76 protein-coding genes and 1 pseudogene (1 of these 77 only partly in view) are annotated in these 97689 nt (G+C 60.4%); 21 read left to right on the plus strand and 56 right to left on the minus strand.

Annotated elements, in window-relative coordinates:
* Both flhB and GGQ64_RS22240 read left to right on the plus strand, forming a co-directional pair.
* Positions 1 to 341, plus strand: the 3' portion of a protein-coding gene (gene flhB, locus GGQ64_RS22235; RefSeq protein ID WP_183807532.1) for a flagellar biosynthesis protein FlhB. 736 nt of this gene lie to the left of the window's left edge; 341 of the gene's 1077 nt are visible here — the last part of the coding sequence; its start codon lies beyond the left edge, outside the window; the stop codon is at positions 339 to 341.
* Between the two features lie 10 nt (positions 342 to 351).
* Positions 352 to 795, plus strand: a complete 444-nt coding sequence (locus GGQ64_RS22240; RefSeq protein ID WP_183807533.1) for a hypothetical protein — start codon at positions 352 to 354, stop codon at positions 793 to 795.
* A 120-nt stretch (positions 796 to 915) separates the two neighbouring features.
* On the opposite strand, the gene visR is transcribed toward GGQ64_RS22240, so the two are convergent.
* The 20 genes from visR to GGQ64_RS22340 form a co-directional block, all read right to left on the minus strand.
* A complete protein-coding gene (visR, locus tag GGQ64_RS22245; RefSeq protein WP_183807534.1) occupies positions 916 to 1659 on the minus strand; it encodes a transcriptional regulator VisR in 744 nt (247 codons plus the stop codon).
* A gap of 10 nt (positions 1660 to 1669) precedes the next feature.
* On the minus strand, positions 1670 to 2410 hold the full coding sequence (visN, locus tag GGQ64_RS22250) for a transcriptional regulator VisN (RefSeq protein WP_183807535.1): 741 nt from the start codon (positions 2408 to 2410) through the stop codon (positions 1670 to 1672).
* 823 nt (positions 2411 to 3233) lie between these two features.
* Entirely contained in the window at positions 3234 to 4922 is a 1689-nt protein-coding gene (gene fliF / locus GGQ64_RS22255) for a flagellar basal-body MS-ring/collar protein FliF (RefSeq protein WP_183807536.1), read from the minus strand.
* A gap of 345 nt (positions 4923 to 5267) precedes the next feature.
* The gene (gene cheT, locus GGQ64_RS22260) at positions 5268 to 5660 is read right to left on the minus strand and encodes a chemotaxis protein CheT (protein ID WP_183807537.1); all 393 of its coding nucleotides are present in this window, start codon (positions 5658 to 5660) and stop codon (positions 5268 to 5270) included.
* Positions 5661 to 5745: 85 nt separating this feature from the next.
* Entirely contained in the window at positions 5746 to 6300 is a 555-nt protein-coding gene (gene cheD / locus GGQ64_RS22265; protein ID WP_183807538.1) for a chemoreceptor glutamine deamidase CheD, read from the minus strand.
* Complete coding sequence (locus GGQ64_RS22270; RefSeq protein WP_112596299.1) at positions 6297 to 6686, minus strand: response regulator; 390 nt, start codon at positions 6684 to 6686, stop codon at positions 6297 to 6299. The genes cheD and GGQ64_RS22270 overlap by 4 nt, the downstream gene beginning before the upstream one ends.
* Positions 6686 to 7744, minus strand: a complete 1059-nt coding sequence (gene cheB, locus GGQ64_RS22275; protein WP_183807539.1) for a protein-glutamate O-methylesterase CheB — start codon at positions 7742 to 7744, stop codon at positions 6686 to 6688. The genes GGQ64_RS22270 and cheB overlap by 1 nt, the downstream gene beginning before the upstream one ends.
* Positions 7741 to 8640, minus strand: a complete 900-nt coding sequence (locus GGQ64_RS22280) for a protein-glutamate O-methyltransferase (RefSeq protein ID WP_183807540.1) — start codon at positions 8638 to 8640, stop codon at positions 7741 to 7743. Before GGQ64_RS22280 ends, cheB begins: the two co-directional genes overlap by 4 nt.
* Complete coding sequence (locus tag GGQ64_RS22285; RefSeq protein WP_183807541.1) at positions 8637 to 9101, minus strand: chemotaxis protein CheW; 465 nt, start codon at positions 9099 to 9101, stop codon at positions 8637 to 8639. The genes GGQ64_RS22280 and GGQ64_RS22285 overlap by 4 nt, the downstream gene beginning before the upstream one ends.
* Before the next feature lie 4 nt (positions 9102 to 9105).
* Positions 9106 to 11388, minus strand: coding sequence for a chemotaxis protein CheA (locus tag GGQ64_RS22290; RefSeq protein WP_183807542.1), 2283 nt, complete (start codon positions 11386 to 11388; stop codon positions 9106 to 9108).
* A 16-nt stretch (positions 11389 to 11404) separates the two neighbouring features.
* Positions 11405 to 11770 (minus strand): chemotaxis response regulator CheY1, encoded by a 366-nt coding sequence (cheY1, locus tag GGQ64_RS22295; RefSeq protein WP_056316210.1) that lies wholly within the window; start codon positions 11768 to 11770, stop codon positions 11405 to 11407.
* Entirely contained in the window at positions 11767 to 12066 is a 300-nt protein-coding gene (locus GGQ64_RS22300; protein ID WP_183807543.1) for an STAS domain-containing protein, read from the minus strand. The genes cheY1 and GGQ64_RS22300 overlap by 4 nt, the downstream gene beginning before the upstream one ends.
* 127 nt (positions 12067 to 12193) lie before the next feature.
* The gene (locus GGQ64_RS28230) at positions 12194 to 13783 is read right to left on the minus strand and encodes a methyl-accepting chemotaxis protein (RefSeq protein ID WP_210300362.1); all 1590 of its coding nucleotides are present in this window, start codon (positions 13781 to 13783) and stop codon (positions 12194 to 12196) included.
* A 644-nt stretch (positions 13784 to 14427) separates the two neighbouring features.
* Entirely contained in the window at positions 14428 to 15789 is a 1362-nt protein-coding gene (locus tag GGQ64_RS22310; RefSeq protein ID WP_183807544.1) for an FGGY-family carbohydrate kinase, read from the minus strand.
* A gap of 11 nt (positions 15790 to 15800) precedes the next feature.
* The gene (gene rhaM, locus GGQ64_RS22315) at positions 15801 to 16115 is read right to left on the minus strand and encodes an L-rhamnose mutarotase (protein WP_183807545.1); all 315 of its coding nucleotides are present in this window, start codon (positions 16113 to 16115) and stop codon (positions 15801 to 15803) included.
* Positions 16116 to 16122: 7 nt separating this feature from the next.
* Complete coding sequence (locus GGQ64_RS22320) at positions 16123 to 17127, minus strand: ABC transporter permease (protein ID WP_183807546.1); 1005 nt, start codon at positions 17125 to 17127, stop codon at positions 16123 to 16125.
* Entirely contained in the window at positions 17127 to 18104 is a 978-nt protein-coding gene (locus tag GGQ64_RS22325) for an ABC transporter permease (RefSeq protein ID WP_183807547.1), read from the minus strand. The genes GGQ64_RS22320 and GGQ64_RS22325 overlap by 1 nt, the downstream gene beginning before the upstream one ends.
* Positions 18101 to 19600 (minus strand): sugar ABC transporter ATP-binding protein, encoded by a 1500-nt coding sequence (locus tag GGQ64_RS22330; protein WP_183807610.1) that lies wholly within the window; start codon positions 19598 to 19600, stop codon positions 18101 to 18103. Before GGQ64_RS22330 ends, GGQ64_RS22325 begins: the two co-directional genes overlap by 4 nt.
* A gap of 222 nt (positions 19601 to 19822) precedes the next feature.
* On the minus strand, positions 19823 to 20815 hold the full coding sequence (gene rhaS, locus GGQ64_RS22335) for a rhamnose ABC transporter substrate-binding protein (protein WP_183807548.1): 993 nt from the start codon (positions 20813 to 20815) through the stop codon (positions 19823 to 19825).
* A gap of 44 nt (positions 20816 to 20859) precedes the next feature.
* On the minus strand, positions 20860 to 21672 hold the full coding sequence (locus tag GGQ64_RS22340; RefSeq protein ID WP_183807549.1) for a DeoR/GlpR family DNA-binding transcription regulator: 813 nt from the start codon (positions 21670 to 21672) through the stop codon (positions 20860 to 20862).
* 212 nt (positions 21673 to 21884) lie between these two features.
* Here GGQ64_RS22340 and GGQ64_RS22345 point away from each other — a divergent pair, with 212 nt between their 5' ends.
* Both GGQ64_RS22345 and rhaI read left to right on the plus strand, forming a co-directional pair.
* A complete protein-coding gene (locus tag GGQ64_RS22345) occupies positions 21885 to 23978 on the plus strand; it encodes a bifunctional rhamnulose-1-phosphate aldolase/short-chain dehydrogenase (protein WP_183807550.1) in 2094 nt (697 codons plus the stop codon).
* A gap of 257 nt (positions 23979 to 24235) precedes the next feature.
* A complete protein-coding gene (rhaI, locus tag GGQ64_RS22350; RefSeq protein ID WP_183807551.1) occupies positions 24236 to 25525 on the plus strand; it encodes an L-rhamnose catabolism isomerase in 1290 nt (429 codons plus the stop codon).
* Positions 25526 to 25929: 404 nt separating this feature from the next.
* Here rhaI and pncB read toward each other — a convergent pair whose 3' ends face one another.
* Positions 25930 to 27234, minus strand: a complete 1305-nt coding sequence (pncB, locus tag GGQ64_RS22355) for a nicotinate phosphoribosyltransferase (RefSeq protein ID WP_183807552.1) — start codon at positions 27232 to 27234, stop codon at positions 25930 to 25932.
* 242 nt (positions 27235 to 27476) lie between these two features.
* Here pncB and GGQ64_RS22360 point away from each other — a divergent pair, with 242 nt between their 5' ends.
* Positions 27477 to 27731, plus strand: a complete 255-nt coding sequence (locus GGQ64_RS22360; protein WP_183807553.1) for a GlsB/YeaQ/YmgE family stress response membrane protein — start codon at positions 27477 to 27479, stop codon at positions 27729 to 27731.
* Between the two features lie 98 nt (positions 27732 to 27829).
* On the opposite strand, the gene dhaK is transcribed toward GGQ64_RS22360, so the two are convergent.
* The 14 genes from dhaK to GGQ64_RS22430 all read right to left on the minus strand — a co-directional run bounded on the left by dhaK (position 27830) and on the right by GGQ64_RS22430 (position 41975).
* Positions 27830 to 28828, minus strand: coding sequence for a dihydroxyacetone kinase subunit DhaK (gene dhaK / locus GGQ64_RS22365; protein ID WP_183807554.1), 999 nt, complete (start codon positions 28826 to 28828; stop codon positions 27830 to 27832).
* A 98-nt stretch (positions 28829 to 28926) separates the two neighbouring features.
* On the minus strand, positions 28927 to 29325 hold the full coding sequence (locus GGQ64_RS22370) for a hypothetical protein (RefSeq protein ID WP_183807555.1): 399 nt from the start codon (positions 29323 to 29325) through the stop codon (positions 28927 to 28929).
* A 1-nt stretch (position 29326) separates the two neighbouring features.
* Positions 29327 to 30937 carry a putative PEP-binding protein gene (locus GGQ64_RS22375; RefSeq protein ID WP_183807556.1) on the minus strand — a complete coding sequence of 537 codons (1611 nt, stop codon included), beginning with the start codon at positions 30935 to 30937 and terminating at the stop codon, positions 29327 to 29329.
* Positions 30921 to 31247 (minus strand): HPr family phosphocarrier protein, encoded by a 327-nt coding sequence (locus GGQ64_RS22380; protein WP_343059545.1) that lies wholly within the window; start codon positions 31245 to 31247, stop codon positions 30921 to 30923. The genes GGQ64_RS22375 and GGQ64_RS22380 overlap by 17 nt, the downstream gene beginning before the upstream one ends.
* A gap of 14 nt (positions 31248 to 31261) precedes the next feature.
* On the minus strand, positions 31262 to 31660 hold the full coding sequence (gene dhaM / locus GGQ64_RS22385) for a dihydroxyacetone kinase phosphoryl donor subunit DhaM (protein WP_183807558.1): 399 nt from the start codon (positions 31658 to 31660) through the stop codon (positions 31262 to 31264).
* Positions 31657 to 32277: a dihydroxyacetone kinase subunit DhaL gene (gene dhaL / locus GGQ64_RS22390; RefSeq protein WP_183807559.1), complete on the minus strand. Its 621-nt coding sequence runs from the start codon at positions 32275 to 32277 to the stop codon at positions 31657 to 31659. Before dhaL ends, dhaM begins: the two co-directional genes overlap by 4 nt.
* A 25-nt stretch (positions 32278 to 32302) precedes the next feature.
* On the minus strand, positions 32303 to 33961 hold the full coding sequence (locus tag GGQ64_RS22395; protein ID WP_183807560.1) for a dihydroxyacetone kinase subunit DhaK: 1659 nt from the start codon (positions 33959 to 33961) through the stop codon (positions 32303 to 32305).
* A 94-nt stretch (positions 33962 to 34055) separates the two neighbouring features.
* Complete coding sequence (locus tag GGQ64_RS22400; protein ID WP_183807561.1) at positions 34056 to 35063, minus strand: ABC transporter ATP-binding protein; 1008 nt, start codon at positions 35061 to 35063, stop codon at positions 34056 to 34058.
* Positions 35056 to 36153 (minus strand): ABC transporter ATP-binding protein, encoded by a 1098-nt coding sequence (locus tag GGQ64_RS22405; protein WP_183807562.1) that lies wholly within the window; start codon positions 36151 to 36153, stop codon positions 35056 to 35058. The genes GGQ64_RS22400 and GGQ64_RS22405 overlap by 8 nt, the downstream gene beginning before the upstream one ends.
* 2 nt (positions 36154 to 36155) lie before the next feature.
* Positions 36156 to 36359: a hypothetical protein gene (locus GGQ64_RS22410; RefSeq protein ID WP_183807563.1), complete on the minus strand. Its 204-nt coding sequence runs from the start codon at positions 36357 to 36359 to the stop codon at positions 36156 to 36158.
* 259 nt (positions 36360 to 36618) lie between these two features.
* Positions 36619 to 37572 carry a carbohydrate ABC transporter permease gene (locus GGQ64_RS22415; protein ID WP_183807564.1) on the minus strand — a complete coding sequence of 318 codons (954 nt, stop codon included), beginning with the start codon at positions 37570 to 37572 and terminating at the stop codon, positions 36619 to 36621.
* Entirely contained in the window at positions 37569 to 38543 is a 975-nt protein-coding gene (locus GGQ64_RS22420) for a carbohydrate ABC transporter permease (protein ID WP_210300364.1), read from the minus strand. The genes GGQ64_RS22415 and GGQ64_RS22420 overlap by 4 nt, the downstream gene beginning before the upstream one ends.
* 73 nt (positions 38544 to 38616) lie before the next feature.
* Complete coding sequence (locus GGQ64_RS22425) at positions 38617 to 39942, minus strand: ABC transporter substrate-binding protein (RefSeq protein WP_183807566.1); 1326 nt, start codon at positions 39940 to 39942, stop codon at positions 38617 to 38619.
* 395 nt (positions 39943 to 40337) lie between these two features.
* Positions 40338 to 41975, minus strand: a complete 1638-nt coding sequence (locus GGQ64_RS22430) for a hypothetical protein (protein ID WP_183807567.1) — start codon at positions 41973 to 41975, stop codon at positions 40338 to 40340.
* A gap of 417 nt (positions 41976 to 42392) precedes the next feature.
* Here GGQ64_RS22430 and GGQ64_RS22435 point away from each other — a divergent pair, with 417 nt between their 5' ends.
* A complete protein-coding gene (locus GGQ64_RS22435; RefSeq protein ID WP_183807568.1) occupies positions 42393 to 42575 on the plus strand; it encodes a GSCFA domain-containing protein in 183 nt (60 codons plus the stop codon).
* Positions 42576 to 43267: 692 nt separating this feature from the next.
* Here the strand turns inward: GGQ64_RS22435 and brxL are convergent.
* The 11 genes from brxL to GGQ64_RS22490 all read right to left on the minus strand — a co-directional run bounded on the left by brxL (position 43268) and on the right by GGQ64_RS22490 (position 59565).
* Positions 43268 to 45394, minus strand: coding sequence for a BREX system Lon protease-like protein BrxL (gene brxL / locus GGQ64_RS22440; protein ID WP_183807569.1), 2127 nt, complete (start codon positions 45392 to 45394; stop codon positions 43268 to 43270).
* Entirely contained in the window at positions 45391 to 47919 is a 2529-nt protein-coding gene (locus GGQ64_RS22445; protein WP_183807570.1) for a PglZ domain-containing protein, read from the minus strand. The genes brxL and GGQ64_RS22445 overlap by 4 nt, the downstream gene beginning before the upstream one ends.
* 102 nt (positions 47920 to 48021) lie before the next feature.
* Complete coding sequence (locus GGQ64_RS22450) at positions 48022 to 49947, minus strand: BREX-1 system adenine-specific DNA-methyltransferase PglX (protein WP_183807571.1); 1926 nt, start codon at positions 49945 to 49947, stop codon at positions 48022 to 48024.
* Complete coding sequence (locus GGQ64_RS22455; protein ID WP_183807572.1) at positions 49944 to 51833, minus strand: Eco57I restriction-modification methylase domain-containing protein; 1890 nt, start codon at positions 51831 to 51833, stop codon at positions 49944 to 49946. Before GGQ64_RS22455 ends, GGQ64_RS22450 begins: the two co-directional genes overlap by 4 nt.
* A gap of 8 nt (positions 51834 to 51841) precedes the next feature.
* The gene (gene brxC / locus GGQ64_RS22460; protein WP_183807573.1) at positions 51842 to 55462 is read right to left on the minus strand and encodes a BREX system P-loop protein BrxC; all 3621 of its coding nucleotides are present in this window, start codon (positions 55460 to 55462) and stop codon (positions 51842 to 51844) included.
* 24 nt (positions 55463 to 55486) lie between these two features.
* A complete protein-coding gene (locus GGQ64_RS22465; RefSeq protein ID WP_183807574.1) occupies positions 55487 to 56062 on the minus strand; it encodes a BREX protein BrxB domain-containing protein in 576 nt (191 codons plus the stop codon).
* Entirely contained in the window at positions 56043 to 56828 is a 786-nt protein-coding gene (locus GGQ64_RS22470) for a BrxA family protein (protein WP_183807575.1), read from the minus strand. Before GGQ64_RS22470 ends, GGQ64_RS22465 begins: the two co-directional genes overlap by 20 nt.
* Position 56829: 1 nt before the next feature.
* Positions 56830 to 57333: a BrxE family protein gene (locus tag GGQ64_RS22475; RefSeq protein WP_343059541.1), complete on the minus strand. Its 504-nt coding sequence runs from the start codon at positions 57331 to 57333 to the stop codon at positions 56830 to 56832.
* 112 nt (positions 57334 to 57445) lie between these two features.
* A complete protein-coding gene (locus GGQ64_RS22480) occupies positions 57446 to 57637 on the minus strand; it encodes a type II toxin-antitoxin system prevent-host-death family antitoxin (protein ID WP_183807576.1) in 192 nt (63 codons plus the stop codon).
* Positions 57638 to 58016: 379 nt separating this feature from the next.
* A complete protein-coding gene (locus tag GGQ64_RS22485; RefSeq protein ID WP_183807577.1) occupies positions 58017 to 58760 on the minus strand; it encodes an NYN domain-containing protein in 744 nt (247 codons plus the stop codon).
* Complete coding sequence (locus GGQ64_RS22490) at positions 58750 to 59565, minus strand: DUF429 domain-containing protein (protein WP_246422852.1); 816 nt, start codon at positions 59563 to 59565, stop codon at positions 58750 to 58752. The genes GGQ64_RS22485 and GGQ64_RS22490 overlap by 11 nt, the downstream gene beginning before the upstream one ends.
* 294 nt (positions 59566 to 59859) lie before the next feature.
* Between GGQ64_RS22490 and GGQ64_RS22495 the strand changes: the two genes are divergently transcribed.
* A complete protein-coding gene (locus tag GGQ64_RS22495; protein WP_183807579.1) occupies positions 59860 to 60285 on the plus strand; it encodes a hypothetical protein in 426 nt (141 codons plus the stop codon).
* A gap of 313 nt (positions 60286 to 60598) precedes the next feature.
* Here the strand turns inward: GGQ64_RS22495 and GGQ64_RS22500 are convergent, their stop codons facing one another.
* Positions 60599 to 61819, minus strand: a complete 1221-nt coding sequence (locus GGQ64_RS22500; RefSeq protein WP_183807580.1) for a hypothetical protein — start codon at positions 61817 to 61819, stop codon at positions 60599 to 60601.
* A 318-nt stretch (positions 61820 to 62137) separates the two neighbouring features.
* Between GGQ64_RS22500 and GGQ64_RS22505 the strand changes: the two genes are divergently transcribed.
* The 5 genes from GGQ64_RS22505 to GGQ64_RS22525 all read left to right on the plus strand — a co-directional run bounded on the left by GGQ64_RS22505 (position 62138) and on the right by GGQ64_RS22525 (position 66145).
* Positions 62138 to 62407, plus strand: a complete 270-nt coding sequence (locus GGQ64_RS22505; protein ID WP_183807581.1) for a hypothetical protein — start codon at positions 62138 to 62140, stop codon at positions 62405 to 62407.
* Positions 62408 to 62663: 256 nt separating this feature from the next.
* The gene (locus GGQ64_RS22510) at positions 62664 to 63101 is read left to right on the plus strand and encodes a hypothetical protein (RefSeq protein ID WP_183807582.1); all 438 of its coding nucleotides are present in this window, start codon (positions 62664 to 62666) and stop codon (positions 63099 to 63101) included.
* A gap of 74 nt (positions 63102 to 63175) precedes the next feature.
* Positions 63176 to 64399 carry a hypothetical protein gene (locus tag GGQ64_RS22515; RefSeq protein WP_183807583.1) on the plus strand — a complete coding sequence of 408 codons (1224 nt, stop codon included), beginning with the start codon at positions 63176 to 63178 and terminating at the stop codon, positions 64397 to 64399.
* A gap of 1022 nt (positions 64400 to 65421) precedes the next feature.
* Positions 65422 to 65769 carry a DUF2293 domain-containing protein gene (locus GGQ64_RS22520; RefSeq protein ID WP_183807584.1) on the plus strand — a complete coding sequence of 116 codons (348 nt, stop codon included), beginning with the start codon at positions 65422 to 65424 and terminating at the stop codon, positions 65767 to 65769.
* A complete protein-coding gene (locus GGQ64_RS22525; protein WP_183807585.1) occupies positions 65756 to 66145 on the plus strand; it encodes a hypothetical protein in 390 nt (129 codons plus the stop codon). The genes GGQ64_RS22520 and GGQ64_RS22525 overlap by 14 nt, the downstream gene beginning before the upstream one ends.
* Before the next feature lie 189 nt (positions 66146 to 66334).
* On the opposite strand, the gene GGQ64_RS27645 is transcribed toward GGQ64_RS22525, so the two are convergent.
* The 4 genes from GGQ64_RS27645 to GGQ64_RS22545 form a co-directional block, all read right to left on the minus strand.
* A complete protein-coding gene (locus tag GGQ64_RS27645) occupies positions 66335 to 67957 on the minus strand; it encodes an Hsp70 family protein (protein ID WP_210300369.1) in 1623 nt (540 codons plus the stop codon).
* A 1-nt stretch (position 67958) separates the two neighbouring features.
* A complete protein-coding gene (locus GGQ64_RS22535) occupies positions 67959 to 71105 on the minus strand; it encodes an SNF2-related protein (protein WP_183807586.1) in 3147 nt (1048 codons plus the stop codon).
* Positions 71106 to 71265: 160 nt separating this feature from the next.
* Positions 71266 to 74328: an AAA family ATPase gene (locus tag GGQ64_RS22540; RefSeq protein WP_183807587.1), complete on the minus strand. Its 3063-nt coding sequence runs from the start codon at positions 74326 to 74328 to the stop codon at positions 71266 to 71268.
* A complete protein-coding gene (locus tag GGQ64_RS22545) occupies positions 74325 to 75473 on the minus strand; it encodes an exonuclease SbcCD subunit D (RefSeq protein WP_183807588.1) in 1149 nt (382 codons plus the stop codon). Before GGQ64_RS22545 ends, GGQ64_RS22540 begins: the two co-directional genes overlap by 4 nt.
* A gap of 73 nt (positions 75474 to 75546) precedes the next feature.
* On the opposite strand from GGQ64_RS22545, the gene GGQ64_RS22550 reads away from it, so the two are divergent.
* On the plus strand, positions 75547 to 76404 hold the full coding sequence (locus GGQ64_RS22550; RefSeq protein WP_183807589.1) for a BrxR family transcriptional regulator: 858 nt from the start codon (positions 75547 to 75549) through the stop codon (positions 76402 to 76404).
* A gap of 115 nt (positions 76405 to 76519) precedes the next feature.
* Here GGQ64_RS22550 and GGQ64_RS22555 read toward each other — a convergent pair whose 3' ends face one another.
* Together GGQ64_RS22555 and GGQ64_RS22560 are read right to left on the minus strand one after the other, a co-directional pair.
* Complete coding sequence (locus GGQ64_RS22555; protein ID WP_183807590.1) at positions 76520 to 76846, minus strand: hypothetical protein; 327 nt, start codon at positions 76844 to 76846, stop codon at positions 76520 to 76522.
* Positions 76847 to 76889: 43 nt separating this feature from the next.
* The gene (locus GGQ64_RS22560; RefSeq protein ID WP_183807591.1) at positions 76890 to 77432 is read right to left on the minus strand and encodes a hypothetical protein; all 543 of its coding nucleotides are present in this window, start codon (positions 77430 to 77432) and stop codon (positions 76890 to 76892) included.
* Between the two features lie 469 nt (positions 77433 to 77901).
* Here GGQ64_RS22560 and GGQ64_RS22565 point away from each other — a divergent pair, with 469 nt between their 5' ends.
* From GGQ64_RS22565 to GGQ64_RS22595, 7 genes and pseudogenes are all read left to right on the plus strand, one after another.
* On the plus strand, positions 77902 to 81117 hold the full coding sequence (locus tag GGQ64_RS22565) for a type 2 periplasmic-binding domain-containing protein (RefSeq protein ID WP_183807592.1): 3216 nt from the start codon (positions 77902 to 77904) through the stop codon (positions 81115 to 81117).
* 113 nt (positions 81118 to 81230) lie between these two features.
* Positions 81231 to 82178, plus strand: a complete 948-nt coding sequence (locus GGQ64_RS22570) for a hypothetical protein (protein ID WP_183807593.1) — start codon at positions 81231 to 81233, stop codon at positions 82176 to 82178.
* A gap of 57 nt (positions 82179 to 82235) precedes the next feature.
* On the plus strand, positions 82236 to 84695 hold the full coding sequence (locus GGQ64_RS22575) for an N-acetylmuramoyl-L-alanine amidase (protein ID WP_183807594.1): 2460 nt from the start codon (positions 82236 to 82238) through the stop codon (positions 84693 to 84695).
* Positions 84696 to 84723: 28 nt separating this feature from the next.
* The gene (locus tag GGQ64_RS22580; protein ID WP_183807595.1) at positions 84724 to 87447 is read left to right on the plus strand and encodes a trypsin-like serine peptidase; all 2724 of its coding nucleotides are present in this window, start codon (positions 84724 to 84726) and stop codon (positions 87445 to 87447) included.
* A gap of 105 nt (positions 87448 to 87552) precedes the next feature.
* Positions 87553 to 88401 (plus strand): matrixin family metalloprotease, encoded by an 849-nt coding sequence (locus GGQ64_RS22585; protein ID WP_183807596.1) that lies wholly within the window; start codon positions 87553 to 87555, stop codon positions 88399 to 88401.
* Positions 88402 to 88931: 530 nt separating this feature from the next.
* Positions 88932 to 90634: pseudogene (locus tag GGQ64_RS22590) on the plus strand (DNA/RNA non-specific endonuclease).
* A 343-nt stretch (positions 90635 to 90977) separates the two neighbouring features.
* The gene (locus tag GGQ64_RS22595; RefSeq protein ID WP_183807597.1) at positions 90978 to 91871 is read left to right on the plus strand and encodes a hypothetical protein; all 894 of its coding nucleotides are present in this window, start codon (positions 90978 to 90980) and stop codon (positions 91869 to 91871) included.
* A gap of 382 nt (positions 91872 to 92253) precedes the next feature.
* Here the strand turns inward: GGQ64_RS22595 and GGQ64_RS22600 are convergent, their stop codons facing one another.
* Positions 92254 to 94344, minus strand: coding sequence for an HlyD family secretion protein (locus tag GGQ64_RS22600; RefSeq protein WP_183807598.1), 2091 nt, complete (start codon positions 94342 to 94344; stop codon positions 92254 to 92256).
* A gap of 105 nt (positions 94345 to 94449) precedes the next feature.
* Complete coding sequence (locus tag GGQ64_RS22605; RefSeq protein ID WP_183807599.1) at positions 94450 to 95460, minus strand: hypothetical protein; 1011 nt, start codon at positions 95458 to 95460, stop codon at positions 94450 to 94452.
* Positions 95461 to 96149: 689 nt separating this feature from the next.
* Here GGQ64_RS22605 and GGQ64_RS22610 point away from each other — a divergent pair.
* Positions 96150 to 96854, plus strand: a complete 705-nt coding sequence (locus GGQ64_RS22610) for a hypothetical protein (protein WP_183807600.1) — start codon at positions 96150 to 96152, stop codon at positions 96852 to 96854.
* A gap of 603 nt (positions 96855 to 97457) precedes the next feature.
* On the opposite strand, the gene GGQ64_RS27650 is transcribed toward GGQ64_RS22610, so the two are convergent.
* A partial coding sequence (locus GGQ64_RS27650) for a hypothetical protein (RefSeq protein WP_210300371.1) occupies positions 97458 to 97689 on the minus strand: 232 nt, incomplete at its 5' end.

The following is a 97689-nucleotide window of genomic DNA, read 5'->3' on the forward strand; positions in this document are numbered from 1 at the left end:
TCCGTTCGATCCAACGCGACCGCGCCCGCAAACGCATGATCGCCTCTGTTCCTCGCGCCACGCTCGTCATCGCCAACCCGACGCACTTTGCCGTGGCGTTGCGATACGTCCGCGAGGAACAGGAGGCCCCCGTCGTGGTCGCCAAGGGCCAGGACCTGGTTGCGCTCAGGATTCGTGAGCTTGCGGAGGAGAACGGGATCCCCGTCTTCGAGGATCCGCCGCTCGCGCGCTCCATGTTTGCGCAAGTCTCGGTGGATAGTGTCATTCCACCGGTGTTCTACAAAGCAGTGGCGGAACTGATTCACCGGGTCTACGCAGCTTCACCCCAGATGAGACGGTAAAAGAGATCCGATGAGAAAAAGCTCCTATTCTGCCCAGCGCGAGAGGATCGTGGCCGAAGCGATCGGCCCGGTTGCATCGGAATTGCGGCTGCTTGACGCGGCCGACCTGGTATCCCTGCTGCGCTTCGAGTGTTACGGAAACCTGTCCGACCTGGTTTCGTCTGCCGCCGAGCTGTATTTCCTCCCCGGCACCGTCGTTTTCGGCGCCGGAGGCGACTACAAGCTCGACTGGGGCGGCGAGCCCGAGGTGACGCTCGATCTGGAACTGCGTCCGCGCGGCTGCACCGTCTATGCGCGGCTCCAGCTCGGCAACGAACGCGCCGGCGTCGAAGTGACCCACGTCGCCTTCGAGGATCCCGCGGTCGATCCGGACGACAACACCGACCTGCTTGCAGCGAGCCTGAGGGATGCGCAGTTCAGCCGTTCGACCCAGTTGCAGCTGCAAAGCCACTGAACGACCCGTAGCCGACGTCAAAGCACATCGCGATCCTTCGGAATCGCTCCCGCGCTTTGGACCCTTGATTTTGCGCATGTCGTAGTCGCAAAACCGCAGCACACTTTTGCGCGACACGCTTTATCGGATATAGCCCAGGCGTATCGCCTTCGCGATCGCCTGGACGCGGTTGACCGCGTCGAGCTTGGTCGTCGCCGTGCCCAGATAGGCATTGACCGTATGCACCGAAAGCCCGAGCTTCTCGGCGATGGATTCGCTGATGCAGCCGTCGCCCGCCATCTGCAGGCAGGCGATCTCGCGGTCGTTGAGCGCCTCCGCAGGCTGCATCCGCTTTTCGTCCGCCGCCAGCAGGTCGACCATGATCTGGCCGGCGCGCATGTGCATGTCGAGCACGAGGTCGGTGTCGATCCTGAGGAAGTCGCCGGTCAGGACGACGAAGCCGTTGCCGCTCGATCCCAGCCGGACGGGAAAGGCGATGCCGGCATAGGGAAGCTGGCTCGGCGGAAGGCGCAGGGCGAAGGACGCGAGCTCTTCCGCAATGAAGCTGTTCGCATCGTCGCCTTCCCAGACGACGGGGAGCATGGAGGTTTCCAGGTGCGCCATGAGCGTCTCGCCGTGCGTTTCCACCAGGGTCCGCGCGGTCTTCTCCGTCTCTGACGCCCAACTGCTGAGCGTGCAGGCAAGGCGGCGTGCCGACGGCAGTCCCTGGCCGAGGATGCGGAAGACGGCAAAGTTCTTCGCCCCGGCAACCTTCTGCATGTGCTGGAGTGTCGCCACCACATCCGTCGTGCGCTTGGGCCGGGACAGCTTCGATATCCGGATCTCGGGAGCCTCGCCCTTCGGCTGGGAGAACGGATGTTCCATCTCTCTCACCTCAGACGAGATTGTTTCGCACGGCCCAGGCGATCGCCTCGGAACGGGTCTTGGTCGCCGTCTTCCGCATGACGCTGGTGATGTAGTTGTTGATCGTGTTGCGGGATATCCCGAGGATCACCGCGATCTCGTCGCTGGTCTTGCCCTCGGCGATCCAGTAGAGGCACTCGACCTCGCGATCCGTCAACTCGGATTCGCGGTCCTGGCGGACGCTCGGCTTGCAGCAGACGCTCGCGAGGTAGCCGGCCAGCAGGCCCACGTCCCGCAGGTTGCTCTGCGACAGGATGTAGTGCTCCGGAAAGAGCAGCATCAGCGTCATGCGCACGCGTCCGACGTTGAAGGTGATGGTGCAATATTCCCGGCTCACTCCCGACGGGGCCGCAACATCGTCGCAAAACTGCGAGAACACCGGCTGCATCAGGCAATTGGAACGGTCGAGATCGCTCATGCGGCAGTTCGCGCTGCCGAGCGCGGCGGCGAGACTGCGGACCATGTCGAACGGCCAATCGGAGGCGAGCACGAAGCCGATGTCCGCGCTGAACGACATGTCATGGCGGACAAGCAAATAATGGGAAGCGCTGACATACTGGGTCAGCGCCTTCAACCCTGCCGTGAGTCCAGCGCGGCCCGCACAGCGGCCCAACTGGCCAACCAGATGCTCACGCGCACTCTTACGTTCACCGGTCACCGCAGAGAATCCATAGGATTCCCGGAGCGATACATCCGCTCTCATCGTTTCCATAATAGCCCCCGTTGCCGAATTCGCCGGATCATCCCGTCCCCCCTCGCGTCAGCGCCGGAACTCGGCGCCACTTGCGATCAAGCCGCATGGACGGGATTCACCAAACGAATCAGTAACTAAAGTCTACAACGGCGCGAATCAAAAGCCACGGGGCCCAACTGGGGATTTACATTCGCATCTTTTCATGAATCGATTCGCGCCGCTGCGGCTGGCACCGGACCCACCCTCGGGTCGACGGAATTAAACTTTTGTTAATCATCACATTTTTTCGATGCATCCAAATGCAACCGTGAGACGATGACAGCTGTATGACGTTCCGCAGGATTGAATTCGGGCGCTCGAACTGCCCTTCGGGGCCAAACAAATTTTTCGTGATCGGCCCGGCATGGGTACGCTTGTCGCCTGACGTAGCGGAAGGCCGCCCCGCAGACCGCCAATATCGTCTCTTTTGAGTCACACTCCTGCGCGAAAACTCTGCCCACCCGAGCCCCGCACCCCCGGGGATTGCCGCCTCCTTCAAGCCGGATGAGCCGATGCAGGCCGTGCGGGACAGCGCCGGCGAGCCGCATCGACAGTCATGGGGAGACCAGCCCGCCGCCCTGATCAACGATGCAGGATATCAAGCTCTGCTGACCCTTGCCGCCTGCAAGGTGCAGCAGCGCGCGAGGAGAGCCATAGCATCGGCAACGTCCCTGGCCCGCCCTCGCACGCGACCGCAAGGCCACAGCGACGGTTGCATGCACGCCGGGCTTCGTGTGCATACCCGCCAAACGCAAAAATCCCGCCTTGGGGCGGGATTTCGCATTGCTTCTTTCGGTTCCGATCAGGCCGCCTGGTTTTCGGCCCATTTACGCAGGATCTTTGCGGCGCGCTCTTCGCTGATCTCCACCATGCGCGACAGGCGACGCTCGGGGCCTTCTTTGAGGCGACGGTTGAACACGCCCTCGTCGTCGCCGGCGCTGAGAAGGTCGTCCGTGCTGTCGAAGCCGAAATCGGAGCCGAAGCCGTCCATCAGCGCGCCAGGGCCGGCGCCGGCGCCGACGCCCACGGTCGGCGAGAAGTCGGGCAGTTCGAGGCCGGCCGCTTCGCTTTCCAGGGCCGTCGCACCGGCGCCACCGGAGACGGAGCGGACGACCGGGCGGAAGCCGAACCAGACCACCAGGAAGGCCACCGCGACGAAGGCGAGTGCGTTGATGATGGTGGAGAGGTTGCGCGTCAGCGTCTCCAGCACGCCCGGACCGGGAACGCCCTCGTCCAGCAGCACATTGTCGAGGAAGTTCATGGCGGTCAGGGTGACGACGTCGCCGCGTTCGCTGTTCAGGCCGGCCGCAGACGACACGATCTTCTGCATCTCGGCAAGGTAGGCATCGATCTTCGCCTGGTCGGCGGGCTCGCCGACAAGCGATGCGAGCCTGCCCTGGTTGACGACCACGGCGACGGAGAGACGCTCGATCTCGTAGCTGTTGCGAACGGTTGCGATCGTCTTGCTGTTGATCTCGTAGTTGGTCTGCTCTTCCTTCTTGTCGGCCTGGTCGCTCGACTGCGGGCCGGTGCCGGCTTCGGGTCCGCCCTGCGGAATGTTCTGCTCGACCGTTGCCGGGCGCTGCAGTTCGCTCTGGTTGGACTGCTGGCTTTCCTTGGTGACGCGAATGGACCGCTCGACGCGGGATTCCGGGTCGTAAACGGTTTCCTGCGTCTGTTGGGAATCGGTGTTCAGCGCGGCCATGACGCTGGCGCGGAAGTTGTCCATGCCGAGGAACGGCGCGAGTGCCTTCTCGATGTTGCGCTCGACGTCCTCCTGGACCGACTGGACGATATTGAGGGAACGGCTCAGCGTATTGCTGTCCGAATCGTCGCCGGAGGCCAGCAACTGGCCGGCGGAGTCGAGGATCGTCACGTGCTCTGCTTCCAGTCCGGGAACGGAGGCGGCAACGAGCTGGCGGATGGAGGCGGCGGCCTTGCGCCCCGAGGCGCTGCCGGCGCGGATCATGACGGACGCCGTCGGCGGCTGCTCGGCCCGGCGGAAGTTTCCGCGGTCCGGCATGACGATGTGGACGCGTGCGGCGGCGATGCCGTTGATCTGCTGGATGGTTCGGGCGATCTCGCCTTCGAGGGCACGAACGCGGGTGACTTCCTGCATGAAGGAGGTCAGGCCGAGGGAGCCGACGTTGTCGAAAAGCTCGTAGCCCGAATTGGAGCTGCTCGGAAGGTTGCGCTCTGCAAGATAGAGCCGCGCCTTGCCGGTCTGGCCGACCGGAACCTGCAGGCTGGCGCCGTCCGTTCCGGTCTGGAAGTCGATGTTCGCCTCGGCCAGCGCCACGCTGATCTGGTTCATGTCCGTGCTTTCGAGACCGACATAGAGGGTCTCGTAAGCGGGCTTGTTGACAAAGAAGGCGGCGGCAAGCACCAGGCCGAGCGTCACGACCCCGGCTCCGGCCAGCAGCGCCAGCTTCGGTTGCCCGAGCGACGCCAAATTCTTGCCCACACTCTTAAGCTGTTCCAACAGATTCATTCTGTTCCCGCACCAACTTTGCCGGATCCGCCTCAGGCCAAAATATGGCAGATCCGCTCAGTTTAAATTGCCCAATCCCGGAAAGACGCCGCTGCCAACGGTGCCTTCATTCCCAGGACTACGCAGGCCTAATCGACCCGGAGGCAAAACTAGTCGGTGAAACTTGCGCGAGCGTTTCGCTGGAATGCGGTGCAGCACGGAGCCGGCAGGAGAGATTTCGGCGGCGCTTAAATCTAGAATAATATTGAAAAATCAGCAGATTAGTTCTTATTTCCGAGATCGGCGCCCTTGACCGCGGTCATGGACGCCTCGCGCCGTTGCAAGGCTCCACCGCGACTTCGCGAATCAGAAGGCCTCGAAATCACCGGAGGCCTTGGACAGCGGCTGGGAGCCGAATGCTCGCAAGGATCCGTTGCCCAGCGCCGTCTTCATGTCGGTCAGCTTCACGAGGTTCAGCGCCGTCGTCACGTCCACGGCCCAGCCTTCCGGCATGCCGGCGGTGACCTGGCCGAGGAAGTCCGCAAGGCCGCGGGCCTTCTGCACGGCGAGATCGATGCCCTGCAGGACCATCATGCGCTGCGCGGTATTTTCACCTGCCTCGGGGTGAAGCTCGGCGAGCTGCGGCTCGATGCGTTCGATCAGATAGGCGACGTCGTGCAGTTCCGAGACGACTCGCATCAGGACGGCGGGTACGGACTCCTCCATGTCAGTCACTTTGTTCAGGTAGTCGGCTTTCATGGTATCTCCGTTTCCACCGCCGCGCCGCCGTCCACAGACCTGCGCATGCGGCCAAATTCCTCATGCCCCGAGGCCGCGTCCGGCATCAGAAGAATTCGATCGAGCTTTCCGCCGGCTTCGGTACCGGAACCGGTCGTCGCTCCAGGGCCACGGTACGCTGGGCTTCCACGCCGGTCAGGGCATGCTGCCGGGCGCGTCCGGACGTGGGCCAGAATTCGAGCTTGCGCCCGTGCTCGCCACCGGTGCTCTCGCCGACGATCTTGATGCCTTCGTCGGTCAGGAACTGCCGGGCGAACCGTGCATTCTGCTCGCCCACATTGGAGAAGGTCGCAATCGTCTTCGCCCCGCCGAAGATCTTGGCCTCGAGCCGGTCCCGGCGCGCACCCTGCTTCAGCAGACCGTTGATCAGGAGCTCCATCAGATGCACGCCGTAACGGGTGGCGTCACCGCCCGCCGCCATGGCCTCCATGGAGCCGGGAAGCAGGAAGTGGTTCATTCCACCGACGCCCACGACCGGATCGCGCAAGCAGGCGGCGACACAGGATCCCAGGATCGTCGTCAGCACGACGTCCGGGTCGCTCATCACCTTGTACTCGCCCTGTATCAGGTGGACGCGGCGCGTCCCTGCCTCCGTGATCATTTCAAGGCCCCGAACACGGCTTCGATGGCCGCTTTCATCTTGTCGATGGTGAAGGGCTTGGCGAGCACGTTGTTTGCACCCAGCGCCGCCGCCTTCTGCACCAGCGCGCGGTCGCCCTGGGCCGTCAGGATGATGAAGGCCGCCTTCTTCGTCGCCGGATTGGCGCGAACGTGCTGAAGGAAGACCAGGCCATCCATCTTGGGCATGTTGAAGTCAGAGATGACCAGGTGATGGGGCTGCTGGGTCATGATCTTCAGACCCTGCTCCCCATCGCCGGCCGCGGTGATCTGCTTGAAGCCGAGCTGTTGCAGCGCGTCTCCCAAAAGCAGTCGGCTGGTCACCTGATCGTCGACGATTAGTACTTTGATTTTCTCAGCGATAGACATTAGTCGCTCCCTTCTTTGCGGGCCGCAGTAAGCTTCAGGATTTCCTCCCCGATGGACGCAAGCGGAAGCTGATGTTCCACTGCGCCAAGTTCGTAGGCCACACGCGGCATCCCGTATACGATGCAAGTCTTTTCGTTCTGGCCGATCGTGCGGGCCCCAGCGTGGCGCATTTTCAGTAGTCCAGCCGCTCCGTCCCGCCCCATCCCGGTGAGGATGACGCCGACGGCATTGCGGCCGGCAAGTTCGGCCACCGAATCGAACAGCACGTCGACCGAGGGTCGATGGCCGTTGACGGGGTCGCGGTCCAACAGGCGGCAGCTCGGTGCCGACGTGCTGGTGACCTGCAGGTGCCGCTCGCCGCCCGGAGCCAGATAAATCTTGCCGATCTGGAGCCTTGCCCCGTCCGTTGCCTCCTCCACGTGCGGGGCGCAGATGCGGTTGAGGCGGTCGGCGAAGCTCTTGGTGAAGCTCGACGGCATGTGCTGCGTGATGACGGTCGGCGGACAATTGACAGGAAATTTCTGGAGAACGGTGATCAGCGCCTCCACGCCGCCGGTCGAGGCCCCGATCGCGACGATCTTGCGGCCGTTGCGATAGGCGTCGGCGGCATTGGCATTGGCCGGGGGCTGCACCGCCACCACCGGTTCGGAGCGGATGTGGCGCCGCTGGGAACGGGCGGCCGCCTTGACCTTTTCGGCCAGGTCACCGAAGGGACGGGCATCGCCGGGCTGGGGCTTGCCGACGCAATCGAAGGCGCCGATCTCGAGCGCGGCGAGGGTCGCCTCTGCGCCGCGATGGGTCAGCGTGGACACCATGATCACCGGCATCGGGCGAAGCCGCATGATCTTGTCCAGGAATTCCAGCCCGTTCATGTTCGGCATCTCGATGTCGAGCGTGACGACGTCCGGATTGAGCTGCTTGATGGCGTTGCGCGCCTCCATCGCGTCGCTGGCCTGGCCAACGACGTCGACATCGGGATCGGCGCGGAGCACCGCCGTGATCAGGCCGCGCATGGTGGGCGAATCGTCGACAACGAGAACGCGTGCTGGTGCCGTCATGCGCGTCTTCCCCTCCCGGCGAAGCGATAGGTGGTGATGCCGATGTTATCGAAGAGCGCCTTGGATTCGCCCGACACGCGCTCTGAATGACCGATGTAGAGATGGCCGCCCTCGGCAAACATGCCGGCGAAGCGCGTCCATATCTTCATCTGCGTCGGCTCGTCGAAATAGATGACGACGTTGCGGCAGAAGATGATGTCGAAGGGGCCCTTGAACGGCCACTGGGCCATCAGGTTCAGCTCGTTGTAGGTGATCAGCTTCTTGACGCGGTCGTCGACCTGCCACTTGCGGCGGCCGTCGATGTCCACTTCGCGGAAATACTGCTTGCGCATAGCCGGGCTGACGGTTTCGAGAGCGCCGGCGTCATAGGCGCCCGCACGGGCGAGCGCGAGGATCTTCGGATCGATGTCGGTGGCAAGAATGCGGATATCGTAGTCGGCCGCATTCGGCAGCAGCGACAGCAGCGTGAGCGCGATCGAATAGGGCTCCTGGCCGTCCGAGGAGGCGGCGGACCAGATGCGGACGCGGCCGCCTGCCTTGGCGCGGGCGATCAGCTCCGGCAGAACCTCGTTCTTCATATGCTCGAAGTGATGGTTCTCGCGAAAGAAGCGCGTGAAGTTCGTCGTCAGGTGCGACAGCATCTCCCGGCGCGCAGGTGCCCCCTCGGGCGAGGATACCAGGGTGCAATACTCTCGAAATCCCTTCAGGCCGAGATTGCGGATATGCTTCGACAGCCGTGAATAGACCAGCGAGGCCTTCGACTCATTGAGATGAATGCCGGCATCGGCATAGATCATCGCCGCGATCTCGGTCAGGTCGCGGCGGGTCAGCGGATATTCGCCCGTTGCCAGGCATTCATCCGGTGACAGTCTGGGCTCGAAGGCGGTCGAGATCATGCTGCTTCGCTTTCGACATGGGGGAACAGCGCTTCGAGCTCGATCATGCAGATCATCCGGCCCTCGATGGCCAGGATGCCGCGGGCGTAGTTCTTCGCCGTCTCGTTGGCGATGTCCGGGGTCGGCTGCACGTTGTCGTCGGTCACGGTCAGGATGTCGGAAACCGCATCGACCAGCAGGCCGACGGCCTTCTGGCCTACCTGCGCCACGATGATGACGTGCCGGACCGTCGGCTCCGCCGGCTTCATGCCGAGGCGCATGGACATGTCGATGATCGGCAGGACCGCGCCGCGCAGATTGATGACGCCGAGCACGTATTGCGGCGCATGCGGCATCGGCGTTGCGGGAGTCCATCCGCGGATCTCCCGTACCGACATGATGTTCACACAGAATTCCTGATCTTCAATCCGGAAGGCGATGAGCTCCCGGCCCTGCGTCAGTGATTTGGCTGCGTACGTCATTTTATCAACCGGTTGCTGCGAGCGAGATTTCTTGTTTCAGGGACTGGCCGCGCGAGGCAGCGACGACGGCGTCGACGTCCAGGATGAGCGCCACGCGGCCGTCGCCCAGGATCGTCGCCGCGGCGATGCCCGGCACGTGGGTGTAGTTGGCCTCCAGGCTCTTGATGACGACCTGGCGCTGGCCCTGGATCGCATCGACCATGAGCGCCCGCTGCCCGCCGCCTTCGGATTCGACCAGGAGGGCGACACCGTCGACCGGGTCGGCCTGGGTGGAGCGGAAGTTCAGGATCCGGCCCACATCCACGAGCGGGCAGAAGGAGTTGCGGATCGAGATCAGCCGCTGGCTGGCGCCGAAGGAATGGATCGCCGAGGCCTCCGGCTGCAGCGTCTCGACGATCGCCGTGAGCGGCACCACCAGCGTCTGGCCGGCGACCGTGACCACCATGCCGTCGAGAACGGCAAGCGTCAGCGGCAGGCTCATCGTGAAGACCGAGCCCTGGCCGGGCTTCGACGAGATCGTGATGCGGCCCCCGAGCGCCTGGATCGAGCGCTTGACCACGTCCATGCCGACGCCGCGGCCGGAGATGTCGGAGATCTTGTCGGCGGTGGAGAAGCCGGCGTGGAAGATCAGGTTGTCGATCTCCTCGTCGGACAGGTTGGCATCGGCGGCGATCAGGTCGTTGTCGATCGCCTTCTGGCGAACCTTCTCGCGGTTGATGCCGCCGCCGTCGTCGGCAAGCTCGATGACAATGCGGCCGGAGCGATGCTTCGCCGTCAGGCGGACCGTGCCCTCCGGGTTCTTGCCGAGCGCCTCGCGCTTCTCCGGCGCCTCGAGGCCGTGGTCGACGGCATTGCGGATCATGTGGGTCAGCGGCTCGGCCAGCTTGTCGATGACCGTCTTGTCGACTTCGGTGTTCTCGCCCTCGGTGATCAGGCGGACCGACTTGCCGGTGACGTCGGCGATTTCGCGGACGATGCGCGACATGCGCTGGAACACGGGCTTCACCGGCTGCGCGCGGATCGCCATGACCGAGTCCTGGATCTCGCGGGTCAGCTGCTGCAGTTCCTCGAGGCCCATGTTGATAGAGGAGACGCCGGTATTGTCGTTCTCGATGACGCTCTGGGACAGCATCGCCTGGTTGATGACGAGTTCGCCCACCAGGTTGATCAGGCGGTCGACGCGATCGAGATCGACGCGGATGGTCGGTGCGGCGGCAGCGGCCGAGGCCGCGGATGCAGCCGGGTTTGCGGCGGCGGCGGCCTGTTGCACGGCCGGAGCGGCCCTGGCCTCGCTCCTGGAAGGCTCGGCGCGGGAAGCAGCCGCTATCGGCACGACGTTGCTCTCCGCAGCAGTATTTGCGCTAGAGAGCGGGGCTGCCGGTTCGTCGGCTTCCCCCGTAGCGTCGTCGTCGCCGTCGTCGAGGATGGAAAGATCGAACGGGACCGGCTGCATGGGCAGCTCGTCCTTGCCCGCTTCGGCTTCGTGATCTTCCTCGACCGTGCGGACCTCGAGATCGCAATCCCATTCGGCGAATTCGAAGACGGTGCGGACGCCGTCCTCGCCCTTCTCCGTGGCGATGGAGATCTTCCACGAGAAATAGGCTTCCTCGGGGTTCATGTCTTCCAGAGGCGGCAGGCTGTCCATGTCGCAGCGGATGCTCATCTCGCCGATGCGGGAGAGATCGCGCAGCAGCAGCGTGGCCTCATTGCCCTTGGCATAGAGTTCGCGCTTGGGATGGAACAGGATCTCGCAGGTGGGCGCGAAGGGCTCGACCGGCTTCTCTTCGCCGCCGAAATCGTCGAAGGAGAACGGGATCGGCTGGAAGCCTTCGTCGTCTGCTACCGGGGTGGCAACCAGCGCGGGGGCCGGCTTTGCCGCCGGCGCCTCGCTTGCAGCTGGCATTTCGCCGTTGGCGAGCGCCTCGAGTTCGCGGATCAGCTGCTTGCTGCGCGCTTCGTCGACACCGCCGCCGTCGCGTGCAGCGTTGGTCAGGTCGGCCAGGACGTCGGCCGACTTGAGCATCACCTTCAGGACGTCCTGGTTCGGATCGAGCTTGTTGGATCGAACGCAATCAAGCGTGGTCTCGAAGACGTGGGCGAAGGACACGAGATCGTCCAGGCCGAAGGCACCTGCCCCGCCCTTGATCGAGTGCACCGCGCGGAACACCGCGTTGACGGTCTCCGGGTCGCGATCGCCATCGTTCAGCTTCAAGAGACCGGATTCCAGTTCAGCGAGCTGTTCCTCGCATTCCTGGAAGAAAATCTCCTTGATTTCGTTCATATCCATCGGGAGGAACCTCGATTTAGGCGGTCACGCGCTCGATTGCATCGATGAGTTTGGTGGGGTCGAACGGCTTGACGATCCAGCCGGTCGCACCGGCCTGGCGGGCGCGGTTCTTCTTTTCCGCATCGCTTTCGGTCGTCAGGACGAGGATGGGGATCGCACGGTACTTCTCGTTGCGGCGCACGCCCTCGATGAAGCCGAAGCCGTCGAGGCGGGGCATGTTGATGTCGGTGACGATGACGTCGGGATTGGCCTCTTCCAGGACTTCCAGTCCCTCGACACCGTCCTCGGCCTGGATCGTCTCGAATCCGGCATTGTTCAGTGTCACCAGAAGCATGTTCCGGATCGTCCGTGAATCATCCACGGTAAGCACCTTCTTTTTCATCGCTGAATCTCCTTGGCCAGCAGGTGTTCAATGTTGACGCCGATGAGTTGCATCGTCTTGAGGAAAGGCTCCGATGCCTTGGCGAACGTGTAGCTGCGCTTGTCGGCTTCCCATGTCTTGGCGGCTGCCATGAGGACCTGGGCGCACAGCGCGCCGACGCGCTCGACGGCAGACGCGTCGATCGCCAGGTCGCTGCCCTTGAGCGCCATCAGCTTGTCGCGAAGTGCTGTCGCCTCGTTGAGATCCAGCACGGGTGCCAGGCTCAGGCTTTTCTGAGCGGCCTTCTTGCTCGCCATCACTGCGTTCCTTGTCTGCTTGTGTCAGTGTTGATTGTCCGAAAGGTCGGTTCGGGCGCAAACCAGCCGTCGCCTTCGCGCCGGCTGCGTCGCGATGAGAATTCGTGGCAGGGCCGCTCCTGTCGCATCATCGACCCCCATATCCGACTGCGCGAACGGGCGCCGGGGCCGGTGCAGGCGCATCAGAGACCTGCCGGGCCACGTCGGCCTGGCGCGCAGCCGAAGGCTGCGGCTGGCGGACATGAAACTGGCGGATGGTCTGTCCGAGTTCGAGGATGACGGTGTGGAGATCGCCGCCGGCGCGATCGAGGCCTTCGGCCAGATCGACATCGGCGCGGGCCTGGGCGCTGATGCGACCGAGATCGGCGCCTACCGCATCGAGCCTGCCGACGCCCTCGTCGCTGGCCCGTGCGATGCCGGCGATCGCATCGTTGATGCCCGTCACCTGCACGACAATGCTGCCGATCGCATCCTGGGTGCGGTTGACGTGGTCGACGCCTGCCTCGACCTGCGCCTTGGTGCCGCTGACCAATTGCTTGATCTCGCGGGCCGCATCGGCCGAACGCTGCGCCAGCGCGCGCACTTCCTGCGCGACCACCGCAAAGCCGCGGCCGCTGTCGCCGGCGCGCGCGGCCTCGATGCCGGCGTTCAGCGCCAGCAAGTTGGTCTGGAATGCGATCTCGTCGATGACGCCGATGATCTGGCCGATCTTTTCGGCGGACGCCTCGATGTCGGCCATCGCCGACATGGCCTCGCCGACGATCCGGCCGCTCTTTTCGGCCGATTGGCGGGTCGACTGCGCGGCGGCCTCGGCCTTGCGCGTCTCGGCAAGGTTCAGCTTGAGGCGGTCGGCGATCTCGATCATGGTCGAGGCCGTGTCTGCGAGCTCGGAAGACTGCGCCTTCGAGCGCTCGGCAAGACGGCCGGCCTGGTCGGACAGGGACTGCACCATCGCGCCCGAAACCTCGCCGCGCTCGAGGGCGGATCCGAGATGGCGCTCGACCTCTTCCAGCGCGGTATCGAGCGTGCCGGCCAGCGCACGCCAGTCTTCCGGCATCTGCTCCCCGGTCCTGTGGGTGAAATCGAGATTGGCAAGGCTGCCGATCACCTCACCGAAGGCGAGCTCAAATGCGCCATGGTCGGCCTTGCGCTGTTCGCCCAGCGCCCGGTGATGGGTGTGGCGGAGCTCGTTGAAACGCAGCGAGACGCCGATCTCCGCATCGACCATGGCGACGCGGACGAAGGCGGTGAGAAGCTCCGAAAGTTCCTTGCGGCGGGCGTTCTTCGCGCCCGACAGGATGGACTTCGGCCAGTATTCCTCCAGTAGTCCGTCGACGACGTGTTCCATAACGATGGTGTGGCCGGAAAGGCGCCAGCGCGGATCAAGGCCCATCTGGCTCTCGGCGTCCGCCAGGACCTTCACCCGCTCCGCATAGAGGCTGTCGAAGCGCGCGTCGGTCAGGACGCTCCAGTGGGAGGCATGGAGATCATGCAGGCGATCGATCGCGCGTTCGCTCTGGAACTGCCGGGAGGCGTCGGGAAAGGTCTGGAAGCGCTGGAAGAGATCGCGAAGGGCACCTTCGACATGGCGCTCGAGGGTCTGGCGATGGTCGCGGAGGATGTCGCCGTGCGCGGGTTCCAGGCCAGCAAATCTCAGCCGGTCGCGAAGGCTTGTCGCCTGCCCCGTCTGAGCCTGTTCTGCTGGCGTCTCCTGCACTTTTCATCCCCATGCACAAATGCAGTATCCCGGCCATTGCTGGCCAAGCCGGTGAATTCGCCCATGGGGGAGGCAACGTCCTGCGGTTTTCGTGTTCCCGCACGGCGTCGATCGCGCGTCGGGCCGAATCCGCCCTTCGCCTGTCCATGGTCAATTTCGGTGAAGCTTGATACCGGGTCGAAACCGGTACGGGCGGTACGGCATCATGCCTGAGTGGGAAATGGTGAGTTTGCCCATTCCGACGCGTGGGACCATGTTTATGGTTAATTCCTTGCCTGAAGGTTAATGCGCTGCGGCATGGCTGTACTTTCACGGGACCGCGGCCCCGGCCGCCCACGCGTTTGCGCGCCTTTCGGCCGTGCTGCGGCCGCCATATCCCTAGAATTCGCTAGGCCGGGCGGTGTCTGGGCCAATATTTGGCAAGGCAAAAGCAAGCTTCGGGTGCTAGAAGTGCTTTCCAGACGATGATGTCCTTGGGAATGAGCAATGATTGTTCTTTGGTTGAGTGCATTGATCTTGACTGTCGCAACGCTAGCAGCGGTCGCAACGCTGATCGGCTTAGACCGCCGCCAGCCCGTCCGGGCAACGGCGATTTTCTGATCTGAAATCTTTGGCCGGCCACGGATCGGGGTGCCCACGGCGCCTCAATCGCCAGCGAGGCTGCGCCATTTTTCGACATAGGCCGCCGCAGCCTCGGGCAGCGGCGGCTCCACCGGCCGCAAGCGCGGTCTCGGCACCCCTTCCACAGCCAGGCAGGCGGCACCGACACTGGTGCCCGTGGCGCTTTCACCCACAAGCACGCGCCTGCCCGTGGCCGCCTCCAGCATCGCCAGATATCGACTGTTGCCCGAAAACGGCCCCTCGACGATGACGGGCCCGTCCGCGCCGATCAGCGACAGACAGGTCGCGCTCATGAGGGCGAGATAGAACGCGATCACGACCTGGGCTTCGTCCTCCGTGAGTTGTCCCCGGTCGATCGTCCAGCGCGCCTGCCGACCCGGAAAGGGACCGGAATCGTCGGGAATGGACGGCAGGATCATCGCCTGCCGCGCCAGGACGGAGGCGACTGCGTCGTCGCCGACGGGCGCATTCCTGCCGCCGAGGAGCGAGAAGGCGCGGCCGCCCATGAAGCGGGCGGACGGAACCGGGTCTCCCAGCGCATTGACGTTGACGAGCGTATCGCGCCGCTCGTCCAGTTCGCAGTGCCGGGCGCCCATCGCCATGCAGACGACCCAGGTGCCGGTCGAGACGACCGCATAGGGCGAAGGCGTGGTCAGGACATAGGGCAGGAGCGAGGCATTGGAATCGTGGATACCGCAATGGACGGGCGTCTCCGCATCCAGTCCGGTCACGGCCGCAAGCTCTGGCAGGAGCGGCCCGAGCACGTCGGAGGCCTTGCGCAGAGGCGGCATCAGCCGGCTCCAGCCCTGTCCGGTCACCAGCGTGGAATAGCGGCGGTTCACCGGCTCCCACAGGTCGGCGTGGCAGCCGAGCGAGGTGACCTCGCCGGACAGCACGCCGGTCAACCGATACGACCAGTACTGCGCATACATCAGGATGGCGGCGGCCCGCCCGAACGCCTCGGGAAAACGGCGTGACTGCCAATAAAGCTGCATGCCGGCGTTCAGGCCGACGGGCAGCCTCGGCGTTCCCGTCTCTGAGAAGGCCGGGCGAACGGCTTCGTACTCTGCGAGCAACTCCTGGGGACCCGCATGCTCATAGTCCAGTACCGGCAGGGCCAGAGCGCCGTTTTCGTCCACCAGAGCCGCAGTCGCGCCGTGCGTCGTGACAGATATGCGATCTATCCGGCGCTCGGTGTTCAGCGCTTTCAGGCTGTCGAGAATGAAGGCCCAGAGCCGTTCGGTGTCGAAATGCGGATAGGGCGGCGCGTCCACGACGCCGTTGGGCGTGGTGCGTACGGCAATCTCGCCGAAGCTCTCGCCATCGACGAGCGCGACCTTGGCATTCGTCTTGCCGATGTCGATGACGGCGATCGTGCGGGCCATGGGCTTGCTGCTCATTCCATGTGGAAGACGGTGCGGAGTGGAACGGCGACCGGTTCGTTGTCCGGCCTCGTCTCCATGATGTCGGCCATGTGCGCCCACCAGCGCTTCATCACCGGGTGCTGCGGGAGGCTGTCCATCGTGTGATCGTCGCGCCGCCAGAGCACGCCGAAGAGAATATCGGTCTCCTCGTCCAGATGGATGGAGTAGTCGGAGATGCCGGCCTCCTTCAGCAAGGCCGCAAGCTCCGGCCAGATCGCGTCGTGCCGCGCCTTGTATTCCTCGGCCATGCCGGGGTTGAGGCGCATGCGGAAGGCAACCTTTTCCATCAGACCCTCAGTGCGCCATGCGCCGCTTCAGGCGCGTATAGAGGATCGGCAGCGCGATCACAGAGATCAGCAGCAGGCCGATGAAGATCGACATGACGATGCCGGGCACGTTGAGCAGGCCGAAGCCGAAGGTGACCATGCCCATGATGAAGGCCGCCAGCACCACGCCGCCGATCGTGCCGGAGCCGCCGAGGATGCTGACGCCGCCGAGCACCACCATCGTCACCACTTCCAGCTCCCAGCCGAGCGCGATCGAGGGGCGGGTCGAGCCGAGCCGCGAGGTCAGGCAGATCGAGGCGACCGCCGACATCAGGCCAGTGAGCAGGAACAGGGTGAACTTCACCCGCGCCACCCGCACGCCGGAGAAGAGTGCTGCCGTCTGGTTGTTGCCGATCGCATAGACTGCGCGGCCGAAGTTCGTCATGTGCAGGATCACCGCGTAGACGACGGCGAAGCCCAGGAACAGGCAGAACTCGAACGAGAACACCCACCAGACGTAGCCCTGCCCAAACCAGGCAAAGCTTGCCGGATACTCGGTGAAGGCCTGGTCGCCGAGGATGATGAAGGCAATGCCGCGGAACAGGCTCATGGTGCCGATCGTGACGACGATCGAGGGCAGCCCGAGCCGGGTCACGAGCAGGCCGTTGACGGCGCCGCAGGCAAGGCCCACCGCCAGGCCGACCGCCACCAGCGCCGGCGTGCCGAGGCCCTGGCTTGCGGCATAGCCCATGGCGGTCGAGGTCAGCGCCACGATCGAAGCGACCGAGAGATCGATCTCGCCGGCAATGATGACGAGCGCCATGGCAAAGGCGATCATCGCCTTTTCGGTGAAGTTGAAGGTCGCGTCGGACAGGTTCCAGGGGTCGAGGAAATAGGGGGACGCCAGAGAATTGGCGACGAAGATCAGGAGCGCCACCACCACCAGCAGGCTCTCCCAGCTCTTCAGCAGGCGGGATCCCCGGCTCTGCAGCCGGTCGGGGATATGGCGGATCTGGACATGTGCCTCGGCCATCAGTGTGCCTCCGCCTTCTTGAGAATGACCCTGCCCTTGCGCCGTTCGGCGCGCGCATTGACGGCGACGGCGATGATGATGACCATGCCGGAGATCGCCATCTGGGCGAAGGGCGAGATGTTGATGACCGGCAGCGCGTTCTTGATGATGCCGAGGAAGAGAGCGCCAAGGACCGCACCCGGCACCGAGCCGATGCCGCCGGCGATCGAGATGCCGCCGATCACGCAGGCGGCGATGATATCGAGTTCGAAGCCGAGCGCGATGTCGACATAGGCGACCGCGTAGCGCGACACCCAGAGATAGCCGGAAAGGCCGGCCAGCGCGCCGGAAAGGCAATAGGCGAGGAAGCGGGTGCGGCCGACATCGATGCCGGTATAGACCGCGGCATGCGGATTGCCGCCGACGGCGAAGAAGGCCCGGCCCGTCGCGGTGCGGGTCATCACGACGAACATGAGAGCGACGATGAGGACCGAGAACCAGGAGAGCGCGGGGATGCCGAAGAGATCGGCCCGCGGCAGGCCCTTGAAGGCTGCGCTCATCTGGTGGGCATTGATCCACTGGCCGCCGGTCAGCAGGAAGATCGTGCCGCGGAAGATCGTCAGCGTCCCGAGCGTCACCACGATCGGCGGGATGTTCAGCTTCCAGACGAGCAGGCCGTTGATCGAGCCAAGGGCCGCACCCAAAGCTACCACCGCGACGATCACCAGCGGGATCGGCAGGCCGGGAAAGGCGACGTTAATAAGGCCCGCGACCATGCCGCACAGCGCAAGGTTCGCCGCCATCGACAGGTCGATGCAGCGGGTGAGGATCACCGCCATCTGGCCGAGCGCCAGGATGATCAGGATCGAGGTGTCGTTGTAGACGCGACCGAGATTGGCGGGGGCGATGAAGCCGGGAAAGCGCAGCGTGATCAGCGCGACCAGCGCCAGGATCGCCACGACCAGCAGCGCTTCGCGGTTCTTCAGAAGCATGTTCATGGCGCTATCTCCGAAATGCCTGCGGCAGCGCGAACCAGCTTCTCCGCCGAAAGCTCGGCGCGCTCGAACTGGCCGACCATCCTGCCCTCGCGCATGACGATGACGCGATCCGACATGCCCATGATCTCGGGGATCTCCGAGGAGACCATGATGACGCTGAGACCCTGGGCAGCCAGTTCGCTCATGAAGGCGTGGACAGCGGCTTTCGAGCCGATGTCGATGCCCTTGGTCGGCTCGTCGAGGATGATCACCTTCGGCTTCGTCGCCAGCCACTTGGCGATGACGACCTTCTGCTGGTTGCCGCCCGACAGCGTGCCGACGTCCTGGTCGAGGGAGGCGGCGCGCAGGTCCAATCGCGAGGTGTATTCGCGCGCCAGCCGGAATTCCTCGGCCATGCGCAGGAAGCCGGAACGCGACGTGCGGGTCAAGGACGGCAGCGTGACGTTCTGGAAGATCGGCATGCCGATGATCGCGCCCTGCCGGCCGCGCTCTTCCGGGACGTAGACGATGCCCGCCTCGATTGCTTCAGCCGGCGAACGGATGACCAGGACCTTTCCATCCAGCCGCACGGCGCCGGCGGACGGGCGGGTGATGCCGATCAGCGACTGCATGAACTCCGAGCGCCCGGCGCCGACGAGGCCGTAGAAACCGAGGATCTCGCCGCGGCGCAGTTCGAAATTGATGTCCTCGAATTCGGTCGGATGGCGGTAGCCGGAAACGGTCAGGACCGGCTCGCCGATCGCCACTTCCTGCTTGGGGAAGACTTGCCCGACGTCACGACCGACCATCATGCGCACGAGGTCGTCCTGCGTCGTCTCGCCGATCAGTCCCTCGCCCACCATGCGGCCATCCCGGAAGACGGTGTAGCGGTCGGCGATGCGGAAGATCTCGTCGAACTTGTGGCTGATGAAGAGGATCGCCTTGCCGTCGGCCTTGAGCCGGTCGATCAGTTCGTAGAGTTCGTGGATCTCCTTGTAGGAGAGTGCTGCGGTCGGCTCGTCCATGATGACCACGCGGGCATCGATCGAGAGCGCGCGCGCGATCGCCACCAGATGCTTGCTGGCGATGCCGAGATCGCGCAGGCGGATCGAGGGCTCGAGACTCGCGCCGACCCGTTCCAGAAGCGTGCGGGCATCGGCGTTCATCCTTGCCCAGTCGATCAGGCCGAACCGAGTGCGCGGGGCATGGCCGAGGAAGATGTTCTCGGCGACGGAAAGCTCGTCGAAGAGCACCGTCTCCTGGTGGATCGCGGTGACGCCGGCCTTGGCGGCAGCACTTGCGGCCGCAAAGTGCGTCTCGACACCGTCGACGCGGATGGTGCCGCCGTCCGGCTGGTAGATACCCGTAAGGATCTTCACCAGCGTCGACTTGCCGGCGCCGTTCTCGCCGACCAGGGCGGTCACGGAGCCCGGATAGAGCGACAGCGAGACGTCGGCGAGCGCCTGCACGCCGGGAAAGGACTTGGATATCCCCTCCAGCGCGATCGCCGGCTTCATCCGCGATGTGGTCGTGTCCTGCAGCAAGGCTGGGCCCACTTCTCAGTTTTCGAAACGAATATCGACGCGGTCGCGCGACCGCGTTGTCCTCTTCTCCCCAGCGGGGAGAAGTGCCGAGCGTAGGCGAGGCGATGAGGGGGTTGTCCGGCACAGAGTCCGCGGCTTCCCCCTCATCCGGCCTTCGGCCACCTTCTTCCCGAGGGGAGAAGGGGACATCTCCCATCAGAAGATCTTGGCGAATTCCTCGACGTTCGAGGCGTCGTAGACGAACGGATCGGCCATGGCGCCTTCGTTCTTGTCGTCCAGCTTGACCTTGCCCATGCGGCCCATGTTCAGTTCGGCGCCGGGCTTGGCTTCCGCGCCGTCGATCAGGTCATTGGCGATCATGGTGGCGGAATAACCGAGGTCGATCGGGTTCCAGATCGCGAACGACTTGGACGCGCCGGACTTCACGTGGCCGGCCATTTCGGATGGAAGGCCGAGGCCGGTCACGTTGATCTGGCCGGTCTTGCCTGCATCCGAGACGGCCTGGGCGGCGGCCACGATGCCGACGGAGGTCGGCGCGATGATCGCCTTCAGGTCCGGATAGGACTGAATGAGCCCTTGCGTCTCGCGGTAGGACTTGTCGGCCAGGTCGTCGCCATAGACGGTGGTGACGATGTTGACGCCCGGATAGTTCGGCAGGACCTTCTTCATCTCCTCGATCCAGACGTTCTGGTTGGTCGAGGTTGCCGTTGCCGACAGGATCGCCACGTCGCCCTTGCCCTCGGGCAAGTGGTCGGCGGCCATCTTGACGCACATGTTGCCGATCAGCGCGCTGGAAGACGGGTTCAGGTGCATCGAGCGGCCTTCCGGAGCAACGCCGGAATCCCAGGAGATCACCTTGATGCCGCGGTCCATCGCCTTCTTCAGCGCCGGCACCAGCGCGTCGGTGTCGTTGGCCGAGACCGCGATCGCGTCGACCTTCTGGGCGATCAGCGAGTTGATCACCTCGATCTGCCCTTCGGCCGTGGTCGTCGTCGGGCCCGTATAGATCACCTCGACGTTGCCGAGTTCCTTCGCCGCTTCCTGCGCGCCCTTGTTGGCGGCCTCGAAGAAGCCGATGCCGAGCGCCTTCACCACGAGCGCGATCTTCTTGTCCGCCGCGTTGGCGACGTTTCCGACGAGCGCTGTCGAAACAGCCGCTGCGACGAGCAATGCTTTCCAGATCTTCATGTCCTAGTCCTCCCTGACTGGTTCCATCCCCTCCCCGACCGGCTCTATGCCTGCGAGGGAGCATTCTCCACCGGAACAGCCGCCCGAACGTCCGCGACGATCAGGCTGACGCCGGCATTCTCCAGCATCGAGGCTTCCCTGTCCTCGATGCCCGAATCCGTGATCACCGTTGCGATACGCTTCAACCCGCACAGGATGAGGCTGGAGCGCTTCTTGAATTTCGAGGAATCGACCAGCACGACTAGATCGTCTGCCTGGTCGATCAGTTTCTGCTCGGCCTGGATCAGGAGCGGATCGGCCTCCATCAGGCCCAGCGGCCCGAGCCCCTGCGCGCCCATGAACATGCGCCGCGCATAGAAGTTGCGCGTGACGTCATTCTCGAACGGGCTCAGGATGATGTTCTGCTCGCGATAGATCGTGCCGCCGGAGAGCATCACCGTGTTTTTCGAATGCTTCAGCAGGTGCTCGGCGATCGGAAAGGAATTGGTGAACACCTGCATGCGCCGGTTCGCCAGGAAATGCACCATCTGGAAGGTGGTCGTGCCGCCATTGATGATGATCGGCTCGCCATCCTGGCAGAGCGCCACTGCCTCCTTGGCAATCGCCTGCTTCTGCCTTGCGTTCAGCGCCTCGTTGACGCTGAACGGACGGCCGGCAAGACCGACGAACTGCGGCGGATTGATCGCTTCGGCACCACCGCGCACGCGGCGCAGACGTTTCTGCACGTGCAGGGCTGCGATATCCCGACGGATCGTCGCTTCGGAGCTATCGGTCAGGTCCACCAGTTCCTGCACCGTGGCGACGGGCTTGTCCTGGACGGCCGACAGAATGATCCGATGTCTTTCCTTCTCGTGCATGGCTCCTCCCAACTGATCGCATGCTTCCATCACGATCGCGCAATGTCAATCATGATTGATCATATTTTTTCATTGTGCAGCGCAGTATGACTGTTTTTGATCGTTTGTGATTGACACGGTTGCCGCATCCGTGAGATTTGAATCCCCGAACTGGAGGTGCGGCCCCGATATTGCCCGAGGGTCGCGACATGGAAGACCGGGAGGAAATGCCGATGCTCGACAAGCAACAAGGGTCGCGCCTTGCCAATCTCTGGGACGAGGCGAAAGCGGCCGCAATGAGCGAGTCCGAACGCCTGCTCTATCGCTCGAACCTTCTCGGCTCGGACAAGCGCATCACCAACTATGGCGGCGGTAACACCTCTGCCAAGGTGATGGAGAAGGATCCGCTCGGCGGCGGCACGGTCGAGGTGCTCTGGGTCAAAGGCTCGGGCGGCGACGTCGGCACTATCAAGATGGACGGGTTTTCCACCCTCTACATGGACAAGCTGCAGGCGCTGAAGGGCCTCTACCGGGGGCTCGAACACGAGGACGAGATGGTGGGCTACCTCCCCCACTGCACCTTCAACCTCAATCCGCGCGCAGCGTCCATCGACACGCCGCTGCACGCCTACGTGCCGCGCACGCATGTGGACCATATGCACCCCGACGCGATCATCGCGATCGCCGCTTCTAAGAACAGCCGCGAACTGACGCACCAGATCTTCGGCGACGACATCGGCTGGCTGCCTTGGAAGCGTCCCGGCTACGAGCTGGGTCTGTGGCTGAAAAAGTTCTGCACGGAAAACCCGAAGGCGCGCGGCGTCGTGCTCGAAAGCCACGGCCTGTTCACCTGGGCGGGCACGGCGAAGGAATGCTACGAGACGACGATCGAGATCATCAACAAGGCGATCGCCTGGTTCGAGGCAAACAATGTGGCGCCTGCCTTCGGTGGCGCCGTCCAGCCCGTACTCCCTGCCGATGAGCGCCGCGCGGTCGCGCAGAAGCTGATGCCCGTCATCCGCGGCCTGATCGGCGCGGAGGAAAGCAAGGTCGGCCATTTCGACGACAGCGCGGCCGTGCTCGACTTCGTGACCTCGAAGAACCTGGCGCCGCTTGCAGCACTGGGCACCAGTTGCCCGGACCATTTCCTGCGCACCAAGATCCGCCCGCTGGTGATCGACTTCGATCCGGCCACGCCCGACATCGACGCCACGCTCGCGGGCCTTGCCGATGCGATCGCAGCCTACCGTGCTGACTATGCCGCCTACTACGAGCGCTGCAAGCACGATAACAGTCCGGCGATTCGCGATCCGAACGCGATCGTCTATCTCGTTCCCGGCGTCGGCATGATCACCTTTGCCAAGGACAAGGCGACAGCGCGCATCTCGGCGGAGTTCTACGTCAACGCCATCAACGTCATGCGCGGCGCGTCGGGCGTCTCGACCTATGTCGGGCTGCCGGAACAGGAAGCCTTCGACATCGAGTACTGGCTGCTGGAGGAAGCGAAGCTGCAGCGCATGCCGAAGCCCAAGAGCCTCGCCGGGCGCATTGCGCTCGTCACCGGCGGTGCCGGCGGGATCGGCAAGGCAACGGCACACCGGCTGATGGCCGAGGGGGCCTGCGTCGTGCTGGCCGACATCGATGCGGAGGCGTTGGCCAACGCCCAGTCGGAACTGGCGGCCCGCTACGGCAAGGACTTCGTCCGCTCCGTCACCATGAACGTCACCGACGAGGCGCTCGTGGAAAAGAGCTTCGCCGACACGCTCGTCGACTTCGGCGGCCTCGACATCCTCGTTTCCAATGCCGGACTCGCCTCATCCGCACCGATCGAGGAGACCACGCTTTCGCTCTGGAACAAGAACATCGACATTCTCGCCACCGGCTATTTCCTCGTCTCGCGCGAGGCGTTCAGGATCTTCCGCAGGCAGAAGGCCGGCGGCAACGTCGTCTTCGTCGCCTCCAAGAACGGCCTCGCGGCATCGCCGGGTGCGGCCGCCTACTGCACCGCCAAGGCAGCCGAGATCCATCTCGCGCGCTGCCTGGCGCTGGAGGGTGCGTCCGAGCAGATCCGCGTCAACGTCGTCAATCCGGATGCGGTCCTGCGCGGCTCGAAGATCTGGACCGGCGAATGGAAGGAGCAGCGGGCCGCGACCTACAAGACCGACGACCTGGAGGCGCATTACCGCGAGCGTTCCATGCTGAAGCGCAGCGTCTTTCCGGAGGACATCGCCGAGGCGATCTATTTCCTCGCCTCCGACATGTCGGCCAAGTCGACCGGCAACATCATCAACGTGGACGCCGGCAACGCCCAGTCGTTCACGCGATGACGGCTGAACGCGGTAAAAGCCCCCTCATCCGGCCTTCGGCCACCTTCTCCCCGCTGGGGAGAAGAGGGGGTTCCCTACACTGCGGCAAGAGCCGCTATGGTACGGATCAGGCGCTTCGGTGAGGACGTTTTAGATTAGGCGCCTGCGTTCGGGCGATGCGGTACGGCGCGTTCCCTCTTCTCCCCCACGGGGAGAAGGTGGCCGAAGGCCGGATGAGGGGGGCCATCTCAACGCAAGCTATTTTGGGAGGACGAAGCATGAACATCATTTCAAAAGACGTGATCGCGGCCGAGAACGCGAAGCAGGCGCACGCGCTTGCCAGCGACTATGCCCATCTCGGCGAGCAGCTTGCCCGGCGCGGCATCGACATCGACGCCGTCAAGCGCAGGGTCGCGAACTACGCCGTCGCCGTTCCCTCCTGGGGCGTCGGCACAGGCGGCACGCGCTTTGCCCGCTTCCCGGGCGAAGGCGAGCCGCGCAACATCTTCGACAAGCTCGAGGACTGCGCCGTCATCCACGAACTGACGCGGGCCACGCCGACCGTTTCGCTGCATATTCCCTGGGACAAGGTCAGCGACCTCTCGGCGCTGAAAGAAAAGGGCGCGGCGCTGGGCCTCGGCTTCGACGCGATGAACTCCAACACCTTTTCCGACGCCCCGCAGCAGGAGCATTCCTACAAATACGGCTCGCTCTCGCATGCGAACGCGGCAACGCGCCGGCAGGCGATCGAGCACAACATCGAATGCATCGAGATCGGCCGCAAACTCGGTTCGAAAGCGCTGACGGTGTGGATCGGCGACGGCACGAACTTCCCCGGACAGGCCGACTTCACGCGCAGCTTCGAGCGCTATCTCGAGGCGATGAAGGCGATCTACAAGCATCTGCCCGACGACTGGCGCATCTTTTCCGAACACAAGATGTACGAGCCGGCCTTCTATTCCACCGTCGTCCAGGACTGGGGCACCAACTACCTGATCGCCAAGGAACTGGGCGACAAGGCCTATTGCCTCGTGGACCTCGGCCACCATGCGCCGAACGTGAATATCGAGATGATCGTCGCCCGGCTGATCCAGTTCGGCAAGCTCGGCGGCTTCCACTTCAACGATTCCAAGTATGGCGACGACGACCTCGACACCGGCTCGATCGATCCCTACCGGCTGTTCCTCGTCTTCAACGAGCTGGTGAACGCCGAGGAGCGCAAGGCGGAAGGGTTCGCGCCGGCGCACATGCTGGACCAGAGCCACAACGTCACCGACCCGATCGAGAGCCTGATGCGCAGCGCCACTGAAGTGTGCCGCGCCTATGCGCAGGGCCTGCTCGTCGATCGGGCAGCACTCGCCGGCTACCAGGAGGAGCATGACGCGCTGATGGCATCCGAGACGCTCAAGACCGCGTTCCGCACCGACGTCGAGCCGATCCTGGCGATGGCCCGCCACGAGGGCGGCGGCGCGATCGACCCGGTCGCAACGTATCGGGCAGCGGGGTATCGGGCGAAGGTGGCGGCGGACCGTCCAGCGGTTGCGGGCGGAAGCGGCGGGATCGTTTGAGGGCGCCCGGCCCCTCACCCTAACCCTCTCCCCGCAAGCGGGGAGAGGGGACTGGAAACGTCGCGGCACTCGTCCTTCTCCCCGCCCGCGGGGAGAAGGTGCTGGCAAGCGGATGAGGGGCTCGCTCCCAAGGAGCACAAAAGGCGGACGAGGCCAGTTTCTTCGTTCGACGTGAAGAGAGAATCCGCACGAAGCCGGAGGTCCGAGGGCACAACGATCTCCCTCTTCTCCCCTGCGGGGAGAAGGTGGCGCGCAGCGCCGGATGAGGGGGCGCGGCTGGCTGAGCGTGTACGATCTGACAGAAGCGACGAAGAGGCTCCCCCCTCATCGCCTCACTGCGTTCGGCACTTCTCCCCGAGGAGAGAAGACGGCTTCGCCGCGGCCGTCATGCGGACAGCTAGCCCCTACACCTTCACCGCCTGCTCGACGAAGTCCTCCGTCCCGAAGAACTTGAGGTAGCGTTCGACCTCCGCCGGATCGCCGGTCGCCTTGCGCGGGTTGTCGGAGAGCTTCACGGCCGGGCGGCCGCCGGCGTCCGTGACCTTGCAGACGACGGAGATCGGATCCAGCCCGCGGAAGGGCTGCGGGGCGCAACCGACGAAGTCGTTGGTGAGGTTCGTGCCCCAGCCGAAGCTCATGCGCACCCGGCCCTTGAAATGCTCGTAGGTCCTGATGATGGTGTCGACGTCGAGACCGTCGGAGAAGATCAGCAGCTTCTCGCGCGGATCGCGACCCATCTTCTTCCACCAGGCAATGATCTTCTCGCCGCCTTCGATCGGCGGCGCGCTGTCGGGGCGGAAGCCGGTCCAGTCGGCCACCCAGTCCGGCGCGTTCTTCAAGAATGCAGCCGTGCCGAAGGCGTCGGGAAGCACGATCAGGAGGTTGCCGCCATAGAGCTGGTTCCAGTCCTGCAACACCTTGTAGGGCGCATCTGCCAGTTCGGCGTCGTTTCGCGCCAGTGCCGCCGCCACCATCGGCAGTTCATGGGCATTGGTGCCGAGCGCTTCGAGATCCGTGTCCATGGCCAGCAGCACGTTGCTGGTTCCAGAGAACGAATGGCCGATCCCCTCCTTCAGCGCCTCCACGCACCAGCGCTGCCACAGGAAGGAGTGCCGGCGGCGGGTGCCGAAATCGGAGATGCGCAGCTGGGGGTGGGCGCTGAGCTGTTCGACCTTGGACCACATCTTTGCTTTTGCGCGTGCATAGAGCACGTCGAGCGCAAACGGCCCCATATCCTTCATGGCAGTGCGGGAGCGCAATTCGTTGATGATCGCAAGGGCCGGGATCTCCCACATCGTCGTGTGCGACCACTTGCCCGGGAAGGTAAGCTCATACTGACCTTCCTTGCGTGCCAGGTGATATTCCGGCAGCTGGAAATCGGCCAGCCAGGCGAGGAATTCGGGCGAGAAGATCTGCTTGCGGCCATAGAAGCTGTTGCCGGCGAGCCAGATCATTTCCTTCTTGGTAAAGCGCAGCGTGCGGACAAAATCCAGCTGGTCGCGCAGTTCCTGTTCGTCGATCTCGTCGGCGAGGCGCACCGTCTTCGTGCGGTTGATCAGCGAGAAGGTGGCATCGACATCCGGATAGAGCTTCCAGATCATCTGCAGCATCAGGAGCTTGTAGAAATCCGTATCCAGCAGGCTGCGCACGACCGGGTCGAGCTTCCAGGCATTGTCGTATACGCGACGGGCAATATCCGTCTTGGTCATAACTCCCACCTCGCTGCACTGCATTTTCCGCCGACCGAAAATTCGGAGATCGGGATGGTGCCGGCGACGGTTGCGCTCCCAGGTCCGTCGCACTCTTCGCATGCCCCCCGCCCGGCCGCAAGACACGCCGGCTGGGGAACAGTGCGCGCAATCCGCGCAGAGGCGAAGATAAGGTCTTGTAATCTCTTCGCCTTCAATCAATGCTCGCAGGTGTTTCCAATCCGCGCTCGGGAGGCGTGCACATGGGTATCGAGAGCATCATTGTCTTTCTTATCGTCGGCGCAATTGCAGGGTGGCTCGCGGGCCTGATCGTATCCGGCTTCGGATTCGGCCTGCTCGGCAACATCGTCATCGGCATCGTCGGAGCCTTCATCGCCGGCTTCCTTTTGCCACGGCTCGGAATAGGCGTGGGCGGCGGCATCCTCTGGGCGATCATCCATGCGACGATCGGGGCCATCATCCTGCTGTTGCTGATCAAGGTGATCAAGCGGGCCTGAAACGCGGCGCCCCCGCCTTACAGGACGCAAGCGCAAACGGACGGCGGCCGCAATCGACCGCCGTCCTTGCAAGATGAGGAAATGCCAGACGCTCGCGCTCAGACGCCCCAGCGCAGCGCGGCCGTGGAGACCGTGGCATCCCATAGGCGCGCACGCTGCTCGTCGAGCAGCGAGACGGTAATCGAAAGCCCGGCCATGTCGAGCGAGGTCACGTAGGTGCCGACGAGCGAGCGGGCGACCTGAAGGCCGCCTCGTTCCAGCCGTACGCGGGCAAGGCCGTACATCAGATAGAGTTCGGACGCCGGCGTGCCACCGAAGCCGTTGACGAAGAGCAGCACGGATGCTTCGGCGGGCGCCGCCAGATCGGCGAGGATTTCAGCGCACAGCAGGTCCGCGATTCTGTCGGCCGGCTCAAATGCGGCGCGCGTGCGCCCGGGTTCGCCGTGAATGCCGACGCCGACCTCCATTTCTTCCGACGAAAGCGTGAAGGCGGCGCGGCCGGAGGCAGGCACGGTGGCGCCCCGGATGGCGACGCCCATGCTGCGGGTGGCAGCGACCGTCCGCTCGCCCAGGGCCTTAAGCCCGGCGAGCACCATGCCGGCTTCGGCCGCCGCGCCGACGATCTTCTCCACCACGAGCGTGCCGGCGACGCCGCGCCGGCCGGAACTGCGCGGGGCGGCATGGGTGGCGATATCGTCGTTGACGATCACCGTCTCGACCTTGTGGCCCGATGCGGTCGCCATCTCCGCGGCCATCTCGAAATTCATGACGTCGCCGTCGTAGTTCTTGACGACGAGCAGCACGCCGGCACCCGTGTCGCACTCGACGATCGCGGCATGGATCTGATCGGGCGTGGCCGAGGTGAAGATATGGCCGACGCAGGCTGCGTCGAGCATGCCGGGGCCGACGAAGCCGATATGCATCGGCTCGTGCCCGGCTCCGCCGCCGGAGATGACCGCCACTTTTCCGGGCCGCAATTCGCGGCGGCGTATGTTGCGGGCCCCGGTTCCAAACACGACGGATTCCTCGTGCGCCCCAACGAAGCCCTCGAGGCTGTCGGCGACGATCCGATCCGCCGTGTTCATGAATTTCTTCATGCTCCTCCTCCGCCCGGCACGATCCTAGTTCATGCCGGGAACATCCCTCAAGTCCGTTCCGTACTGTTCGTTTCGGCCCGGATTGCAGACGCAGTGCATCAGAGCAGCGCCGAGAGCTTCGCCACGAACTCCGACACGGCCTCGTCGAACTGGCGGTTCTTCTGCTCGTCGCCGAAATCGGGAACGTTCAACGCCAGAGCCCGCTGGCCATCGGTCGGGGCCAGGTCCGGCAGCTTGCCGGGATGAGCCTTCTCATAGGCGTTCAGGAAGCGCTCCTGCTCCATCGCGCTCATGTGGCACACGCGGAATATCGTCGCGAGGTGGCGCGACGGCAGCGGGGTCGCATAGGTCGGGCTGGTGATCTGGGTGACGAAGCTGCGGTGCTTGCCGAGTGCTGTGGCAAGGCGCTGGCGCGTACCCGACGGCCGATTGTCGATGATGTCCGCAAGGATCGTCTTGTAGGCGACCGTCGCCTCTTCGCCTGCCTCGCGTGCCATTTCAGCCTCTTGCCTCGCTGCCGTCGGCGTTCAAGCGCGAAAGGGCCGCGCGCGCAAGCGTCATTCGCCGCGGCGCCATGGAAAAATCCCGAAAGCCGCAGGAAAGGAGTGCGGGAAGTGCTGTGGGATCGCCTGCGAGGTCGCCGCAGATGCCGACGGATCTGCCCGTGGCCGCCACCAGCGGCACTGTCATCGCCAGAAACCGCAGGACGGCTGCACGCGCGGCCGCGTAGAGCGGCGATACGGCTGCGTTGTCGCGGGCGCTGGCGGACAGATACTGGGCGAGATCATTGGTGCCGAAGGAGAAGAACTCGGCCGCGAAGGCCTCCGGCATCAAGGCTGCGGCCGGGACCTCGACCATGAGGCCGAGCGGGGGCATGGCGTGCGAGACGCCACGGGCGGAAAGCCGCGCGGCCTCCTCGGCAAAGACGGCGCGCGTCTGCTCGACTTCCGATGGCGCCGTCACCATCGGCAGGAGCACGCGCAGCCGCCCGGCGGGGGCCGCGCGCAGGAGCGCGCGCACCTGCGTGCGCAGCATGTCCGGGCGTGCGAGCAGCAGCCGAATGCCGCGCAGGCCGAGGAAGGAGGAGGGATCGGTGGCTTCGCCGGGCGGCGGCTTGTCGGCGCCGAAGTCGAGGAGGCGGATCGTCACCGGGAGGCCACCGGCCCAGGCGAGCATTTCGGTGTAGATTGCGACCTGCCGCTCTTCGTCGGCCAGATCGGCCGGCGAAGCCATCAGGTACTCGGTCCTGAACAGCCCGATTCCATCCACGTTGGTGGGGGAAAGATGCCGAAGCTCCGAGGGATGGTCGATGTTGGCCTGCAGGGTCAGCCGGATGCCGTCGGCCGTGCTCAAGGGAAATTCATCGGCCGCCACGGCCGGTTCGCCAATGGGCACCGGGATGCCGGAAGCCCGACCGGCAGCGAGCGCAGACGCGGGAACCGCGCTGCCGTCCTCGACCACGCCGTCGTCGCCATCGACCACCAGTTCCATTCCGGTCTCGATCTCGGCGCTGGGCACGCCGACCACCATCGGCACGCCGCGGCTGCGGGCGAGCGTCGCCACATGGCTCGCGACGCTGCCCCCGAAAAGCGCAATGCCGCCGCCCCGCGACCAGTCGTGCGACAGAAACAGGCTCGGGGCGATATCGCGGCCGACCAGAATCGAGCCCTGGGGGAAATCCGGCGGACGCTCGCCATGCAGCGCCCGGAGCACCTGCTGGCGGATGTCCATCATGTCTGCACCGCGCGCACGAATATGCTCGTCCTCGGCCTCCTCGAAGGAGGCGACGTAGGCGTCCATGGTGGCCGCCCAGGCCACGCCCGCTTCGGCTCCGCGGTGCATTCGCTCGAGGCTCGGCTCGAGAAGGGCCGGGTCGCGCAGCATTTCGATCTGGAATTCCAGGATCGCGGCACTTTCCAGGTCCGAGCGTCCGGCGAGGTCCCGCAGATCCTCGACCGCGCGATCGACCGCTTCGGCAAGCCGTGCGGCATCGCTTCCATTCGCACGGACACCCCTGGCGCGGCCATCCTCCGGCGCCATCACATAGGCCGGTCCGCGGGCAATTCCCGGAGAGGCCCCCTGCCCTTTCAGCCTAAGCGCTTCGGGCATGGCTCTTCTCTTCGTCGAAATTCCGCTCGACCAGGGTGCGAAGTGCTGCGACAGCCTCGGCCGCCGCCGCACCTTCGGCCCGGATCGAAAGAACGAAGCCCTTTCTGATGCGCGCGCCCATGATCTTGACGATGCTCTTGCCGTTCAGCCAGACGCCGTCGCCGTTCACCTCGACGCCGATCGCGCAGGGGAAGGACTTGGCGAGCCGGGTGAAGACCACCGATGGCCGGGCATGAAGGCCGATGTCGTGCGTGACCTCGACCGTCGCCAAGGCGACGGCTGAAGCCGCATCTTGCGGCCGGTCGGCAATGGGACGCTGATCGTTCACGGGGAAAGCTCCTCCGCCGTTGCCACCACCTTCGACAGGGTCGCGCCGCCGGAAGCCTCGGCAGCGGCGATCACCGCGCCTTCGACGACCGGGGCATTGCAGATCGCGACGCGGCGCGCGCGCGAAGGTTCCAGCATTTCGATCGCCATCTCGCTGTTGGTCTCCGCCCCGCCGAGGTCCACGAAAACCGCCACGCCCGCCTCCGACCAGGCGGCGCCGATCGCAGCCAGGATGTCCCTTGCGCTGGTGCCGAGGCCACCCTCGGCGTTGCCGCCGCACCACGAGAGCGGCACGCTGTCGCCCACCATCTGGCGGATCATGTCGGCCGTGCCGCGGGCGATCAGGGGTGAATGCGACACGATGACGATCCCGACATTTGCGCCATTGGCCTTCATGCTCCTTCCAACTCCCCAAGGTAGCGACAGATCGCGTCCGTCAGCAGGGCGCAGCTGCAGGCGCCCGGATCCATATGCCCGATCGAACGGTCGCCGAGAAAGGACGCCCGCCCGCGCCCGGCCTTCATCGCAACGGTGCGTTCGGCCGCGGCCTGCGCCTCGGTGGCGATGCTATCGAGCGTGGACTGCATTCGCACCTCCGCCTGCACGGGGTAAAGCACGTCCAGCAAAGTTTTTTCGCCGGCTCCCGATCGGCCGCGCCGCGCCACGGCATCGACTGCCCGCGACAGGGCGGAAGAAAAATCCTGCCGCGCGCCGGGCTCTTCTCCGGCCAAGCCCCGGCCAAGCTCCACCAGCAGGGTCCCATAGAGCGGGCCGGATGCGCCGCCAACCGACATCACCAGCGTCATGCCGACCCGTTCCAGCGCCTGCGGCAGCGGAAGGCCCGCCAGCATTTCCCGCTCCTCGAACACCGCCTCGCAGCCGCGCCGCATGTTGGTTCCGTGGTCGCCGTCGCCGATCTCCTGGTCCAGCAGGCAGAGGCGATCGGCATTGAGCGCAATCACCGCGCTGCATGCCGCGATCAGGCCCGGAAGGAAGGATTGGCCGGCTTCCACGTTCCTGCTCTCCTCATTTTCCCGCTCAGCCCATCGTCGCAGCAGCGGTCTCGAAGACCGCCGCGACGGCCTCGGCGCCGGGATCGGGAATGCCTTCGAGATCGCGCGCACCGAGATAGGACGAACGGCCGGCCTTGGCCCGCGTCATGCCGCCGGTCGCAGCCGCACCCGCGCGCGCCGCCTTCGCGGCTGCGGCGATGCCCTCCTTCGCCAGCGCTGCGAGCGCCGGCGCGAGCGCATCGACCATGGTCCGGTCGCCGGGTACAGCACCTCCGTAGAACGTCATCCGCTCGAGGCCGGCTGCGAGCGCTGCGGGAAGATCACCGCCGGCGCCGTGTTTCTGCGCCGCGGCGGTGAAGAAGATCGACAACAGGACACCGCTGGAGCCGCCCATGCTGGTCCCTAGCGTCTCGCCGATCACTGCCATCGTCGCTGCCGGATCTGCAAGCGGGAGCTTCGACTTCAGCGCCAGCACGCTTCGGGCCCCGGTCGCGGCCGTCGAGCCGGTGTCGCCGTCGCCGGTGCGCGCGTCGAGCCGGTTCAACTCGTTTTCCATCGCCACGAGCCGGTTGCAGATGGCTTCGAGAAGGGCGCCGGCCGCGGCCGGGTCGACCGTCGCCCGCGCCTCGCCCACCTTTGCAGGGGTCCGAGCACCAGCGGTGTTCGGTGCGGGGACGACGGAGATCGGGTGACGTTCGACGGGTGCGATCCAGGCGCGCGGGCCGACGCCGGAAGCCAAGGCCGCCGCCCTCTCCTCGTCGAGCCGCAACAGAGAAAGCGAGAAGCCGTTCATGTTCAGCGCCGTCATCAGCGGCGCCGGGCCGATGACGAGCCTGACCCGTTCGGCCAGCGGCGACGTCAGCACGGCACGGGCGATCAGGCCCATCTCCAGCGGCGGCACGGACCCGAGATTGTTGATCAGAAGCGCATGGTCGCCACCGGGTTTCATCGCCGCCGAAAGGCGCTCGGCCATGGTCACGACGATCGCGGCCGCCTCCTGCAGGGCGATGCGCTCGGCGCCCGGCTCGCCATGGATGCCGAGGCCGAGCTCGCCCTCGCCTGGGCCCAGCCGGTCCTCGTGCGCTTGCCCGGGAATGGAGCAGGTCGACAGCGACATGCCGAGCGAGACGATGTCTGCTGCGGCCGCGCGCGCCGCCGCCGCGACTGCCTCGAGGCGTTGCCCGGAACCGGCGAGATGCCCGGCGATCTTGTGGACGAAGAGGGTGCCGGCGACGCCGCGCGGCTGGGGAAGGTCGGGAAGGGCGATGTCGTCGGCGACGATCACCATCTCCACCTTGTAGCCCTCGGCGCGGGCCTTTTCCGCAGCCAGGCCGAAGTTCAGCCGGTCGCCGGTGTAGTTCTTCACCACCAGCAGGCAGCCGGGCGCGCCCGTCACCGCACGGATCGCCGTCAGCACGGCATCGACGCTCGGCGAGGCGAAGATCTCGCCGGAAACGGCCGCCGTCAGCATGCCATAGCCGACGAAGCCGGCATGGGAGGGTTCGTGGCCGGCGCCGCCGCCGGAGATGACCGCGACCTTCGACTTGTCCCAGTCGGCGCGCACGATCACTTTGATCGCCGGGTAGGTATCAAGCCGCGCCAGCTGTCCCTGTGGGGTCGAGAGAAGCAGGCCGTCGAGTGCCTCGGTGACGATGTCTTCCCTGCGGTTGAAGAAATGCTTCATCCTGACCATCCCGTCCTGTCGTTCGTTGCCCGGCCCGAACGCGGGACCGTGCCGAAAATTCAATTCACAGGGCCGCGCCTTGCTGCCCGCGCCGTCACGTCAGCCTCTGCCCCCCGGCGTCGAAATAGAGCGGATTGCGAAGCTTCAAGTCGATCCGGTCACCCCGACCGATGGCAAGATAGGGATCGGCGAGCGTCACCAGCTTGTGCTGGCCGACCTTGATGTGCAGGTGGTTCTGGTCGCCCAGGTGTTCAATCCAGTCGATCTCCGCATTGCCCTGCCCCGAACGCACGATCTCCAGATGCTCGGTGCGGGCACCGATCGTCTTCGTGCCCTTGGGCGTACTGCCGCCGGGAAGCAAGCCCTCCGGGATCAGGTTGATGTGCGGCTGGCCGAGCCGGGCGGCGACGTGGAGATTGGCCGGGTTGCTGTAGATTTCCCGGGGCGTACCGATCTGCGCCAGCCTTCCCTCCGCCAGGATGCCGATCCGGTCGGCCATCGTCATCGCCTCGACCTGGTCGTGGGTGACGTAGAGCAACGTCGAGCCGATCTCGTTCTGGATGCGCTTCAACTCCAGCCGCAGTTCGGCGCGCAGCTTGGCATCGAGCGAGGAGAGCGGCTCGTCCATCAGGTAGATCGCGGGCTTGCGCACCAATGCCCGGCCGATCGCCACGCGCTGCATCTCGCCGCCCGACAGTCTGGTGGAGCGGTTCTCAAGTTTGTGGTCGATGCGGACCATCTTCGCCACCTCGCGCACGCGCCGGTCGATCTCGCCAGTCGCAAGGCGACGGGCGGGCGAGCGCAGCGGGAAAGCGAGGTTCTCGTAGACCGTCAGATGGGGATAGAGCGAATACTGCTGGAAGACAAAGGCAACGTCGCGGCTGGCCGGCGCCTCGCCGACCACGTCGCGGCCGGCAATGGTCACGCGGCCGGAATCGGGCTTTTCCAGGCCTGCGATCAGCCGCAGCGTCGTCGTCTTGCCGGAGCCGGTCGGGCCGAGCAGAACGACGAATTCTCCGTCGCGGACGGTCAGGCTGACGTTGCTGACGGCCTGCGTTTCGCCGAAGGCCTTGCTGATGCCGGCGAGGGTGACTTCAGCCATGACGGGCCTCCGCGTAGAGGGACGAAGGAACGGCCTTGCCCGATGCGCAATCGAACAGCGAGAGCTTGTCGCTGTTCAGATCGAGCCCGACCGTCTCGCCGATGGTGAAATTCAGGTCCGCCGGGACACGCGCCTTGACCATGCCCTGCGCCGTCTCAACCGAGACGATCTGGTTGGTGCCGAGATACTCGCTGCCGTAGACGGCACCGCGCAGGGGTGCCGTATCGCTGAAGCGCACGTGCTCGGGACGCACACCGAGCGCCAGTTCACCGGGCTCCCGCACGGCATGGACTTCCGGAACACTGATCGGCACGTCGCCAAGGCGAATTGTCGTGGCTCCGCTTTCGAGCCCTGACTGGAACTTAAGGAAATTCATCGGCGGCGAGCCGATGAAATCGGCGACATACATCGAGGCGGGGCGGTTGTAGACCTCCTGCGGCGTGCCGTACTGCTCGATGATACCGTGGTTCATCACCGCAATCTTGTCGGCCATCGCCATCGCCTCGTGCTGGTCGTGAGTGACGTAGACGGTGGTCGCGTGGATGCGGTTGTGCAGCTCGCGCAGTTCGTGGACCATCACCTCACGGAACTCGGCATCCAGCGTGCCAAGCGGCTCGTCCATCAGGAAGCACTTCGGCCGGCGCACGATCGCGCGCCCGAGCGCCACGCGCTGGCGATCGCCGCCGGCGAGACCGGAGACCGAGCGGTCGAGGATATGACCGATCTGCAGGAGCCGGGCCGTCTCCTCGACGCGCTTTCTGATCTCCGCCTTCGCCACGCCCTGCGACAGCAGTGGAAAGCCGATGTTCTTGCGCACGTTCATGTGCGGATAGAGCGCGAAGAGCTGGAAGACGAAGGCGATGTCGCGGGCGCTCGCGCGGTTGAAGGTGACGTCCTCGTCGTCGAGCAGGATCTTGCCGCTGGTCGGCAATTCCAGCCCGGCGATCATCCGCAGCGTCGTCGTCTTGCCGCAGCCGGAGGGCCCCAGCAGCGCCAGGAACTCGCCGTCGTGCACCGTGAACGAGGAATCCTCGACCGCTGTGAAATCGCCGAACTGCTTGCGCAGGTTTTCAACCCTGATCTCCGCCATGGCTACTCCGGAAATTTCGAGACGACGATGAACATCACGGTGCCGGCGAGCAGCGTCACCAGCGACCAGGTGTAGAGCACCAGCGCGAACGGCTGGAACAGCATGAGGAAGCCGAGCGCGATCAGGCCGGTGGCGATATTCTCCATCGGCCCGCGGCGGAAGAAGAAGGGGCGCTTGCGCTTAATGGGTTCGGACTGTGCGGTCATCGCGTGTTGCCCTCCTCAATGTTTCGGGGTGCCGCCCCCTCACCCGGCCTCCGCTGCGCTTGGCCACCCTCTCCCCGGTGGGGAGAGGAGTACCGCAAGGGCTGCGTCGCCCCGGAAAGACGAGCAGGAACGAAAGCGTCCATGCGCCATCGAGGCCGGATCGCCGGCGCCGATGGACCTCCTCTCCCCCGCGGGGAGAGGGTGGCCGAGCGAAGCGGAGGCCGGGTGAGGGGGACGCCGCGGAAAAGACGCAACCGGATCATTTGCGGACCGCCCCGAAGGTGATGCCGCGTAGCAGCTGTTTGCGCAACAGGATGGTGAAGACGAGGATCGGCACGAGGAAGATCGTGGTGCCGGCGGCGACGGCAGGCCAGTCCATCCCGCCCTCGCCTATGATCGTCGGGATGAAGGGCGGTGCGGTCTGGGCCGTGCCGGAGGTCAGGAGAACGGCGAAGGCATATTCGTTCCAGGCGAAGATCAGGCAGAAGATGGCAGTGGCCGCGATCCCCGTCGTCGCCTGCGGCAGCACGACCTTGCGGAAGGCCTGCAGGCGCGTGTAGCCGTCGATCATCGCCGCCTCCTCGTACTCGCGCGGGATCTCGTCCATGAAACCCTTGAGCAGCCAGACCGCGAGCGAGACGTTGACGGCGGTATAGAGCAGGATCATCCCGAGTGCGGTGTCGGACAGGCCGAGCTCGCGATACATCAGGTAGATCGGGATCGCGACGGCAATGGGCGGCATCATCCGCGTCGACAGGATGAAGAACAGAAGGTCGTCGGCGAGCGGCACGCGGAAGCGCGAGAAGCCGTAGGCCGCGAGCGTGCCGAGGAAGACGGCGAGGAAGGTCGAGCCGAAGGCGATCACCATGGAATTGGTGAAGCGCGGCCAATAGTTCGAGGGGCCGGCGATCACCATGTTGCGGCTGCGGGTGATCTCGTCGCAGGTCGACTGCGGCGGCCCGAGCGACTGGATGTATTCCGGCGTCTGCCGGGTGCGGGTCGTGAAGAGGTTGCAATAGCCCTCGAGCGTCGGCGTGAAGACGAGCTTCGGCGGATAGCTGATCGAATCCGGCGGCGACTTGAAGCTGGTCATGAAGATCCAGGCCAGCGGAACCATTGTGATGATCGCATAGAGCACGACAATGATGCCGGCGATGCGCTTGGTCGTGGTACTCGGCTCGACGACGGAATGGGCGGAGGTGGCGTTGCTCATCTCTGCTTCACCCTGTTCAGTGCCTTGACGTAGATGTTGGCGAGCCCGAAGACGGCGACGAAGAGGATGATGGCGAAGGCCGAGGCGCGCCCCGTCCGCCAGCTCTCGAAGGCCTCGCGCTTGAGCGTGATCGAGGCGACCTCGGTGGTCGAGCCGGGTCCGCCGCCGGTGAGCAGCATCACCATGTCGAACATCTTGAAGTTCTCGATGCCGCGGAAAAGCACCGCCAGCATGATGAAGGGCAGCGCCATCGGGATGGTGATCGACCAGAACTGGCGCCAGGCCGACGCCCGATCCACCTCGGCCGCCTCGTAGATGTAGTCGGGAATGGAGCGAAGCCCTGCGAGGCAGATCAGCATCACATAGGGCGTCCACATCCAGGTATCGACGATGATGATCGACCACGGCGCCAGCGAAACCGAGCCCAGCATCTCGAAGGAGGACGGCGGCACGCCGGTGACGTAGGAGACGATGTAGTTGAACAGCCCGATCTGCGGCTGGTAGAGGAAGCGCCAGAAGTTGCCGACGACCGCCGGCGACAGCATCATCGGGATGAGGATGACGGTCGTCCAGAAGGCGTGGCCGCGGAACTTGCGGTCGATCAGATAGGCCAGCGCAAAGCCGATCAGCGTCTGCAGCACGATCGTCCAGAGAACGAAATGCGCCGTCGTCTGCATGGCGATCCAGATGTCGCTATCGGTCAGCACGCGCTGGTAGTTCTGCAAGCCCACGCTTTCCACCACCGCATTCGGCCGGTTGGCGCGGTAGTTGGTGAAAGACAGCCGCACCGCCCAGATCAGCGGGAAGATGTTGATGGCGAGAAGCAGCGCGATCGTCGGCGTGATGAAGAGCCAGGCGATGGCGCGGTCGGAGAGGCCGCCGATGCGCCGGGCGAGCGAAGCCGGCCTCGAGGTCGCGGCCCGTTCCGGCTCCTTTTCCAGTATGGTCGTATCGGAATTGATCACGGACATTACCTTGAGGCTTGGAGGAACGCGCTTGCGGCGGGCCGCCCGGACAGGCGCCGGACGACCCGCCGGGAGGAAATCAGAGTTTCCCTTCGTCCTCGAAGATCTCGGTCCAGTCCTTGACCAGCCCGTCGAGCGCCTCCTTGGCGGTGCCCTGGTCAGCCACCACATAGTCGTGGAACCGCTTCTGCGCGGCCTGCAGCAGGATGGCGTAGGACGGTTCCTGCCAGAAGTCCTGCACCTGATTCATGGCCACGAGGAAGTCGGCCGCAAAGGGCTGGCTATCCTTGAAGGAGGGATCGTTCAGCACAGAGTTATGCACGGCGTAGCCGCCGAGCTGCCACCACTTCTTCTGGACCTCGGGCTGGGCGAACCATTTCACGTAGGCCAGCGCGCCGTCCATATTGTCGGTATTGGCGATGACGGAGATGCCCTGGCCGCCGAGCGTCGAGGCCGCCGTCGCCTCCTTCGGGTTGACGAAGAAGCCGATCTTGTCGCCGCCGACATTCTCATCCTTGGCAAGGCCGGGGAAGAAGGCGAACCAGTTCATGGCCATCGCAGCCTGGCCGGATTTGAACGCGTCCAGCGTCTCGCCCATGTAGGCGTCGGTGTAGCCCGGAGGCGTGCAGCACTTGTAGAGCTCCTTGTAGGCCTCCAGTCCCTTGACGGCGCCCTCGGAGTTCACGGCACCGTCCATGTCATACTTGCCGGTGGTGTTCTCGTACTTGAAGCCGTAGGGGTAGAGTGCCTGCGTCGCGCCCATGGTGATGCCTTCCGAGGCCCGCTCGGTGAAGATCGCCGCACCATAGACCTTCTTGCCGTCGATCTCCTTGCCGTTGAAGAACTTGGCGGTCTCCAGCAGTTCGTCCCAGGTAGTGGGCGGGGCCAGGTCGCGGCCGGTGGCGGCCTTGAACTCGGCCTGGATCTCGGGCTTGCTGAACCAGTCCTTGCGATAGAACCAGGCGTTGGCGTCGCCCATCGCCGGCAGCGCCCAGTAGTTCGGCGTGCCCTTCGGCCAGGTCGAATAGGCATTGACGGCGGCTTCGGCGAAGTCGCTCATCTTGATGCCTTCCTTGTCGAAGAAGTCGTTCAGCTTGACGTAGTAGCCGTTCTCCGCCGAGCCGCCGATCCACTGGCTGTCGCCGATCAGAAGATCGCAGAGCTTGCCGCCCGAGTTCAGTTCATTGAGGATGCGGTCGGCAAAGTTCGGCCAGGGCACGAACTCGAACTTCATCTGCGTGCCGCTCTGCGCGGTGAAGTCCTTGGAGAGTTCTACCAGCGCGTTGGCCGGGTCCCAGGCGGCCCAGCACAGCGTCAGTTCGTCGGCCTGCGCGAGTGTCGGCAAGGCCGTCGAAAGGCCAAGCGCCATCGTTACCCCGAGAAGGGGTCTGCACATCGTTTTCATGAAATCCTCCCAGATTCGAAAGGAAGCCCCACGCCACCCTTCGGAAAACTCCCTGCATGGTCATGCCCGGCACGGCCCTCATTCCGCCATGTTGAGCAACGTGTTTAGTGATACGCAAATCACTCAACATATCAAGGGGCATTCGTCGCTGCATTGCAGCAGAGACTTCCCGGAACTCAGGGGTTTTTCACCGCATGCGCGAACACGCCGATGTTCAGTGGCGCAAAAGCGGCATTCGCGAAGGTGGGACGGCAATCACGTGCCATTATTGTCCCGCGTCAGGTGGGGCGGATGCGGGTGGTACACGGATCGAGAACGTCCAGAACGGCAAAAAGAGATTTTTCAAGAAATACTCGAACCAGCCCGAAGGGCAATGGTTCGCAATCGAAACATATCTAGATGCGGAAAGGCAGATCCAGCTCTTTGAGCCACGCGTATGCGCCAAGAATACGGCAGGCTGTAGCCTCTGTGCGGGCTGAAACACGTGGCCCTTTAGCCTGCACAATGACTTTCCTTGTCTCTTCGACATCGAACACGGATGAGAGAGTTTCAAAGTTTCGATCTCTTGCCTGAAAGTCTTCGACTATTTCTTTGACCGTTGCTCTCCGATTGGCGTTGGCGTTCTTGACTTTCACTGACGATTCCGCGCGATTTTTCAAGAGGGAGCCTTCTGTGACAGGCGCAGGTGGATGGCTGTGCAGCAATGGCGACCAGGAATTTTCGGCAAATGGGATATCCGTGAGCCGGGGGCACAGGAGATTCATAAGATCGAAGCCGACGCGATTGTTAATCCGTTCCTCATCTGGAAGTGCAAAAGCAGCCTTTATCGCCGAGGGGCTGTAGAGTGGATGAAACTTTCGCCTCGCGGAAGCTGCCCACCAGACCCCAAAATGGTATCGTGTCCTGGCCTTGAGATACAGGAAATGGCCGGCATGTTCCGGTCGAATGCCCGAACTGACCGCGTCAATTCCGAATTGGGCAATGTCGCGCTGCTGGCGGTGAGCAACGGTTTTTCTCAGTACGCCCGACCGTTTCTGCATCGTCGAAACAATGGATTGAAGGGGGGTGTTCAGTTCGCCGCCTGCCGGTCTGGACGGCCAGAAGTGCCGCATGAGTTCTCCCAGTCCACCGCCAAACGATAGATCGTTCGAATTCTCTTCGTCATAGCGGCCGACAACATAGTTCATCGAAAAGAGACCACCGACGCGGGCAACGGTGCGGCAAAGCTCCTCGAATGGGGAAGCGGGCATCAACGTAGCGACCTTGCCCCTGGCGCTGGCGAGCCCAAACTCCTGCCGCAAGAATTCGGCTACGTTCACGTCCGGACTATCGCGTCCTCCCGTTGTGTGAAACATGAACCTGTCTCGCTCGCCGAGGTTCAAGATCGCCGCCAGCACCGTGCGGCTGTCCATTCCACCGGTAAGATCGCAAATACGAAATCGGAAGTCGCCGCCGGACAGAGCGCGTACGTTGCCTAGGATTTCGCTGGCTGCCTCATCAAGCAGTTCACGGTATGGCCGGTCAGAATATAGAAGACTGGGCGCATCGACCTTTTCCAAGGTAAGCCGAAGATCTTTCGTGACGGAAATCCTCGACCCCACCTCAAGTAATTTCACCTCGTCATAGCCGGTGCAATCCAGCGCCCCACTGCCCTGAGTTACAAAATAACCAAAGACATCAATGCTGCGCTTGAGGTATATTTCGTTTCTTTTCAACGCCTCCACAAGGAGATAAATATTGTTCGATACACAAAATACATTTCTCTGGTTGTAAATATATAATGGATATTGCCCCAGCGGGTCTGTTGAAATATCGGCACTTCCATCTGCTTTGTGACGCGCGATCATGTAGTTTCCACGACCTTGCCATGCGTCGGCACGTGGAACTGCCGGGGATCGGCAGAGGCTGCCGTCGAACACGCCGATCCCATCGAAAAAATCTCCGGGTGCCGATGTCCCGACCAGTTCAATTTTGGTCGAGTCTAATATTAAGAATCGCTTGGTTCTGCTTCCGAAGAAAAGATAGTCCGACAATGCCCGCCACCGCGATTTTCAGCCTTCACAACTCCTTTTGGCAAGAGCCGGAGAAACGATCAATCCTGCGACGCACAAAACCTATGGCTGTGCACAGCCATATCTGAGAATGCCCTAATGTGTTCGAGACTACCCGATCGGCAGCCCGGCAATACTAGTGGCGTCGCTTAGGGGGCGCAGGGCGTACGAGGAGGCTGGAGCGGCGGGTGGCAGGTCAAGTCTTGTCATGCTGAGGCGACTTGTGCTTTTGTCCCGGCAACTCGTTGTCGGAGACAATCACCGCCATGCCGAACTATGCAGTGCCCGGCTTCTGTTGCCGTAGCAACCAGAAAGAACAATCCCTACTCAGGGTGGGATGCCCGCGGCCCCTCCAGCCGCGTTGAACCGATCGCGATACCGGCGATCGATGCGGGCGGGTTGACGTTGAAGCATGGCGAGAAGGTCTTCACGATCGGCTCCTGTTTCGCCAGAAACGTCGAGACGGAGTTGATGAAGGTCGGCTTTGACGTGCCGGTTCGGCGCGTTCTTCACGATCTGGGACTCGGCTCCGAGGTCATCAACAACTTTGGTACGCCGTCGATCTACAACGAAATGGCCTAGTCCGCGGAAAATTGCCGCACTTTACCCGCCGTCCCGGCCACAGGTACTTGTTGCTCTCGACCCGGCGATACTCAGGGCATCTGAATGCGGGCCACCATGCGGACGGCTGGCTCAGGTGGGCGGCGTAGTGCGCAATAGGCCGAACGAACTCCGGCAGCTACAGGACTTCATCGGCTTGGGAGTGCTGGTGTAACCCGTGCCACAACAGGATGCACGCGAGTGTCCAGGCTCGCAGTGATGCATGTTTGTTCCGGTCTAGTGACTTGGCATTTCAGTGGAAATGCCTGAATTTTCAGGCGGTAAATGGTGCTGCTAGAGAGATTTGAAATCGCACATGATCCAAACAAATCATATAGTTACATACATATTTGTAACATTGTAACGGCCCGAGTTTTGTTGTGAATTGAGCCCGCAAAAGAGGGCTCAAGGCTTTTAGCGGCGACAAAGTAGCCTTCTGAGCACTGCTGAAAATTTGACCCCGCGGTGATAATGATCACCGATGGCGGGAGCACGTCGCCACTACGCCAAGCGGCCATCAAGGCAGGATCGCGGACGAGGCTTGTTGCGCAGGGTTTTTGAGGGCCTTGTCGCAGCCAAGGCACCTCACAGGCTCGTATAGACGCCCTCCACTCGCTTTGGACGCCCATGATCTGTTGGGGTGACCCTACGACGCCTTCCAGTGTCGGCATATGCTATTCCCGTGCTCCAGCCTCATACCTCCTGGCGCCGGCTGTGCGGAAAATATCGACCTTCGTTTCCAAGCACTTGCGCAAGGTCAGATCGTGCGACCCTACTTCGAACCATCCGCCGGGTTTCTGATGGAAGTCGAGACCACGGCCAATCTTAACGACCCATCCGTTGTCGATCCGGATTTCCCGGTCATGCAGATTGGCGTTGAGATTGATTTCAAGCACAACATCAAGCTCTAGCAGGCTCTGTTTGAGCTCTTCGAGCTTCTCGGAGATGTCGGCGAACTGCGTCTTGTCATCGTAGCCGGTTATCAGCGTAATCTTCTTCGCGACGCTGTGGCGGAGAACTGTTTCGCAGAACCTGACGAAGTTCTGAATTTGATGCGGCATCCGAATGTAGGGATCTTCGATGACCACCGCCTTCGCGCCACGCAGATATGGGCCAAGGATAGACTCGTAACTATGGCCTGTGTCGCCATAGAGGATTGTGAAATGCTGCTCCCTCAACTCGGAGGCAGCTATATCGGGCGCGGGCGACGGCACATTCGTCAGATCGATCGACGGCGGCGGGCTCTCTGACGCAGCAGGTGTACTCGGCACCTGACTCTCGGCCCCCGCGTCTTCCCCGTTCTGCCGCAGGCGGCGTCGCGCGGGCTGCTGGGTTGCCTCAGCGTTCTTAGATTCAGGGCAATAAACGACAACCTCGTTTCCGGCTGCATCGAAATAGGAAAGTCCGATTTTGGCAAACTCGTCATCCGGTTTGCGCTTGTTCATCTGCTCCTTAACTCGGCGCCGGCATTCAACCGCATAGGAGACGTATTCATCGAACTCCTTGTCCGTCGGCGGGCCGTTGGGATGCAGAATTTTGAGGAAGGCGCAGATTGTTTTCTTGATGCCCTTCTCATCGCGCCCTTCCACGGCCTTGCCTAAACGAACGCGGCGGCTGACTTCCTCGTACCGATTTGTATGTTTGAACTGGTAGTGGAAAGCCTCCGCCAGGTAGTCGGTAATGAAGCCATACCGGCTGGTCAGAAATGAGCTGCTATTCTTGGGCATTTCCCAGCCAGGAATGTAGGCAGCAAAACGGTCCATAACGGCGAGATCGAGCTCAGGCGGCAACGGCTGGAACAGATCATACTCCGTTGAATTCACGACCTGCTGCACCGATAGATCGATGTTCCCGACAAAGCTGAGGCTTGCATCGGCGATTACTTCAGCGCCGCGCGAGAAGCGACCGTTCGCCATGAAGTCCTTCATGATCTGGATGGTGTCAGGGTCACGGACCTTGATGCCGCCAACCTCGTCAAAAGCGACGGTGTCCCAGTAACCTACCAAACCTACTTTGCGGCGGGCGTTATTGTAGAACAGCGTCGCTTTGGTTGCCTGACCGCCCGAGATAAGCGTGGCGTACGGGGAAAATTCGCTGAAGAAATACGATTTGCCCGTCCCGCGGGGCCCTAGCTCAATATAGTTGTAGTTCGGCTCCACCAGCGCAGCCAGTCGCGCGATGAAATGCATCTTCACGCGATGATCGAGTTTGGAAGGCTCCAAGCCGACTGAGCGCATGATGGCATCAATCCATTCGTCGCGTGTGAAGCCGTTCCGTCCCTCGGCGTAGCGAGCGAAATCAAACCGCGACAACTGAATTGGACGCAAATCCTCGATGTAGAAGGCGTAATTATCTTCCTCGATATCGTTATGGGTGAGCGTGACCTCCGCCCAGATCCCGCCTTCGAGTAGCCGGTCATTGTCGCGATAGAACTTTTCGCCAATCGCGATGCGCTGAGAATTGAAATTCTCCAGGGATGCCCAGTGCCGCTTCTCTTTCTCGACGTAGCGCACATGCACCTTGTCGATGAAACGGTGGCTCCCTTTTGTAGCGACCTTCGACTGCGCGGCATTCGCCTCATCGGGACGCACATAGTTATCCTGCAGCGTCGCGAGTACGGCTTCCATGCCAGCATCGATCTCGGCCTGGCTATCGCTGGCGCAGAAGCGGGCGAGCAAAAATTCCAGAACGAACGTGGGCACGTTCGTTCCCTTCTTGATCCGATGCAGGAGATCTTTGCGGACCACCTTTCCATCGAATGCAGCAAGAAGCTTCGTATCGAGTTGGTCGTGCTCGCTCATACGGTGTAGTCCGTCTCAAGAGTCAGGATGAAGAAGCTGGCCAGCGTCGTCGGGTTTAAGGCCTTGACCACGAACTTTCCCTCATATTCGCGGTCCATGCCCAGAGCGATCTGCTTACGATCTCCGGGCTTAAGCGTGATGGTGTGGGTGGCGGGATTCACCTCTACGTTCGGCCGCGGCTCACCGACAACCCGGCCCTTCGCATCCTGGGCCTCCAGCAGGATTTCAACGCTGACGTCGCGCGAGAACATATCGTCCGAATTCAGCGCCACCTCGATGACCGGCACGCGAGTTGTGATGCGGGTAGTGCCATTGCGATAGCTCAGCTCCACGGAAGACCGAGATACAACAGCTTGCTGACCAGAATCGAGGCGCGCAACGAGAACAGGAACCACGGCCTCAGCCAGCGAGGCACCGCCATGAAAGTAAAGATGACCGCTGCTGTAAGGGGCCATGCTCCTTGGCAGCGCTGCTTGCGGTGCGTTAGTGCGGATACCAACCCGCTCTGCCGGCACGACGAGATTGTTGCTGTCCTCGTTACCCGTACCCAGAAGCATGCGGTCATGTGCATTGACCGCCCACTTTCCTAGAGGCTTGGCGCAGACATCACCATGATCGGCCTGTGCATTCAGGAAGAATCCGTGGTCCGTCACGATCACAGCGTCGTTGAAGCCCATGCCCTTCAATTTATGGAGCGCGTTGCGGACGAACTTGAGCGTTGACGGAATCAACCCCAGGGTCGTCTCCGGATTGTTCTCAAGCTGGCTGTCGATCTCTGTCGACCGCAGCACCAATAAATCGACGGTAGCCGGAATTTGGGTGTTCCGCCGAACAAAATCGCCGAGGAGCATTTCGCTAAAGCGATCACCGAATTTCCGCCGAAGGACGTCCATCCGGGCGCCAACATTCGCAATCGCCACGCCACCGAGCTTAGGGACGAGCGCCTCGCTTTCTGTCGAAAGCGTCAGCTGCGATCTGGCATCCGGCAGCAAGCTGGCCATGCCGACCGGAGTAATGGTTGGCAACTGCGCGTAAGCAGCATGCAGCTCAACCGGCCCGTCTTCAGCTAGCATCTTCTCCAAGGCGACGCCGAGCTCATAACGAAGAGCGTCAACCAAAATATAGGCCACCCGGCGTCCAGAATCCTTGAGACGCGAACCGACAAAGCGGTCGAAGGTCTCCGCATTGGCAAGTCGCTCAGCCGGGGGCCAACCGCTCAACGCGAGATGCTTCATAAAGATGGTCTGCACTTTCTCAGCCAATCGGCGATAGCGCTGGCGAGATTGCTGAATGACCTCATGCATCATGTCATGGGGATCGATAAACTCTCCGACCGCTTGCTCGAACTCGCGATGCAGACGGTCAACTTCACGCAGCGTGGTCACATAGAAATCGATTAGATCCGCCTGCGTGCGCGCACGATTAGGAAGTTGCCGCTCATAGTCGTCGCAAGCCTCGATAAGATTGAGACCCGAGCGGACCAACTCCCATTGCGCCTGGCTCTCACCCTTGCCGAGCCAAACAGAGTTCTTGTGCCGAGCCAAAACCTTACGCGCTGCATCGAGATCGCCCTTGGTGATGCCTTTGATGGCCACGCTGAGATAAGTACGCTCTTCAAACGGAAAGGTGTCGCGCTCCCCGAGATCCTCAATCGAGGCGCATTGCTTCTGCAAATCTAGCTCTGCTTCTATGGTCTCGGCACGCTCAATATATGCCGACCGCCATCGCGGGTCATTGCGGAGCCGCTCACAGACATCCTCAACGACGGGCCGCGCCTCGACAGGAGCATGAGGAACGCCTTTGATGGACTCCGGCAGTGCGCCGGGCAGATCGAAAACAAACTCACTGAACAGCACAAAACGCCAGAGCTCATCGGCCAGGGGGCTCCAGGTCTTACCCCGCGTCTTTACGGTCATCGACAGCGTCGCCCGCAGGAACTCCCGCGCCTCGTCGGACCAACCCTCCTGCCGCTTCAGCTCAGCTGCCTGCTTCTCATTGGGCACAAGAAGTACCGTCAGGATTTCCCGGCCCGACTCCACCCCTAACGCCGACCGAAGATGGGGCCAGCTAGCGCCGCCACCGATGGCATCGATGACGGAGAATGCCGGGCCTGACGGCGTAGCAGCAAATGCCTTCCTGATCTCAGTGGTATGGTCTGGACGAGCCCGGAGACACAGGCTCAGATACTCATCGCCATCATCTTGCGGAAAGACCGCCCCGCACTTCGAATATATGGAAAACGGGTCAACCTGCATCGCCTCGTCAGTATCCGGCTTGCGAGCAGGTACATAGATCAGCACCCCCTCAACAGCCGGTTCCGGTTTGCCCATTTCAACGAGAGCCTTAAGGGCTGCCTCACGCGCCTCAATTCCACCTTCGGAGGCATCCACGACAACGACCTGGTCGCCTGCCAAGCTAAGGCATTGATCGCGATAGCGATGCTCTGGATCATAGACGACCATGCACCCCGCCCGCCGAAGGCGCGGAAGAAGGATTTGCTCCTTGATGAAATGTGAAATGCTCATCAGCTCAAATCTCTTCTAAATATCCATAATCACAAGCAATATATTCGGCATAGCTCGAAGAGTGAAAGAAACAACAGGGCGCCGCAACACTATATTGCATCCTCATTCTACGCCTCCTTTCTTCTTCCGTTTGCCAGCCGCCGCCAATGAACTGGGCTCATAGAGCTGTTCCAGGTCGTGGGCTATGGCGAGCGACTTGTCATTCTTACATTTCTCGCGCACGCGATCCGGCCAATAGGCCATGGCGAGGTGAGCCCAGTCGTAATCCCCCTTCTCCAGCTTCGTCCACGTGTCCTTCAACACCTTCTGCCAGGGCTTGTGCTGGAACAGCTGCCACAGCGACGCAGCAGTGATCTGAACGCCGTCATCATGGTTCGGACGATAGGTGGGAGCGATCCGCAGCAGGGTGTCGCGCAGCTCGATCAGTTCCAGCTCTAAGCTCTGCAGCGCCTCGAAGGCCTTCTCGTCATCACGTGACCGGCCACTTCCCTTCTCACGCAGAGCAGCGGCATCGCGAGCAACCTGCTTCAACTTCGGCTCCACGAAGTCATTGACGGCGGTATAGAGCGTCTGAGTGGTCAGACTCGGGTAATAGACCCACAGAGTGTAGCTATCCGAACTGGTCGAGAGCGGCCAATAGATCGGAGCCTTACGGCGGCTTTTGCTGTACTGCTTCAGGTGCAGCGAGAAAAAGTCGCGCTGCAGCCAGCGGCGCACGTCGCCGGGCACTTCCGCCTGAACTCGGGCGAGAACTTCTTCGATCAGCCGCGCCAAATCATGCGGGTGGCCCTGGTCGTCCACTAGGATGCCGCCGTGGTTATGGAACGGTGCTGCGCCGTCGGGCAGCATGCCGGGGCTCTTGGCGGGAAGCGGATCGAACGGGTCTGGCTCGGGCGGGGCCTCGCGCTCGCCCGTCGCGAGGCGCCAGTCAAAGCGACCGAAGGCGACGCCAATGCTCCAGCTGAGTAGAGCATCGGTCTGGTCTATTGCCTCGATAACATCATCGTCTTCACTATTGTCTGTTTCCTCAGTTTCCTCAGTTGCGCCACTCGAATCCTCGTCCGTCAAACTGGTTACCCCGAGCGCGGCGGCGCGGTCTCCGTCACTGAACCCGTAGAGGTTGAAGGCGATGTGGTCGATCTCTGCCTGGATCTCGGCCAGCTCAGCTCCAATAGACCCTGGGTCGTAGTCGCCTAGGCGTCCGCGCAAGGCCGCGGGCAAGCAAAATGCATGCGAAAGCTCATTAACCGTATCGAGTGTCCTCTTAAGTGACCAAGCTCTTCCAACGGTTGAGGCAAGATGCCCCTCTTGTTCTGCTGAAAGCATTGGTACGGGGGTGTTTTGGATTACGCCCACTTCATAGGAAACAGATGCCATCTGCAAAGATACAAGCTGTCGAAACGGTGCCGACACTAGGATCGCTAGCAAGGAAAGAGACCTACTGGAATCTCCGTTTCCGACAAGAACTGCGGGACCCTTGCTGGAGAATATGCAACCCGCGGGCATAACGCGCATCCCAAGACCACTTAATGTTCTACTGGGCCACGTCAGACCAGGCATTCCATAGTTGCACTCTCGATGTAAAACCCAGTTTGCAGAGTTTCCAAGATATGGATACTTATGCAGCAACGCAGCTTCTAGTTCACGCGCATCATGTTGCCAATTTACCGTAAGGAATACATCAGAGTAGAAGAGCGAGTACGAACCGCCTTTCGCGAAAGGAATCCAGCGCTCCGCTATATTATCTGTGGTTTCAATCCAGAGGCGCACAAAGCGAAAATCGTCCTTGGTTGAGCCTCCGTGTTGAGCGACCCTGTCTTCACTCTCCAAGGGCTGTAGACGTTGGAACATCGCCAGTACATAGGGACGTACCCAGTACGAGAAAGGGGCGCCAGGAACCGAACGGAAAAGAATTGGATCGATCTCAAACTTCCTCGGATCAGGGCTTCCCTCTCGCAGTGACGCACAGCATTCGAAGAGGGCTTTAGCTTTATCCTGGTCAGAAATGACCCTAAGGAAGCTCGTCATGCTTGCTTCTCCAGAACATACGCCGCAGCCTCAACCATTGCGTCGTCCATCACGCCAAAACCCAAGTCGGCCATGACTTCAGGACGCGCTGTGCCGAGCACAACTTTCTCACGCCAATTTCTGTAACTCGATAAGAATAAACAAGTTCGAGAAGTTATCGCTCCAATCCGCGAGCCCTTCCGCATTAGCTCTAACCCGCGCTCCACAAATATTGCGAGAAGATCGTTCTTGCTTATTGGGTAAGCTTTACTGAGTTGTCCTTTAGTCCCCGCTACCAGCGCGCCGAAAGGCGGATTCATCACGACGACATCGAACCTTTCACGGCAGTGGTCGATCATTCGCAGCCCTTGCAGCGCGTCTTCGGCAAACAGCCGCCCCTGATAGGTGGACCGCACTGCGCGGGCGTAATCCGTCAGCGCCTCGCGAAGCCGCGCCTCGGCCTTCTGCCAATGCGCCATGTCTTCGGTACGGAAGAGCACACCATGTTCGCCAAAGACCTTGCGGATCAGCGCGGGCAGCTCCTTCTCGACCTGCAATAGCACCCCTAGCTCGGGTAAGCCCTTGAGCATGAACAGCGTCTGCTCGAATAGCTCGGCATCTAGTGGATCGAGTTCCTCCATGAACCGATCGCGCAGATCCACCTCGGCAGGGGGCGCCACCGCCGCCACTACGTGCCCCTTTCCGACCTGCGGCCGGTCCTTGGCCTTCACCCCCGCCTGGTGCCAGGCCCGCTGCGCCCGTAGCCACAATGCCAGAGACGCGATCTGTGCCGCCCGCGGGTCGATATCGACACCGTAGATATTGCGCTCGATGATCAGCCGCGGCACATCCCGCAGGAAGCTATCCTGATCGGGATAGGTCTCCGAGAGCGGCTTCAGATTACGGTTACCGCCGGTTTCTCGATCCAGCGCGCCGGGGCCATGGGCCTGCTCCCACGCCCATGCTTCGCGGTAGATCTCTTCGAACAGGTCGAAGGCATAAAGTCCAAAATGCATCGAGCCACAGGCAGGGTCGAGCAACTTGATGGTTCTCGGGTCGCGCAGGCATTTTGCCGCCTCAGGCTGCTCGTCTGGCTTCGCTAGGAGGTATCGGCAACGGTCCCGCAGCATCGTTCGCCCGCCAGTCCAGTTGAACCAGAGCCGCCCGAGCGTATTGTCAACCAGGAACTCCACCACATAGCGCGGGGTGAAGAACTGGTTGCGCACGGCGAGCTCGCGGCTGTTGCGTGGTGCTTGCGAGGCCTCGCGCATCGCTTTGCGCTCTTCCTTTGAATTGAAGTACTGATAGATCCAGCCAATCGTCTCGTCTTCGGCCCACAGAGGGTCGATTTCACCGTGATTGATCAGAGACAGAACCTGAACAAGCGCTGTCTCGCGAGGGAACAGACGCCCTTGCGGCGAATAGCGATCAAAGAGGGTCGGCAAGTCCTGAGATAACTCGTCAAAGACGCTCAGAAGATAGGCCCGATAAGCATCGCCTGTTTCACCAAGCCCAGCGCCCGCCAGGCGGGAATAAAGCTGAAAACCCTTTGCCTGATAGCCGTTACCAACCGACTCAATTAGCAGTCCGCGCGCCTCGGCCATCCGCAGCGCCGCCAGGCGATTGAGAATGGTGAAAGCTTGCTCACGTACAATCCGGTCGAGGCCAGCGGTCGCGTCCGTCCCCGGGCTCGCGCAATAATGCGCCAGCGTGTCACGTAGGATGCGCGCCGTTTCCCGCTGCGCGTCTGTCAGATGACGCAGGTTTTCGATAGGCGTCACTATCCCGGACGCCGGATCAAGCCCGTAATCGAGCTGCAGCTGGCGGGTAAACTCCTCTTCGAGTGCTTTGCGCGCCTCATTCACAAACCGCTGCAAGCGATTGCGCGTCGCCTGATCGAAAGCCATGATTACTTCTATCCCTCAATGATGAGCGAGAGCTCGACATCCTGATAAGCCGAGAACTGACCGCGAAGTTGGTTCAGGCGTTGAATCAACGACTCCAGGTCGGCGAGTGTCGTTAGCTTTGCAGGCAGCGGCACCGCTTCGGTCAGCTTCTTGGGACCATCCTCAGCCATCCCCTTCTGCTGCTGCTCGATGCGCTGTAGAACACGCTCGTGCCCCTGCCGCTGGATCGAGCGGCGCAGCTCATCGATGGTGCTGTTGATATCATAGTCGCGGGTTAAGAGCCGCTTCAGACCCGCCAGGTCGTGCCCCACGCTGATCTCCAGGCCATCCAGCCTTGCGGCAACATTGCTCTTCTCCTCTTGCGTCAGCTCGCTCCATTCAGGAACACGGTGCAGGTCATCGAGGCCGTCCTTGAGGCGCTGCTTTTGCTGCTCCGCCAGAGTGGCAACAGCGTCCCTGACGCGCCCCTTTGTCTCTGTAAGCTGGGTGCTGAAATCCGCCGCATGACGATAGAACTCATCGGTCGCGAGCCGCTCCGCGACAGATTTCAGGGCATCGTCAGAATCGCGCCGAAGGTCGCCCGGTATCCCGGTGTCAGGCAGCTGAGCGATCTCTAGGCAGTGATCTTGAAGCTCGCGCAGGGTAGTTTCGAGACCATTGTCGAGCGCACGCTTGACCTCCTGGGCCCACTTCAAATTGTTGTAGATCGACGAGTCTTCAGCCCCTAACCGCTGCGGAGCATCAGATGCATCGGTGAACAGGATATCAGCGATCTCCTGATTCATCCCCTTCACACGGTCGCTACCGCCGAGCCCGAGGCGGCTCAGCCGTTCAGAAAGCGTCCCATATTCCAGCTGGAATTGCGTAAAGTGCTTGGCTGTCGCCTTGCTGATCTCCTGCTCTAGCGGGATGACAACATCGCCAACGAGGTCGGTCAACCGCTGTGCGGCTCTGCCCAGGGTTTCATTAGAAGGCCGCTCATGACGGAGGGAAACACCGACTTGGCGGAATGAGTTGTTAGTCTTAAGCGCTTCGATCGCCTGGGGGCCAGCCGCTGTAACTTCGCGTCCCGACACGGTGAGTTTGATTTCACCGGCCATAAGCATGGCTGCAAGGATGTAACGGGTCGTGTCAGGCGACCAACCGAACGGGTCGCTTGAGAAATCATCCAGCAAGCGCTTCCCATTCGCGATGCCATGGCGATCTATGTAGTCGCGGATGCTGGTCATCGCGCGGTGGTCTGTGCGGAAGCTGGCTTTTCCAGCAACTGTCTGAACCAGCCCCAAGGGATCAAGACTGCTCGCAAGGGCGGCGGGATTCGCCACCTTGAGGAATTTTTCTGCGTTTTCCATCGGGACGCGAACAGGGGCTTCTACGTACCGATCGAAAACCTCCGCCGCCACTTTGCCGAGCAGCTTCTTTGCGGCCTCTAAGAGGTCCGGCTCAAGCGCTGCGACAGCAGTTGCTTCCCCGCGGAATACGAAAGACCCAGCCTGTAGCGCCTGCTTTATTTTGCTCTGAAGCTGGAGCCCCAACTTGGCTGCGCGCTCCATTTGCCCGGCGCAGTAGTCCCTAATTTCTTGCTCGGGATCGTTGCGATGAAGTTCCGCTATGCGCTGACAACGGTAAATTTCTCCGTTTAGCTCATCGAGCTCTGGATTGGTCCGCGCGACTAAGCCGATCACATTGCGGTTCTGACGTCCGCGAGAGTCATCGAGCATACGTGTACGGGCCGTCTCCGCATCATCGGGCTTAACGAACTCGACAACCGTCTGGATGGCGTTCTGGTCGCCAGCTACGCTTGTCACAGCGCTGCCGGACTGAAGCTTCAGTCCTGTAGCGACGGCCATCGTTCCGTGGAGGGTGTTGCGCGGCAGCGGGTCGAATACCTCGCGCAAGTTTGCAGCAAAGATGCTCTTCAGATCGACGGTTCTGAGGGCGATGCCGCCCCGCTCTTCCTCGATATCGCGCAGGCGTTCGCTCAAAAAGACGAGATTGCCGTCTTTTTCGCCAAGGGGCACGCGCACGTTGGCAAGCATCTCATCGACGGCTTTTCTTACCTCTTCAAGCCGCGAAGGCGCCGTTATACTCGGCTGCATCAAGGCAGCAACGTTTTGGACTGCCACCGGCAGGTTCCCCAGGATCTGGAGAATGGCTATGGTCTTAGCCACCTCCAAGTGGAGATCGCTGCCGAAGTACTCGATTTTTACTTTATCGACTGATTGATAGATGGACGGGAACGCGCGGCGGATGTCTTTTTCCAGATCGTCAAAGAGCGTAACGGTTGTGGCAAGCCAGCCGACCGGCTGGTCGGCCATCGGCTTCGAGCCGCCTTCACCCTTAAGGACGTCTTGAATAACTTTGATGGCTGAGCGCAGACCGATGCCGCCTGTCGACTTGGCCAACGCTCCCAACAGATGGAGCAGGATATCGAAGTGAGCCGGCAAGAACGGGTAGAGGTTTATGAAGCTCTCACGGCTGAAATCGGCATCGTAGTACTTGGCGTCCTGCAGCTTTGTGTTGTGGCGCAATGCCTGGCCGTGCGCGTCAAACATTTTGCCTAGCTCGGCTGAACCGGAAGCGGATTTTCCCAGGAGACGCCGATAGCAGATTTCCTTGATATCGTTTGACTCAAGATCGATTTGGATCGGGAAACGGTCCTTCAGTTTAAAGAGCTTCTCCGAGTTTAGCGCAGCTCGGGGATCATCTTCCGTCAGGGTTTGCTGGGCAGTTGATATGATCCAGACCTTGCCATCACCCAGGCGCTTCAGATTCTTTGCGAGGCCGTCAAGGTTGAGAATCAGATTGTCGCGCGACGCAACATACTGACCTACCTCGTCGACAATAAAGATAATGTTCTCTTTGCCGCTCTTCTCGCGGACGATATCGATCATCTCTTGAACGCGCTGATCTTCAAATACAATGAAGTCATTGGTGCTTGACGAGAAGGATTTGGCTTCCGGAAACAACGCCGGATACATTTCGTGGGCTATCTTGGGAATTAGCCCGTCGATGGCGAGAGGGTTGTTCTGGACCCGAGCCCAATTTGCTCCCTTGAACGCACGAGCTACGTGATCTTCCAATTCATGCATTCGGCCATCTTTTTCGACCATGCGCTCGAATGCGGCGACCTTTAGGTTGCGAGAGTAGCCGGCCCATTGAAGGACTTTGAAATAGAGAACTGTTGAGACGTCCTCCATTGTGGCCCCAGCGAGCATCTCGCTCGCGAGGTCGAGCATCACGACGGCAGCCGGAAACCGCTTTGCGAGCGTCGCAAGCAGCGCTTTCGTCTGCGCCTTGTTGAGACGGTCCTGCAAATGATTGATGAAGGGCGTTCCATCGACAGTGCGCTTGTCATCAAACGCCATGCCAAGATACTTGGTGAAAGAGCTCTTACCAGACCCGTAGAAGCCGGAAACCCAGACGCCGATCTCGTTCTCGCCCCCGGCTTCCATGGCCAGTTGCATACGGTCCAGCAGCTTACGGAACTGCTCTTCGATGCTATCCGTAACTACATATTCAGAAATTTCCGCTTTGAGGCGGTTTTCCTGAGAAGCGCCATAGCTAATGACCTTCTCAATGTTTCTTTGAATGTCTTTGCTTGGGTCAAAAAGCGCACGGATCGCCATGTTCATCTCACTACATTAGTTTTTTCACCCGCCCACATGGACGGAGCGGTAATTGCCATCTTCAGGGTAGAAGCCCAGAAACTTCAGTCGCGTCTTGCCGGTCCTCACTCCGGGATAGAGGAAGACGGTAGGCACATGAAATCTCCCCTGAAGCTGGCTCTCAATCGCGCCAATGCGCATGAATGGATGCAGCGCTTCCAGGTCCGTGACCAGGACAAGCGTACTAGCTTTGCCCTCATGTTCGGCCAGAACGGCCTCAAGTCGGGATAGCAGCCCGTTGCCTGTAGCAATGATATCGGCAAGGGCTTTGTTTGAGCGCTCCCATTCAAGGGGAGCCGACTTGTCTTCGGCCACGCAAAGATCCCAGAACGGATCGTCTTTCAAAAGCGCCCACAAGTGCTCAGCAATGGAGAAGACTTCGACTTCCCATTGATCCTGACGAAGCTTGGAAAGCCAAGCAGGGGTCTGCCGTTTGACGTCCAGAATTTGTTCCGGCGGGAAAACGAGGTAAAAAATAGGCTCGAAGCTGGCGTGGCCGAGTTCTCGACCTTGCTTTATGCGCTCACGCAGCTCGTCAAAATCAGCTCTTAGAGAAGACATCGCAGAGCGCCTCCATGCTTTGGTGTTTCCAGCCAATACGCACGACGTCGCCAGCTGCTTGAACGATGAGATGGCCTTTCAGGGACAGGCGCTTCAGTTCATCGATCACATCGTCCCTGCTCATTCCAAAGAGCTGCCAATCCTGGTGCGTCAGAATGGCATTGTCTCCCAGACCCTTCAGGTGCAGGTCATAGGCAAGGTAGGCTGAAGCCGTCGGCGTAACGCGGTACGGAAGGATGCGTCTATTTGACTTGAGCCCCTTTTCCAGGAGGCCGTAGTCGGCGCAGCAACCTGTGAGATAGGCTGCAACTCTCCGGACGGTCGTCTCTGACCAGCGTTTCGACGTGCGACCATCATCGATCGCGCGCTCAACAAACGCGCGTGCATCGTCGTTGCTAATCTGCTGATAGCCGCCCGCATATCGTGCCCAATAGATCTCTCTTATGAAGTCTCCCAGGATAGGGTTTGCTCTGCTTGTGAACAGCAACATTAACTGCATGAGATCAGCTACCGGCACGGATGCTGCCAGCATTTTAAGGTGGGTGGCCGGGGATGCATCTGATACGAGGTAGCGCGGCGCAAAACACTCGGTGACGATATTGCGCAGCCTACGGGCAGTGATCATCGGGAAGCTTCCGGACTCTCGTGCAATGTCCTGCAATTGTCCCGTGCTCATCCCTGGAGCCCATAAGTCCAGCAGGGCCTTGGTCTCTGTCACCAAGCCCAACCCTGCCTGAAGCTGCGTTGTGTAATTTGCGCTGGTCACATCAGGCTCGCGTCAAATAGGGGAAGGCCTTGCCTCCCCGCTCAAATGCGGACGCATAAATGCCTGCCATCTGCGCAATGGCATTTGACGTGCGCACACCGTCAATCTCTCCCAACGAAACGGGGCCATCTGCAGAGGATTTGGATGCCGCACCTATCGCGCGGAGCACATTTAAAGCAGCATCTTTGCTTTGTATGAATTCATCTTGGGTTGCTCTGCCTTCATCCCCAGCCAGAGCCGTGTGCAGATCATGCTCCAGCTCTTCTGGCAGTCGAAACAGATGATACGAACCGACACTTAAGCTCTCGTCATGAACGAGCCGCGCTGCCTCAGCCACGCCGTGGTATTTCGCTACATGGCTGGTTCGCGGGAAAACAGGTTCGAGAAACGCCTGGCTTGCGGGCTGGTAGAACGCGGTTTTCCACCAACCAAATTGATCTATCTCACCGAGATAGCCGACAAGCAGCCGGACTTTCAGCAGATCACGCAACGGGTCATTCTGCACTGCCATCTCCCTAAAGGCACAGATGGCGAGCGTCGCGAGACAAGCGCGTGCGCCTCAATCTACCATCGATTTTAGTCGCTTTCATCGCCTTGCCCCCCTTAACAAATCGCCCTCAGCTTTCGACCGAGCTCTTGCGCGTAGACCTCTCCGTATCCTGCCGCCGATTCAATCGCTCGAATTCCTCGACACTCAAAACCACCACGACAGGCCGCCCGTGCTTTTCGACCGTGACAGGCTCAGCTCGCGCCGTGTCAAGTAACAGCCCAAACGCGTTCTTTGCGTCCTTCGCCGACATAGATTTCATAATGCTGGCCCAGCGTGGAATCGGTCCATAATGGCTATTTCAGCCAAGGCCCGCAACCGCAAAGCGGTGAGGTTTTCCGTAAGATATCAACCGTCCACGAATTATTTCGCCTGCTTCGTCTGGAGCCGTCCGTCGCACTCACAAAGCTGAGGGGCAACGGCGGAGCCTGCGGAGCAAGGCGCCTGCTTTGGGGGTGGTCTCCCGAGCCGTCCTCACTTCCGCAAGGGATCGACAATGCTCGTTGCTTGTACCGTCGCCCATTCCCACCAGGGCGACTCTTTGGCGCGTTTGGCACGTCGACCGCTGTGATGCAACGCCAGAACGCTCGGTGCCAGCCAGTGAGCGACCGTGAGTCAACCACGAGCATTCCGGCCAGCAATCAAGACTTCTTCTTTGGCCCTGGCTGTTTGACCCGGATCCGGAGTGGCTTACCCTCGAGCTGGTCGACGTCGAAGGCGCCGGTCTTTCGGACAAGGTCACTAAGTTTGCGGAATCCATAGGTGCGCGGGTCGAAGTCCGACGCCAAGTTGGCAAGCTGGTTTCCGACGGCCCCGAGCGGCACCCAGCCGTCCTCGGATTCCATCTGGCCGATGACCTTCTTGATGATCGGCGTCGCGGCGCTCGGCGGCTGAAGCGATTTCTGCGTGGTGGTCGCATCGCTCTCGTTGGAGGTCGCGGCTGGGAGTAGGTTCTCGGTGTAGACGAACCTGCGGCATGCCTGCCGAAAGCTCTCCGGGGTCTTCTGCTCGCCAAAGCCGAAGACGTCCACACCCTGCTCACGGATCCGCGAAGCGAGGCGAGTAAAATCACTGTCAGAAGACACCAGGCAGAAGCCGTCGAAGCGTCCGCTGTGCAGCAGATCCATCGCGTCGATGACGAGCGTTATGTCGGAGGCGTTCTTGCCAGTCGTGTAGACGAACTGCTGCTGTGGAATGATCGCATGCTTGGCGAGCACCTCAATCCAGGCCTTCGAGCGTGCGCTCGCGAAATCGCCATAGATCCGCCGGACGCTCGCCTCTCCGATCTTCGCGATCTCCTCGAACAGACCGTCGACGATCTTTGCCGAGGCGTTGTCGGCGTCGATGAGGACGGCAAGACGCGGCGATCGAGGTTCAGCTGGCATATCTCTGTCTCCGCAATTCGGTCATGTTGTGGGCGAATGCATCGCGAGCCCATTGAGTCCAGAGACTTGTGGGCGGCAGCCAAAACCACCCGCCGATGTCGTCGCCGACGACCTCTGATTTTCCAGTCGCAGCGCAAGCTGCCGTAAGTAGACAAATCCAGGCGGCTCGCTTCTCGTGATCCGTCTCGGCCAACACGGCATCTATCAGCTCGAGATTCAGCCACCCGATCGTGTGAAACAGGTTCTCGAGAACGCCGCTATCGACAGCGTGATCATAGAGCCAGTCGAATTTCTTGCGCTTACTCGCTGCCGGCATGGCGAAGCGCGCCTCGGGCAAGAGAACACCCAAGAATGCGTTGGGGAATGCCTCGACGATCGAGGCGCCATTTCGAATGGTCTTTTCTACCAAAACATTCCGGTCGGCTAGATGAACGACCTGCGCCGCCGTCTCTGCAGCGGCACGTCTCAAATCGCGGCCATATCCGATATGGCTCAAGCCAGGCTTGCAACGAGCCTGAAACAAGCCCCGGATGAAGATCCGCTCGCATAGCCGATGGAGACTGTCATCGGAACCGGGAGGTACGAGCGGGCCATCGATCGCGATCACAGAGAATGTTGTCGCAGCGGGGATGTGCTGACTGCGGCGCTGCCAGTCCGTATGGGTTTTGGCGACCTCGAACATTCCACCTTTGCTCCAGGCGATGCCAGTTGTCGGTTTGGAACTCGAGAAGCCCACGTCAACACCGAGCAGCGGCACACCGTCTAGATCTATCATCGCCTTTCCCCCCGCAGCGTTCTCATCCATCTAAGATCAGGCCGTGACTTCGACGAATAGCCAGTTCCTTCAAATTCGGGCCCGCGAACTCTGCGGCTAGTCGCCGTCCCCCGTTGCGGAAGCCGTCCATTGTGGCTGAAAAGACACATATTTCAATGCATTCGCTCAAGGCTGAGCGCTATACTGCAAGTATCACTTTGATGGAGAACTGAGCGATGGTGGAGCAGAAGAACGAGTCGGCATCAGCCATGGAGGGCCAGACCCGGTCGAATACGCCAGGCTTCTGGCATCGTGCCAGACCTTAGCATTCGACAGGATAACAACATGTCTGAACTTTTCGTTCCCAATATGAACTGCGCCAACCTCATCCTTCCCTACCCGGAAGAAATCGCAAAGAAGACGGGCTCTTCAGGAATGATTGTCTCGATCCGCGAGATTTATCTGCTCCTCGCTCGTCAGGTCGATGATAGTGACCCTCAGGAAGCTGCAGCGCTCCGTGAAATCGCCGACTACTACCCTGACATTTACCGTGGAGAGCTCATGGAGCGCGATAGCCGCGGCAACTGGGTCGGTGACGCGAATGATTGGGACGAACTGACTGACGAGGAGAAGATCCACCGCGGCAATGCCAACGCTGCAATTGCCGCACTCGACTGGCTTCGCCATCAGCTGGAAGGCGCAGCGTACGATTATAGCACCGTTGAAGACGTAACTCGCGTTCGGCGTGAGCTCTCGGCAATCGCCATCTGATCGCATTTAGCTGGCCGGCTCTATGCCGGCCAGTTCCCTGAGGGCAATTGACGGAACCCCACCGGATAAGTGCAGTTGTTTCCGGAATGCATCCTTGGTGCCGCCACCGCGACCAACCGGCTGATTGGCTTTATGGCGCGCTTCCTGCAAAGTGTGGCACTGGAGCTCGACTTGCAAGTTTTTCCCGCAGAAAAGTCAAAGTCTGCGATGAACCAGATACTCAGCTCGAGAAGAGCTGGCTTATCGTTGAAGTCATGACCTAATAACTTGTCTATGACCCTCTCACCCTTCACAAGCTACTCCTTTCTCTTCCCTACACACCCATCTCTCCCCTTACACGCCTCTGCAATTCAGCCAGCGCCCGCTCGACCATCCGCGAAAGCTCCTCATACGCAACCATCGTCCCGTAGTCGCCGGCGCCGGTCCGATTTGTCGGAGGCATCTTGCTTCCCAACAACCTGTGTCTGCGCTTAATGGTTGGCAGATTAGCGTGCCTGAGTTCGCGCCGCGCATCTTCTCGAATCTGCAAGCCGAGCACTCCGGCGTTCAGGAACCTTTGCCTTCTGAAATCCTCAACCTTCTGTCTCACGGCCATGGACGCCACTCCTGCGCTTCCCGGTCGAATGATCGCGAACGTAGGCTTCATGAACTGAAAGAAGCGCTTCTGTAGATTCGTGAACTTCAAAGTTCGAAGGTCTTCGAATGTACAAAGCCCGATCTCCCGGCAGTCATGGTCTCCGAGTGTGACCTCAATACGGATCCTCTTCTCCGCGTCTGACAGTTCCTCAAACGTGCCAGCTGCAATGTTCTGCCGATCAATCACCTTGTTCTGAATTCTCCAAAAAGCTCTTGGATCGTTCCGTTCGCCCACATAGTAGGTTGAGCCGTAGCACGGCGCCTGGTCCATCCCGGGGGACATGCGTGCCCCAAGGTCAAGGCTCTCGTCCTTTTCGTTTCGACTGACCGTATAGTCTGTGTCCTTGGTCAATCCTGGCATGAACCTCGGCCATGTGCGGTTCGTCCGGAGCACGCGCGTCGTGGGAAAGAAATGGCGCACCAGCACGCCGTGCATTCTTGCCCGGTCGTCCTCTCCTGGCACTCGTGGGTAGAAGTCAATGCTTACCTCGATACCGACAATGCTAGGTGCTGCTGCAAATCCGTAGGCGTCTTCTAAGTTGCTTAACAGCGTCCGGACGGCTTGGAACTTCGGTTCTTGTAAACGTATCCGGAACTCGGCTGTCGCCCCACCCGAACCTGCACCGGCGGGTTCAACAAATGCTTTGCGACCGTGCGCCCCTTCTATTCGCTCGTTTATCCACCAATGCTGACTGGGACGATCGAGCCTAATATGGATATCGATCCAATCGACCACAGCGCGACACTGAAAGGCTTCCAGATCAATCTGAGGGGTAAGGACTCTCCGGTCATCAAAGCGAGCCTGCGCCTTTCTGAGAGTCTCCTCGACGTAGTGCAGTTCGACTGCGCCGTCACGCTTACTGCTACGATAGATGATCACAATGTTACGATGACTCATTGAGCTTGCCTGACCGGTCTTGGGACACATGGACGTTCGCAGTGCCCGATAACAGATTCGTCCGGTGGTATAGAGATCGGCCTAAAGGGCCGCGGGATAACGAAACAGCTGCTCGTTGCAAGAAAGCCACAACTTTCGATGCGCTGCCATCCGGTCCAGCGCTATAAAGCAGGTAACAGTGATGAGGCGAAAGGCTAGTGAGAATGGACTTGAACGATATCGCCAATGCACCGGAAACCGATTTGGTGAACGACCGTCAACTCAGCCGCCATCCCGGCGGCCCCTGACTTAAGGAAGAGAATGTTGATGAGTTCACCCATGCCCGCCAATGACAACTTCGACTTCGACGGCACCGTTGCATTGGATGGCGCATCCATCGCACAGCATCATGACGATGGCCCCAACATCGCCGGCCCGCGGAAGGAGTTTTACGTTCGCTTTTCGGATCAAGACGCTGAAAGGCTCGGATTCGAGAGCAACACTGTGACCGTGGACTATTTGTTATACCTTCTCAGCGGCCAGGTAGCCGAAGAGGATCAAGCCGCGGCCGACCTGCTTGAGGAAATGAGCGAGCCCTATTGCCATTAAGATTCTGGGCTGCAGAAGAGGTTCTACCCTGAAGGCCCCCGCCACCAGGGTAGGACAAATGCAGGAGAAAATGATCTTCTCAAAGCATTACACAAATTCGTTATTACTTTGAGAATCGTAGCTCATTAGCCGCTCTACTCAGTATATGTTCGCAGTAAGGAAAATGTAGACCAATGAACATATTTACTCACAAAGTTCTTCTCCACATGAAATAGGCCCGGCTGGACGCCGGACCTTGTTCACAAGGAGATTTGCAATGGAAAATACCTTCACCCATTATGGCAACGATGCATGCTTCTCTTTTCCTTACCCGGAAGAAATCACGAAGAAGAGCGGTTTGCATGGCATGACGATGTCGATCCGTGATTTTTGGGAAACGGTGGCGAGAGATATGGAGAAGTCTGACCCCAAGTCTGCTGCGTTCTATCGCGAGGTAGCGTCGCACTACCCGCAGTGTGATAACTCTGGAATGGCGATCGAGCGTGGCAGTCGTGGTGCCATTCTTGTCGACTTCGATGACTGGGATGACCTGACGGTCGAAGAAAAGCTTACTCGGGGCAATATCAACGCCACGATCGCTGCGCTGGATCGTTTGCGCGCTGACCTCGAGTTGATGAATGACGATCCGAGCAACAATGATGAAATTGACGAAATTCGCAGGGCACTTGGAGCCATTCTCGAAAATCGCTATTAACAGCTTTTAGTTGCACAGAGAACGCAGCCTGACGGCTGCGTTCTCTGCACTCAGGATAAGGACGTCAGGATAGAATGAGCAGACAACACGCTACACCACTCATCATCACGCCTGATGGAACGACAATTCACGCAGCAACACCGTTGGGACTTGGGTCGACCGGCCATGGGCTGAATGAGGCGGCTATTCAAGATCTAGTTCAACGCCACCCGTCATGCCTTCCGATCGCAGAGATCGACCCAATGTTTGTTGGCCCGGTGGCCATTTGCCGGGAATTGACGACCCCAGCCGGATCAATCGACAATCTACTTGTGACACCCACTGGATTGCCGGTTCTAGTCGAATGCAAGCTATGGCGAAATCCGGAGGGCCGTCGTGAAGTCATCGGCCAAATCCTGGACTATTCAAAAGAACTGACGAAGTGGTCGGCATCCGATCTGCAGCGAGAAGCAAGCCGCCGCTTAGGCAGAAAGGGGAATGTCCTCGTTAAAGAGGCAGGCTATGAGGTTGATGAGGTAGCATTCAACGATGCCCTTACATTCAACCTCCGTCGCGGGCGGTTTTTGCTACTCATCGTCGGGGATGGCATCCGAGAGGGTGTCGAGGCCATCACTGAATACCTACAGGCGCACGCTGGACTTCACTTCACGCTCGGCCTCGTCGAATTACCAATCTACTCAGCGCCCGATGGCTCCAAGATTGTTGTGCCTAGAGTCCTGGCGAAGACGCTAACGATCGCCAGGAACGTCATATCGGTGCCCGAGGGCATGATGCTCGAAGAACTTGACGAGAGTGATGACGCCACCGGACTACCTGACACTCCTGAGAAAATTGCTGATCGTGCGCGGCGACGCGAAATCAGACATCAGTTCTGGTCTGAGTTTCTCGACGGCTTGCGCCTCGACGATCCAGAGCAGATGCTACCCTCCCCTTCCCTGGGCGGACATATTGTCTTCAAGTTCGGAGCGCCGGGAGGCTCTAGTTGGCTAACAGTCTTTCGTGATGTCCGCTACAACGCCGTCGGCTTAGCGCTGTCATCAAATGTCGGTTCTCCTGGAGAAAAGGCCTCCATGATGCTGGTTGATCAAGCCAACGAGATATCGACCGAGTTAGAAGGTGCGACAGTTGACTTCTCCCAGCCACGTCCGGACATCTCACAGCGCTACTTGGTACAGAACCTCAATGACCCTAAGGATCGCCAACGCGCCATCAATTGGCTTCAGGACAGGACAAACGCCTTCATCAATTGCTTACGCCCGCGAATAAGATCCGCTTTGCTCGAAATGGGTAATGACTGATTAGGGACGATCCGGAGCCGAGTAGCGTAAAGGAGGAAAACCGAGCGGGGACGTGGCGCCAAATCTCGCTCGCGCTGCCCCTTGCCTCCTACCTGGTATCGGAAATCTGAAGACATCGTCCGTCTACAAGGGCCGGCATTCATCGTTACCAGCTACACGTATCTCAGAACGACGCATTTCACTCGATGTGGTGATGCCAAGGATGTCTAACTGCAGGTGCCGTCGAAATATGTTTTCCCCACTGACCTGCCGCATCTTTGGGCGCTCTCAGTTCTCGTTGTTGGATGAATTCGTTGTAGCCAATGAAGAACGTAGCTCTTTAGACGTGATCTACAGTTTACCTGCTCATCCATTTTTTAATGTCATCCGGCGCTTATGTTGTCGCTTTTGAGAAAAAGCTGATTTCTAGTCAAATCTGTCAACTTAATGGAAACTTAGTGTTACATTTCGGCGGTTTTTACCGCGGAATGTTGACGGTTACACTAGTTAACGTGGTCGAAAAGTTGGCATTTGGACGCCTGAAAGGGTCAAAAGTTTACGTTTTTGACCGTCAATTCGGTTGCATGTAAACTTTGCGCAACCAACTACTGGTTTTACCCTTGAGCCTCGTTCGAGCTACAGCGGTGATATGGGAGGTTCCGTGCCCGGATATCGGTGGACGCAAAAGGCATCCCCATAACCGCAATTCAACCGATCTAGGACTTCATAATTTCTCTAGCGTCGACGTGACAGATGTTTCTGTACGTGATCGGCCAAATGCCTTTCGGGACCGACCTTCACGTTCTCTTGATCGCCGGACGTTCCGTCTCATCTTTGTAGGCAGGAAAAGCGCGTGAATGAAACGATCTCACTAGCCAAATACTGAAATCAGTATTTCAGTATAAGTACCAAAAGCAGTCATACATATTGAAATATCATTTCCGAACATCGTAGTTTTCCACAGAAAATTCGAAGTAAACGTTTGCTTGCACGGGGGCAAGCGTGATTATTAATTGGCTCACCTGAAGTCGAGGGGGCTGTAAATGTCAAAATTTACGTACGATATTGCTGCTGAACACATCCGGAGAAAGCATCCAGGCTGCCCGGATTTCGTGGTCCATTACTTCGCCACTGAAATCGCCACCAGGAGTTGGCAGCGCGCCAGTCTCGGCAAGGCTGTTGGCATCACCATGCAGAATTATCTTCGTCACTATATGACCGACTATGATGGGCTGTTGCTATCAGGCTTGGGGCGAAAGGAAGCACGGGCGCGTGTTCAACCCCTCGTCCATGCGATGCTTGCCATTTGGAAAAGAGAACCCACACTTCACACCGACCGGCTAGGCGACGATGCGCACGGCCGCGCGGGGATCTCCAATGATCCCGAATAGCGAAAACTGGCAGTACATGGGGCATGCTATCCGAACGCGGATGCAGGAACTTGAATTGACGCGCGACGACGTCATGAGAGGCGCAGGACTTCCAAATCGGACGATCGTGACCAGCCTCATGCAAGGGCGAGCGCGGCTTGAGTTGAAGTTCGTGGCCGGGCTTGCTCGCGTATTGCAGATCAACGAGCATCAACTCATGCTCAGTGCTATGCAAGGCTTTCTCAGTCAGGACGACGTCGAATTCCTGAAGCCATTCTTACCCTCCGCGGATGAAATAGCCCTTATGGAGTCGCTCCGTGAGGATGGCGCCCAATCGATCGCGGCAGCGATAAAGACACTCTCGCAAGTAGACGTGATACTGAAGAAGCGGCGCTGATTTCCTGGGAATTCGAACGCACATGATCACCAATCGTTGGTATTTCGTCCTGACCGGTCGTGGGCGTCGGCACGCGGCAGAAGCACTAGTCCTAGTCGGCGAGCTTCGAAAGTTGCAAGGTGCGCGCAGCACATGCACGGGGGCTAAGCCCGTGCGGGGCGACAGACGTGCAAGTCGCCTATTTTCCGGTTAGCAGTAATCCTTGCTGTCAGCGTAGTTGACCGCACCGGGGGGGACCCACTGGCGGGGCTTTTCGGCTTCGCCGAACTGGCTTGGCAAGCCTATGTCAGGCCCCTCCCCGAAGGGGAACGACAGGCCGTAAGAGATGGCGAAGCGAATGAACTCATCGGCGCTGCCTTTCGGCGCGATGAAGTCTTTGGGCCGGGGAACCTCCACCAGCTTGTATGGCGGGACTCCCGCGTTGTGGTGCTTGAAGGCCCTATAGGTGGACTCGATCGAATTCTTGTACCACTCGGACTTCGAGCCGCCTCCGCCGATGAAAACGATCAGCGGGCGCATGCGGGAAGTCGATAGCTTGCCGATGAACTTTCTCTCATAGTCAGCATTCTGAAAGGCGTCTTCCTGCCAGTTCCGGCCGTCTTTTAGACGTGCCGTCATAATGACGTAGGCCACGACCTTGCGAATTCGCAAAACGAGCTCCGCGAGAACCGATTGCGAACAAGCTTTCAGCAGTTTCTCTAGTCTCACAGCATCAATATCACCTGAAGTGCCTTGCGCGAGCGAAGCTCCGATCGCGGAGATGCCAAGTGGCTCGACCTTGCCGGAATAGAAGTTGATGCGGCGCTCCCCCAAGATATTCCGATAGTTAAACGCGACGCCATCAACCGTGCCGCCGCCAACGTCGAAATAAACATAGATGCCCGCCACGGCTTCACGGGACATGACGAACGATTGCACCGCCGCCGCAATTTCCGGCACTGCATGAAAGTCCGTAACCTCGGCCACAAGGCGCGGCTGGGTGACCCGGTAAGAAGGCAGCGCCTCCTGGAGCGTTTTCGGCACCAGATCGTCCTTGACCCACAGCCAGGCGATGCCAAGCACTTCCTCAAATGTCGCAAGCGCTTGGGAATCGTAGTGCTCGACAGGAACACCGACATTTGCCGACCAGACCGCAACGCGGTTCTTCAGCCTGTCGGCCTCATGGACTGCAAGCCATTGCTGGCTGCGCTGGATCACCGACGCAAGAAACCACGCGGCAAGCGCCCTGACGGATTCGGCCTTGTTCAGGTCGATCCCCTCGAACTCGGGCAGTCGTTCGCCGATCGGCCCGCCCGCAAGGCGCATCTTCAGGTAAGGAACGATGACTGCGGATTGCTTGCCAGAAACGCTGTCGCCAAGAAACAGCCGTCCATCGGAACCGATTGCGACTATCGAGGGCACAAGCGCTTCCTTGCCGCCCTTGCCGGCAGCAACAGTTCCCGATACCTCACTGCCGAGGTCGCGAAAGCAGACTTTCGTGAAGCTAGTGCCAAAATCAATGCCGAGATTGATGGCAAGCGGCCTTGCCTTGGGCGTGCTCCGTGGCGGAGTGTCATTCGATGCGACCGCCGCCCGCTTAGCCTGTGTCTTGACGGTTGCCGGAGCTTTGCGCGTAGGGACTCTTGCTCGAACTGCGGGCGCATTCTCCGCAACGACTGGCGCGCCCTGCGCAAAATCGGGAGGCTCCGTCACGCCGGGCCGTTTGTCGTCTGATGCCGCGCTTACATCCGGCTCGGAAGAGGTTGGCGGAACTTCCGCCCTGCCAAACACGCGCTCGTGAAGCGATCTAAGCCTGTCACGCCAGCTTGCCATGTCAGACAACCCTCACAACGCCCGCCGCAAGCGGTATCATGGTCGGATCGACCTGTTGGCGCCGTGAAACGCGATCAAGCTTAGTCTTCAACTGCTCCTCCTCTTTCCTGATGAGACCTTCCGTCATCGCAACGGGGCGCAGATTCCCTTCCGCGCGAAACCGGGCGATGCGGGCCTTCAAGCCTTCGATGCGGCGGCTAGCGAGCTTTTCGGCGCTGGTACGCTGCTGATCGCATCGTACTGTGTTCTCCGCCTCAAAATCGGAAAGGCGCTCCGAAAATGCGTCCCCCAGCGCTTCTTCGCATTCGACGGCAGCCTCGCAGATGAACTCAATGTCCGGGAGCACGTTGACCGCGTTCGGCAGCTTCTCGCCCGCGCGCGAGGCAACGGTAATCAACGCTTCGGCCTCCGAGGCCCCAAGCGTGCGGCCGCTTCCCAGCGGCTTCACCCTGAAAGCAAGTGACTGATCGGATTTCAGGCCGTTGAATGACCAGCGGTGGGCGCTAAACACATAGTCGCCAGGAGGGACACCGGCATCCTGCGCCGGGACTTTTATCGCGGTGACGCGATGGAGCTGACTTTCGTCGTCCTCGTAGCTGAAGCGTATCCATTGTATGAGGGGATGGCTTGGCTCGATGAACTCCGCTTCGGCGGAAACCTCGTCGGCGCGGCGCGGGTCGAAAATGCAAAGGATTGGCCTGCCGCTTCGATGAAGCTGCGTTCTCGTCGATGGCCGTGCCTCCGATATGAAGTAACCCAGCGAGCGCCGCGCTTCCTCCGAGAGAGTAATGCGCAGGGCATATTCCGCGCCCGCGACAGCGTCGAATTTGGTGCCGGGGAAATTGCGCGCGAAGAAGTCTTCCACGAGGGACTGAAGCTCGCTTGCGCTCAGCCACCTGCCCTTTTCGCGGCTATCGCTGATATGGTCGAGGATGTAGTCGGAAAATCCGACAAGGTTGACCGCCTCTTCCTCCAGGCGCTGCTGCTCCCGCTGCGTATTGCAGATTGCAAGTTCCGCCTCGACTGATTTTCGCTCGCGCTCCTCGTCCGTCAGGGTCGGATCGAGCAGGTTGACGAGCAGTTGCTCCGTCACTTCCCCGAGAATGTCTTCGAGATCGCCGATGCTCTCGCGGAACACGTTGATGCGATCATACAGCCTCATCAGGATGCGGTCTTCGATGGTGTTCTCGACGACCATGTTGATGATCGAGATGCGTTCCGCTTTCTGCCCCAATCGGTCGAGTCGGCCGATCCGTTGCTCCACCCTCATGGGGTTCCATGGAAGATCGTAGTTCACGATAAAGCGGCAGAATTGAAGGTCGATGCCCTCGCTGCCGACTTCGGAAGAGAGCAGGACTGACGGCCCGTCGGGTCGGGCGAAGGCGCGGATCAGATCGTCCTTTTCTTTGCCCATGTCCCCCATGATCAGCGCCGCATTGATCCCGTCAGCCTTCAGACGGCGCGCGAGGTATTTGAGGGTACCGCGATAGAAGGCGAAGATGACGAACTTCTCGCGCGGATTCCGTTTCAGCTCATTCGCAAGAAAGTGCTGGAGCGCTCGGTACTTTTCATCGCCCTTTTCCAGCGCGCCCAGCTCGTGCTTGAGGCCCATATCGGGCGGGGCGTCATCGACCGCATCGTCGCCATCTTTATTGCCCTGCGGCTCTGAACGGAGCTGCGGCGAAATCCCGAAGTCTTCCCACAGAAGCTCTTCGATGAGGCCCTTGTCGCCCCAGCTTTCCAGCGCGCCGACAATCGAACTCGCCATTTGTCTCTGCCGCGCGATAAGCGAGAATAGCGACACGCCGGTTTTGCCCGCCGCTTCATCGCGCAGGCGGCTGGTAACATGGTCGTAGAGCTGCTTTTCCTCCGCACTGAACCTGACGCTGAGAACCTGGGGCGCCCGCTCGACGCGGCGCTCCAGAACTTCGCGCTTCCTGCTTCGGGTCATGTATTGGGAAAGAAGCGAGCGCGATTCCAGAAGCCGAAGAATCTCCACGCGACGTTCGGCATCGGTGGCGTCATCGCGAAGATGCGCCTTGATGCGGGCAAGGACGGCGTCATTCTTGAAATAATCGGACGTCTCCGCCTCGGAAATCGCCTTCAGCGCTTCGGGAACATCGGCCGGCTGCTGCCATAGTGCCCTCTGCGCGCGCACTATGCAGGAGTTCGCCGAGAGCATTTCCCCAAAGAGAAATGAATCGTAGAACTGATCGGGATCGATAAGGCGCAGAAGCTGGTAAAGGTTGTCGCTGCCGATCTGGATCGGCGTTGCGGTCAGCAGCACAAAGTGATGCGATGCCTCCCTTAGCAGGCGGGCAAGCCGGTTGTTGGCGGTTGATGGGTTTCTGAGATAGTGGGCCTCGTCGATAACGACGTGATCGAAGAGGGCGAACTCCTCGCTGGCCGTGTTCTGGTCTAGAATGCGGGCAAATTGCGCCCTGACGCCGCCGACATTCTCGTCGTCGTAATTAGCGGGAGGACGCAGTCCCTCCAGGCTGGTGATATAGACGAACGACTCCGCGCTCCTGTAGCTGGCGATGTCCTTGACGCGCTCATAAAGGGTGCTCGCGGAAACGATTTCGCCGGTTATGTTGAAACGCTTGCGCAGATCCTCGCGCCACTTCTCGCGCAACATGGCGGGACAGATGATCAGCAGCCGCCTGGCCGAATGACGGGCCTGTATCTCCTTCCAGATATAAGTTGCTTCAATGGTTTTCCCGAGGCCGACTTCGTCGGCGATCAGCATCCGGCCGATCGGGGATTCGATAAACCGCATGACCGGCTTGAACTGGTGCGGATAGAAGTCCGTGTTGCTGGCTTCCATCGAATAGAAGACGTTGGTCAATTCACCTTTGATCTTCTCAAATGTCAAAACGCGCCTGAGGTCGCTCGGGCCGCCGAATGAGCCTCCCTCAAGCAGATCGAAAATCTGCACCTCGTCCGCGATGGGCTCCAGCAGCTCGTAGCGCTTGTATTGCTTTTCGTTGGGGCCGAAATCCACTTCGACCAACAGGAAAGTGCCTGCCTTCTTGACCCTTCCGGTCGTCGTTCCCTGCCTGCCCGGATTATCGCGGAGCCGAACGCGCGTCCCGCTCGCTTCCGGGTTCCAGCCGGCCGGCTCTTCTTCCTGTATTGCGCCCGTCATAGTGCCCCTCGCACAGTATTCCACGAACAACTTAAGTAACTACAATATCCATGTGGGAGTTTCCACATTTTTACTTATTTGTATTTCAGCTTCATCTTATAAGGCTCCCCCTGGCCGACGATGTTAGCCCGCGTGCATTTTATCGCAACTCCTTGTTTGGCTACGCAACGCGTTGGCTGATATGGCTGCCGCCCGTCGTCTTGCTGATCTGGAACCCGAACGGAATCGCCTGCTGGACAAGTTCGACGTGCGAGATGAGCCCTACCGCCCGGCTCTCGCCGACAATGTCCTGAAGGGTCTGTAGCGCCTGATCCAGCGTCTCCGTGTCGAGCGTTCCGAAACCCTCGTCGATAAAGATCGTGTTGAGATGAACGCCCCCGTTTACGCTCTCCACCACGTCGGAAAGCCCGAGGGCCAGCGCCAGCGCCGCCATGAAGGTCTCGCCCCCCGAAAGGGTCGCCGTTGCGCGAGTCCGGCCCGTATGCACGTCATGTACGACGATGCCGAGCCCCTTCTTGCCGGCGCCTTTGGCAACCTCCTGTTCGCGCTCCAGGCTGTAGCGCCCCCCGCTCATCGGCTTGAATCTTGCGTTTGCCGAAGCAAGCACCAGATCGAACATGGCGGCGATGGCGAAAGCCTCCAGCTCCATATTCGCATTGTTCCTGCCGCTGAATGCGTGAGCGACTGCCGCGAGCGGCGCATAGGCGTCCTCTGCCTTCTTGATGTCGCTCAATGCAGCTGCAATGCTTTCGGCCAGCTTTGCCAGAGAGTCTGCGCGGGAAGCTGCATTGGCTTCCTTCCGAAAGGCCTCGTCCCTGACCCGCGTCGCTTCTTCGCTTGCGGCGCCAAGCCCGGCAAGATCAGGACGATCCTTCCCTTCGACATTGGCGCCGGCACGGGCGGCCCTGTCGCGGGCTGCATGGAGATCTTGACCAAACCGCTCGATAGAAGCCTGCAACTCCTCGATGCGGCCGATATTCGCCTTGTGGGCTTCGTATTGCTCCCGGGTGAGTCCGTTCGCGGCAAGCCGGCCGCCGAACCCTTCTTCCGCCTCTTGCAGCGTGGCGCGCGCAGCATCGCGGATATTCGCCGCGCTTTCCTCGTCCTTACGCGCGGCAATCTGCTTCTCCCCGGCCTCACGCTCGGACTTGACCGTCTGCTCAAAAGCAAGATCGCGCCTTCTAAGCTCGTCGTCGGCAGCGGCAATCGCGGCCTCAAGCGCCTCCGTCGTCCTGAGACCTTCGGGAACCGGTGCGAGCGCGTTCTCCAGCGCCTGCGCTGCAAGGGCATGGCCGGTGACTGCCTGATCGCGGCTTGTGCGCGCAGCCTCTACGGCTGCGCCCGCTTCCGGCAACCTGCTCTCGACCCGATCCAATGCGCCACGCAACGCTTCAAGATCGACCGCAGGGCCTAACGCCTGAATATCGCCCTGAACCTTGGCGCTATGCGCCTGAAGTTCAGCGGCAGTGTTCTCCGGCTTCGCCAATTCCGCAAGAAGAGCTTCCCTTTCCGAAAGCGTCGCCTCTTTCGCGGCACGGATCTGGCCGCTGCCAGTGCTTGCACTTCGGGCGCTATCAAGCGCCTCGCGGGCAGCGGTAAAGGCATCGTTGCGCCCCGCGCTTTCCGCCCGCCCCTGGGCAGGCGCCGGATGGTCGTGCGAACCGCAAACAGGGCAAGCCTCTCCCGGCCGCAGCTTTTCGGCAAGATGCTGCGCCTGCGCCCCCGCCAATGCCGCCTCTGCCTCGTCAAAGCCGCCCTGCGCTGCTTCCTGCGCCCGGAGATTCCTCTCGTGAACCTCCCGAGCGCCGGCAACGTCACCCCGCGCATCGTTGACCGCCTTGACCGCCCGGTCATGGCCGAGCGCCGCCTCGAGCTTTGATTTCAGCTCCTGGGCCGCAGCCGACAGTGCCGCCCGCTGCCCGGCCATCGTTTCCGCCTCCTTGATCTGCGCAGCTATGGCGGCTTGTTCGCGAACGAGCGCGCTATGGCTGTTGTGCGCCGTCTCGAAGATCGTCGCCGCATTGCGCGCGTTACGCGCAGCCTCCTCCGTGGCCGCCTTCTTTTTCTCGGCGAGAGCCAGCGTATCGCGATGACGCTTCAGGGCCGCGCCCTGCTCCCGCATGATCTCGGTCTCGCCGCGTTTTGCCTGTTCCGCCGCCAGCAAATCGGCTGCTTTCCCCATCGCGTCCTCGGCCGCCGCGCGCGCGGCTTGCGCCTCTACACAGGTCTCGTTTGCGTTGGACAGATCGGTGCGCGCGCGCTGCATCACGACATCGACATCGCGCAAGCCCTGGGCCACGAGTGCCCCACTCAGGACAGCCCTGTCTTCTTCGATTTCCTTGCGCTTGGCCTCCATCGATCCCAGTGCCAGCGCCGCCGCGTCGTTCTCGGCAAAAGCTTTCTCTACTTCCTGGGCAGCAGCCAGCGTCTGTCCGGCCAGCGCCGCATGACCCTTTGCCGCCTCGGCCGCAGCAGCCTCGGTTTTGTGTTCTTCCTGCGCCTGCTGCGCTCCCGCCGAAAGCTCTTCCAGCGTCGCGAAGCCTTCCTGCTCCAGCCTGCTAGTGCATAGCTGGCGATCGGCCCTGATTTTTTCCTCGGCGGCTTTCGCCTCGTCCTTCATCTTCTGGGTCAGCCGTTTGTAGAGCGACACATCGAAGAGTTCGCGCAGGATCGCGAGGCGGTCGTTGGTTTTCGCCGCCAGAAACTTCTCGAAGCGCCCCTGGGGCAGGAGCACGATCTGCCGGAACTGCTCAGGCCCGTAGCCTAGCCTGCGCTCAAGCTCTTCCGCTACTGCGGAGACTTTCTTCTCCGCGATCGGCGTACCATGGTTCTCGGCGGTGATTTCATCGAGGGGAATGCCGGTGACATCGAAAAGCCACGCGCAATGCGCCTCCTTCGTGTCCTTGCCCCCACGCAGGGCCGGCCGTACCTGTTCGGGCCTGCGCCGCACAAGGTATCTCTGTGCGCCGAGCTCGAAGATGAGTTCGACCTCTGTCAGGCAATCCGGGCTCGCGTGATCCGACCTCAAGCTCGATGCATCCTGGTCGTCCCGGGCGGGCTCGCCGAACAATGCAAACGAAATCGCGCTGAATATCGATGACTTCCCCGATCCAGTCGGGCCATAGATACCGAACAGCCCCGCACCGATCGCCTCCCTGAAATCGACAACCTGCTCGCCCGCGTAAGGGCCGAAGGCCCGAAGTGTAAGCCGCAACGGTCTCATGCCCGCTCCTCCACGTTATTCAGTTGCCTCAGGGCGGAGCCCACCAGTGCCATCTCGTCATCCGTCCCGTCCTCGCCGCGCACCTGGCTCAAAAATTCCCCAACAACGGCGATCGGATCGTCGAGCTTGGCCTGGGAGCTGCCGCGCAACAAAATCGGTTCCGCGCTCTCATCACGCTCGTAGGTGAGCGCAAGCGCGTTGGGATAATGCTCCCTGATCCTGCCCATCGGATCGATCAGGAGCTTCTTGTCGGTCAGCACGAGCTTGATGAAATCCTCCGACGGCTCGCGGCCGCCTTTGTCCAGAAGCTCCTCTAACTCCCCTTTCAGGACGCGAACGGCGCGAGGCGGATTGATCGGCAGCTGCTGAAGCGTCACCGATCCGTCGTGGGCAAGATCAACCATGGTAAGCGATTTGGCGCTGCCGGCTTCGTCAAAGCCGAACGCCAGCGGCGAGCCGCTATAGCGAATATGTTCGCCGCCGGCGCTCTGCTGCCGGTGCAGATGCCCCAGCGCGACATAGTGCGCGCCGTCGAAGACACCGGGCGGGACAGTCTCGATGCCGCCCACTTGCAGCGAACGCTCGCTCTCGCTCGGGGTAGCGTTGGCGACAAAGACATGGGCCGCGATGACCCAGCGGGCGTTGCCCGGCACGTAAGTGCGGGCGCACGCCACCTGCGCGGCCACAACGTCGGCGGGGCACGATATTGAGCTGTCCCCGTAGCATTCCCGCGCCGAGAACTCGTTGCCGAAAGGCAGGCCGGAGAACGCGACAGGCCCGTGTTCGTCTTCGAGGATCAAGGGGCGCTCCTCGGGCGAAAGCGGCCCGCGTATCAGCAGCCGCTTCGGATCGGCAAGCGAGGCATAGGAAGCAATCCTGTCCCCGGAATCATGATTGCCTGCGATCAGCACGATCGAGGTGTCGCAGTCGGCATGAACCGTCCGGATGAAATTATTGAACTGCCGAACCGCAGTCGCGGGCGGCGAAGCGCGATCGAATATGTCTCCTGCAATGACCAGCACATCGGGCGAGTGCGTCCTCACCGCGCCCAGTACCTGGTCCAAGACGGCGTCCTGGTCGGCCTCAAGCGACTGCCCATAAAACTGACGGCCCAGATGCCAATCCCCTGTGTGTAAAATTTTCATGTCTCTTGATCCATCTAAAAAATATATGTATAAAAATTAGGCGCATCTTTCGATTGGAGTCAAGCCCTTTGTTATGAGCCTGGAAACCCTCAAACATCCGCAGCGCGAACGGCTGGCCTTTCTGGACCAGTGCTTCACCTGGCGCGGCACGGCCAACCGCCGCGACCTGATGGATCGTTTCGGGGTTTCGACGGCGCAGGCGGCGCTGGATTTCAAGGCCTATCTGGCCGAGGCGGGAGAGGACGCGCCGCGTTACGATGCCGTCAGGAAGGTCTATATCGCGAAGGCGAACCATCGCCCCATCACCCCCGAATCCTCTTTCAGCGAATGGGAGCGGGTACTGAGGGCAAGCGGCACAGATCGCTTCGATGCACTTCCCTCGCTGACCCGGCAGAGCGACCCCGCCATGCTCGCCCTGCTAAGCCGGGCTGCCGAAAACCGGCAGGCGGTCGAGGTGCAGTACATCTCCATGACAACCGGCGATCAGACGCCGCAATGGATCGCGCCGACGCGGTTTGCCTCGGACGGCTCGCGCATCCATGTGCGCGCGTACAGTTTCAAACATGGCGAATACCGCGACTATATTCCCGAACGGATTGCGCCCGGGAGCAGCCTCAAGACGAAGATGCTGGAGGAGGAACTGTCGTTCGACCGTGACTGGCACACAATCGCCCGCATCACCCTGCGCCCGCGCAGCAATCTCTCAAAAGAGCAGGCTGCCGCCGTGCACCGTGAATACGCGTTTGACGGCGACGTTCTGGTTGTCGAGACGCGCAAGGCCATGGAGTTTTACGCCGACCGCCGCTGGAATCTCGACACGGATGAAGCGAGGCTTGAGCGCGTCGGCACTGAGTATATCGAGGCTGCTCTTCCTGATCGTATTGCCCTGGACTCGCCGGTGGTCATTGACCATCATCGTCGCCAGCGTTAACCTCCGTCTGGGATCGTTGGACTCCTGCAAGAATGGCATGGCCGCCCTTCCGGGACTTCAAGCCAGATGCGGCTCCGCTTCCTTGATGACACCGTCGCAATCAGCATCAAGGGCATCACATTTCGCCGAAGTCTCGAACGAACAGTCGCTTGTGTATTTCGTAGTGCATGTGTCGACAAAGCTCGATCATGTCGTCTTCAGGATACGAGCACAGGAAATTGTAAAGCTTTGTCTCCGCGTCAGCGTAGGCGCGCCGATCGGGGCAGTTGCCTACCTTCATCTCGATGAAGTCTTTGGGATAATCCTCGGTAAGTTCGGCCGCTTGCGGGTAGTGACTCATGTCATCGAATTTCACCATGTTATCGAGACCATTAAGCACCGGCTTCACCGCCGTCTTGGGATGGCATTTCCGTTTGGCACTCCCCCTGCCGTCGCGGTCCACGCAGCCTCGCAGCCACTAGCGTTCAAGTGCATCTTTTTCATCACTACAGGTCATTTCCTCTTTCGAGGTTGATCGCAATGTTCGGCGCACAACTGACTTTCGCGATCCCATCGCTTCCGTATATCGCGTTTGCCCTGAAATCCGTAATGCGGTGAGTCCCAAAGAAATCTGGATTTGGCCATTGAGAAACATTCTCAGTGCCGTCACATCTTCCCGGCAACCAAAGTCGTGCGACGGGGCCAACGTGGACACCATAAATATTGGTTGCCCTATCGGCAGTTTGATCATAGTCGTCAACACTGAGCGGTCCGTCCTCCGCTAAAGTGAACCTCATGTCAAAGGATAGGTCGTTTTTCTCCCCGGCTACGCCGGGGCACAAGGTATCTACTGTTGATAGTTCCGCAGCTACGATCTCAAGGCACTCGCCTTTGAGGTTGTACTCGAACTTGATCCTCTCCTCGCTGTCGCCGTCGTCGACCCAGGCACGAAACCTCTTTATCAGGGTTAGCTCGTTCCCATGTAGCCGTAAAATTGAGACCTCCGGAAATGACGTCTCGGTGACCGGCTGATTTCCTGGTCGTCGCACAGAGCACTCGCAGACGTCTATCGCAACAGCCCGAAAACACTGAACGCCTCCATCGTCAGAGCAGCTCGTTCGCTTTCGTTCTAGGCGTATACTTCGTACCGTTTGATCTGCTCCACTAGAATGGGTGGTCGATACCTATACCGATTCTATCGGTAGACAAAAGCAGCCTTACACTATAGAATTGCATTTTACGGTTCTAGCGGTGTCAAATTGCAGGCTTGCAAATGGCACAATTCATGGTGGAGGTCTAACATGCGGCTTCTGCGAATACTTGTAGCATGCTTGACTATTGGGGTGTTTACTTTTGAGGCTGGTGGTGATGTGCACGCCGGCAACCCCTGCAATCCGAATATCCAGAACTGTTGATCGTATGCTCGGCAACCTGCTCTGAGGCCGCCGGATAACGCTTCCGTTCTAAGATCCAATTCTTTCGGTTCGTACCGTCCTGTCGTTGAAAAGGCGTACGGGGATGACTGATTCATGGCCGGTTGGTGTGCCCGAGACCCTCTGGAACTATGGCAGCCTGAAGGTCCAGGACGTGCCGCAGATTCCAATGATGGGCGTTCAGTTCGCCCGGCAATTTGTCATCGCATTTATCTTAGGCTGGCTTTTCATTACCTACTTCGCGTGGGACCGCTTCAATAGCCGCCAAACGGCCGCCCGGGATTTTCGCTATCGGGTTATGAAGGAAGTCGAAGTTGCAGATCTGGGTGGCGCCGCGGCGCTTCGGCAAGCTTATCTCATCTATCTGATAACTCTACTCTTTTTGTACATCACGATGACATTCTTCGGAAAACTCATCGTCCAGACCCTGAATGCGCTCAATGTCGTGGGAATACAGGTCGACACAAGTTCACTTCAGTTTGAAAGTCCACAATGGCCGCTCATACTGGCATTCGGCTTTGCTGGGCTCGCACCTCTCATCCCCCAGCTTAGGGCGGCTGAGGGGTGGCTTTTCCAGCGCGCCTATCGCGCAGTCGGAATTCCAGTCAGGATCCGCGAGACGACGCGTAACCTTGTCAATCTACTCGATGCTGCGGCCAGCGGCGATCTTGTCGAAGCGCCAAGCCTGGTTAAGGATCTCAGCCGCAATCTGGACGTCATCCACGGCAAGACGGACAACACCTGGATCCGCGATAGCCTTAGTCCCAGTAAGCTCGAGCGAGGACTGGCCATGCTAGCCCAGTTAGAACTCCTGGTCGCCTGGGCAAGGGGTGGGCGTGGCTCTTGGCCCGACTCCAAGGTTTCTGATGCGGTACGCGATATGGAGCAAGACCTTGCCAACAAAGGGGAGGAACTTCTCGACGATTTCGAGAGGCGCGTCCAGGAAGAGCCTGCACCTGGCGAAGTGAAGGCCGTACGACGACGGAAATATGTTGCAGAAACTATAGCGCGCGCACACAACTTGCGAGACGAGCTAACGGCCATCTTGGCGGTCTACGCTGAACGCGATCCGAGTTGTGTAGGCCCTTCTGCCAACGCAAACGGGCTTGTCCGGGACCATGGCCTCACAGAATTACTGCGAAGAACCGACCCACCGAATCTTGCCGGCACCGGCCCGGAATTCGGCGTTCTGATTTGTATTCTGGTCGTAGTTCCGATCTATGGAGTATTTACTTGGCAGGGCCTTCATCCTCCGCTGTCGCCGAATGCGATGCCAGATAGCCTACGCGTCGTACTTGCGACCGGCGGTCTCTATGGCCTCCTGCTCCTATCCGTTTTCTGGTTTCCCCTCCTCGTGTCCTTCGCAGCACGTCAATACTACTACGACGAGCGGAAGTGGATCCCCCACGCGCATCAGCACCGGTCGGAATATGCCAAGCAGCGCCTCGCCATCGTCATCATGGCAGTGGTCGTTTCGTTGATATGCCTCAGCGGTGTGGCAGCGTTGTGGGCGTTTTTCATCGCCCGGGACGTAAGCAACTTCCAGGCCCTTCTTGTCACTGGCGCGAACCCTTTTCTACTGTTCTTTCCTTCAATGGCATTAATAACCATTCCACTCGTGTGGCTCACGCTCATCGCTGGCGACGCTAGAGCCGATGGCCGCTCGGCGCTCTTCTATGGAATATGCAGTGCGCTGTTGGTCTTGGCATGCCAAGCTTCACATCTCGCCTATTGGTACAACGCCTTTGCGTGTACGAAAAATGGGAAGTTCCTCGCCGATCTTTTTGCCGATGGCTGTTTTCAGTTTTACGCAGGGCTGGATTTCTTCGTGATGCCAATCCTGGCTTTCCTAGCCGCAGTTGTATTCGGCAGTCCGCGCCGCGCGTTTTTCGGTCGCGGAGTGCGAACGGCTGCGGTCCTGTCCGCAACGCTCGCGTTAGCATACGCCCCCAGCCCCATCGCCCTCGCAGAGGTGGCGCCAACCAAGGACAAGATCAAGATAGGATTCCGTGCCGATGTTGAGCCTTTTTCCTACAAGGTTAGTGTCGACGGTGGAAAGCTGGCTGGGAATCAGCCCCTTTACCGAGGCTTTCTCGCCGATCTTTGTTACTGGATCTTCGACGGCGGCGACTACTCGGTTGAAGAGATTGAGGTCACGGCGTTTGACCGTTTCAAGCTGCTGAGGACAGGCGAGATTGATGTGCTTTGCGATCCCGTCACAATGCGCTTCTCGGAACCTGAACGCGCCGCATCAGCCACATTCTCTCCCATCGTCTTCGCAACAGGTATTTCCTATCTGGAGCGGCGAAATCGAGGCCCGAGAAGCTCAGTCTACATCGGCTACGTCGAGAGTTCGACGGCGGCAAATGTTGCGGAACACTTATGCAAGATTGATCGCTTCGGGGTCGTCCCCCCCGACGAACGCACCGAGCTCGCCACCATGTGCGAGACAGCTTCCATAGCACGCGGAATTACTGAAGAGGCCCGCCGGACTGCCAGACTTCCCCCTTTGGGGACACAGATGCGATGGCACAAAGATTGGTACAAGGACCTCCTCAAGGAGGTGGAGCGAGTGGCAAGTGAAGAGGAGGCCTCTATCAAGGTGCGATTGGGAGCGGTGAGCGGATCTAAGAAAGAGCCGCTGGAGAAATCACTACACTTCTGGGCAGAGACCGTTACCCAAGTTAAAGCCTGTCGCGAGAAAGGGACGGTCGACTGTGCTCCCGACTGGCTCGTCGGGCGTCTTGGGGATAGCTGCGACGACGCCGAACGCAATCCGGATGATAGCCGGTGGAACCGGACGGTCTATCGGTTCTGTTCTTTCGAGACACATACGAATCTAGTCGATTGGTTCTGCAAGCTGCGCACCGGGAAGAATGTTCCCAGCATGGTCTATCTTGGCGATCGCGAGATCATCCTGGGCAAGCTGCACACCTGGAATGAGCAGCATCGTGCCACATGCGTCGTCGACAATGAGAGCGGCGCCGGCGATCTCACCTATGAACCCTATGCAATCATGGTGGCGAAGCCTTTGCCGAAGGATACGCTAGAGGTAGTTCGGCGCCGACAGGACATTGCGGAGTTGGTGCAGCGACGTGTGTATGAATTCTTCTCGTTCCGCAAGCTAGCGAAAGCGAAATTCGACGCCTATTTCCACGGCCCCAACAAAGACCACAGTATGTCCACCGCACTTGCGTTCCTCTTCCTGTTGAACGGTATCGAGGAGGAGCGATTTTTTACCTTTCCAACTCAGGGAACAACAGAGCCAAAGCTTGGCACGACCACTCTAGTGGAACCGTGATCGCCAGGAAACTGGCTCAGTTGCTGTTTTCTGGAAGACAAAGGGACGGCACAGACTTCACAGCTGTACGCAATCGCTACGTTCATTCAAGCATGTCGGAGGAGCACGGGCCAATGCGACCTGAGTTGGACGGGCGTGAATACAAGCTACTGCTGAGCCCCGAGCGTTTTCGGGACGCCTCCCTGGAAACGGTTGCAGAGGCTTTCTGGGACAATCAGATGAAGCCTCTCATGGATAGGCGTCTAGGGCTGCGCGATGGAGGTGAACCGCGCTACGAGGGGCGGTTTGATGAGCCGATCGAGCGTACGGTCCGCTATTGGGATACACCGGATTGTGCCCTTACCCGAGCCAGTCTTGCGCTTCGTGAACGCGTGCAGGTTCATGGCCAGAGCAGGTCCGGAGCTCGTACGGAAATCACGCTCAAGCTGCGCATGGCCGATTTGTTCGTCGTCGCAGCGACGGAGCTGCGCGGCAGCGACGATCGCGCCCGCTCGAGCTTTGAGGAGGACATCGCGCCGCTCGAGGTCGACGATCCGCTGCCAGGAAAGCGCTCGGTCGTCGTCCCCGATCAGCGCTCGATCCGTAGCCGTTTTTCGCGCTCGACAACCCAACCCGCGGATTGGAGGGATCCCCAGCGCACCCTGGCGGGTGTTCACGTGCTGTTTCCAACGATCTTCGAGCTTGTCGGGACCTCAACAAGCATACAGTCTACGCCCGACACTGGCCTGGACTGCGGTCCGACGATCCGCGAGTTCGTCGTCAAGGGTGCCAACGTGAGGTTGGGTGCCGGCATCGTCGGAAAGTTCGCCTTAACTCTATGGTACTTCGGCGCGGAGCGATCGGCCCCCACCGTTGCTGAGATTTCGTTCAAGTGCGCCACCATTGAAGGTGACATGCCAGGCAAAGTTGCGCGTCGTGCGCTCGCCCTGTTCATCGCCATGCAGACCGACCTGGGTGACTGGGTCAATTCGAAGCATTCGAGCAAGACGGCACTCGCTTTGCCGGATATATGCGGGCCACCCCGGCAACTGGTTGAGCCAATGCTTCAACCATCAGATTGATTCTTTCACCGGTCCACATGTAGTGGACCTTAACTACCTTTCGCTGTGGAGGGCATGATGTCGATCGCCGCCGAAGTTCAGGGAAAGATTGAATCCGCAGTCGCCGAGGGCGACGAGGAAGCGCTTCAGAAGCTGTTGAACGATCTCTACGAACCAGCGGAACGAACGGACAAGCCGTTTGACGCGGCAATTCAACTGCGCCCGGAGATCAAGCGCCAACTCGCCGAGGTCGCGGTGGAGAGCGATGCGGCGATGAATTGGGCCAACCGGATCGGCCGCGCGACGCGCTGGCTGGCGTATCGCCGCAAGACTGCCGGAGGATTCGACGGGCTGCGCATCGTTGAGGAGGGCGACAGCTGGTTCCAGTATCCGCTGCTGCTCGACGACACGATCGACCAGCTCAGCCGCGACGAGGACAAGGCGATTTTCTCTCTCAGCGGCGCGGGAGACCTATTGGGTGACATGGCCGACCGACGCGAGTACGTCGATGCACTTACGCAGACTGCGGCCACGGTGATGCTTCTTTCTGGCGGCGGCAACGACATGCTCGGTGGCGGGCGGTTTGCCAGCTTCCTATTGACCTACAGCGCAGGCAAGACTGCCGACGACCTGCTAAACGTACCGCTTGTCGAGACCGAGCTGCGCAAGGCAACGGACGCGTATCGACGGATCCTCAAGGAAGTGCGTCAACGGTTCCCCAGGGTTCAGGTCTTCGGACACGCCTATGACGTACCTCATCCGCAGGGAGAGGGCCGCTGGATTGGCAAGCCCCTCACCGAGCGAGGCATTCCCCTCGACATCGGGCGCTCGATCGTCGAGTCGGTACTGGATCGGTTCGCCGGGCAGTTGCGAGCGCTGCAAGGCGAGTTCTCCAATTTCAGGTTTGTCGATCTGCGCGGCAAGGTGGATCGCGGGCGATCGAGTTGGTTTGATGAACTGCATCCCAAGAACCCAGGCTATGGTCGAGCGGCCCAGGCGTTCCGCGACGCGATCGCCGAGCTAGCATCCGAGGGGGCATTGGAGTTCGCAACCGCCGGCGCTGCGATTCCCGTAACCAGAATGGCGCCAGGAGTGGCCCTCCTCGGCCTCGAGGCCACCGGTCGCGTGATTGTGCTCGATCCCGGTCATGGCGGCGCGCCGCCTCCGACCAAGGTTGGCGGATCAAGTTGGAACAACGCCATCGGCCCTGACGGCACGCTCGAGAAGACGCTGACCCTCGACGTCGCTGGAAGAGTCAAGGCCAATCTCGAAAGCCACGGACATCAAGTCTTCCTGACGCGTACCGGTGACGTCAACCTCTCGCTCGCACAGCGCGCGGCACTAGCGCGGACACGTAGTGCTGCAGTTTTCGTCTCTATCCACTTCAATGCCTCGACGGGACACAACGCCCAGGGTACCGAGACATTCGTCCATACCGACCATACCGACGCTTCGCGCCGGCTGTGCCTGGCCGTGCAGCGGGCGATGGTGGGAGAGCTCGGGTTGCACGATCGTAATGCCAGCCATCCAGGCGGCATCAAGGAGGGAGTGTTCGGCGTCATTAACGGCAGCAGCCACGCCGCTAGCACAGCCGCTGTCCTGCACGAGGTCAGTTTCCTCGACCGGGCGGACGAGGAGCGCAAACTGAAGACGGAGGCATACCGGGACCGGATCGCCCGGGCGCTAGCCCGTGGGATCGAGACCTATCTCGGTGCAGGCGTAGAGAGCCTTGCTCTTGAAACCGCGTCCGATGAGATCGGAGACGCGATCGAGTTGGGAGCCCTGGAGGCAGGTCAAAGCGTGCCGGCATATCTGGGCGCGGCCGAGGCGGAGGCCAGCGGATGGGTAGGCGGATACGCACTGCCGGTCGATGGCATGGCCGCCAGCGACGGCGACCTCGCGCGGCAGATCGCCGAGGGTCTCGCGCGCGATCTGGGCACGCGTGCCGATGACGTCGGGAATGACGTTCATGAGTTCGCATATGTCGATCCCGGCACGGGCTTCAACGTGTCCGACATGGGTAGAAGCGTTGAGGCCGATACCGGCGCACTCACCACACTCTTCGCCGGGGTCGAGAGTGCGGGGTTCGACATGGCTAGGTACGAGGCTTTCATCCGCGGCCTTGGACTAAGGCATTTCGTTCCGGCAGAATTTCTGTTCCTGGGCAACAGCAATGCACCCGGCGCCCGGTGCAGCGGCAGGAACGCCCTTCCGCCAGAGAATCTCTGGGGCAACATTGCCAAGACCGCCCGGATGCTTGACGAAATCCGCAAACGGCTGGGTGCGCCGATCCGTATTCTCTCTTGCTACCGCAATGCGGCCTACAACGGCTGCGTTGGCGGAGAGCGAAACAGCCGGCACATGCAGTTCAACGCCATAGACTGGCGTTGCGATAGCGGAACGGTCGACCGGTGGCACCAGGTCGCAATGGAGGTGCGGCGATCAAATCCGGAACTTGCCGGAGGTATCGGGCGCTATCCCCGCCAAGGATTCATCCACGTGGATACCCGAGGTTCCAACGCCGACTGGAACGGCTGAAGCCCAGTTCGGATCAGGAGGCCCAGCCATGGTCACCACGCTTCATCCTGCCTTGTCCAGAAGTCGTCACGACCTCGGCACGGTGCCGTTCATCTCCGATTGGAGCGATCCCAAACCCTTTGCCGATGTCCCCGACAACGCCGGCGTGACCAACGCCGAGCGCATGCTCGAGGGGTGGACCGCCACCCGGCAGAAGGCGCTGCGGGACACGCAGCTGGAGGCCGAAGTCGGCGACTGGAATACCGTTCCGGCGAGCCTTCTGGAACTCCTGTCCAAGCACAGGCGCGCGGTCGCTCGGATCGTCGTGCCGGGGGGTCAAACCGACTTTCAGGGTATACGCAACGACGGCGGATGGACGGGCACCGGGTTCCTTGTCGCTCCGAACCTGCTGCTGACCAACCACCACGTTCTGAACAGTGTCGCGGTGGCTGGGGCGGCGGCCGCTGAGTTTGACTACGAATGGCCGAGTGACAAGCTGTTTGCCAACGCTGGAACAGCCGAGCCGCCAACGGTACGGTTCGAGCTCTTGCCGTCCCGCTTGTTCATCACCAGCCCTGTTGCCGGAGGGGGGCTCGACTATACCTTCGTGTGGATTTCGGAGAAGGCGTCGGAGCGCTTCGGGACGATCCGCATGGAACGTGGTTCGTTCATGATCAATCCATTTGAGCCGACCTTCGTCATCCATCATCCAAGAGGGCGCCTGAAGGAAGTCTCGCTTGACGATACCGAACTTCTTGCGGTGAACTCGCTCAGCATCCTGTATGCCGCTGACACCGACTACGGCTCGTCCGGTGCCTGTGTGTTCAACCGCAACGGCCGCCTGGTGGCGCTGCACCATGCGCGCCAGACCGGTGAGGCGCTCAAGGTGCTCTACCCCAACGTCCCACCTCAGCTGTCTGACGGGCGGCCGGTGAGCGTGGGAAACGAGGGAGTGAAGATTTCTGCCATCGCCCTCGACCTCGAATCGCGCATGCACCGCGGCGACAAGGATGCCCAAAGCGCTGGAGAAATCCTGGAGCAGATCGAAGGATCGGATACGCTCACAGGGATCTACGGTGCTCTGGGCCGGCGAAGCACGTCGCGACAAGATGTCGCCCGCGTCCGCGAAATCTATCTGGGGTCCGAGCAAGATATCGACATCGGCTTCTGGAACCTGCACTGGCTGATCGACGGAGCCGGTACAACAGGCAAGGTCGAGGGCGCGGTGACCGCCATGGCCGACCTCAACCAGGACCTCTGGTGCTTGACCGACGTGCCGCCCGTGGCTGTGGATGAGATTGTGAAGGGCCTTGGCGATCGGTTTGGCGAGACGTTCGAGACACTGTTCAGCGAACCTGATGCGCAGATGCGCCAGATCGCAACGGCGGTCATCTGGAGGCCAAAGATGGTCTCATGCGTCAAGGCAGAATGGCCCGACGCCGTTTCCGACGCCTGGACACGCATCGTCCCGGAACTGGAGAATCAAGGACCGGTCTTTCAAGCTCCACCGGGGCTGTTTCAGGTCGGGGCACCCGATGCCGGCGAAAGGCTAGTGAATGTGGTTCCGATAAGCCTGCAGGCGACCCGCTCCGACGAAATGCGGCGGCGCCTCGCCTCGAAATTGCTGGTTCGGGCGATCGATCTTGCGATCACCGAGCGCAGCGATACCATCGACTGGATCGTGGGGGGCGACTTGGAGCCGCCGCTGACGCGCGGGGACGCAGATGCGCTGCGAAACCGAGGCTATGAGCCGATCTCGGCATCGGACAAGCAGCGGGGATGCGCGGTCAATTATCTACGTTCGCCGTCTTCAAGCATCCGAAACGTCTACGCCACCTCCGATCTTGCTCTGCTCGGTGATAAAGGCGGACTTTTCCAAGTGGTAGAGAACCGCACGGTCGACAAATTCACTCGCAAGCTTTCCGACAATCGACCAGCGGTGCTGAGGCTGTCGCTCGACATGGAGGGCGAAAGGACATCGGAGCAGCGACTGAATGAAATTGTCGATGCCGTGCTGACGCCTGGTAACGCACCCCGAACGTCTTTACAGGCGCAGAGACCTACCGGCCGGGATGTGCAGCCCAGCCGGACCTGGTCGGACGGACTGACCTGGCGGGGGCTGGATAAGTCTGGCTTTCTTTCCGGCAATCGCGTGCCCCTCACCCGCCTCCTCGCTGAAGTCAACGACCGGCAGGGACGGCAGTATTCGGACCTGTCTCCGCTGACCGCGGTCGATCTTTGGGTCATCACCTTTGCCGAGGCCGGATTGGGCGCTGGGGGTGTTGACCCGGGCTTCCGTCATTCCAACGGCGAGGTCGGCCTGTATCCATTGCCGAACAATATCGCCTTCTGGATCGGCCGGGAGGCGCCGCCGTGGAACCTGCCCATGCCCATCGAGAACAACATCGAGAGCTATACTCTCTATCTGGGTCAGATTCGGAACAAATCCGTGGCGAGGGTCGACGGCAGGACCCTCTATCGCGATCTGTTTCGCGCACCGGGGATAGCCACGGATCCCGAACGGCAGGCACGTTTGCTCGCGGCGATCGTCCATGGCTATTTCGTCAGCAGGAACTATCGGAGCCGATCGGTGCCGTTTGACAGGATCCTAAGCGGACTTGCCGCCGACGAACCGGTGGACAGTATTTTGGCTGGCACCGGCTATGTCCATGCCGGCACCACGATCCTGAGAAACCGCCAACGCAACATCGATGCCGGCATCGCAGCGTTCCGCTCGGCGGGGTCCATGCAATCAGAAACTGGTCTGGCTTAGGCGAAGACAGCATCGCGGCCAATCCGCGGTACGTCTGACGAATTGCAACAATTGGGGATTCGGCCCCCAGTAGGCAGGTCCCGGCTATAGGTGGAGGAACTTTCGATGGCACGAAGTAAAGCGAAGGCGCTATCCGTCAAGTCAACTGAAGCGACCGATCCCTTTAAGTTGCGGTCGCCCAGGGAGGAGGCTCGAGCGCCGCACGAACACGTCCACCTCATCAGAAAAGGTGTGCGTTGCGACACGGAACGGAGAGGATACGACACGCCTCGCAGTCGATCACCGTTCGAAATCGCAGTGGATGCGTCAGAGGGCTTCATTCCGCTTTGGGCTAAAGATACGACGCTTCGTTGGCGGTTCAGAGATAGTTCTTTTCAGGAGTTTGAAGACCACGACGCGGCCAAAGCTGCCGTCGAGCAGCTCATGGCCGAAGCCATCTTGGCATGGGGGGACGCGGCACCTGTGAAGTTCACCCGGCGGGACGATGCGTGGGATTTTGAGATCGTGATGCGGGAGGCTGACAATTGCGATATCAGCGGGTGCGTCCTGGCCAGCGCGTTTTTCCCGGATGCCGGACGACATAAATTGGTCCTCTATCCAAAGATGTTTACCCAGGATCGAGAGGAGCAAGTAGAAACGCTCATTCACGAGATTGGCCATATTTTTGGACTGCGGCACTTCTTTGCGTTAATGGACGAAAGCGCCTGGCCAGCCGTCATTTTCGGTGAGCACCAGAGATTCAGCATTATGAACTATGGTGCCGATAGCGAGTTGAGTGCCAACGACACGGCTGACCTTAAGAGCCTTTATCAGCTTGCGTGGGCAGGCCAGCTGACTCATATCAACGGAACCCCGATAAGGTTTGTCAGACCATTTCACGACAGCGGTATTCCCGCCGAGAACATGGTTTCGGTTGCACCGGGAAGTGCCAAGCTCTTGTCGTTTGGCCTTTGATTGCCGGAAGACGTGGCGTTGTGGTTTTGGCGGGTGAGAGAAAAAGTGGTGGTCGTCGCTCTACTCGGTGCTGGAACCGAACGCGAAGGCTCGCGACTGCGCTCTTGGTCGCGGTGTCGGCTGACCTCTCTTGACTGCAGGGCGCCGCTGGTTCGGCGATCGGCCGTCTGCGAGGAGGCCAGTCACGGCATTGTTGCTTTCCTGATGTACTTCTCGTCATGGTTGGAGGGCTGGCGATGGAAATCTCGAAATTCGCAGACAAGCAACTTGTCAAGCAAATCGCAGCGGGCCGTGAGGCCACGCCTCAAATCAATCCCGAGCGATTGATCGAGCAGGTCGTCCACCGCGCAAGGGCCGGGGCCGGGGTGAGTTTCGACGTCTTTGAATCCCTCATCGGCGAAAACGACCTTGTCGAAATCAACTATCTCGAACGCGGTTTGATGGCCGCCAGGGCGGTGTGCAGGATCAACGTTCCGGCCCCCGTCGGTGACGGCAGCGGCTGGGGAACGGGTTTTCTGATCGGTCCGCGGATGCTGTTGACCAACAGTCACGTCATTCCCACCGAGGCAGATGCACTCAAGGCAACAGTAGAATTCGGCTATGAACTCGATGCCGAAGGACGGCTGAAGCGTGCGACACGCTTCCGGCTTACCCCGCAGGACGGTTTCGTGGCGAGCCCGAGGGACGCGCTGGACTACACGATCGTTGCGATTGCAGAGAGCAGCGAGGACGGCACCACGCCGATCTCGGACTTTGGTTTTCTTCGCCTCGACGCACGTACCGGCAAGACTGAGGTCGGCCAATTCGCGACGATCATTCAACATCCCGATGCCAAGACGAAGCGGATTTCCCTGCGCGAGAACAAGTTCGTCAAATATGGGGATGAGGCGGACCCGGAACGCGACAATTTCCTGTGGTATTCGTCCGATACAGCAAACGGGTCGTCGGGGGCAGCTGTGTTCACAGATGCCTGGCAGGTGGTTTGCTTGCACCACGCGGGTGTTCCTGACCGCCGGATTGTCGACGGCGAGGAACGCTGGCTGCTGAGCGACAAAAAAGAGACCGCGCCAGCCAGGGTTGCCATTAACCTGCCCGTTGAAAAGGTGCATTGGCTCGCGAACGAGGGAGTTCGTATATCCAGGCTCATCGCTGATGCCAAACAGCAGACTGCAGCCTCGGGCTTCGCACGCTCAACTCTTCTCGATGATCTGATTGCCGATGCCACGGGGGTCAAACCGTTTGCCGGCACGGCAGCAGGAGAGAGCATCATCGGTCCGCCGCTCGTGGCCGCACCGGCATTGCGCGTTGTCGCCACCGAAGCGAGGCGCCGACCGACGCGGCACACCCACCCGGCCACACACTTCGATGGACGCGTAGGATATCTGCCAACGTTCCTACCCATCGAAATTCCGCTGCCGCTACTTGGACCGAATGCCTTGCGGCATGGATCGCCGGCAAAGGTTGCCGGCGTAGATGATGACATTCTGCGTTATCAGCATTTTTCGGTCGTCCTCAACGCCAACCCCAAACGCAAAATGGCGTATTACACTGCCGTGAACATTGACGGTGCGCGCTGGACAAATCTGGAGCGAGGAACCGACGTTTGGTTTTACGACCCTCGCGTGCCCGAGGAACTGCAAAACGGCGATGAGCTATATGGTGGCGAGCCGGTGCCCTCGAAGAACTATTTCGACCGTGCCCATCTCGTTCGCCGCCTCGATCCCGTTTGGGGCGACATTCGTGTGGCCAAGCAAGCAAATGACGATACTTTCCAATGGACCAATTGCTCACCGCAGTATTGGGGCTTTAATCAAGGCGCAGAACTGTGGCAGGGGCTGGAGAACTTCCTGCTCTACAACACGGACGAAGAGGATGTTCGGGCGTCCGTCTTCTCTGGTCCCTTTTCCGCTCGGACGATGAAGAGCACCGGGGAATTCTGATCCCGCAATTCTTCTGGAAAGTCATTGCCCTAACTGACAAGAGCAACAATCTCTATACCAGTGCCTACATGGTCAGCCAGCAGGACTACGCGCTCAACATTCCCTTCGAACGTTTGCCCGTCGGCCCGAACAGCACGAAACCTGGTCAAAATTTTCAGGTGCCTGTGGCGAAGATAGTCGAAGACACCGGTATCATGTTTGCTGACGTCGTTCGCAACGCCGATGTATTTTCCGGGCCGTCCGGGGGGCGAGCATTGCGCACCGTTGCGGATATACAGCATCCGCGGCGCTGAGCGTTTCGGGCAATGAAGGCAGGATCTCATACGTAGTGTTGCATTTGTTGTGGTCGCCCTGCTGCATAGCTAAGGGTTTTAGCTCAAACACGTTAGATCGGCCTTATCCACCTCCGGACCGTTGAGGTAGCAAATGAGTACGTGCGCGTCGATCATCAGCATCCGGCCGCTGCAAGCGGCCTCGATCGCCTATCTGACAAATTCGTCGATACCATCACCCGTAGACACCAAGCACAACAACAGAGCCCACTGGTAGACTGCTCCAAATCGGCAGCTAGAGGGAGTTCGGGTTCCATAGTACGCTGCACGATTGAGAGCGCAACAAGACGCGGTGAGGACGCGCATGGCAGAATTCTTCAAAGACTTCGACGACGCTTTCTTCTACTGGATTGCCGTAATTTGCGCGGCGTTGGCCTTCACCGATTGGGCTATAGGCCCAACAGCGCGCGCCGCTATGCGGGAGAGGATTGCTGAGTGGTGGATTCGACTGGATGACAGCAGTTTTTCAGGTCTAGTCGCCAGAGACGCGGTCAGGGTAAGGGCGATTCTTCTGAAGTACACCGGAAAATCCTGGTATTCCGTACGGCGGATATGGCGCTCTGTACTGCTAAGTACACTCGCGCTTTTTTTGGTCGCGCTGCTATTCATGGAATTAAATTTAATTGACTCATTCAATGCCGAGTATGCGGGTTACTTTATTTTGATGATCCCGCCAAACGCGGTCTTCGATTGGATTATGCTAAACTTAACGATCGTTCTTCTTGGATATGTAGCGTCATCCACATCGATTTTAAGACTATCAATTATCGCTTTCGTCGGTGGGGTGTCGATTGTGCTGAAAGCGATCGTGGTCCTCATCTTGTTCCTACTGCTAGGGCTGATGCTCTCGCATTTCATTGAATTCTTGGAGCCAGCAGATGCACTCTTGGGCCGTATCTTTGGGCCAGCGCCCGAATTGGGGCCGCCACCTTGCATCGAATGTGTTTTCGAAGGCGTTTTCGACACATTGATTGTTGTCGTATTCGCCGCAGTCACAGCATGCATATGGTCGATGTTCAGTGTCATAAGCGCTTTTACATTTGCGTCTTCTAAAATATTCAGTCCGGCAATAAAGCCTGTTCTTCTCTGGCTACTATACCGCTTTCAAGAAAGTGACAAAGGAGTCTTAACGGTGGCATCAGCCGGGCTTGGAGGCATCGCGAAACTAGTGCAACAAGCAGTGAAACTTACTTTGTAGAAACCACGTCTCTCGCCCGGTTGAATTCTACGCTGCCTGCGGCGTACTTGGATAAGGCCAACGGACTAAACGAGATGCGGTGACTCTCCAGTGCAAGTTGAAAATATCTGTCAGTGAACATGACAACGACATACCCGACCATCGGCTGGTCTGATCTCTGACCAATCCCGCGTGAGTGAAGCTCGTGAGCAGTTCGAAACCTCGATCGAGGGGCTGCGAAGCGGTCCGCAGCGGTTGTCTGCCAGGTGTGGGCGGGTATTGTAGAGAAGTTGACGCCCAGCCGTATGGATTTCTTGGCGGCAGACTTCGAAGTACCCCCAGGTGTGTCGCCCGAAGGCGCGCCAGAGCGCCGCGAGCGCGCCGCCTCCGGTCCGCCGGTCCATTAGTGCTTTCCCCCGCTCTTGCCCCCATCTCCCTTGGGTGCCTCTCCCTTCGCCCCCTCCTGAAACTTGAAGCCGAGGTAGAATCCGCTCACCAGCCCCATCATCAAGAGTAGCGTCGGGTCGAACGCAGGCAGGCGAAAGTCGCGCGCGGTGATCCAGACGAATAGGGCGCCTAAGATCAGCGTCCAAGCGACCGCCTGGATGCGCTGCAGTTGCGGCGCGCCATCGACGCTGAGGACGTCGTTGGTGAAGCCGCGAGATGTGAGGCCCTCGGCGGTGCCGGCATTGATCAGGACGGACCCGAGGCCTGTCGCGCCGCTGATGCCGATGAGCATCAGAATCTCTTCGGTGAGGATACCGTAGAACAGGCCGACGCTCATGGCGATGAATACATAGCCGGCGACCACTAGGAAGAGCCAGAAGGCCATCTGGGTGCGGCCGAGGCTGTAGGGGCCGACGGCCCAGTCGGCGAAGCGCGATGCGGGGAAACCCCGCTGGATTTCGGCCACCTTGTCTGCCGCTGCGCTGGCGGCCAGTTCCGCGTCACCATGAGCTTTCTCGGCGTCTGCTAATAGCCGAGCGGCTTCGTCGAATCTGGCCTGCTCTCGTCGGAGACCCGACACAGCTTCCCTCATTTCCTTGCCGGCGGCTTCGAGCTCCGCTTCGGTTGCCTTCATCAGGGTTTCATTGATCGACACGAGCTGCTCCTTTGCGGCCGCGGCGGCGTCGCGGGCCTTCGTCGAGGCGCCCGGAGGCGCGTCAGCGAGGGCGGCCTCTGCCTGGTCGAGCGCAGCCTGTGCGACGGTGAGACCGCTTACCTTGTCGAAGGTCTTCTCGGCTGCATCGCGCGCAGACTGCGCGGCGTCCCATGCGGCCCGTCGTTTCGCGACCTCCTCCTGCAATTCGATCAGGAAGCAATCCAGCCTCATTCGCTGGACCCTCTGGCTTCGGTGCACGGGATCCACGTCCAGTGCCGTCTCTAGCCTGCCGATCTCGGCGCTGGCGGCATCGAAGGAGCTCCGCGCGGCGGTGAAGGCAGCGACCTTGTCCGGGTCTGCGGGCGCGGTGGCGAGGTCTGCCACGGCGGCTTCGAGCTCGCGCTGCCGTCGCTTCTCTTCGCGCTGCGCGTCCTGGATCCGACCCGGAAGATCCCGGCAGGTCAGGCTGTTGTCGCGTAGGAGCGACGTCCGCGCGGCATAGGCGCAGAAGGCGGCGGTGAGCAGGGCCAAAGATAGTAGCCCGACAGTCACCGGCCATGGCGAGAAAACGTAGATCGTGAACCGGCCAATGTTGCCGTTCCGGGCAGTCTCCGGCACGGAGGCTGTCGATTCGACGCGTGACAGACCGATATCCACGTGGCGCTTGCCGAAGGGCTCGCTCAAGGCCACCCCCCGCAACAGTTCCCGCCAAAACTTCGTCGCAGCGTCGGACGCGTCCTCGGGAGTCCACAAGGGGAAGTAGAGCCGCTGCACTTGGTCTGTCGCTCGCGCCTGCACAGTGAGAAACGAGGCGAGGTTGTCGTTGAGGTAAACTGAGAGCGGCACCGGATCGAGCGGCTTCGTCTGGACGGCCTTCGCGGTGCTGAGATCGGCCTTCGCCTTGTCGACGGCGTTTTGAGGCCTGGTGATCTCGCTGGCCGGTTTGCCGTCGGTCGTTGCCTTTTCTAGCCTCGCTTCGCTCGCTTCCAGCGCTCGCTCTCTTGTCGTGACGTTGTTCTGCCGCTCATCCACCGTTTCCCTGGAGACGACACCGGCCACCAGGATGCAGATATTCCGGCCGGGTTCCGTCACCTCCGGCATGACGTCCACGATACGCAGGATTCCCGCCTGGTCGTTAGCAGTGTCGGCGTCAGCCAGGTTCCTGATGGCAGTTGTCTGGGCTTGCTCGCATTCTGCGCTGGTGAACTCCTTCGGACCGGAGAAGATCGCGAGAAGAACGCAGAGAAGTAGCGCAGCGAGCCCCGAGACGACAAGCAACGCGGCTCGCCAGTTGGCAGGATCCGGCAGCCAGCCGCCGGTTGCGTCATTCGCGGCACGCGCCATGATATCGCCCCCTTCGGCCGGTTCGACCAGATGCACAAGCGCGCGCACGTCCCGGATCCTCCAGCGGCGGAATCGCGCTTCCAGCCGCACCGGAGCATAACAGATGAGGCGGCCCAGAGCCTGGCAAGGGACCTGAGCGAAGAAGCCGACAAGTCATAGGTCACACCAGAGTGCAGCAACGGTTGCGAACTCCTCCCAGCCGCTGGGCTCGGCGTCGGTCGTTCTGATCCAACGCATGCAGATCTTGGGCAACTTGCTCGTAAGGCGCTTGTATGTTTCGATGGCGACAGGAGCTATGCGCGCCTTGTCCCATCGAGCTGCAGCAAGTTCTGTAAGAGTATTGTACGATGCACCTTCCGCTAAAACAGCTTTCTTGGTTCCGCCACCCCGCCATATGTCATTAATGCTTTTCGCCGGGCACCTTTGTCGAGGAGTGCCGACGGGTAGAAAGAACTCAAGCATCATGTAATTGCACTCTTCAAATCCTTTCTTCCCTGGAGCGCCGAAATTGCATTTTCGCCATGTATCATATGGCATCGAAGGATCAGAGCGAAGTCCTCTACTCCTTATTACGACACCTTCTCTTATCTCTGAATCTACATTTTGATTTTCATAACTAATTTTACTTGTGCACTCTCCTTTATCGAATACAAATTGTTCTATTTTCATTTCCCCTCCCGACTCAGCAGGGACCCATAAAAAATTGTTTGACTCCGTGAATAGTGTGTACTCGTGCCAATGATTTTTCATATTAACGTCTCTGGCCGTTTCTCGCAAAAAAAGACCAGCAGAAACCGCAGGCACGAAATTACCATTCCGCTCGAGCTCGACGTTGCTATGGTTGTAAAATTCCAGTGCTTGAATCGTGCGGGGCTCGCACGGCCGAGCACCACCTAGAATAAGCTCGTTCCCCGTTTTCCCGTACAGCTGTCCATCTTCAAGCTGCACATAGCCGCATTCCGGCTCGGGCACGTAAGGAGAGTACTCAGGATTGAATACAATGAAAATACACACACAGGCAATTGCGCCCAACGCAAGATAAGGTCGGTCGCGAACCACACGACGGAACTTAAGCCTCGCGAACCTTATCAAGGCAAGGAGTGGTCTAAGCTCGGGAGACCGTCTGAGAATTCCCCAAATATATCTGAGAGCGTTCCCTAGCATTTGTCATCCGGCTGATACTCTAGATGACCCGTATCAACTAGAAATATAATGTTGGAACCTGAACTCGAAAAGCTATCCGTTCGGAGTAATATAAAGACCCAGAAAGACCAGTGGCGTCAGCCCTGTCATCTCCCGGTCCAATATCTGCGATGATCTTCTTCCGTCACGCGTTCTCGCCCTCAAGCTGTCTTCAGCTCGCTCACGGCAGAATCCCTGCCTTGCGGCAGGTTTTCCGCAACGGGCATCCGGACTTCGGTAGAGGGTTCTTCGTTCACCCGTATCAGACCTAGTTCGCCCCGTTCCGGTCGGTACTTCGATGCAATTGTTTCCTACCCTATCTTAAAGCCCCAGAAGATCGTCTGACTAGCGGCGAAATACTCATCCGCCACGCGTATTTGCCGGTCAGCTGCAGTCGGTTATGCGGCCGGTGCAGGTTCACAGTCGGCACAAAACCTTCGTTGCGGAAGACGGTCAGCACCCTCTGGCGCTCTTCCTCGGACGTGTCCTGGCCAGACGCCTTTCCGCTGATGTTGATGAGCTTGGCCCGGCAGGTATCGTCGTCAAGCCCGACCCGTGTTCTTGGCGACATTGATGGCTGCAAGGAAGGAGGTCACTAATACCCATTTTGTGTGGCTTGCAGCGATCCAGATCTTGGTCCGGTATGTTCAGAATTGAAGGAACCGGCTGCAATGAAGAAGACCACGATGACCCGGATATTGATCGTGTTCGCTATTTTGGCCGCTGTGGGTATTTTCGTTCCTACGATTATGTACCCGCATACGGACGGCGGCGTGAGCGGCTGGGTTTATGACTTTCAGGGCTTGATCGGTGGTGGATTGGCTTTGATCGCTGCAGCTGTCACGATCATGCAGATGCAGAGCAGCGATGAAGAACAAGCTGCTAGGCACCGGGAACAGATTGGTCTTCAGGTAAGAAACGACAACATCGCAATTCAAAATTTCAAAAATGATGTACCACGCTCGCTTAGGGATCAGGCTGACGCAATCAAGGAATTCGTGGCTATGGAAGGTGTTAATGACACCGAAATTGAGTTGACGCCAGAAAACGCAGTTGCGTTCATCTGGGCGATGATTGCTGTACAGGAAACGTTAAGAATTCTTGATGAGGATAGGACTATGAAGGATTGCGGGCACCTGTTCAGCCCGAAACTTCGTGCGACTATGGCTGGCTGCCACGTTATGGCGGAGATGACGCAAGATAAGTTCGGAAAGGGGTACTTCATCGACATGACGGTGAAACCCGATATGGAACTTCTTGCCACGCAGATGAAGAAAAACACTCAGGCGCAGTCATGGTTCAATGGGCTTGAACAGCTTCAGCGCGAGCTTGCAGAGGAGTCCGAAAAATGGGCGGCGATGTCTTTGATTGCTTAGATTCGGCCGCACGATCACCGACTCTTCCGCGATACCTTGGAAACATGGGACAAGGCGTCACCTGTTGGCAGACACATGGAGGCTCAGCCCTTGCAATCATCGGCATAAGCGACCTCAGGTTCCGCCAGAAACCATAAGCAGAATCGGCAGCGTGTCTTCCCTGTCAAGGATATCAAACCTGTACCTTCCCTCTTGGTCGATATTGACGGAGTAACTGATTAGGTCGCGTACCTGGTTGTCTTGGTCAAGCCCGACTGCAGACAACCATACGCATGAGATGCTGTTCGACGCCATTCTTTCCGCGTCTTCCACCCCCGGCGCGGCATCTACGACAACATGCGAACCGCGATCGACAAGATCGGCTCGCGGCAAGGAACGCGCTCGACGACATGCTCGACAAACACGAAGATCGCCGCACCGGCCTTGAAGCCGGTCTGCATGGCAAAATTTGCAAGTCTCAGTGGTTGCGGGGGCAGGATTTAAACCTGCGGCCTTCTGGTTATGAGCCCTGCTAATCAGGTGCTGAAACTCGCAAAACCTCCCGCTAACTCGCGAGGACTTTACGCTGCGTAACGGCTGGCGAAAAGGTGGTCATCCGTTTGGCTATTGCGTCGCGATCGTGGCGCCAGAATGCAGAACAGCACGCCGCGCCTGAGTTTGCCAAAGGTGAGTCGTCGAAATGCGAAGATGACAGTCATCATCTGTTCCCGCATGCGCGGAAATGACAAAGAGATGGGCAACTGGAGTTGCCCCCAAAAGACCGGACATGCTCAGGTTTGAGATTGCGAGCTGATGAACTCGCGCGGGGATTGATATCCTAAAGCGCTGTGCGGGT

Source organism: Mycoplana azooxidifex (genome assembly GCF_014196765.1).
In the GTDB taxonomy this organism is placed as follows: Bacteria; Pseudomonadota; Alphaproteobacteria; order Rhizobiales; family Rhizobiaceae; genus Mycoplana; species Mycoplana azooxidifex.

What these genes read in the sequence shown, in the direction of transcription:
- GGQ64_RS22240 (WP_183807533.1), top strand. Translation starts at nt 352, where the DNA reads ATGAGAAAAAGCTCCTATTCTGCCCAGCGCGAGAGGATCGTGGCCGAA.
- visR (WP_183807534.1), bottom strand. Translation starts at nt 1,659, where the DNA reads ATGGAACATCCGTTCTCCCAGCCGAAGGGCGAGGCTCCCGAGATCCGG.
- visN (WP_183807535.1), bottom strand. Translation starts at nt 2,410, where the DNA reads ATGGAAACGATGAGAGCGGATGTATCGCTCCGGGAATCCTATGGATTC.
- fliF (WP_183807536.1), bottom strand. Translation starts at nt 4,922, where the DNA reads ATGAATCTGTTGGAACAGCTTAAGAGTGTGGGCAAGAATTTGGCGTCG.
- cheT (WP_183807537.1), bottom strand. Translation starts at nt 5,660, where the DNA reads ATGAAAGCCGACTACCTGAACAAAGTGACTGACATGGAGGAGTCCGTA.
- cheD (WP_183807538.1), bottom strand. Translation starts at nt 6,300, where the DNA reads ATGATCACGGAGGCAGGGACGCGCCGCGTCCACCTGATACAGGGCGAG.
- GGQ64_RS22270 (WP_112596299.1), bottom strand. Translation starts at nt 6,686, where the DNA reads ATGTCTATCGCTGAGAAAATCAAAGTACTAATCGTCGACGATCAGGTG.
- cheB (WP_183807539.1), bottom strand. Translation starts at nt 7,744, where the DNA reads ATGACGGCACCAGCACGCGTTCTCGTTGTCGACGATTCGCCCACCATG.
- GGQ64_RS22280 (WP_183807540.1), bottom strand. Translation starts at nt 8,640, where the DNA reads ATGATCTCGACCGCCTTCGAGCCCAGACTGTCACCGGATGAATGCCTG.
- GGQ64_RS22285 (WP_183807541.1), bottom strand. Translation starts at nt 9,101, where the DNA reads ATGACGTACGCAGCCAAATCACTGACGCAGGGCCGGGAGCTCATCGCC.
- GGQ64_RS22290 (WP_183807542.1), bottom strand. Translation starts at nt 11,388, where the DNA reads ATGGATATGAACGAAATCAAGGAGATTTTCTTCCAGGAATGCGAGGAA.
- cheY1 (WP_056316210.1), bottom strand. Translation starts at nt 11,770, where the DNA reads ATGAAAAAGAAGGTGCTTACCGTGGATGATTCACGGACGATCCGGAAC.
- GGQ64_RS22300 (WP_183807543.1), bottom strand. Translation starts at nt 12,066, where the DNA reads ATGGCGAGCAAGAAGGCCGCTCAGAAAAGCCTGAGCCTGGCACCCGTG.
- GGQ64_RS22310 (WP_183807544.1), bottom strand. Translation starts at nt 15,789, where the DNA reads ATGGCCCGCACGATCGCCGTCATCGACATCGGCAAGACGAATGCCAAG.
- rhaM (WP_183807545.1), bottom strand. Translation starts at nt 16,115, where the DNA reads ATGGAAAAGGTTGCCTTCCGCATGCGCCTCAACCCCGGCATGGCCGAG.
- GGQ64_RS22320 (WP_183807546.1), bottom strand. Translation starts at nt 17,127, where the DNA reads ATGGCCGAGGCACATGTCCAGATCCGCCATATCCCCGACCGGCTGCAG.
- GGQ64_RS22325 (WP_183807547.1), bottom strand. Translation starts at nt 18,104, where the DNA reads ATGAACATGCTTCTGAAGAACCGCGAAGCGCTGCTGGTCGTGGCGATC.
- GGQ64_RS22330 (WP_183807610.1), bottom strand. Translation starts at nt 19,600, where the DNA reads ATGAAGCCGGCGATCGCGCTGGAGGGGATATCCAAGTCCTTTCCCGGC.
- rhaS (WP_183807548.1), bottom strand. Translation starts at nt 20,815, where the DNA reads ATGAAGATCTGGAAAGCATTGCTCGTCGCAGCGGCTGTTTCGACAGCG.
- GGQ64_RS22340 (WP_183807549.1), bottom strand. Translation starts at nt 21,672, where the DNA reads ATGCACGAGAAGGAAAGACATCGGATCATTCTGTCGGCCGTCCAGGAC.
- GGQ64_RS22345 (WP_183807550.1), top strand. Translation starts at nt 21,885, where the DNA reads ATGCTCGACAAGCAACAAGGGTCGCGCCTTGCCAATCTCTGGGACGAG.
- rhaI (WP_183807551.1), top strand. Translation starts at nt 24,236, where the DNA reads ATGAACATCATTTCAAAAGACGTGATCGCGGCCGAGAACGCGAAGCAG.
- pncB (WP_183807552.1), bottom strand. Translation starts at nt 27,234, where the DNA reads ATGACCAAGACGGATATTGCCCGTCGCGTATACGACAATGCCTGGAAG.
- GGQ64_RS22360 (WP_183807553.1), top strand. Translation starts at nt 27,477, where the DNA reads ATGGGTATCGAGAGCATCATTGTCTTTCTTATCGTCGGCGCAATTGCA.
- dhaK (WP_183807554.1), bottom strand. Translation starts at nt 28,828, where the DNA reads ATGAAGAAATTCATGAACACGGCGGATCGGATCGTCGCCGACAGCCTC.
- GGQ64_RS22370 (WP_183807555.1), bottom strand. Translation starts at nt 29,325, where the DNA reads ATGGCACGCGAGGCAGGCGAAGAGGCGACGGTCGCCTACAAGACGATC.
- GGQ64_RS22375 (WP_183807556.1), bottom strand. Translation starts at nt 30,937, where the DNA reads ATGCCCGAAGCGCTTAGGCTGAAAGGGCAGGGGGCCTCTCCGGGAATT.
- dhaM (WP_183807558.1), bottom strand. Translation starts at nt 31,660, where the DNA reads ATGAAGGCCAATGGCGCAAATGTCGGGATCGTCATCGTGTCGCATTCA.
- GGQ64_RS22395 (WP_183807560.1), bottom strand. Translation starts at nt 33,961, where the DNA reads ATGAAGCATTTCTTCAACCGCAGGGAAGACATCGTCACCGAGGCACTC.
- GGQ64_RS22400 (WP_183807561.1), bottom strand. Translation starts at nt 35,063, where the DNA reads ATGGCTGAAGTCACCCTCGCCGGCATCAGCAAGGCCTTCGGCGAAACG.
- GGQ64_RS22405 (WP_183807562.1), bottom strand. Translation starts at nt 36,153, where the DNA reads ATGGCGGAGATCAGGGTTGAAAACCTGCGCAAGCAGTTCGGCGATTTC.
- GGQ64_RS22410 (WP_183807563.1), bottom strand. Translation starts at nt 36,359, where the DNA reads ATGACCGCACAGTCCGAACCCATTAAGCGCAAGCGCCCCTTCTTCTTC.
- GGQ64_RS22415 (WP_183807564.1), bottom strand. Translation starts at nt 37,572, where the DNA reads ATGAGCAACGCCACCTCCGCCCATTCCGTCGTCGAGCCGAGTACCACG.
- GGQ64_RS22420 (WP_210300364.1), bottom strand. Translation starts at nt 38,543, where the DNA reads ATGTCCGTGATCAATTCCGATACGACCATACTGGAAAAGGAGCCGGAA.
- GGQ64_RS22425 (WP_183807566.1), bottom strand. Translation starts at nt 39,942, where the DNA reads ATGAAAACGATGTGCAGACCCCTTCTCGGGGTAACGATGGCGCTTGGC.
- brxL (WP_183807569.1), bottom strand. Translation starts at nt 45,394, where the DNA reads ATGAGCGAGCACGACCAACTCGATACGAAGCTTCTTGCTGCATTCGAT.
- GGQ64_RS22445 (WP_183807570.1), bottom strand. Translation starts at nt 47,919, where the DNA reads ATGAGCATTTCACATTTCATCAAGGAGCAAATCCTTCTTCCGCGCCTT.
- GGQ64_RS22450 (WP_183807571.1), bottom strand. Translation starts at nt 49,947, where the DNA reads ATGACGAGCTTCCTTAGGGTCATTTCTGACCAGGATAAAGCTAAAGCC.
- GGQ64_RS22455 (WP_183807572.1), bottom strand. Translation starts at nt 51,833, where the DNA reads ATGGCTTTCGATCAGGCGACGCGCAATCGCTTGCAGCGGTTTGTGAAT.
- brxC (WP_183807573.1), bottom strand. Translation starts at nt 55,462, where the DNA reads ATGGCGATCCGTGCGCTTTTTGACCCAAGCAAAGACATTCAAAGAAAC.
- GGQ64_RS22465 (WP_183807574.1), bottom strand. Translation starts at nt 56,062, where the DNA reads ATGTCTTCTCTAAGAGCTGATTTTGACGAGCTGCGTGAGCGCATAAAG.
- GGQ64_RS22480 (WP_183807576.1), bottom strand. Translation starts at nt 57,637, where the DNA reads ATGAAATCTATGTCGGCGAAGGACGCAAAGAACGCGTTTGGGCTGTTA.
- GGQ64_RS22485 (WP_183807577.1), bottom strand. Translation starts at nt 58,760, where the DNA reads ATGCCAGCTGAACCTCGATCGCCGCGTCTTGCCGTCCTCATCGACGCC.
- GGQ64_RS22490 (WP_246422852.1), bottom strand. Translation starts at nt 59,565, where the DNA reads ATGGATGAGAACGCTGCGGGGGGAAAGGCGATGATAGATCTAGACGGT.
- GGQ64_RS22495 (WP_183807579.1), top strand. Translation starts at nt 59,860, where the DNA reads ATGTCTGAACTTTTCGTTCCCAATATGAACTGCGCCAACCTCATCCTT.
- GGQ64_RS22500 (WP_183807580.1), bottom strand. Translation starts at nt 61,819, where the DNA reads ATGAGTCATCGTAACATTGTGATCATCTATCGTAGCAGTAAGCGTGAC.
- GGQ64_RS22505 (WP_183807581.1), top strand. Translation starts at nt 62,138, where the DNA reads ATGCCCGCCAATGACAACTTCGACTTCGACGGCACCGTTGCATTGGAT.
- GGQ64_RS22510 (WP_183807582.1), top strand. Translation starts at nt 62,664, where the DNA reads ATGGAAAATACCTTCACCCATTATGGCAACGATGCATGCTTCTCTTTT.
- GGQ64_RS22515 (WP_183807583.1), top strand. Translation starts at nt 63,176, where the DNA reads ATGAGCAGACAACACGCTACACCACTCATCATCACGCCTGATGGAACG.
- GGQ64_RS22520 (WP_183807584.1), top strand. Translation starts at nt 65,422, where the DNA reads ATGTCAAAATTTACGTACGATATTGCTGCTGAACACATCCGGAGAAAG.
- GGQ64_RS22525 (WP_183807585.1), top strand. Translation starts at nt 65,756, where the DNA reads ATGATCCCGAATAGCGAAAACTGGCAGTACATGGGGCATGCTATCCGA.
- GGQ64_RS27645 (WP_210300369.1), bottom strand. Translation starts at nt 67,957, where the DNA reads ATGGCAAGCTGGCGTGACAGGCTTAGATCGCTTCACGAGCGCGTGTTT.
- GGQ64_RS22535 (WP_183807586.1), bottom strand. Translation starts at nt 71,105, where the DNA reads ATGACGGGCGCAATACAGGAAGAAGAGCCGGCCGGCTGGAACCCGGAA.
- GGQ64_RS22540 (WP_183807587.1), bottom strand. Translation starts at nt 74,328, where the DNA reads ATGAGACCGTTGCGGCTTACACTTCGGGCCTTCGGCCCTTACGCGGGC.
- GGQ64_RS22545 (WP_183807588.1), bottom strand. Translation starts at nt 75,473, where the DNA reads ATGAAAATTTTACACACAGGGGATTGGCATCTGGGCCGTCAGTTTTAT.
- GGQ64_RS22550 (WP_183807589.1), top strand. Translation starts at nt 75,547, where the DNA reads ATGAGCCTGGAAACCCTCAAACATCCGCAGCGCGAACGGCTGGCCTTT.
- GGQ64_RS22565 (WP_183807592.1), top strand. Translation starts at nt 77,902, where the DNA reads ATGACTGATTCATGGCCGGTTGGTGTGCCCGAGACCCTCTGGAACTAT.
- GGQ64_RS22570 (WP_183807593.1), top strand. Translation starts at nt 81,231, where the DNA reads ATGCGACCTGAGTTGGACGGGCGTGAATACAAGCTACTGCTGAGCCCC.
- GGQ64_RS22575 (WP_183807594.1), top strand. Translation starts at nt 82,236, where the DNA reads ATGTCGATCGCCGCCGAAGTTCAGGGAAAGATTGAATCCGCAGTCGCC.
- GGQ64_RS22580 (WP_183807595.1), top strand. Translation starts at nt 84,724, where the DNA reads ATGGTCACCACGCTTCATCCTGCCTTGTCCAGAAGTCGTCACGACCTC.
- GGQ64_RS22585 (WP_183807596.1), top strand. Translation starts at nt 87,553, where the DNA reads ATGGCACGAAGTAAAGCGAAGGCGCTATCCGTCAAGTCAACTGAAGCG.
- GGQ64_RS22595 (WP_183807597.1), top strand. Translation starts at nt 90,978, where the DNA reads ATGGCAGAATTCTTCAAAGACTTCGACGACGCTTTCTTCTACTGGATT.
- GGQ64_RS22605 (WP_183807599.1), bottom strand. Translation starts at nt 95,460, where the DNA reads ATGCTAGGGAACGCTCTCAGATATATTTGGGGAATTCTCAGACGGTCT.
- GGQ64_RS22610 (WP_183807600.1), top strand. Translation starts at nt 96,150, where the DNA reads ATGAAGAAGACCACGATGACCCGGATATTGATCGTGTTCGCTATTTTG.